This is a genomic window from Saccharothrix xinjiangensis, from assembly GCF_039527585.1.
In the GTDB taxonomy this organism is placed as follows: domain Bacteria; phylum Actinomycetota; class Actinomycetes; order Mycobacteriales; family Pseudonocardiaceae; genus Actinosynnema; species Actinosynnema xinjiangensis.
Genome location: NZ_BAAAKE010000020.1, coordinates 1 through 115,343, shown reverse-complemented (window position 1 = coordinate 115,343; position 115,343 = coordinate 1). Strand labels below are relative to the sequence as shown.

Here is a 115,343-nt window from a genome sequence, read left to right as displayed (position 1 = left end):
CCACCGCCGACGACTTCGGCCTCGCCGACACCGACGTGTGGACCTGGTTCCACTCGGCCGCGTTCGACTTCTCGGTGTGGGAGGTCTGGGGCGCGCTGCTCACCGGCGGCAGGCTCGTCGTCGTGCCGCGCGGCACGAGCCGCTCGCCCGGCGACTTCCGGCGGCTCGTCGCCGAGGAGGGCGTGACGGTGCTGAGCCAGACGCCCTCCGCCTTCGACCAGTTCGCGGCCGAGCCCGGGTCCCCGCTCGCGGTCAGGCTGGTCGTCCTCGGCGGTGAGGCGCTGGCCTTCGACCGGCTCGCCACCTGGTGGCGGGCTCACGGCGACGCGGCCCGCCTGGTCAACATGTACGGGATCACCGAGACCACCGTGCACGTCACCGCCCGGGACCTCGCGCCGACCGACGTCGGACCGGCCAGCCTGGTCGGCCGCCCCCTGCCGCACCTGGGGACCGCCGTGCTCGACCCCGCGCTCGAACCGGCGCCGCCGGGGACGACGGGCGAGCTGTACGTGACCGGGGCCGGGGTCGCCCGCGGCTACCTCGGGCGCCCGGACCTCACCGCCCACCGCTTCGTGGCGGACCCGCACGGGTCGCCGGGCGCCCGCATGTACCGCACCGGCGACCTGGCCCGCTGGACCGCCGACGGCGAGCTGGAGTACCTCGGCCGCGTCGACGACCAGGTGCAGCTGAGGGGCTTCCGGGTCGAGCCCGGCGAGGTCGCCGCCGCGCTGGGCGCGCACCCGGGCGTGGCCGCGGCGACGGCCGTGGTCCGGGAGGACCGGCCGGGCGATCCCCGGCTGGTCGCCTACGCGGTGCCGCGCGGACCCGCGCCGCACCCGGCCGACCTGCGCGCGCACCTGGCCGCCGCGCTGCCGGAGCACATGGTGCCCTCCGCCGTGGTGGTCCTCGACGCGCTGCCGCTCACCGCCAACGGCAAGCTGGACCGCGCCGCGCTGCCCGCGCCCGCCCGCACCACCGCGCCCGCCGACCGGGGGTCGAGGGACCCGCGCGAGCAGATCCTTCGCGGCCTGTTCGCCGAGGTGCTGGGCCTGGACGAGGTCGGGGCCCACGGCGGTTTCTTCGAGCTGGGCGGCCACTCGCTGCTGGCGACCCGGCTGGTCAACCGGGCGCGCGCCACCCTGGGCGTCGACCTGTCGGTGCGCGACCTGTTCGACGCGCCCACCCCCGCCGGGCTCACCGCGCGCCTGGCCGGCGCGGGCGGAGCCCGGCCCGCCCTGTCCGCCGGCCCCCGCCCGGAACGGCTCCCGCTGTCCGCGGCCCAGCGGCGGATGTGGTTCCTGCACCAGTTCGGCGGACCCGCCGCGAGCTACCACGTGCCGGTCGCCGTCCGCCTGACCGGCGCCCTGGACCTGCCCGCCCTGCGCGCCGCGCTGGCCGACGTCGCGGCCAGGCACGAGGTGCTGCGCACGACCTTCCCCGAGGACGCGGACGGGCCGCACCAGCTCGTGTCGGACACCGGCGCGCCCGTGCTGACCGTCCTCGGCGCCACGCCCGACCGGCTCGACCACGACCTGACCCGGGAGGCGCTCGTCCCGTTCGACCTGGCGCGCGACCTGCCGCTGCGGGCGACGCTCCTCCGGCTGTCCGAAGTGGACGGCGTGCTGCTGCTGGTGCTGCACCACATCGCCGTCGACGGCTGGTCCCTCGGTCCGCTCTCCCGGGACCTCGTCGCGGCTTACCGCGCCCGGCGGGACGGCGGCGCGCCGGAGTGGGGAGCGCTGCCCGTGCAGTACGCCGACCACGCCCTCCGGGAGGCCGCCCTCCTGGGCGAGGAGGACGACCCGACGTCGCCGTTGGCCCAGCAGGTCGAGCACTGGCGGGCACGGCTGGCGGACATGCCGGAGGAGACCGCGCTGCCGCTGGACCGGTCCCGCGCCGCCGTCCGGTCACCCGAGGCCGACACGGTCGGGTTCGCGCTCGACCCCGGGGTGCACGCCCGCGTCGAGGCCTTGGCCCGCGCCCGCGGCGTGACCGCGTTCATGGTCGTGCACGCCGCCGTCGCCGCGCTGCTCTCCCGCCACGGCGCGGGGACCGACGTCGCGATCGCGGTCCCGGTGGCCGGCCGGTCGGAGGCGGTGGTCGAGGACCTGGTGGGGCTCTTCGCCAACACCCTGGTCCTGCGCGCCGACCTGTCGGGCGACCCGGGGTTCGGGGCGTTGCTCGACCGGGTCCGCGCGACCGACCTGGAGGCCTACGACCACCAGGACGTGCCGTTCGAGCGCCTGGTGGACCTGCTGGCGCCGCAGCGGTCCACCGCCCGCCACCCGCTGTGCCAGGTGGTGCTGACCGTGGAGGAGGACGGCGAGCACCACGCTGCCGCGGACGCGTTCGGCGAGGTGCCGGGCCTCACGGCGTCGCCCGTGGTCGTGCGGGCCGGCACCGCGGTGTTCGACCTGGCCTTCGCCCTCGCCCGCAGGTCGGGGGAGGACGGGGGACCCGCCGGGTACGACGGGGTGCTGCGCTACGCCACGGACCTGTTCGACCGGTCCACCGCCACCGCCCTGGCCGGGCGGCTGGTCCGCCTGATCACCGCCGCCACCGCCGACCCCGACCTCCCGATCACCGACCTGGACCTGCGCACGGACGAGGACCGCGCGCTGCTCGCGGCCTGGGCGGGCGCGCACCGCCCCGGCGCCGAGGTGGCCCGCTCCCTGCCGGCCGCCTTCGACGCGCGGGCCCGGCTCCACCCGGGCCGGGTCGCGCTGCGGGCCGGGTCGCGGGTGGTCACCTACGGCGACCTGGCCGCGAGGGCCGCGGCCGTGGCGCACGCGCTGCGCGCCGCGGGCGTCGGCGTGGAGGACCGGGTGCTGCTGGCCGTGGACCGCTCGCCGGAGGCCGTCGTCGCCCTCCTCGGCGTGCTGGCCGCGGGGGCCGCCTACGTCCCCCTGCACGAAGGCGCGCCGCCGGCGGCGGTGCGGTTCCTGGCGGGGTCGACCGGCGCCGCGGCCGTGGTGGTCGACCACGCCCACGCGGGGGTCGCGGACCTCCTCGGGCTGCCCTCGGTCACCGTCGCCGCGGACGACAGCGCGCACGCGCCCGCCCGCGTCGACCTCACCGCCGGACCGGACGCCCTGGCCTACGTGATGCACACCTCGGGGTCGACCGGCGTGCCCAAGGGGGTCGCGGTCACCCACCGCGCGGTCCTGGAGCTGGCCGCCGACAGCCGCTGGCGCGGCGAGGCGCACCGCAGGGTCCTGCTGCACTCGCCGTTGGCCTTCGACGCCTCCACGTACGAGCTCTGGGTGCCGCTGCTGTCGGGTGGCGAGGTCGTCGTGGCGCCGCCCGGGGAGCTGGACGTCGCGACGCTGCGGGCGGTCGTCGCCGAGCACCGGGTGACCGCCCTGTGGCTCACCGCCGCCGTGTTCCAGCTCGTCGCCGACGAGGAGCCGGAGTGCCTCGCGGGGGTGGCCGAGCTGTGGACCGGGGGCGACGTGGTCCCCGCCGAAGCGGTGCGGCGGGTGCGCGACCGCTTCCCCGCCCTGACCGTCGTCGACGGCTACGGACCCACCGAGACCACCACCTTCGCCAGCTCGCACGCGCTCCGGCCCGGCGACCCGGACCCGGCCGCGGTGCCGATCGGCGCCCCGCTCGACGGTGTCGCGCTGCGGGTCCTCGACGCCCGGCTGCGGCCCGTGCCGCCCGGTGTGGTCGGCGAGCTGCACATCGCGGGCTCGGGACTGGCCCGGGGCTACCTCGGGCTGCCGGGTCTCACCGCGGAGCGGTTCGTCGCCGACCCCGGCGGGCCGCCCGGCTCGCGCGCGTACCGCACCGGCGACCTGGTGCGCCTGCGGGACGGGGTGCTGCACTACGTCCGGCGCGCCGACGACCAGGTGAAGCTGCGCGGGTTCCGGGTGGAGCCCGGCGAGGTCGAGGCCGTCCTCGGCGGGTTCCCGGGCGTGGGCCGCGCGGCGGTCGTGGTGCGCGCGGACGCGTCGGGGCGGGGCAGGCTCGTCGCCTACCTCGTGCCGTCGGCGGGCGCGACCCCCGACCGCGACCAGGTCCGCGCGTTCCTCGTGGACCGGTTGCCCGACTACCTGGTGCCGTCGGCGTTCGTCGTCCTCGACGCGCTGCCCCTGTCGGCCAACGGGAAGCTGGACCGCGCCGCGCTGCCGGAGCCCGAGGTCGCCGCGCGACCGGGGCGCGAGCCGCGCACCCACCGCGAGGCGGTGCTGTGCGGGTTGTTCGCCGAGGTGCTGCGGCTGCCGCGACCGGTGGGCGCCGAGGACGGGTTCTTCGAACTCGGCGGCGACAGCATCCACTCGATCCAGCTGGTCAGCCGCGCCCGCCGCGCCGGGCTGGTCCTGACCGTGCGCGACGTGTTCGAGCAGCCCACCCCGGCCCGGCTGGCCGAGGTCTCCGGCGCGGTCGCCGTCGCGGCGGAGGAACCGGGCGCCGGTGTGGGCGAGGTGCCGCTGACGCCGATCGTGGCCTGGCAGGCCGCGCGCGGCGGCCCGATCGCGGGCTTCACCCAGTCGATGGCCGTGCGCGCCCCCGCCGGCCTGCGCCGGGGCGAACTGGTGGCCGCCGTGGGCGCGCTCCTCGACCACCACGACGCGTTGCGGCTGCGGGTGGACGTGGACCCGGGCGGCGCCTGGCGCCTCCACGTGCGCCCGCTCGGCGCGGTGCGCGCCGAGGACGTGGTGCGCCGGCTGGACGTGGCGGGGCTGGACCCGGCGGCCCGGGACCGCCTCCTGCGCGACCACGCCGACCGCGTCCGCCGCTCGCTGGACCCCACCACCGGACCGGTCCTGGGGGTCGTGTGGTGCGACGCGGGCCCGGCGGCCCCGGGCACCGTGCTCCTGGTCGCGCACCACCTGGCCGTGGACGGCGTCTCCTGGGGCATCCTGCTCGGCGACCTGGCCCGCGCGGCCGAGCGGGTCCGCGCCGGCCGGCCGGTCGGGCTGGACCCGGCGACCACCTCGCTGCGCCGCTGGGCGCGGCTGCTGGACGACGACGCCCGCGGCCCGGTCCGCGCCGCCGAACTCCCGTGGTGGCAACGGGTCGTGCGCAGCCCGGACCCCCTGCTCGGCACCCGCGCCCCGGACGCCCGCGACACCTACGCCACCGCAGGCACCATCCAGCTGACCCTGCCCGCGGAGATCACCTCGCCGCTGCTGACCGCGGTGCCCGCCGCGTACCGGGCCGGCGTGGACGAGGTGCTGCTGACCGCTTTCGCCGCCGCGGTCCGCGGGTGGCGCCGCGCCCGGGGCGTCGTGTCGACCGAGGTCCTCGTCGACGTCGAGGGCCACGGGCGGCACGACGAGGCCTACCCGGGGGTCGACCTGTCCCGCACGGTCGGCTGGTTCACCACCGTCCACCCGGTGGCGCTCCGCCTCGACGCCGCGCCCGGAGCGGCGGACGGCGACGCGGGAATGCTGCTCAAACAGGTCAAGGAGCAGTTGCGGGCGGTGCCGGGGCGCGGCTTGGGCTACGGCCTGCTCCGCCACCTCGACCCGGAGGAGGGGTTGGCCGGCGCCGCGACGCCGCAGCTGGGCTTCAACTACCTGGGACGCCTGCTCGCGGAGGAGCCGGGGGACTGGGGCATGGTGCCCGACGTCGCCGGCGCGGGTGGTGGCGCGCCGCCGGAGCTGCCGCTGGCGCACGCCGTGGAGCTCAACGCGCTCACCCGCGACGGCGCGGACGGGCCCCGGCTCGTCGCGGCCTGGACGTGGGGGCGCGAGCTGCTGGGCGAACCCGAGGTGCGCGAGCTGGCCGAGCTGTGGTTCGCGGCGTTGCGCGACCTGGTCGCCCACGTCGCGGGACCGGGCGCGGGCGGCCTCACCCCGTCCGACGTGGTGCTGCCCGGGGTGACGCAGGACGAGATCGACGACTGGGAACAGGAACTGGAAGCCGAGTGGGGGACGCGCGCGTGAGTCGAGCCAGCCAGGACCGCCGGGTCATCGAGGACATCCTGCCGCTGACGCCGGTGCAGCAGGGCATGGTGTTCCACCACGCCTACGAGGGGCCGTCGGGCGCCGACGTCTACATCGCCCAGCTGGTCGTCGACCTCGAAGGCGACCTCGACGCACGCGCGCTGCGGGCCGCGGCGCAGGCGCTGGTCGACCGGCACGCGACCCTGCGCACCGCCTTCCGCCGCCGGCGCACCGGCGACTGGGCCCAGGTGGTGGCCCGCACGGCGGTCCTGCCGTGGCGGGAACTGGACCTGCGCGGCGAGGACGACCCCTCCGCCGCCGCCGAGCGGGAGGTCCTGGCCGATCGCGGGCGCCGGTTCGACCTCGGCGCGCCGCCGCTCGTGCGCTGCGCCCTGCTGCGCACCGGCGAGCGCGCCCACAGGTTCGTGCTGACCAACCACCACATCGTGCTCGACGGCTGGTCGATGCCGGTGCTGTTGCGCGACCTCGTCGCGCTCTACCGCTCGGGCGGCGACGCGAGCGGCCTGCCCCCGGTGCGCCCGCACCGGGACTACTCGCGGTGGCTGGCCTCCCGCGACACCGCGGCGGCGAAGGCGGCGTGGGCGCGGGCCTTCGCCGGCTTCGCCGAGCCCACGCTGGTCGCCGACCCGGACGCCACCCGCGCGTCCGCCCCGCCCCGGCAGCTGGGCTTCACCCCCGAGCCGGGGGTGGCCGCCGGCCTGGCCGCCCTGGCCCGCGACCACGGGCTGACGACCAACACCGTGCTCCAGGTCTGCTGGGCGCTGGTCCTCGCCGAGCGCACCGGCCGCTCGGACGTGGCCTTCGGCGCCACGGTCGCGGGCCGCCCGCCGGAGCTGGCCGGCGTCGAGGACATGGTGGGGCTGTTCGTCAACACGCTGCCGGTGCGGGTGCGGCTGGACCCGCGCGAGCGGGTGGCCGCGCTGCTGTCCAGGGTGCAGGCCGAGCAGGCCGCGCTGCTGGCGCACCAGCACCTGGGCCCGGCCGACGTCGCGGCGGTCACCGGGCTGCCGACGCTGTTCGACACCTCGTTCGTGTTCGAGAACTACCCCACCGACCCGGCCGCCGACGGCACCTTCGCGGACCTGGTCGTCACGGCCGCCCGCGGCCACGACGCCACCCACTACCCGCTGGGCCTGGTCGCCGTGGCGGACCCGGACCTGCGGTTCCTCCTCGACCACCGGCCCGACCTCGTCGACCGGGCCGAGGCCGAGGACGTCGCCGCCCACCTGCTGCGCGTGCTGGGCGCGGTCGTGGCGAACCCCGGCGCGCCGGTGGGCCGCCTGGACACCCTCGACCCGGCCGTGCGCCGGCAGGTCCTGGTGACGTGGAACGACACGGCGCGCGAGCACCCCGCCGACGTGCTGCCGGACCTGTTCGCCGCCCAGGTCCGCCGCACCCCGAACGCGGTGGCCCTGGTGCACCGGGACGAGTCGCTGACCTACGCCGAGCTGGACGCGCGGGCCAACAGGCTGGCCCGGTCGCTCATCGCGCGGGGCGCGGGAGCGGAGGTCGTGGTGGCCGTGCTGGTCCCGCGGTCGGTCGACTCCGTGGTGGCGCTGCTGGCGGTGCACAAGGCGGGCGCGGTGCACCTGCCGGTGGACCCCGGGTACCCGGCCGAGCGGACCGCGTTCATGCTGGCCGACGCCGACCCCGCGCTGGTGGTCACCACCGGCGCGGTCGCGCACCGGGCGGCCGCCGTCCACCCGGACCGCGTCGTCGCCGTCGACGCGCCGGAGGTCCGCGCCGAACTGGGGCGCAGGCCCGCCACCGACCCGCCGCGCGCGACCACCCCGGCCCACGGCGCCTACGTCCTCTACACGTCGGGGTCGACGGGCAGGCCCAAGGGCGCCCTGGTGACCCACGCCAGCCTGACCAACCTCCTGCACCACCACCGCGGCCAGGTGCTCGACCCCGCCGTGCGGGCGGTCGGCGGCCGGCGGCTGCGGATGGACCACACGGCGTCGTTCTCGTTCGACGCCTCGTGGGGGATCTTCCTGTGGATGGCCGCGCACGGGCACGAGATGCACCTCGTCGACGACGAGACCCGGCTCGACCCGGCGGCCTTCGCGGCGCAGGTCGCCCGGGAGCGGGTGGACGTGGTCGACCTGACCCCCAGCGAGTGCCTGCACCTCGTGGCCGCCGGCCTGCTCGACGAGGGCCGGCACCGGCCGTCCGTGGTGGTCCTGGGCGGCGAGACCATCGGCGCCGGGCTGCGGGCCGACCTGAACTCGGTGCCCGGTCTGCGCGCATACAACCTCTACGGCCCGACCGAGTGCACCGCCGACACGACCATCGGGGAGGTCCGCGCCGACCGGCCGGCGGAACTGGGCCCGCCGATCGACAACGTCCGCTGCTACGTGCTCGACCCCTGGCTGCGGCCGGTGCCGCCGGGCATCGCGGGTGAGCTGTACGTGGCCGGCGCGGGCCTGGCCCGGGGCTACCAGGGCAGGCCCGGCTTGACCGCGCAGCGGTTCGTGGCCAACCCGTTCGAGGCGGGCGGCGCGCGCCTCTACCGCACCGGCGACCGCGTCCGGTGGTCGGCCGCCGGGCTGGTCGAGTACGTCGGCCGGACCGACGACCAGGTGAAGCTGCGCGGGTTCCGCGTCGAACCCGGCGAGGTGGAGGCCGTCCTCGGCGAGCACCCGTCGGTGCTCCAGTGCGCGGTCGTGCTCCGCGAGGACCGCCCCGGCGACCAGAGGCTGGTCGCCTACGCGACCGCGGCCGGCCCGATCGACCTCACGGCCGTGCGCGCGCACCTCGCGGAGCGGTTGCCGGAGCACATGGTGCCGTCGGTGGTCGTCGTGCTCGACGCGCTGCCGGTGACGCCCACCGGCAAGCTGGACCGCCTGGCGCTGCCCGTGCCCGACCACGCCGGCGCCGAGGGGCGGGCGCCCGCGACACCGCGCGAGGAAGTCCTGTGCGGGCTGTTCGCGGAGGTGCTCGGCGTCGAGCGGATCAGCCCCGACACCGGGTTCTTCGACCTCGGCGGGCACTCGCTGCTGGCGATGCGCCTCGTGGGCCTGGTGCGCGTCGCCCTCGGCGTGGAGCTGCCCGTGCGCGCGCTGTTCGACGCGCCGACCCCCGCCGGGCTCGCCCGCGCCCTCGTCGACGCCGACGAGGCGCGGACCCCACTGGCCGCCCGCCCCCGACCCGGGCGGATCCCGCTCTCGCCCGCCCAGCGCAGGCTGTGGTTCCTCAACGCCTACGAACCCGACGGCTCCACCTACCACACGCCCACCGCCCTCCGGCTGCGCGGCGAGGTCGACCGGGACGCCCTCGCGGCCGCGCTCGTCGACGTCGCCGACCGGCACGAGGCGCTGCGCACCACCTTCCCGGAGGACGCCGAAGGGCCCCACCAGTGGATCCTCCCCCCGGGTTCGGCACCCGAGCTGACCGAGCGGGACACCACGCCCGACCGGCTCGACGAGGTGCTCCGGGCCGAGGTCGAACGCCCGATCAGGCTGGCCACCGAGGCCCCGTTCCGGGCCCACCTCGCGCACGTCGGCCACGACGACCACGTCCTCCTGCTGGTGGCGCACCACGTGGCGGTGGACGAGTGGTCGATCGGCGTCCTCCTGCGCGACCTGACCACCGCCTACGCGGCCCGCCGGGCCGGGACCGCCCCGGACTGGGCGCCGCTGCCCGTCCAGTACGCGGACTACGCGCTGTGGCGGCGGGACGTGCTCGGCGACGACGCCGAGGACGGCGAGGTCGCCCGCCAGGCCGCGAGCAGGCTGCGGCGCCTGGCCGGGCTGCCCGGGGAGCTGGCGCTGCCCGTGGACCGGCCGCGCCCGGCCGACCCGGACCACCGCGGCGGCGCGGTGGCGTTCACCGTGCCCGCGGACGTGCACGCGGGCCTCGTCGCGCTCGCCCGTGCTCACCACGCCACGGTGTTCATGGTCCTGCACACCGCGCTCGCGGTCCTGCTGACCCGGCTCGGCGCGGGCACGGACATCCCGATCGGGACCCCGGTCGCGGGCCGGTCCGACCCGGCGGTGGCGGACGTGGTCGGCCTGTTCCTCAACACCCTCGTGCTGCGCGCCGACACGGCGGGCGACCCGGCCTTCACCACCCTGCTCGGCCAGGTCCGCGACGGCGACCTGGCCGCGCACGACGAGCAGGACGTGCCGTTCGAGCGGCTGGTGGAGCTGCTCAACCCGGCCCGGTCGACCGGCAGGCACCCGCTGTTCCAGGTCCTGCTGTCGATGCACGCCGCCGCGCCGGCCCCGGCCCCCTGGCCCGGCGCCGAGGTCTCCGGTGTGCCGCTCGGCGCCGGCAGCGCGCGGTTCGACCTCGCGTTCGAGGTCGGGGAGCTGCCGGGGGGCGGGCTCGACGCGGTCCTGGAGTACCGGGTCGACCTGTTCGACGAGGCCACGGCCCGGGCGCTGGCAACGTGGTTCGGGCGGGTGCTGGAACAGGCGGTGGCCGACCCCGGTCGGCGGCTGGGCCGGTTCGAGCTGCTGGAGGCGGCCGAGGCGCGCCGGGTCGTCGTGGACTGGAACAGGTCGGACGTGGCCGGCTCCGCGGACGACGTGTGGGACCTGGTCGCCGCGCAGGACCCGGCGGCGGTCGCGGTGGTGTGCGGCGACGCCGAGCTGACCTACGGCGAACTGGTCGCCCGCGCGGAGCGGGTGGCGTCCGGGCTGGGCGCGCGGGGCGTCGGTCCCGAGGACCTGGTCGGCGTGCTGCTGCCCCGGTCGGTGGACCTGGTCGTGGTGCTGCTGGCGGTGTGGCGGGTGGGCGCCGCGTACCTGCCGCTCGACGGGGGCTGGCCCGGCCGGCGGTTGACCTCGGTGATCGAGGACGCCCGACCCGCGCTGGTCGTCACGGAGGACGTGGCGGCGGAGCCGGCGGCCGGCGGCGGCACGCTTCCCGGGGGCCTCGTGTCGCCCGGACAGGCCGCGTACGCGATGTACACGTCGGGGTCGACGGGTCGGCCCAAGGGTGTGGTGGTGTCGCGGGGGAACGTGGCGAACCTGTTGGGGGACATGCGGGTTCGGTTGGGGTTGTCGTCGTCGGACCGGTGGTTGGCGGTGACGACGGTGGGGTTCGACATCTCGGTGCTGGAGCTGTTCGGTCCGCTGACCTCCGGCGGCCGGGTCGTGCTCGCCACGGCGGACGAGGTGCGGGAACCGTCCGCGCTGCACCGGTTGATCACCCGGTGCGGGATCACGGTCGCCCAGGCGACCCCCGGCCTGTGGCGCGCGCTCCTCGACGCCCGCCCGGACGCGGTGCGCGGCCTGCGGGTGCTCGTCGGCGGCGAGGCCCTGCCCGCGCCGCTGGCGCGCGACCTGCGCGCGTCGGCCGCGTCCGTCCTGAACGTGTACGGGCCGACCGAGACGACGGTGTGGTCGACGGCGTCCGTCGTGGACGGCGGAGCGCCGTCGATCGGCTCGCCGCTGGCGGGCGTGCGGTGCTTCGTGCTGGACGAGGGGCTGCGCGTGGCCCCGCCGGGCGTGGTGGGCGAGCTGTACGTCGGCGGCGTCGGCGTCGGTCGCGGCTACGTCGGCTCGGCGGGGCTGACCGCGTCGCGGTTCGTCGCGGACCCGTTCGGCACGGGGGAGCGGGTGTACCGCACGGGTGACCGCGCGCGGTGGTCGAGGGAGGGCCGGCTGGAGTTCGTCGGCCGGACCGACGACCAGGTCAAGGTCCGGGGTTTCCGGGTCGAGCTCGGCGAGGTCGAAGCCGTCCTGCGCGCCCAGCCCGGCGTGGTCGCCGCGGCCGCCGCCGTGCGGGGGGACCAGCCGGGCGACAGCCGCCTCGTCGGGTACGTCGTCGGCGCGGTCGACCGGGCCGCGCTCGCGGCCGGCGTCGCCGAGGTGCTGCCCGAGTACATGGTCCCGTCGGTCCTCGTCGTCCTGGACGAGCTGCCCCTCAACGCGAACGGCAAGGTGGACCGCCGCGCGCTGCCCGCCCCGGTGATCCGGTCGGGCGCCGGGAGGGCGCCCTCGTCGCAGCGCGAGGAGGTCCTGTGCGGGTTGTTCGCCGACGTGCTGGGCGTCGACCGCGTCGACCCGGACGACGGCTTCTTCGCCCTCGGCGGGCACTCGCTCCTGGTGACGCGCCTGGTCGGTCGGGTGCGGGCCGCGCTGGGCGTCGAGGTGGCGGTGCGCCAGGTGTTCGACTCGCCGACCCCGGCGGGCCTCGCCCGCGCGCTCTCGACCGCCGGCCGGGCGCGGGCCGGCGTGGTGGCCGGGCCGCGACCCGACCGCGTCCCGCTGTCCTCGGCGCAGCTCGGGCTGTGGTTCCTCCAGCGCCTCGACGGGGGCGGCGCGTACCACCTGCCCGTGTCGCTTCGACTGACCGGCGAACCGGACGCCGCCGCGGTCGCCGCAGCCCTCGGCGACGTCGTGGCCAGGCACGAGGTCCTCCGCACCCTGGTGGTCGAGGACGCGGCGGGCCCGCACCAGGTCGTGCTGCCCCCCGCCCCCTTCCCGGTGGAGGTCACCGGGCACGACGCCGCCGCGGTGGCCGCCGCGGTGGCCCGACCGTTCGACCTGGCCGCCGACCTCCCGGTGCGCGCCACCCTGTTCCGGGTGGCGCGGGACGAGCACCTGCTCCTGCTCGTCCTGCACCACATCGCCGTCGACGAGTGGTCCGTGGCCACCCTGGTGCGCGACTTCGCCACCGCCTACGCGGCGCGCCTCGACGGTCGCGCCCCGGCGTGGGAGCCGCTGCCCGTGCAGTACGCCGACCACGCGTTGTGGCAGCTCGCGGCGCTCGGCGCGGACGACGAACCGGGCTCGCCGATGGCCCTCCAGCTCGACCACTGGCGGGCCGTCCTCGCCGACGTGCCCGAGGAGGTGCGGCTGCCGCTCGACCGGCCGCGCACCGCCGCCGAACCCGGCGCGGCGGGCACCGTCGAGTTCCAGCTGACGCCGGAGCTGAAGCGCGGTGTCGCCCGGCTCGCCAGGGACCGCGGCGCGACCGTGTTCATGGTCGTGCACGCCGCGCTGGCGGCGCTCCTGACCCGGTTCGGCGCGGGCCACGACATCGTCGTCGGCTCGCCGATCACCGGGCGCACCGACCCGGCGGTGGCGGACCTCGTCGGCCTCTTCCTCAACTCGCTCGTGCTGCGCGTCGACACCTCCGGCGACCCGGCCTTCACCGAGCTGCTGGACCGCGTGCGCGCCGCCGACCTCACCGCCTACGACCACCAGGACGTCCCGTTCGAGCGCCTGGTGGCAGCGCTGAGCCCGACCCGGTCACCGGGCAGGCACCCGCTGTTCCAGGTCCGCCTGGTCGTGCAGAACGCCGACCCGGCCGCGGCGCCGGTCGAGCTGCCCGGCCTGACCGCCGTCCTGGAACCGCTGCCACCGGACACCGCCAAGTTCGACCTGCTGTTCCGGCTGTTCGACCGCGCGGACGGCGGGATGGGCGCGGTGCTCGAACACCGGGCGGACCTGTTCGACGACGCCACCGCCGAAGCCCTGGCCGACGGGTTGCTGCGGGTGCTGGGGGCCGCGGTCGCCGACCCGGACCGCCGCCTCGGCGACCTGGACGTGCTCGGCGACGCCGCCCGGGTGCCGGCGGCGTGGAACGACACCGCGGCCGACCTCGGTGACGAGGACGTCGTGGAGATGTTCGAGGCCCGCGCCGCCGAGCACCCCGGCCGACCCGCCGTGCGCGACTCCTCGACGGCGCTGGACTACGGCGCCCTCAACGCCGGGGCCAACCGGCTCGCCCACCGCCTCATCGCGCTCGGCGTGGGTCCCGAGCGCCTGGTCGCGGTGTCGGCGACGAGGCGCGTCGAGACGGTCGTCGCGCTGCTCGCCGTGCTCAAGGCGGGCGGGGCGTACGTGCCCGTCGACCCGGAGCTGCCCGCCGAGCGCGTGCGCGCCCTGCTCGACGACACCCGGCCCGTGCTCGTCCTGGGCGGCCCGGAACTGCCCGGCGCGACCTGGCCGGACACCGCGGCCGAGAGCGACGCGGACCCGAGGGTCCCGGCGCACCCCCGGCGCGCCGCCTACGTCATCCACACCTCGGGCTCCACCGGCCGCCCCAAGGGCGTCGTGGTCGAGCACCGCTCCCTGGGCGCCTACCTGCGGCGCGCCCGCGCCGCCTACCCGGACGCCGCGGGCACGGCGCTGGTGTCCTCCCGGCTGTCGTTCGACCTGACCGTCACCGGCCTCTACACCCCGCTGGTCTCCGGTGGTTCGGTGGTGCTGGCGGACCTGGCCGAGGACACCGCGGTCGCCCCGCCCCGCCCGGACTTCGCCAAGCTCACCCCGAGCCACCTCGCGCTCCTCGACGGCCTGCCCGACGACGCGTCGCCGCGCGGCACCCTCGTGCTCGGCGGGGAGGCCCTGCACGGCGCCGCGCTCGCCCGGTGGCGCGAGCGCAACCCGCACGCGCGCGTGGTCAACGCGTACGGGCCGACCGAGACCACGGTCAACTGCACCGACTTCGCCGTGGCCCCCGGAACGCCCCTGCCCGACGGGCCGGTGCCGATCGGCACACCGTTCCCGAACACCCGCGTCCACGTGCTCGACGACCGGCTGCGCCCGGTCCCGGTGGGCGTCGTGGGCGAACTCCACGTCGCGGGCGACCTGGTCACCAGGGGCTACCTGGACCGGCCCGAGCTGACCGCGCAGCGCTTCGTGGCCGACCCGTTCGGCCCGCCGGGTTCCCGCCTGTACCGCACCGGCGACCTCGTCCGGTGGCGCCGCGACGGCCTGCTGGAGCACCACGGCCGCGCCGACGACCAGGTCAAGCTGCGCGGTTTCCGGATCGAGCCAGGCGAGGTCGAAGCCGCCCTGCTGGCCTGCGGGGGAGTGGACCGCGCGGCGGTCGTGGCGGCCGGCGACGGCGCCGACCGGCGGCTCGTCGCGTTCGTCGTGCCGTCCCCCGGCGCGGCCCCGGACCCCGCGCGGTTGCGGTCGCGGCTGGCCGAGGCGCTGCCCGAGCACATGGTCCCGGCCGCCATCGGCCTCCTCGACGCGCTGCCCACCACGCCGCACGGCAAGCTCGACCGCCGCGCGTTGGCGGACATCGGGATCTCCTCCGGGTCGAACCCGGCGCGGGAGGTCGCGGAGACGCCGTGGACGCGGATCGTCCGCGAGCTGTTCGCCGACGTGCTCGGCCTGCCCGAGGTCGGCCCCGACGACGACTTCTTCGCCCGCGGCGGGCACTCGCTGCTGGCGATCCGGCTCGCCGCCCGCGTCCGCGCGGCGCTGGGCACGCCGGTCCCGGTGCGGGCGATGTTCGAGGCGCCGACCCCGGCCGCGCTCGTGTCCCGCCTCGTCGGCGAGGAGCGCGACCCCGCGCCGATCCCCGCGGTCGCCCGGCCCGCGCGGCTGCCCCTGTCGTCGGCCCAGCGCAGGTTGTGGTTCCTCAACCGCTTCGACGACGGCGGCGCGGGCTACGCGCTGCCGGTGGCGCTGCGGCTCACCGGCAGGCTGGACCGCGCGGCCCTGGAAGCCGCCCTGGGCGACCTCGTCGAGCGGCACGAGGTGCTGCGGACGGTGTTCCCCGAGGACGCGGACGGCCCGCACCAGGTCGTGCTCCCCGCGACCCGACCGGACCTCGTGGCCGAACCGGTGGCGGAGGACGACCTCGGCCCCCGCCTGGACCGGGCCGTGCGGGAGGGGTTCGACCTGCGCCGCGAACCGCCGCTGCGGCCGGTGCTGCTGCGGCTCCGCCAGGACGAGCACGTCCTGCTGCTGCTCCTGCACCACATCGCCGCCGACGGCGGGTCCCTGCGCCCGCTAGGGGACGACCTCGCCGCCGCCTACGCGGCGCGCCTCGCCGGTCGCGCCCCCGAGTGGGAGCCGCTGGCCGTCCAGTACGCCGATTACGCGCTGTGGCAGCAGCGGGAGCTGGGTGACGAGGACGACCCGGAGAGCCTCGCCGCGCGCCAACTCGCGTTCTGGCGCGAGCGCCTGGCCGACCTGCCGGACGAGGTGGCGCTGCCCGTCGACCGACCCCGGTCGGCCACGCCGTCCCACCGGGGCGGCACGGTCGAGCTGACCGTGCCCGCCGCGCTGCACGCCGACCTGGTCGACCTGGCCAGGTCCGAGGGCACGACCGTGTTCATGGTGTTGCAGGCGGCGCTGGCCGTGCTGCTCACCCGGCTCGGCGCGGGCGCGGACATCCCCCTCGGCACGCCCGTCACCGCCCGCTCCCACGCCGCCGTCGAGGACCTGGTGGGCGTGCTGATCAACACGCTGGTGCTGCGCACCGACACCTCGGGCAACCCCCGCTTCACCGAGCTCCTGCGCCGCGTGCGCACCGCCAACCTGGCCGCCTACGCCCACCGCGACGTGCCGTTCGAGCGGCTGGTCGAGGTCCTCGCCCCCCGTCGCTCCGCCGCCAGGCACCCGCTGTTCCAGGTGATGCTGTCCGTGCACGGGCACGAGCCGGACTCCGCCGCCCCCGCCCTGCCCGGCCTCACCGCCACGCCGGTGGACGCGGACCCGGGCACCGCGAAGTTCGACCTGATGGTGGCGCTCGCGGAGCACCGCGACGACGACCGGCGGCCCGCGGGCCTGCGCGGCGTGGTCGAGTTCGCCCGCGACCTGTTCGACGACGACACGGCGCGGGCGCTGGCCGGGTGGTTCGTGCGCGTGCTGGAGCAGGTGGTCGCGGACCCGGGCGGTCGCGTGGGCGGGTTCGACCTGGTGGACGAGGCCGAGGTGCGGCGCGTGGTGGGGGAGTGGAACGCGTCCTCGCCGTCCGGTGCGCCCGGCGACGCGTGGGACCTGGTCGCCGCGCAGGACCCCGGTGCGGTCGCCGTCGCCTGCGGCGGGGACGAGCTGACGTACGGCGAGCTGACCCGCCGCGCCGAGCTGCTGGCGCGCGGCCTCCGCGACCGCGGGGTGTCCGCCGAGTCCGTGGTGCCGGTGGTGCTGCCCCGCTCGGTCGACCTCGTGGTGGCGTTGCTGGCGGTGTGGCGGGCGGGCGCCGCGTACCTGCCCGTCGACCCCCGGCTGCCCGAGGAGCGGATCCGGTTGCTGCTCGACGACGCCGACCCGTCGGCGGCCATCACCGAGCGCACGTTCGCCGACTGGTCGTCGGCCTCGGGCGCGGACCCGATCCCGCCCGCGTCGCCGCGCGACGCGGCGTACCTGATCCACACCTCGGGGTCGACCGGCCGGCCCAAGGGCGTGCTGGTGACCAGGGGCAACGTGGCCGCCCTGCTGGCGGACATGCGCGAGCGGACCGGCCTGTCCCGCGCCGACCGCTGGCTGGCGGTGACGACCGTCGGGTTCGACATCTCCGTGCTGGAGCTGTTCGCGCCGCTGACCTCCGGCGGACGCGTGGTGCTGGCCGGCGCCGAGGACGTCCGGGACCCCCGGGCGCTGACCGCGTTGATCGCCGCGTCGGGGACCACCGTCATGCAGGCGACCCCGGCCCTGTGGCGGACCGTCCTCGACCACGACCCGGGCGTCCTCGCCGGGGTCCGGGTCCTCGTCGGCGGCGAGGCCCTGCCCGCCGACCTCGCCGCGGGACTGGCCTCGGCCGCCTCGTCGGTCCTCAACGTCTACGGGCCGACGGAGACCACGGTGTGGTCGACGGCGTCCGTCGTGGACGGGGGCGCGCCGACCATCGGGCGGCCGCTGACCGACGAGCGGTGCTTCGTGCTCGACGAGTTCCTCCGGCCGACGCCCCCCGGCGTGACCGGGGAGCTGTACATCGGCGGCGCCGGGGTCGCCCGCGGGTACGCGGCGCTGCCCGGCCTGACCGCGACGCGGTTCGTGGCGAGCCCCTTCGACCCCGGGAGCAGGGTCTACCGCACGGGGGACCGGGTGCGGTGGTCGCGCTCGGGGGAGCTGGAGTTCGTGGGCAGGGTCGACGACCAGGTCAAGGTCCGCGGGTTCCGGATCGAGCCCGGCGAGGTCGAGGCGGTGCTGCGCGCCTGTCCCGGCGTCCTGGCGGCCGTCGTGGTCGCCCGCGAGGACCGGCCGGGTGACCGCAGGCTCGTCGCGTACACCACCGGCGGTGTCCCCGCGCGGGTCCTGCGCGCCCACGCCGCGTCCACCCTGCCCGAGCACATGGTGCCGTCGGTGTTCGTCGAGCTGGGCGAGCTGCCGTTGAACGCCAACGGGAAGGTGGACCGCCGCGCCCTGCCCCGCCCCTCGGTCGAGGCGGGTCCCGGCCGGGCCGCGACCTCGGTGCGGGAGGAGGTCCTGTGCGGCCTGTTCGCCGACGTGCTGGGCGTCGACCGGGTCGGGCCGGACGACGGGTTCTTCGACCTGGGCGGGCACTCGCTGCTGGTGACCCGGCTGGTCGGGGTGGTCCGGGCGGCGCTCGGCGCGGAACTGGCCGTCCGGGAGGTGTTCGACTCGCCCACGCCCGCCCGCCTGGCACGGGTGCTCGACGGCGCCGCACCCGCCCGCCCCGGCGCCGTCCGCGGGCCGCGCCCGCCCCGCGTGCCCCTGTCGGCGGCGCAGCGGCGGCTGTGGTTCCTGAACCAGTTCGACGGCACACCCGCCTACACCGTCCCCGTCGTCCTGCGGCTGCGCGGCGCCCTCGACGCCGACGCGCTCGACGACGCGCTCGCGCTCGTCATCGAGCGGCACGAACCCCTGCGCACCGTCGTCGCGGACGACCTCGACGGCCCCCACCAGGTCCTGCTGCCACCGCCGGGCCGCGTGCTCCGGCGCGTCGACCGCACCGAGGCCGAGCTGCCGGACCTGCTCGCCGCCGAGGCGTCGCACGAGTTCCGGCTCACCACCGACCTCCCGCTGCGCGCGACGCTCGTCACGCTCGGGCCCGACGAGCACGTGCTGTCCCTCGTCGCCCACCACATCGCCCTGGACGGGTGGTCGGTGGGGCCGCTGCTGCGCGACCTGTCCGCCGCCTACACCGCGGTCCGGACCGGCGCGCGGCCCGACTGGCCCGACCTGCCGCTCACCTACACCGACCACGTCCTGCACCAGCGGGACGCCTTCGACGGGGGTGTGCCGGACCCGCACCTCCACCACCGGCTGGCCGCGCTCGCCGGCCTGCCCGCCGAGCTGGTCCTGCCCGCCGACCGACCGCGCCCCGCCGTGCCCACCCACCGCGGTGGCCGGGTCGCGTTCGACGTCGAACCCGCCCTGCACGCCGCGCTCACCCGGCTGGCCAGGGCCGAGGGCGCCACGTTCTTCATGGTCGTGCAAGCCGCGCTCGCCACCCTGCTCACCCGGCTCGGCGCGGGCACGGACATCCCCGTCGGCACCCCCGCCGCCGGTCGTGACGACCCCGCCGTGAGCGACCTCGTCGGGCTGTTCCTCAACACGCTCGTGCTGCGCACCGACACCTCCGGCGTGCCCGCGTTCCGCGAGCTGCTGCGCCGGGTGCGCGAGACCGACCTGGCCGCCCACGACCACCGGGACGTGCCGTTCGAACGCCTCGTCGAGCTCCTCAACCCGCCCCGCGCCACCGGTCGCCACCCGCTGTTCCAGGTGATGCTCAACCCCAACGTCGCCGCGCCCGCCGCCCTGGCGCTCGACGGCCTGACCACCACCGAGGAACCGGTGACGGGCGGTGCGGCGCGCCTGGACCTCACCCTCTCCTACACCGAGCTGCCGGAGGGGGTGCGGGCGGCCTTCGAGTACGACCGCGACCGGTTCGACGACACCACCGCCGCCCGGCTGGCGGACCGGTTCCTCCGCGTGCTCGGCCAGGTCGCCGCCGACCCCGACGTCTCGATCCGGGACATCGAGGTCGCCGACCCGGCGGAGCTGCGGCAGGTGACGCTGGAGTGGAACGACACGGCCGTCCCCGGCGAGCCGGACGACGTCCTGACCTCGGTGTTCGCCCAGGACCCCGCGGCGGTCGCGCTGGTGTCCCGGGACGGGGAGGTGACCTACGGCGACCTGCTCGGGCGCGTGGAGCGGCTGGCGGGCGGGTTGCGCGCCAAGGGGGTGGGGACCGAGTCGCTGGTCGGCGTGGTGCTGCCCCGGTCGGTGGAGCTGGTGGTGGCGTTGCTGGCGGTGTGGCGCGTCGGCGCGGCCTACGTGCCGCTCGACCCGGACCTGCCCGCCGAGCGGGTGCGGGTCATGACGGCGGACGCCCGACCGGCCCTGGTGCTGACCGGGACCTCCTCGGCGGAACTCGCGGCGGCGGGGTTCGGCGCGCCGGCCGGCGGTGTCGCCTCGGGCGAGCAGGCCGCCTACGTGATCCACACGTCCGGGTCGACCGGCGTGCCCAAGGGCGTGGTCGTGTCGCGGCGCAACGTGGCCAACCTCCTGGCCGACATGCGCGCGCGGCTGGGCCTGACACCCCGGGACCGCTGGCTGGCGGTGACGACCGCGGCCTTCGACATCTCCGTCCTGGAGCTGTTCGGGCCGTTGACGTCGGGGGGTCGCGTGGTGCTCGCGACCGCGGACGAGGTCCGGGACCCCGCCGCGCTGCACGGGTTGATCGACGCGCACGGCATCACGATCATGCAGGCGACGCCGACGCACTGGCGCGCGGTCGTGGCCCACCGGGCCGACGGGCTGCGCGGCGTCCGGGTGGTGTCCGGCGGCGAGGCCCTGCCCGCCGACCTCGCCCACGACCTGGTCTCCGCCGCCGCGGGCGTGACGAACGTCTACGGCCCCACCGAGACGACCGTGTGGTCCACGGCCACGCCCGTCACCCCCGCCACGGCCTCGTCACCGCCGATCGGCCGCCCGATCGCCAACACGCGGTGCCACGTCCTCGACCACCTGCTGCGGCCGGTGCCGCCCGGTGTCGTCGGGGAGCTGTACCTGGCGGGCGCCGGTGTCGCCCGCGGCTACCTGAACCGACCCGGCCTCACCGCGGAGCGGTTCGTGGCCGACCCGGCGGGCCCGCCCGGGAGCAGGCTCTACCGCACCGGCGACTCCGCCCGCCGGCTGCCGAACGGCGAGCTGGACTTCCTCGGCAGGACCGACGCGCAGCTCAAGGTGCGCGGCCACCGGGTCGAGCCGGGTGAGGTCGAAGCCGCCCTGCTGGCGCACCCCGGCGTCACGGGCAGCGCGGTGGCGCTGCACGACGGCCGCCTGGTCGCCTACACCACCGGCGACGCCGACCCCGCCGCGCTGCGCGAGCACCTCGCCGCGCACCTGCCCGGTCACCTCGTGCCCTCCGCGATCGAGGTGCTCGACGCCCTGCCGACGACACCCGGCGGCAAGCTCGACCGCGGCGCCCTGCCCGCTCCGCGGCGGATCGCCACCGCCGGCGGCAGGGAGCCGGCGAACCCGCGCGAGGCGTTGATCCGCGACCTGTTCGTCGAGGTCCTGGGTGCGGACCGGGTGGGGGTGGACGACGGGTTCTTCGAACTCGGCGGCGACAGCATCCTGTCCCTGCGCCTGGTGGCGCGGGCGAGGGCGGCGGGACTCGGGTTCGGGGTGCGCGACGTCTTCGAGCACCGGTCGCCGGCTGCCCTGGCCGAGCTGTCGGCCGAAGTGACCGCGGACGCCCCGGTGCCGACCGAGTTCACCCTCACCGCGCTGAGCTCCACCGAACTGGACCGGCTGCGCGCGGAGTGGTCCTGACCGGCCCCGGCGCCCGCCGGGCACGCACGACCGCACCACGGCTCTTCGCACGACCGCACCACGGCTTTTCCCAGAACCGCGCCGCGGGGACCCGTCCCCGCGGCGCGACCACCGATGAGGAGGACCGACCGTGCCCACTGACCTGTGGCAGCCCCACGAGATCTCCGGCCGCGACGTCGGCCCGGTCGAGGACCTGCTGTCCGACCACGACCACGTCGACCGCCTGCTCGCGGAGCACGGGACCCTCGTGTTCCGCGGGTTCGGCGTCACCGAGCCGGCCCTGACCCCGGTCCTGGACCACCTGCTGCCGGACCGGTTGGCCTACGTGCACGGCAACTCGCCGCGCACGAAGGTCGGCGGCAACGTCTACACCTCCACCGAGTACCCGCCCGAGTTCACCATCTCGATGCACAGCGAGCTGTCCTACGCCCACACCTGGCCCAGCCGCCTGCTGTTCTACTGCGCGCGTGCGCCGGAATCCGGTGGCGCGACCCCCGTGGTGGACTGCGCCGGGTGGCTGGCGGCGCTCGACCCGGACGTCCGCGAGGCCTTCCGCGGCGGGATCCGCTACACCCAGAACCTCCACGACGGGTTCGGCCTCGGCAAGAGCTGGCAGGACACGTTCGAGACCGGGGAACGCGCGGACGTCGACTCGTTCCTGGCCACGACGGGGGCGGACTGGTCCTGGCAGGACGACGGCGGGCTGCGCGTCAGCCAGGTCCGACCCGCCACCACCGTCCACCCGGTGACGGGGGAGGAGGTGTGGTTCAACCAGGTCGACCAGTGGCACCCCGCCGCCCTCGGCGACGACGTCGCCGCCGAACTGGCGCAGCTCCTGCCGCCGGAGGAGCTCCCGCAGTCGGTCACCTTCGCCGACGGCGAGCCCATCCCGGCCGAGCACGTGCTCCACGTCCGGGAGCGGGGCCTCGCCCTCGCGATCGACGTCGAGTGGGCCGCCGGCGACTTCATGCTGGTCGACAACGTCCGCGCCGCGCACGGTCGACGGCCGTACACGGGCGCCCGCCGCGTCCTCGTCGCGATGTCGAGCTGATCGGCGGGGCTCAGCGCGCGGAGGCCAGTCCGGTCGCGGTGGCGGTGATCATGCGTCGCAGCGTCGGGCGGAACGGCGGGAACACCCGTGCGATCTCCGGTTCGCGGTCGTAGAGCTGCCGCAGCGCCCGGGGGGGACGGGTCTGCGGGAACAGCTTCGCGACGAACGCGCCGGCCGCCATGACCAGGGCAGCCCCGTCGGTGTCGGTCAGCTCCGGGCAGGCGGTGGCGATCTGCCGGCCGACGGTGAAGTAGGTGTCGATGGCCCACAGCTTGTAGGCCCGCAGGGCCTCGATCGAGACGTTGTGCTCGAACATCGTCTCGGTGTGGATGGTGAGGTCGCAGTACAGCGGGCGGTCGGCGTAGGCGTCGGCGAGCGCGGTCGCCACGGCGGAGGAGCCGTTCGCCCCGTGCAGCCCGGCGCCCGCGGCGGCCGCCCAGTCCGCGCCTTCCCGCATCGTGAGCTGGAGGTAGATCTCCTCCCGGGTGCCGAAGTAGCGCAGCACGTTGGACTTGGCCTGCCCGACCGCGGTGGCGATGTCGCCCAGGCTGACCCTGGCCACGCCCGAGTCCCGCGCGAGTTCGGCGGCGGTCGCGAGGATCGTCTCGCGCCGCTGGGTCTTCTGCTCCGGGCGCCTGGCCCGCTGGAACGCCTCTCCCATGACGGCCATCACCCTAGTCGCGCGCTTAGCGGAACGCCGTTCCCTTGTTAGAAGAACACCGTTCCTCTAACATCGGGGCCGATTCCGCCCCACCACCGCTCCGAACGGCAGGTTCATGACCACCGGCACCGACCTCGGCCAGATCATCGACGCCTTCGTGTCCGCCTTCAACGACCCGGAGCCCGACCTCGACCGGGTCATGTCCTTCTTCGCCGAGGACGCCCGCTACCTGCCCGGTCACGGCCCCGAGCTGCGCGGCCTCGCGGCGATCCGGGCGGAGTTCGCGCCGCAGTTCGCCGGCCGCTACGGCGCGATGACCTTCGACGTGTACGACCAGGTGATCGACGAGTCCCGCGGCCGGGCCACGATCCGCTGGGCGTGCCGACTGGACCTGACCGGCGAGCGCGGTCGGCGCGCGATCGCACCGCTGCGGTGGTTCGCCCGGATCCGCTACGGCGGCCGCGTGCAGTGGCACGGCCTGGACGTCTTCCACTTCGACACCGCGGGGCGGATCACCGGCAAGTTCACCTACGCGACGTTCCGCCTCCCCCTCTGGGAACGGGGGCGCTGACGAATCCGCCGCGACGCCGCCGGCTCGCCGGCCGCGCCCCGCCGCCGGCAGGGCGCGGCCCCGTGCCTCAGGCGAGGTCGGCGTAGGCGATGACGTTGTCCCGGTAGTCGCCGGTGGCGGGGTCGAAGGCGCCGCCGCAGGTGATCAGGCGCAGTTGCGGGGTGGTGGTCTCGCCGTAGACGGCGTCGGTGGGGAAGTGGTCCTTGGCGACGCGGTCGACCCGGCTGACGGTGAAGGTGGCGGTGGTGTCGTCGTGGCGGGTGACCTCGACGCGGTCGCCGCTCTTCAGCTCCGCGAGGTCGTGGAAGATGCCGGGTCGGCCGTGGCCGTCGACGTGGCCGAGCAGGACGGCGGGGCCGGGGTCGCCGGGTGCGGGGCCGTGCTTGTACCAGCCGGCCTGGAGGGGTTGCTCCAGCGGCGGGACCTCGGCGGTGCCGTCGGTGTTGAGCCCGAGCGGGATGAGGCTGGAGCGGGCGCCGAGGGCGGGGATGCGCACCTCGACCGGTGCGGCGGCGGACACCGCCGGTGGTTCCGCGGCGGTGGGGTGCCCGGCGGCCTGCCCGGTCGGGCCGTCGTCGCCCGGTGACAGGAGCAGGCCCGTGGTGAGCAGGCCGGCGATCAGCAGCGCGGCCGCGGCGGCGGCGATGATCGCGCGCTTGCGGGCGGTCACGGCGCCGCCGTCCCGTCACCGGTGTCCACGCCGCCGCGCGGGATGACGCTGACCTGGCGGTTGCCGGGCAGCGCCGCCGCAGGTGGCGGGTTGCCGGGGCTGGTCGGGGTGGCACTCGTGGACGGGCTGGTGGTCGTGGTGGTCGGGGTGGTGCCGGTGGTGGGTTCGAGGATGATCACGTTGGTGCAGTCGGTGACCTTCCCCGCCCCGACGTGGTCGGTGCCGTGGGCGGTGACGCACAAGGGGTGGTCGCCCACGTCCAACGGCGGGGTCTCGACGGTGTAGCGGACCTGGCGGGGGCCGGGCTGGGGCAGGGCCGGGGTGATGTCGGTGATCGGCAGCTCCGGGCCGCCGTCCACGGTCAGCGTCAGGCGTTGCAGCTCGGAGGGGAACAGCGTCCCCAACGCGGCCGGCAGGTCACGGATGTCGGGGGCCTGGACGCAGGCCCCGCCGGTGACGTCCGACATGCGCTTGAGGCTGCGCGCGCCGCCGCTGCAAGTGGCGTCCGGGCCGAAGGCCACGGTGTGGACGTCCACCCGCTCGGGCACCTCGGCCAGCGCGCCCTCGAAGTCCTCCAGGGTGTGGTTGTCGCGCCCGTCGGACAGGAAGATCATGATCGATCGCGGTTCGGGCATCGCGCTCGCGACCTCGTTGCCCGCCCTGAGCCCCGCGGTGAAGTTGGTGCTGCCGTCCTGCCACGGCAGGGCCGCCAGCGCGTCGTGGAACCGAGGACCCGCCGCGGGCCCGGTCCAGGCGGCCCGCGCCCCGGTGGAGAACGCGACCAGGCCGACGGTGCCCACCCCCGGGTACGGCTGCTGCGCCACCTGCCGGTGGAAGTCGCCGACGGCCTGCTTCTCGGCGTCCCACCCCCTCTGGGTGAGGCTGCCGGAGCTGTCCAGCACGTACACCAGCGACGTCGGCGTCGCCGCCGCCTTCGTGCCGATCGACGCCGTGCCGACCACCGTGGTGGCGCCCTTGGGGATCACCGTGTCGGGTAACGGCGTCTCGATGTCCACCGCGATCCCGATCCCGCCGGGCAGGGCGCCGTCCACGGCGCCCGCCGGCGCACCGCCGGCCAGCACCAGCGCAGCGGCGGCCAGCCCCGCTCCGAGCCTTCTCATCCGTCATGTCCTCACGTCGTGGGAGTTGCCCTCCCCCAACGAGCCCCAGGAGTACGCGGATATCGTCCGAACGGGTGCAATCACCAGCCACCGCACGGAGAAGTGACCACCGCTCACGCTTGTCGAACGGTGCGGCCGCGGTATCCGGCAGGGCCCCGGGCCACCGAGGTCCGGGGCGGTGCGGCACGGCCTGTCAGCCGGCGATCCTGCCGAACAGGTGCGCGGCGGGGGCGTCCGGGTCGTCGCCGTAGAAGAACTCCGCGAGAGCCTGGTGGAACTCGGCGCGGTTCAGCCCGCCCGAGCCGTCCAGGTCCAACGCGTGGAAGACCGCGGCGCAGTCCTCCCCGGGCACGTTGCCCGCCCGGCCGAAGATCTCCCCGAACTCCGCCTGGTCGATCCTGTCGTCCCCGTCGAGGTCGACCAGGTCGAAGTAGCAGTCGGCCACCGGCCCGACCTGCTGCGGGTACAGGTCGGGATCGGCCAGCGCCCGCCGGAAGCCCTCGGTCATCTCCCGCAGGTCGACCTCCCCGTCACCGTCCTGGTCCATCGGCGCGATCACGCCGGCCCAGAACGCGTCCAACCCCTCGGTCAGCCGGCGGGCGGTCTCCGACCCCGACGCGGCGCCACGGGCCGCGATGTAGCGCTCGCCCATCAACCGGACGTCCTGACGGGTGATCACCCCGTCGCCGTCGACGTCCGCGCCCTTGAACCACTGGCGGTACTTGAGATCCCGAACTCCAGTCATGGTCGCGCAACGTAATGAGGCATTCGCGGGACACCCGGGTGACGCGACCACAGGGGAGATCGAATCACTCGTTCGGGTGATGCCGCCGTCGTGCCCGCAGACGGCGGCATCACGCGTCAGCCGGGTGGCACGAGGTCTGGTGGTGCGAAGGCGAGCACGTCGGGAAGGGGGCCGTCGTAGGGCTCGACGTCGACCAGCGCGCTGTTGGCGCTGGGTCCTTGGGACAGGCGTGAGCACGGTCGGTCCGCGGTGAGGGCGTTCGGGTTGCCGTGGCGGTCCAGCGTTCCGCTCAGGCCCGGCTGGACCGGGTCCCACCACGCGCCCGTGGACAGTTGCACGACGCCGGGCATGACGTCGTCCGACAGGACCGCGCCCGCGAGGCAGCTGCCCCGGTCGTTGTGGACGCGCACGACCATGCCGTTCTCGATGCCGCGCGCCGCGGCGTCCGACGGGTTGATCGCCACCGGCTCGCGGCCGCGGATCTTCGAGGCGAGGCTGTGGCCGCCGTTGTCGTACTGGCTGTGCAGGCGTGAGGCGGGCTGGTTCGAGATCAGGTGCAGCGGGAACCGGTCCGACAGGTCGGCGCCGAGCCACTCCGCCGGTTCGTACCACTTCGGGTGCCCGGCGCAGTCGTCGTAGCCGAACGAGTCGATCTCCTCCGAGAAGACCTCGATCCGCCCAGACGGCGTGGACAGGGGGAAGCGCCCCGGGTCCGAGCGGAGGTCCTCGAAACTGCCGGGGAACGGTCCGGTCAACGCCGGCAGCTCGGCGGTGGAGTTCCGCCAGAAGTCGTCGAAGCCCGGCAAGGCGGCATCGTCGCCGAGCGCGGCCTTCGTCCGCTCGTAGAGGTGCCGGACCCAGTCGACCTCCGAGCGCGACTCCGTGAACTCCCGCTCGAACCCGAGCCGGGAGGCCAGGGCGGCGAAGATGTGGTGATCGGTGCGCGACTCGCCCGCCGGCTCGCGGACCTTGGGCATCGCGACGAGGTGGGGGTCGGAGAAGCCGGCGGCGAAGTCGTCGCGCTCCAGGCTGGTGGCGACCGGGAGCACGACGTCCGCGAACTTGGCCGACGTGTTCCACCAGGCTTCGTGGACCACCACCGTGTCGGGGACCTGCCAGGCGCGGGTCAACCGGTGGAGGTCCTGGTGGTGGTGGAACGGGTTCCCCCCGCACCAGTAGATCAAGCGGAGCTCGGGCAACGTGAGGCGCCTGCCGTCGTAGTCGATGACCTCGCCCGGGTGCAGCAGGGCATCGGCGATCCTCGCGACGGGGATGAAATCCGGGACCGGGTTGGGGACCTCGGGCATCGCCGCCACGAAAGGACGGCCCGGGGCGACACCCGTCGCGTCCATCGTCGCGTACCCCGCGCCCCAGCCGCCGCCGGGCCGGCCCATCGAGCCCGCCATGGCGGCCAGCACGACGGACATCCAGATCGGTTGTTCGCCGTGGTCCGCCCGTTGCACCGCGTAGTTGACCATGATGAGGGAACGCCGGGTGGTGAGGCGGCGGGCGAGGTCGGTGATCGCGTCACGACCGATGCCCGTGATCCCCGCCGCCCAGGCGGCGTCCTTCCGGATGCCGTCGAGGTCGCCGACCAGGTAGGAGGCGAAGCGGTCGAACCCGACGCAGCACCGGCGGAGGAAGTCCTCGTCGTGCCACCCGTTGACCAGCATCGTGTGCGCGATGCCGAGCATCGCGGCGGTGTCGGTGTTGGGGACGACGGGCAGCCACTCGGCGTCGAGGAAGCCGGCGACGTCACCGCGGATGGGGCTGATGTTCACGAACCCCACCCCGGCCTCGCGGCACCGCCGTTGCAGGTCCTGCGTCTGGTGCCTGGCCAGCCCGCCGGGGTTGATCTGGCTGTTCTTGAGGGCCAGCCCCCCGAACGCCACCACGAGCTCGCAGTTCTCGGCTATCTCGCCCCACATCGGCATCCGGCTCTGGTAGCTCCACGGATGACCGCCGATCACCCGGGGGAGGATGACCTCCAACGCCGCGGTGCTGTAGGTGTTGCGGGAGTCGGTGTACCCGCCGTCCAGCGCCAGGAACCGGTGGAGCTGTCCCTGCGCGTTGTGGAACCTGCCCGCGCTCGCCCAACCGTAGGACCCGCCGAACACCGCGCTGTCCCCGTGCCGTGAACGAACTCGACGGAGTTCATCGCTCACCAGCGTGAGCGCCTGGTCCCAGCTCACCTCCACGAAGGCGTCCGCGCCCCTGGCCGCGCCGTGAGCGCGAGGCTCGCCGTTCAGCCAGCCCCTGCGCACCGCGGGGCGCAAGACCCGGGCGCTGTCGTCGGCGGCGGTCACCATCCCGGGACCGATGGGCGAGGGAGCGGGGTCGTCGCGCCGCGGCTCGATCCGCACTAATCGGCCGGAATCGACCACGGCGACGAAACTGCCCCAGTGCGTCGCGATCGACCTGCGTTGTTCCATGGTGCACCAACTCCGCCTCTGGATTTCCCCGGAGTCGCCGTCCCGCCCTCCGGCCTGCCGCACGGTGCGGTTCTCGGCCGGCGACGTGGCACCCACGGTAGCCCCGACCAGGCGGCAACGCCGACAGGTTCGGGGCGTGACATGTCGGGCCGGAGTGGCGGCGCGATGGGCCGCCCGCGTCCCGGCGGTCCGTACCGCCACGGGAGATCGCCGAAGCCCTGAGCACGGCATCCAGCTCGGCCAAGTGGACCCTGCTCCGCCCCCCCCGGGGGCACGGTGCGGCTCGCGCGCAGCTCGCGCAACACGACACCGCGGCGGCTGCTGCTCCAGGTCCGACCTGCTCACCCCCGCGTGGACGAGGCGCCGGGGCGAGGGGCGATTCCGCGTGTGAAGGGTCGGGTAGCCGGGCGGAACGGACGCGGATCGGCCGGAAGGCCTATTCCGGGCAGCCGAATCCCGAAATGGCCAGGGCTGTCCGGCTGCGCCCGTGAGGCCGGTTGTCAATGCCGGTGTGCGGTCATTGCGTGATGGCGGAGGCGGCCGAACGAGTGAGAGTGTTGTCGCAGGTCAGAGCTGTTCTGATAGATTTCTCCGGCATAATTTTCCGGTCGGCGGCATCGATTCAGGTGTCGTTCGGTGCAGTGCGTGCAACGCATCTGTCGGTATTTCGGGGGATTTTCTTCTTCGAGGGGGAATCGTGTCGGCGCAACAGGGGAGACCGCTCGGGTCCCGGGTGTTGCCGATGCGCGCCCTCGTGGTGCTCGTCCTGACGGCGGCGTCCGTCGTGGCGGTCGGCGACGTCCGGCCGGAGCCCGTGCACGCGCGGCCCGCCGCGGCGGCGGTGTGCGACGCGCCGGTGGTCAACGAGGTGGCGTGCGAGAACACCAAGGCCGGTGCGGCCGACTGGCAGGTGGACTACCGCGACCCGTCCATCGTCGGCTTCACCACGGACATCAGCGCGACCCCCGGCAGCCGGGTCGACTTCAAGGTGAAGACCGGCGCGACGGCCTACCGCGTGGACGTCCACCGGCTCGGTTGGTACGGGGGCGCGGGGGCGCGGCTGATCGGCTCGACCTCGCGCAGCGGCGGCTCGACCCAGCCGGCGTGCCTGCGCGGCACGGACGGCAGCGCGCTGATCGACTGCGGCAACTGGGCGGTGTCGGTCGGCTGGACCGTGCCGCTCGACGCGGTGTCGGGCATCTACTACGCGCGGCTGCGGCGCGACGACACCGGCGCGGAGAACGAGGTCGTGTTCGTGGTGCGCGACGACAGCAGCACGTCGAAGGTCCTGTTCCAGACCTCCGACTCGACGTGGGTGGCGTACAACCGCTACGGCGGCAACAGCCTGTACTTCGGCGACGGCCCGGGTCAGGGCGGGCAGGCGTACGAGGTGAGCTACAACCGGCCCTACACCGGCGGCGACGGCGAGGAGAACTTCATCTTCAACGCCGAGTACCCGATGCTGCGGTTCCTGGAGCGCAACGGCTACGACCTGAGCTACACCACCGACGTGGACTCGGCCCGTCGCGGTCACCTGATCAGGAACCACCGGGTGTTCATGGCGGTCGGTCACGACGAGTACTGGTCGGAGGAGCAGCGCGCGAACGTGGAGGCGGCCCGGGACGCGGGTGTGCACCTGGCGTTCCTGACCGGCAACGAGGTCTTCTGGAAGACCCGGTGGGAGGAGTCCATCGACCCCTCGCGCACCGACTGGCGCACCCTGGCCTCCTACAAGGAGACCAAGGGCACGCAGAGCGACGGCCTGGACGACTGGACCGGCACCTGGCGCGACCCGCGCCACAGCCCGCCCCAGGACGGCGGACGACCCGAGAACGCCCTGCTGGGCAACATCTTCATGGTCAACGGCCGCCGCGACGACCGACTCCAGGTGCCCGCAGCGCACGGCAGGATGCGGCTGTGGCGGCACACCGACCTCCAGGGCATGGCGGCCGGCAGCACCTACGCCTTCCGGCCCGGCACCCTCGGCTACGAGTGGAACGCGGTGCCGGACAACGGCTTCCAGCCCGCCGGCGTGGCGAAGATGTCGTCGACGACCGTGGCCCTGGACGGCGCGTACCTCCTGAAGAACCACGGTGACCTCTACGCCTCGGGGACGGCGACCCACTCGATCACCTACTACCGGCACCCCGGCGGCTCGCTGGTGTTCGGCGCGGGCACGGTCCAGTGGGCGTGGGGCGTGGACGACGAGCACGCCTTCCTGACCAACACGCCGACGTCGGACGTGCGGATGCAGCAGGCCACCGTCAACTTCCTGGCGGACATGGGCGCGCAGCCCGCGACGCTCCAGCCCACCCTCAGGGCGGCCACCGCGAGCACCGACACCGCGCCGCCCGCCGTGGCGCTCACCACCGTGCCCGCCCTCTCCACCGTCGGCGCCGCCCACACCTTCTCCGGCACGGTCGCCGACGCGGCCGGCCAGGTCGCGGGCGTCGAGGTCTCCACCGACGGCGAGGCCTGGCACCCGGCGGTGTGGCAGCCGGGGCGCGGCACGTGGAGCTACACCTACACCCCCGCCCGGTCCGGCCCGGCGAGCCTGCGCGTGCGCGCGGTCGACGACTCGCTCAACCTCTCCGCGCCCGTCACGGCCACGCCCGCCACGTCGGCGCGGACCTGCCCGTGCGGCATGTGGACCAACGACGACCGGCCCGCGGAACTCGAACTCTCCGACGGCACCGCGCTGGAGCTGGGCGTCAAGTGGCGTGCCGACCGGAGCGGCTACGTGCGCGGCGTGCGGTTCTACAAGAGCTCCGGCAACACCGGCAAGCACACCGGCAGCCTGTGGACCCCGACCGGTCAGCGCCTGGCCACCGGCACGTTCGCCAACGAGACCGCGAGCGGTTGGCAGACCCTGCTGTTCGCGACCCCGGTCGCGGTCGCGGCGAACACCACCTACGTCGTGTCCTACCTGACCCCGACCGGCCGCTACTCCACCGACGTCGAGTACTTCAGCCACTTCAGCCGCCGGCGGACCCACCTCGAACCGCTCACCGCGCCGCCGAGCGGCGTCGACGGCCCCAACGGCCTGTACCGCTACGGCGCCGGGTTCCCCGACCGGAGCGCGGAGGACGCCCACTACTGGGTGGACGTGGTGTGGGCCCCGACGGCGAGCGGCTGAGCCGGCCGGCTCGACCGGCCGGCCGCTCCCGGCCCTGGCGGGTGGTCGGGGTGGTCAGGCGGGTCTGCCGCACGGGCCGCTCATCCGGCTGCGACGCCCTCGATGATCGACAACCGGGTGTCGGTCGGGATCACCCGGGTCAGCCGGAGGCCGGCCTCGGCGAACAGGGACTCGAACTCGGCCCGGGTGCGCTCCCGCCCGGAGAACGAGCTCATCATGAGCAGGTCGAAGACCTTGCCCGGGTCGGGGTCGTTGCCGAGCGGGACCACCGCGTCGACCACCAGGACCCGGCCGCGGTCGGAGGCGGCCCGCCGGCAGTGCCGGAGGATGCGCACGCAGTGCTCGTCGTCCCAGTCGTGCAGGACGCGCTTGATCAGGTAGACGTCACCGGGCGGCGCCTCGGCGAAGAAGTCGCCGGCGACGAGGCTCCAGCGGTGGTCCGCGCCGAGTTCGCCGAGGTGGTGCCCTTGGAGCACGTGCGGCTGGTCGAAGAGCACCCCGCGCACTTCGGGCTGTTCGCGCAGCACGGCCAGCAGCAGGCCACCGTGACCGCCGCCGTGGTCCACGACCACGGCGCCCGGCGGGAAGTCATAGGACCGCGCGATGACGGGGTTCTCCGGGTCTGACGTCGACGCCATGCCGGCGTGGAAGACCGCCGCGGTCTCGGCGTCGCGGGCGAAGTGGTCGAAGAAGGGCATCCCGAACAGCCGCTCGAACGCCGGGGCGCCGGTGCGCACGGCCTCCTCCAGCTCGCCGGCGGGCAGCCAGAACGACCTGTCGGTGATCATCAGGACCGCTGGGGCGAACGACGACGGCACGTCGGTGCGCAGCAGCTCCGCCGAAGGGGTGAGCGCGAACCGACCGCCGTCGTCCTCGACGAAGATCCCCTGGGTGGCCAGCAGCCGCAGCACCCGGCGGAGGTTGAGCGGATCGGCGCCGACCGACTCGGCCAGTTCGGCGATCGGCCGCGCCCCACCGGTGAGGTGGTCGGCCACGCCCAACGCCGCGACGGCGCGCAAGGCGGCCGGGAACAGGTAGCCCAGCGCGTGGTCCATCAGGGCGAGGCGCGGATCGGTGTGCGCCGGCTGTTCGACAGGACCCGGGGAACTCGCCGCGTTAGCCACTCACCGCACGGTACTGACGACTGAGAGTGATCACCAGTGCCGGTTCCCGCACTCCGCCGAACCACGGGGAGTCCCGTCGACTGCGGCTGGATCGTCAACGAGCACGGACATGCCGCTTGACCGGCAGCGATGACTTTTCGAGCGGCACAGGAGTCTTGGTCGTCCGACCTGATGGCCGGTCGCCTCGGCGGGAAGGTCGAGGCATGCCGTTCTTCCGCGTGCGTACGATCCCGTCGTGGGGAAACCTCGCGGCCCGTGGTGGGCACGGACACGGACGCTGGTCGTCGTGACGGTCGTGGTGTGCGCCGGCGTCTTCCTCAGGACCGGGCTGCTCGGCGGCTTCGATCGGGCGGTGCTGCTGGACGGGCCCGGTGTCGGTGCGAGTCCGTTCGGCCATCCCGTGCTGACCGCGGCCGAGGTGGTCGCGGGGATGGCATTGCTGGTGGCGTCGGGGTGGAGGGCGCCGGTGCTCGTCGCATCGTCGTCCGTCGTCGCCGTGGTGTTCGTCGGTGCGCACGCGGCTTGGGTCCGGGAACACGGACCGGTGTCGCGCGCGGGAGCGGTCGGCCTGGTCCTGGCGTTGGGCGTGGTCGCGGTTTTCACCGGGGTGTTGCTCCGGATGCGCGAACGGTCGCGGGTGCTGCTCGCCGCGGCGGCGGAGGACCGGGCCCGGCGCGATGAGCGGCTCGACATGGCCAGGGAACTCCACGACGTGGTGGCGCACCACGTCACGGGAATGCTGGTGCGGGCGCGGGCGGCGCTGCTGGTGGCGGAGCGCGACGAGGCTGCCGCGTGCGGGATGCTGCCGGGCGTCATCGACGGGGGCGTCGACGCGATGGAGGCCATGCGCGCGATGGTCAGGACGCTGCGGGACGACGGTGTCCCCGCCGCGACCAGTGATCTCACCGCCGACCTGCACCGGCTCGTCGAGTCGTCGGAGCTGCCGGTGCGGACCACCATCGAGCTGGCCGCGGTGGTGCGGCCCGAGCTCGGGCGGTCGGTGTTGCGCATCGTGCAGGAGGCGTTGACCAACACGCGCAAGCACGCCCCGGACGCGACGGGCGTGGAGGTGGACGTGCGGCTCTCCGGGTCGGCGGTGCTGTTGTCCGTTGTGGACAACGGGACGGGCAGGCCCGGGCACTCGGGCGGGTTCGGGCTGGTCGGGATGGAGGAACGGGTGCGCGAGTTGGGTGGGCGGTTCTTCGCGGGGGCCACGGGGGAGGGCTGGCTGGTCACGGCCGAGCTGCCGCTGGAGGCGCGCGCGTGATCTCCGTGCTCATCGCCGAGGACCAGGCCATGGTCCGCGCCGGCTTCCGCCTCATCCTGGAGGCGCAACCCGACGTGACCGTGGTCGCCGACGTCGCGGACGGGCTCGGCGCGGTGCAGCGCGCTCGTGAGTTGCTGCCGCGGGTCTGCCTGGTCGACGTGCGGATGCCGGGGCTGGACGGCCTGGAGGTCACTCGGCGGCTCGCGCCGCACACCCATGTCGTGGTGGTGACGACGTTCGACGACGACGAGGTGCTGGACAGGGCGCTGGACCTGGGCGCGTGCGGGTTCCTCACCAAGGACGCGAGTCCCGGTCTGCTGGTCGAGGCGGTCAGGTCGGCGGCGCGGGGTGAGGTCCTCGTGTCACCGCGGGTCGTGTCGCGGGTGCTCCGGCGGTCGGTGCCGCCGGTCCCGGGCACCGACGCCGACGTGCTGACCCCGCGGGAGCTGGAGGTCGTGCGCCACGTCGCGCGGGGGCTGGGCAACAACGAGATCGCCGCCGCGATGGGGGTCTCGGTGTCGTCGGTGAAGGCGCACCTGGCATCGGTGCAGGGCAAGGTCGGCGCGCGCAACCGCGTCGGGATCGTCACCTGGGCGTTCCGCGCGCACGTGGTGGCCGGCTGAGGATCGGCGTGGCGGCGTGATGAGCCATCGGCGTTCCGGCAGGCTGTACCGCCATGGGAACGTTGACCTACGGCATGAACGTCTCGGTGGACGGCTACACCGCCGACGCGAACGGCGACCTCGGCTGGGGCGTGCCGGACGACGAGTTGCACCGGTACTGGAACGACCGGACCGGGCAGGTCGCCCTGTCGCTGTACGGGCGCAAGCTGTACGAGCTGATGGCGGCCCACTGGCCGACCGCCGGCCAGGCGCCCGACGTGCCCCCGGTGGAGGCCGAGTACGCCCGGCTCTGGCTCGAGATGCCGAAGGTGGTCTTCTCCCGGACCCTGGAATCGGTCGAGTGGAACTCCAGGTTGGAACGGGGTGACGTGGTCGAGACCGCCAGGAAGCTCAAGGCCGAGACCGACGGCCTGATGGAGGTGGGCGGCGCCACCCTCGCCGCGCCCCTGGTCCGAGCCGGACTCGTGGACGAGTTCCACGTGCTGGTCACGCCGGTCGTGATCGGTGGCGGCACGCCGTTCTTCCCGTCACTGACCAGGTGGTCGCAGCTGGAACTGGTGGAGAACCGCACCTTCAAATCGGGTGCGGTCCTGCTGCGCTACAAGACCGTCCGCGACTAGCGGACGTCAACAGCCGGGAACCTCGGCCCCCGCGACGAAACGTCCGCACATGCCGATGTGCGGACGTTTCGTTCGCGGTTGCCGGGCCGCTCGGGCTTCGCGCGGTCGCGGGCGACCTCGACACTGCGCTGGAGCGGTGGCCTACGGCCTGACCGGCGAACTGATCGGCGGTGCGGCTGTCGCCCCCGAGTCCGGCACCCCTGCGTAGTCGGGCAGTGCGACACCGTTGATCGCGCGCTCGACCAGCGCGGTCAGCGCCTCCACGTCGGGCTCCGGGCTCGGCTCCGCGTCCGGCCCGGCGGCGAGGCTGTCCACGTGCATCCGGCCGATCTCCTGGTTGGCCTCGACGAACGAGCGCATCCGAGCCTCGTAGCCCGCGAACCCGGCTTCGGGGTCCCACCCGGCGGCGGCCAGCTCCCCGGCCAGCAGGTAGGCGCCGACCAGGGCCAGCCCGGTGCCCCCGCCGGACATCGGCGACGGGCTGAATGCCGCGTCCCCGATCAGCCCTACCCGTCCGTCCGACCAGCGGTCCATCACGACCTGGGCGACCTGGTCGAGGTAGAAGTCCGGGCTGTCGTCGACGTGGGTGAGGATGCGCGGCGCCAACCAACCCAGCCCGGCCACCTGCTCGCGCAGCAGGCGCTTCTGCCCCTCGACGTCGCGGTGGTCGACGTCGAAGTCGGCTGCGGGGAAGGAGAACACCGCCATCGCCCGGGTGGCGTCCTTGAGCGGTCGAAGGCCGGCGGAGCGCCCGGACGCCCGGTCCTGGTAGTCGATCATCCAGCCGTCGATCCCGAACTCGTTGGGCACGGTGCAGAAGGCCAGCACGAGCCCGAGGTGGCGGAGGAACCGCTCGCGCGGTCCGAAGACCATCGCGCGCAACGCCGAGTGCAACCCGTCTGCCCCGACCACCAGGTCGAAGCGCCGCCGCTCGCCGCTCGCGAAGGTTGCGTCGACCCCGTCCGCGTCCTGGGCGAGCTCGGCGATCCGGTCGCCGAAGACGTACTCGACACCGTCGCGGGTGTCGTCGTAGAGCACTCGGGACAGGTCCCCGCGCAGGATCTCGACGTCCGCGATGGGCCCGTCGCCGCCGTCGTCGTCAGCGCGGTAGGTCTCCAGCACGTTCCCGTCGACGTCCACCGTGTGCGCGCCGACGGTGTCGGTGCAGGCCGCGCGCACCGCCGCGTCCAGCCCCATCCGCCGGATGACCTCCTTGGCCACCCCGCGCGCGTCCACCGCCTGACCGCCGGGGCGCAACCCCGGAGCCCGCTCCACCACGGTCACCTCGGCTCCCCGCCGCCGCAACCAATGGGCCAGTGCCGGCCCCGCGATGCTCGCCCCCGCCACCAACACCCTGGCACCGCTCACCGCGCCCCCCGCTCGCCCGTCCGGATCACGGTCCGAATTGTACGGTCGCCTACGACGCCGGGCGGTTGCGGCCCGGGACCGGTGGCGGGGTGCGGGGGCAGGTGACCTGCCCGATCAGGGGTGAGGTCTCGGGCGCCGACCGGCCGCTGGAAGCGGTGGGTCCGTCGTGGACTCGTCAGCGGGACTCGGCCCGACGTCCGGTCAAGGCGGCCACCAGGTCGGACAGGGACGTGGTCGCCAGCCCGATGGTCGAGTCGCTCGCGCCGTAGGGGATCACCAGCGTGTCGCCGTGCAGCAGGCCGCCGCAGGAGTAGACGACGTTGGGCACGTAGCCGTCGCGTTCGTCGTCGGCGGGCAGCAGCAGCGGTTCGGGCAGGGTCGCCAACACCCGTTCCGGGTGGTCCAGGTCGAGCAGCATCGCGCCCATCGAGTAGACCCGCATCGGACCGACCCCGTGGGTCAGCACGAGCCAGCCCTCGGGGGTCTCGACGGGCGAGCCGCAGTTGCCGACCTGGACGAGGTCCCAGTCCTTGCCGGGCGCCTCCACGGGCCGCGGCTCGTTCCAGTCGCCGATGCGGTCGGTGGTCACCACGGCCGTGCTCTCCCCGTCGCCGCGCGACAGCGCCGCGAACCGGCCCCCGATCTTCCTGGGGAACAGCGCCACGCCCTTGTTGCGCGCCGCCGAGCCGGTCATCTGCGTGACCCGGAAGGTGCGGAAGTCGTCGGTCTGCAACAGCTGCGGTGCGACGTCGACACCGTCGAACGCCGTGTAGGTGGCGTAGTAGGTCTGGCCACCGTCCTCGTCGGTGAAGCGCACGAACCTGGCGTCCTCCATCCCCTGGCGCTCGGACGGGCCGGTCGGCCAGAGCACCCGGCCGCCGACTTCGGTGTCGCCGGGGAACTCCGAGGTGTAGTTGCACGCGGCGATCCACCGGATCAGCTCGACGGTCCGGTGCGCCTCCTGGCGGGCGACCAACCGCGGGTGGAGGTCGGCCAGCACCCGGTCCAGTTCGACGTCGGTGAACCGCGCGGGCAGCCACCGGTTCAGCACGGCGGAGACCTCGTCGTCGTGGCCGAGCTCGGCGAGCTTGGCCAGGAAGGGGGTTTTCCCGTACACCGAGTCCCTGAGCAGCCCCGTGGTGGTGACGTCCGGGAGCGGCTCGACGGTGAGCGCGCCCCCGGGGCCGATCACACCGGTCCGGAAACCGATCGACGACAGGTGGCCCTCGCCGATCCCGCGGACGCTCAGCACGAATCTCAAGTGCCCCGGCGCCAACCCGCCCTGGTCCGGGTGCGCGACCATGGACGGGTTGCACAGCGCGGCGCCCTCGACGGCGTACTCGTGCGTGAAGTACGCGCCGATGAGCAGCCGGCGGGACTCGGACAGCTCGACGCCGGCCGGGAGGCGGTGGCTGACGCTGGCGAAGTGGTCGGCGAAGGTCGCCCGGACGTCGCGGTGCCGACCCTCGAACAGGCGGAGCGTGCGGGTCAGTGCCGCGCACGCGGTCCCCTCGTCGAGCGCCATCACCCGCCGGATCACGGCCGCGGACCGCGACTCGTGCTCGGGCCGTTCCTCGCCCGGGACGAACAGCTTGGTGATGACCCGACGGGGGTCCGGGCGCAGCCGCAGCGGGGTGCGGGTGACGATGGCGTTCACGCGGCGCTCCCCAGCAGGGTGCGGCCGTGTTGCACCGTGGAGATCAGCGCCAGGGTCGACTCGGCGCCCTGGTTGCGGTTGCGACCGCCGGGCACCAGCGCGTCGTGGCCGCCGCCGGTTTCCGGGTCGTGCAGGGGCACGTGGACGTCGTTGTCGCCGTCGAACCAGGCGACCGCGCGGCGAACGCCCGTGAGCCACGCCCGGTCACCGGTCACCCGGTGGGCGCGTGCGCAGGCGTCGGCGAGCGCCGCGACCTCGATGGGTTGCTGGTCGAACGCCGGGCGGGGTTCGCCGGTGCGCCAACCGCCGGTCGGGGTCGGGGAGATGCGGCCGTCGCGTGACTCGACGGTCAGCAGCCAGTCCAGCAGCCGCAGTCCGTGGTCGCGGACCGTGCCGTCCCCGAGGAGGTGGCCCGCGGCGATCAGGGCCTCGGGCAGCACGGCGTTGGCGTAGAAGAGCCGGTGCTCGGGCCACGGCCAGTCCGGCGCGTCGCCGGGTTCGCCGACGTACGAGGCGATGTCGCCGAGCAGCTTGGCCGCGAGGGGGTGGTCGGGGTGGGCGCCGAGCACCTCGGCGGCGCCGAGCGCGGCGAAGGCCGTCGAGCGCACCGACGGCGGCCGGTGGTGGGCGCTCGCCTCGAAGCGGGTCAGGGCGGCCGTGCGGATCCAGGGCACCGGGCACCGGGCGGCCGCGGTGCCCAGCCCCCACAGCGCGCGTCCCCACCAGTCGCCCAATCCCGGCTCGTCCCGCCACCCGCGGTCGGGGCCGAGCCGGTTGTGGAAGCGCCCGTCGGCGGTCTGCGCGTGCGCGGTGAAGGCGAGGTACCGCTCCACGAGGACGACCAGGTCGGCGGGCAGCTCCGGCTCGCGGCACAGGACGACCAGGCCGCGGGCGACGTCGTCGAGGCAGTAGCCGTGCTCCCTGCGCGGCAGCGGCCCGTCGGCGTGCTCGTACAAGCCCGTGTCGTCGCTGAGCCGGACCAGGTGGGCGAAGCTCGGGTCGGTCACGTGGTCACGACGACGCGGGCGGCGAGCAGGTCTTCCACCAGGTCCCGGTACCGGTTCGCGACCGCGGTCCAGCTCAGCGCCGGGGCGAGGCCGGCCGAACGGGTGCTCATCCCGGCCGCGAGTCCCGGTTCGGTCAGCACCCGCCGCAGCGCCGCGCCGATGGCGGCCGGGTCCCGGTGGGGCACCAGCAGCCCGGCCCCGTCCGCCAGCATCTCGACGGCGTGCGGGAACCCGGTCGCGACCACCGGTCTGCGAGCGGCCAGCGCTTCGACGAGGACGCCGGAGGTGACCTGCTCGGACGAGTCGTAGGGGAGCAGGACGACATCGGCGCGGCCGACCAGCTCCGCCAGCGCGTCCACCTCCAGGTAGGTCGGGTCGAACTCGATCAGGTCCGCGACCCCGCACGCGATGGCGCGGTTGCGCAGGTTCCTGCGGTAGTCCTCGCCCTCGTGCGCCAGCACCTTGGGGTGGGTCTGGCCGGCCACCAGGTAACGCGGCTTCAGGTCGCGCAGCGCGCCCAGCGCCGAGATGGCCCACTCGATGCCCTTGCCGCGCCCCAGCAGGCCCCAGGTCAGGATCAGCGGCCTGTCGGTGGACGGTTCGCGGGCGGGCGGCTCGACGGGGAGCGCGCCGTGCGGGATCACGGCCACCTCACCGGGTCGCTCGACGGTGTAGCCGTCCACGAGTCGGCGGCGCGCGGCCTCGGACATGGTCACCACGGTGTCGGCGTGCCCGACTACCTCGTCGAGCACCTGCCGCTGGCCGGGTGTGGGCTCGGTGAGCACGGTGTGCAGCACGACGATCACCGGCACCCTCAGCCGGGCGAGCACGCCGAGCACGTCCTCGCCGTCGCGGCCGGCGTAGATCCCGTACTCGTGCTGGACCACGACCACGTCGCAGTCGTTGAGCACCTCGGCCGCGGCCTCGACCGCGCCGGGAGCCATCCGGTGCACCACCGCCGCCCCTTCCGCGACGGCGGGTTCGCGGTCCGGCTCCGCGAGGACGCGGACCACCCGGCCCTCGCTGCCCGGCGTCACCGCGGTCAGGTGGTGCAGCAAGGCGGCGGCGAACGTCGCCAGGCCGCACTGCGTGGGCGGGTACGTGCTCAGGAAACCGTACGTGCGAAGCACGAAATACCCTTCGGGTGGGGGTGGGGTTGGGCACGGGAAACGTCGACAGCGGCGCCGGTGAGGACCGCGCCGCGTGCGCGGGACGGGATCGCCGGGTGCTCGTGCACGCCCTTCGACAGCGGGTGCGCTCGGGCAGTCCGAGCGCACCCGGTCGACGATCAGCGAACCTTCTCCGGGATGTGGTCCAGCGCGCCCAGGACGTGCACGGCGAGAGCCCGGGCTTCCTCCAGGCTGATCTCGGAGTGCGCCGACAGCGTTTCCCGGACCAGTTCGACCCTGCGCTCGTACGAGGACAGGTAGGGCGATGTCGTCATGAGGTGCTCCTGCTCGTCTGCTCCGGAACCCGGCCGCCGTCTGCTGCCCGGCCGGCGGGGGTGATGTGGGTCGGGTCGGTCGTGCGTCGTGTCGACACGGTGGTGCCGAGCGCGGTGGCAGGGTCGGTGTTCGACGGCACGACGAGCAGCGTGAGGCGGTGCCTGTCCGCCGCGACCAGGTCCGCGGTGTGCGCGGGCCGCGAGGTGAACCCGTCGAGCCGGACCTGGCGGCTGTCGGTGTCGACGCGACGCGGTGCGGGGTTCCACTCGGAGAGGTCGTAGCTCACCCGCAGGACGTCGCGCAGCCGAACCGCCGGTGCCGCGAGCAACGCGGGGAGTTCGGCGACGAGGTTCCGGGAGCGCGGCCACCAGGTGCCGTGGACGTGCCCCGCGGTGGTCGCCTTCGGCCGCAACCGCAGTCGCCGGGGAGGTCGTTCGATGACCGCCGCGGCCGGTGGGACCGCGGGGAAGTGGGGCGCCGACGTCATGTCGGAACTCCCGTCTCCGGCCGTGGAACGAGGCCGGTTCCACATTTCGCCGAGTACGACGTGGGCTTGACCGCCCAGGTGCGGGATGTTCTCGACAACTCGATCCTACAGCAATGAGGTCATGATCAACCGGAATGCGGTCGAAACAGTTCTCCTGCTGCCGCCGTTCGCGGTTGAGCCGGTAAACCGCAGGGTACCCCCGGGATGCCGGGCGCCACAATTCACAGCCGACCCCCGGGAAGCGGATTGCGGATTCAACCCGGGATTTGATCCGAACGGGCGTGCGGTGCGTGTAGCCTCGAAGTGGGGGTGGCGTTTCTCCGAAAAACCGTCGACCCACCAAAACGGCCCGGCGTTCCGTCTCGGGTGATGTGATCACATGTCACCCGGTCGGATGGCGCGGCCGGAGGACTGGAGTGCCGACATGAGCACGTCGACGTGCTCGACCCTGGCGTTGACCACCGAGCGACCGGCCTTGCGGCCCTGGGCGGTCGACGACGCGCAGGCCGCGGTGGACGTTCACGGGCACGCCGAGGTGACCCGCTGGCTCAGCCCCGACATGGACCGGGTGCCGGACCTGGCGGCGCCCACCGCGCTCCGGCCACCCGGCTCCGGCCACGACTGACATCTCCCGTCGCACCGCCGTCCCGTCCGGCGGCAGCGCCGACCCGCACCCCGCGAGCGCGGTCGCCACACCGACGAACAGGACACACGTGGACCAGCTCAGCCTCGGGGTCATCGCGACTTCCCGCAAGGAGAACGAACTCCGGCTCCCCCTGCACCCGCTGCACCTGGACCGGATCGACGCGGACCTCCGTGATCGCATCTACCTCGAACACGGCTACGGAGAGCGCTTCGGCGTCTCCGACGAGCAACTCGCGGCATCCGTGGCGGGGTTGCTCCCGCGCGAGCAGCTCATCGCCCGGTGCGACGTCGTCCTGCTGCCCAAGCCGCTCGCCGAGGACGTCGCGGAGCTGCGGGAAGGACAGGTGCTGTGGGGCTGGCCGCACTGCGTCCAGGACGAGGAGCTCACCCAGCTCGCCGTTGAACGGCGGCTGACCCTCATCGCCTTCGAGGCGATGAACCACTGGAAGCCCGACGGCTCGTTCGGCCTGCACGTCTTCCACAAGAACAACGAGCTCGCCGGCTACTGCTCGGTGCTGCACGCCTTGCAGCGGATCGGTTCGACCGGCGACTACGGCCGTCGGCTGCGCGCCGCCGTGATCGGCTTCGGCGCGACCGCACGGGGCGCCGTGACCGCCCTCAACGCGCACGGCGTGCACGACGTCGACGTCCTCACCAACCGCGCGGTCGCCGAGGTCGGCTCGCCGATCCACTCCGCGCGGATCGTCCACTTCGGGCACGACGACGCCGATCCGCGGCGCAGCCAGGTCTCCGCGGACTCCGGCCGCGTCCCGCTGGCGGGGTTCCTCGCGGAGCACGACATCATCGTCAACTGCGTCCTCCAAGACCCCGACGCGCCGCTGGTGTTCCTCGTCGACGACGACCTGCCCGCCCTGGCCCCGGGAACCCTGATCGTCGACGTCTCCTGCGACGCGGGCATGGGCTTCGAGTGGGCGCGCCCCACCTCGTTCGCGCAGCCGGACTTCGAGGTGGGCGACCACGTGCGCTACTACGGCGTGGACCACAGCCCGTCCTACCTGTGGAACTCGGCGACCTGGGAGATCAGCGAAGCGCTGCTCCCGCACCTGCGCCCCGTCCTCACCGGGGCCTGGGACTCCAGCGAGGTCGTCCGGCGCGCGGTCGAGATCCGCGAGGGGACCATCCTGAACCCCGGCATCCTCTCGTTCCAGCACCGTTCACCGGAGTACCCGCATGCCCGCGTGTGAGCCCGACCGCACGGCCGGGGAGGGCAACGCGGACGCGGCGGTGTTCCACCGGGTGTTCGCCACACCGTGCTCCTGCCAGTTGACGCGAGCCGACACCGACACCGACCACGAAGGACGGAAAGCTCATGCGCGACACCACCGAAGGTGAAACGGTCATCGCCCAGCGGCTTCGGCTCGCGACCGGGTTCCACGTATCGGAACGCCACTGGGTCGTGGAACACCTGGACGCCCTCGGCACGCGGTTGCGGTCGTTCCGAGCCGACCAGATCGACCTGGAGATCAGCCTGAAGGACCGCGAGGGCGTCGAGCAACGGGTCACCCTGGAGTGCTGGATCAACCGGCACCCCCGCCTGCACCTCGTCGCCACGTCCTCGCGGCGCGATCTGTCAGCGGCGCTGGGCGAGGTCCGCGACGACCTGGTCCGCCAGGTCGACGAGGCCAAGACGCGCACCGAACCGCGCAGCAACCGCGCCCTGAGGGTGGTGCCCGAGCTGCCCGAGCAGGGATAGGCGACGGACCTGGACGACACGACCCCCGCCGGGGTCGTGTCGTCCAGGTCCGGTGTCCGGTGCGGCTCGGGGAGAACCGGTGCGCGTCGCCGGAGAGCGGTCAGCCGGTGCAGTTGGGGACGGCGGGGGTGCTGCCGACGCAGTTGTTGGCGGTGTTGCCGGTCAAGGTGCTGCCGGTGAGGGTGACCGCGCCGCGGTTGAGGATGCCGCCGCCGTGGCCGAGGACGTTGCCTCGGGTGAACGCGACGCCGGTGGTGAGGGTGAGGCTGCCGGTCGGGCCGACCTCGGCGATCCGGAACAGCCCCAGGCGCAGCAGCGAGGCGTTGGTGACGGTGGCGGGGCCGATCATCTCGATCGGGGTGGTGATCACCGGCAGCGCGTTCGACGCGCCACCGTGGGCGGCGGTGCGGATGTGTCGCAACGACAACCGTCCCAGCCGGTAGTAGACGTTGGACGCCGGCGACGTGTGCTCACCCCGTGCCGCGATGATCAGCGCCGTGCGGAAGTGCCGCGCCGCCGCGTCCGGCGACCCCGTGTCGAAGCGGGACCAGCCCGCCGGGTCGTGCAGGTCGGCGGCGCGCAGCGGCCCGGAGACGTCGTCGGCGCGGGGGTCGTCGAACGGCCGCGTCACGCGCCGGTAACGCCCCCTGGAACACGCTGTGGTCATCCGAATTCCCGGAGATGAGACGGAGGACGAAGTGCGAACTCGACAGCTCTACCCGATCCTGGCGGCAGGCGCCCTGGTACTGGGCGGTTTCACGGGGGCCGGTGTCGCCTCGGCGGCGGTCCCGTGCACCATCGGTCCCAACGTGACGCAGAACGACACCACGGTGTTCGGTTCCGGTGGGAACGACACGATCGACTGCACCAGCGCCAATCCCGGCAAGACCATCTACGGTGGCGATGGCAACGACACCGTCACCGGCACCGCCTACATCGACACGATCCACGGCGGCGCCGGCGACGACACGCTCACCGGCCAGGTGGGCAACGACTTCCTCAACGGCGACCTCGGCACGGACACGTTGAACGGCTCCGCGGGCGACGACACGCTCAGCGGCCCCGGCACCGACGTCGCCCAGGACACCCTCAACGGTGGCGACAACACCGATTCCTGCGGTCCTGTCGGCGTGCCGCCGGACCTCCGCAGCAGCTGCGAGTCGTAGCACTCGGGCGAGCGCCGAGATGACCCGCGGACACGGCGGACCGACGACGACCCGGCCCTGGAAGGGACCGGGTCGCTCCGCGTGTCGGGCGGGCTCCGGGAGCGAACCCCTGAACGGGTGGTTTGAGCGGTGGCGCACCCGGGCTCGCGCACGACGGTTCCCGAGCGGTGGCAAGGGACCTGAAGACCCGGGCCGCTCGCCGTGCTCGCGCTGGTAGCGTGACTCGCAGGACGTCAGTCGACGGTTCCACCGCAGCCGGCTCCGATTCGGTCGTGAGTGCGCGGATTCGGCGCACGACGACGTGCAAGGCGAAGCCGAAAGGTCATCTCGTGATCATTTGTCCGGGTCTCTTCGACACGACGCCGACACCAGGCTCATGACCCCGCTCGCGGTGCCGGAAGCGCGATCGGCGCCCCCCGCGAACCAAGGGGGTTTGCGCGTCGCGCTGCTCGACGGGTTCCGGCTCACCGGGAGAGCCGGCACCGTCCCGGTCTCCGGCGGGGCCGAGCGCCTGCTGGCGTTCATGGCCCTGCGTCCCCGGGCGGTGGGGCGACTGCTCGTGGCGGGCTCCCTGTGGGCGGACGCGACCGAGGGACACGCCTACGCGGCCCTGAGGTCGACGTTGATCCGCATGAACCGCGCCTGCCGGGACGCCCTGCTGGTCACGCCGTCGAGCCTGGAGCTCGCGCCCGGTGTCCCGGTCGACCTGCGCGACGCCCAGGCGCTCGCCCACCGCCTGCTGGGAGCCGGTCCGCACGCCGCGGAGGACCTGAGCGTGGAGGCGGTCTCCACCCTGTCCTCGGAACTGCTGCCGCTCTGGTACGACGACTGGCTCGCCTTCGAGGTCGAGGACTGGCGCCAACTCCGGCTCCACGCGCTGGAGGCGGTGGTGGACGGCCTGGTCGAAGCACGGCGTTTCGGCGACGCCACGGCGGCGGCGGGCGTGGTCGTCCGCGCCGACCCGCTGCGGGAGACCGCCCAGACCGCCCTCATCCGCGTCCACCTGGCCGAGGGCAACCGGTCCGAGGCGGTGCACGCGTTCGACCGGTTCAGCCGCCTCCTCCACGGGGACCTGGGACTGGCGCCCACCCCCGAACTCCGAGACCTGGTCGGACGCCGCACGAGGCCGCTGAGCGGCTGACCGGCCGGTCAGCTCCGGAGTGGCTTGGTCCTGCCCGGTGCGCCGAGGAACTCCGAGGTGTCGACGTCGCCCGTGATGACGTCGTGGGCGACGCGGCTCAGCTTGAGGTTGTGCCCGCGTGCGTAGCCGCGCAGCGCGGCGAACGCGGTGTCCATGTCGATCCCGAGGCGTTCGGCGATCAGGCCCTTGGCCTGTTCGACGATCACCCGGCTGGTCAGCGCGGCTTGGAGCTGTTCGGTCAGCACCTGGTGGTGGTGGATCGAACGTTGTTGCAGCAGGCCGATGGTGGCGACGTCGACCAGCGCGGTGGCGGTGCGCAGCGCGGTGGCGTCCAGCTCTCCGGACCGGTTGCGGAAGAGGTTGAGCGCGCCGATCACCTCGCTGCGCAGGCGCATGGGCACCGCGTCCACGGCGGCGAACCCCGCCTCGGTGGCCGCCGCGGTGAACCTCGGCCACCGCTCACCCGCGTCCGACAGGTCGGGGTGGCCGACCCTGGTGCCGGTGGCGAACGCGTCCAGGGAGGGCCCGTCGTCGTTCTGGAGCTGGAAGAGCTCCAGCAACCGGGTCTGCTCGTCGGACGACGCGATCAGCCGCAGCCTGCCCTGCTGGTCGGCCAGCAGCAGTCCCGCGGCGTCGACGTCGAGGAGTTCGACGCACCGGTCCACGAGCATGTGCAGGAAGTCGATGACGTCGAAGTCGTCGACCAGGGTGTCGGCCAACTCGACGAACGTCTCAACGAGACGGTCACCGTCCATCGCAGCCACCTCCGCTGGTGTGCTCAGAGCGCGGTCGTGTTCCGTGCGTGTTCACGGTCGCCTCCCGTCGCGGTCGAATCGCCGTCGGCGGCCCACGACGTCGGCGGCCAGCCCGCTGAGCGGCACCTGTTCGGCGAACGCCCGTGCGCGCAGGTGGGCGAACGCGTCGGCCATGTCCAGGCCCAGCTGCGCCGCGACCATCCCGGTGGCCTGGTGCACGTGGGGGCTGTGCAGGGGCAGGCCGTCCTCGACGACGCCCACCGCGTCCAGGCCGGCCTGCTCGTCCAGCAGCAGCCGCAGGGCCAGTTCCGCGAACGCCAGCGAGTCGGTGAGCGTCGCGGCGTCGAGGTGGCCCACGTCGAGCCGGTGCAGCGACAGCACCCCGGCCCGGATCGCGCCGACGCACAGCGGCAGCGCGAACAGCGCGGCCGCTCCGGTCTCGACCGCCAGCGGTGCGAACATCGGCCACCGGGCCTGGCTGGACGGGGCGTCGAGATCGGCGACGAGCACCGGACCGCCTCCGCGCCAGACGTCCACGGCCGGTCCTTCGCCCACCGTCACCTGCGACTCGACCAGGCGTTCACCCACCGCGTCCGTGGCGCACCTGATCTCCGGCCAGCCGGAGGTGTCCAGGGTGAGCACGGCGCCGCTCACGCCCAACCGCACCACGGCCGTGTGACAGAGGGCGTCGACCGACACGGGCACGCCCAGTTCGGTGGCCTTCTCCGCGATCCAGCGGCTCACCTGCGCCAACCGACTGGGGGTGTACCCGGCCATCCGGAGACCTCCCAGTCACCTGGTCGGGCGAACCACCCGAACTTTCCACATCGTGGAAATGCGATCTTCCCACTTTACCCGCCGTGACCCGGTGGCCGTCGAAGGATGATCGACGCCGGGGCTCTCGCCCGGGTGCGCGCCGAGTCGCCGGCCCCCCGGGCGCCGTCGCCGCGGACCGTTGCGGACGCGCCTTCGGCACCCGCTTCGCGCCGGCGAACGCGGCGGGACGACTTCCCCCGGTTCGTCGACGCGGGGCGTGGAGAGGTCTCGAAGTCCTGAAAACCGTTCGGATCGGGTTTGTGAGGCGGCCCGGGGTCAAGCCCGATCGCTGATGTTCCCCGCGCCCGACTTGCCGTAGGTCGCGCTGCTCGACCCACCGGGGCACAGGCAGCCCCGGCGCAGTTCGCCGGCCAGGGTCGCGGCGCAGAACCGCCGTGCGAGCGAGTCGTGGGTATCCGCCGGGTGGGGGCATGCGGGGCAGGACTGCTCGGCCCGCCTCGCGGTGTCGGGTGCCAGGGGGTCGATCAGCACGTCGGTCGTCGACATCGGTTCGTCCTTCGCGTGGTGGTGTGCGGTGTCCGATGCGGTGTCGAGTCGCGTGCGGGAAATCCCGACTCGCCCGGTGGAAGCGCATCCGGTCCGATCAGCTTCGCCGGGGGCCGGGGCGACAACCCCAGGGTACTCCGAATACCTCAACCGGTCTCGCCGGGCTGCGGTCGGGTTGCGGGGACGTCCGGTGGGTGCGACCGTAGAGGTCACCGCGGTGGCGCCCATCGGGATTCGACGGCGCCGTCGCAGTGGTAATGCCGCCCCGGACCCCGGCGGCCTGTGGTCACACCAGGCGCGATCGGGAGGTCTGCGGTGGATGGGCGGGCACGTGCCGTGCGGCACACGCGGGCGAAAACGGGAACAAGCCGGTCATCGGCCGCGTTCAACTCGATGACGGGCGAATGCGCTTCACGGCCACTCGGCCCACCAGAACCACTAGAACCTCCAGGGCGTCCAACGGGCCGCGCTTCCGCGGCCCCCCTGCTCCTCGCAGCGGGTCGTGCCGGCCGATCGGCCGGATCCCCCGTCCCACGGTCCCCCTTCCGCTCCTCAGGTCGCGGACACCGCGGTGACCGGGAAAACAGCTCGGGTGGATCCGTTCATCCGGAAAGCAGACCTTCATGACTCCACGCACCGCCACGGCACAACCCACCGATGCGAGACAAGGCAGTGACTTCGCCCGCTTGACGCGAGAAATCAAGGACGCCGGCCTGCTGGACAGGCGGCGCGGGTACTACGCGACGCGGATGACGGTCAACGTCCTGCTGCTCGCGGTGGCCGGGGCGATGATGGTGTTGCTGGGCGACTCGTGGTGGCAGGTGCTGACCGCGGTGCTCCTCGCGGTCGTCCTCACCCAGTTCGCGTTCATCGGCCACGACGCCGGGCACCGGCAGATCTTCCGCTCCCACCGCTACAACGACCTCGTGGGTCAGCTGCACGGCGGCGTGACCGGGATCAGCTACCAGTGGTGGGTGGGCAAGCACACCCGCCACCACGCCAACCCCAACCACGAGGACGAGGATCCCGACATCGAGATCCACGCCATCGCCTTCAGCCGCGAGCAGGCGGGCGCCAAGCAGGGCCTGTACCGGTGGATCACCAAGTACCAGGCGTTCCTGTTCTTCCCGCTCCTGCTGGCCGAGGCGGTCGTGCTGCGGATCTCCGGTCTCCAGGCCCTGTGGCAGGGGGAGCTCAAGCGCCCCTGGCGGGAGGCCGCGCTGCAACTCCTCCCGGCCGCCGCGTACCTGACCGCGGTGTTCCTGGTGCTGTCCCCGCTGAAGGCGATCGTGTTCATCGCCGTCCACCAGGGCCTCATGGGGGTCTACCTGGGCTGCTCCTTCGCCCCCAACCACAAGGGGATGCCCATCATCGCGAAGGGGCAGCGGCTGGACCACCTGCGCAAGCAGGTCCTCACCTCTCGCAACGTCACCGGCGGCCGGTGGGTCGACGCGCTGCTGGGCGGCCTCAACCACCAGGTGGAGCACCACCTCTACCCGCACATGCCCCGCCCCAACCTCCGCCGCGCGCAGCCCGTGGTCGAGGCCTTCTGCGCCCGCAACGGCATCCCCTACAGCAAAGCCGGCCTGCGTTCCTCCTACGCCCAGGTCCTGCGCCACCTGCACGACGCCGGCGCACCCCTGCGCGCCGGACACCGCGCCCCGACGGGCTGAGCCCTCCGGTCCGACGACCGGTCCCGCCCGGGGGAACGGGCGGGACCGGGATCAACCCGCAGCGGCGTCGAGCACGGCTCCGGCTCGTGCGAGGTCCGCCGATCGAAGAGGCACGACGGCCGCGACGGTGGAACGGGGAGCGGCACTGCTGGTGCCGACCTCGTCCAGCAACCGCCCGGACCCGCGGTCTCGTCACACTTGGTGAGGAGAACCACCGTGAGCGGCACCTCGCAGCGCACCTCGTCGAACGCACCCGCACCGACCACCGGGACCGCCGACACCGTTCCCGCCTTGACCGTCGTCGTCCACCCCGTCGATCCGGGCACCGAGGTGGTCGAGGTGGGCGGGGACATCGACATGTCCACCGCTCCGACCCTCCTGGAACACATCCTGGAAAGGGTCCACGGCGGTGCCCGCTACCTGATCGTCGACCTCACCGCCGTCGGCTTCCTCAGCGCGGCGGGGCTCAGTGCCCTGGTCACGGCCAGGGCGGAGGGGAGCGCGGCGGGGAGCGGCGGCTTGTGCGTGGTCGCTCGGCACCACGCCGTTGTCGCTCCGCTGGTCGCGACCGGCCTGGACGTCGTCCTGGACCTGAGGCCCGATCTGTCCCACGCCTACGCCCTGGCCATCGGGGTGGCCGACCGCGGGAGGCACGGGCTTCCCGATCACATCGCGGACGGACCTCACCGGTCGCCGCGCGCCGCCGACGCCCCATGACCTCCCGCGTGCGCCGACGGACGCGGGTCCGAGCCGGAGGAAGACCATGCCCAAGCGCGACACCCTGGTCCACGCCATGCACGACATCGGGCTCGCCGCCTGGTTCGGCGGTTCCCTCGCGGGGGCGGTCGCCGTCAACGGGGCCGCCGCCGACGTCCCCGACCCCGCGATGCGGCCGGAGGCGGCCAACGACCCCTGGTCGCGCTGGGGACCGGTGAGCGCCCTCGCCATCGGGGTGCACCTGGTGGGCGGTGCGGTGCTGCTGCGGGCGAACCGGGACCTGGTCGCCGGTCAGCGCTGGGTGGCCCTGCAAGCCGCCGCGAAGCTCGTCCTGACCGGAGCGGCGCTGGCGGTCACCGGCTACAGCGGGGCGTTGGGCAGGAAGCTGCACGCCGCCGACGGCGCCGCGGTCGAGGGCGGCGCCACCGCGTCGGTGTCCACCTCGTCGGAGGTCGCCCACATCCAGCGGCAACTGGGCGCCTGCCGGTGGCTCATCCCGACCCTCACCGGCGCGATCTCGGTGCTCGCGGCCCTGGACGCGGAGCAGCAGCGGCCCGTCCGGCGGTTGAGCGGGATGTTCGGCAAGCAGGTGCGGTGGCTCCGCGCCGGGAGGTGAACCGACCCCGTTCCGCCTCCTCGGCCTTCACGACAGGGCACCTCGCCCCGCCGCACCGAAAGCACTTCCGCGGGTCCTCACCCGAATGCGCCGCCGGTGGCGGCGCGGACGTGATTGTCGCGTGGAATCAGTGTGGAACCGGCCCGGGTGGTGTTCTCGATAAATCCGGTCGGGGTTCACCGAAAATCGGGGAAAAGGATTTTCGGGTGTAGTGTGAGGACTACCGAGGGAGCATTGAGCGCCGGCGTTCGAGCCGGTGTCGCCCTGGGCGCACCACGAGGTCCGGCCCGTCCGGCCGGAGGCGGGAACGCCGAGATGACCTTGAACCAGCCCAGTCCCACCACCAGCCCGACCACGGGGCCCGGGTGCCGGTTGACCACGAAATCGCGCGCCGGGGCACAGGGGTCCGTCGACGGGGGCTGGTGGCCGCGGTCCACCGACCCCATGACGGAGTTCCCCCTGCTGATCACCGCCATGGCCGAGCTGGGGAGGCCGGTGCTGCGGATCTCCTACAACCTCGACACGTGGGGCCCGTGCGAGCGCAAGCTCGTCGTCCGGGACGCGGTGGTGCGCATGGAGGGCTTCCACACCGGGCAGCCCCACTCGGTCACCGCGATCGGGCCGGGCCACACCCGGACCCTGCTGCTGGTGGTCCCGCCGACCACACCGGGCGGCGCCGCGAGGGCAGCGTTGCGCGCCGCCGCCGACGTCGACTCGACCACCACCACCATCGAGGACATCCTGAACTGGAACGACGTTCGCATACCCGCTGCGCGGGCAGGCACCGCCACTGCGCCGGGGCTGCGGGCGGCCGGCCCCGGGAGGGCGGGGCGCCGGGAAGCCGACGACGAGCTCGACCCGCGGGAGGTGCCGCACGGGCTGCGGCGGGAGATGCGCCCCACCGGGGACAAGGCCGCGTCGTGACGTCCCCGGACCGACCGGACGCGCCCGCGCCCGAGGGCGCGCCCCGAGCACCCGACGTGCCGGACGGCCCAGCCGCGGCTCGCGGCCCGCTGTGGCGCAGGCGCGTCAGGGTCAACGCCGGCCGACGCCGGCGACCTCGTTCCACCGGTCGCTGACCCCGCGGCCTCGGAAGTCCACGGCGGGATCCCGCTCGCCCCGCACCGGTCGTCGGCAATGACTTTTCGCCGAATTTCCACGGACGATATTTCGCCGGGAAATCCGGAATCAGTCGGTTTCTGGTGTAACGTGAGCCACGTCGAGGAAGTCCTGTTCCCGTGATCGGACGCGGGTCTTTTTCGACGAAAGTGCCCGAAACGGCCGGACCTCGCGACCAGGACGGGAGTGCAGGCGTGACGTCGGGACCGCCCGTCGCCACCCCCGCCCGGCCAAGATGGCCGCAGAGCAGCCTCGACCCCAAGTGGGGGAGAGGCGCTCGACCGGGGGGTGTCGCGGAGCGCGGTGGTCCCGGTCGCGCGCCCCGTCCACCCGGACTGCCCACGCCCACCGGGTGTGGGCAGTCCGGTTTTCCGGCCGGCGCCGGGTCGGGTCTTCCGGCGGCCTCGCGGAAATGCGCGAGGCGCGGCCGTGGTCCGCCGGCTGGCGCCGCCGGCGGATTTCCGCGCCGGTGGGGGATCCCCGCGGAGCCGCCGGCCGGGTGCGGCGGGGAACGGGTGATCCGGCGCAGGGTGGGACGACCGAGGGCCTGTCGAGCGCCGGTGGTCAAGCCGGTGCCGCCTCGGGGCAGGACGACATCCGGCGGGGCGACCCGCCGGAGGCGGGAACCACGGGGACGACCTCGAACGCGCTCACCACAGATCCCGTCGACGCCCCGCGCGGAGCGCCGCGGCTGACGGTGAAACCCGCGTCCGGCTGCTCGTGGTGCCGCCGCGCGCGCCGGACGACACCGCGCACGCGGTGCTCCGGTCCACGGCGACCGCGGACGCCACCGAGACCGTGGAGGACATCCTGGCCCGGAACGGCCTGGTGGCCTGCACGAACCCCGTGCACGCGGCGGCAGCCGCCCGGGAACGGCCGCTCGCGGCCGACCGGCACCTGTGGAACGCCCGTGTTCGCGCCGCCCCGCAACGGCCGGTGCTCGGACCGACCCGGCCCAGGGGGAACACCCCCACGCGGTGACCTCCCCGGTCCGGGCCACCTCCGAGGGACCCGCTGTCGGAGGTGGTCGGGGCTCCTACCTGTTCCGGTACCTGTTCCGGGACGTGGCGCGGATACCCGCGGTGGCGAGGATGGCCGCAGGCAGGTGGTCGTTGTCCGGTGACGCCGCGCCCGCCATCGCGCGGTCGGCCGCGGCGCCGGAGGCTTCCGGGGGGATCACCAGCAGGTCGATCCGCCGCTGGTCGCCACCGGTGATGTGCACGGTGTCGGTGTCCAACGCGGCGAGCCCCTCCAGCGCCACGACGCGACCACCCAGTTCGAGCCGGTTCGGGGCGGAACCCCAGAAGGTCGAGGCGTACACGACGCGGTCGACGGAACCGAGCCGATCGGCCACCGCGTCGAGCAGGCCGGGCAGTTCGGCCGGCAGTTCGCGCGAACTCGGCCACCAGGCGCCGTCGACGTGTCCCCGGTGCGGCGCCACCGGCTTGAGGCGCAGGCGCAGCACAGCGCGTGACAGGCCCTCCACCCGCGTCGCGGACGCGGTCGTGGCCGGGTGGTGCGGTTCCGACGTCATGTCGGTGCTCCGATCTCCGGCTCGCGCCGGCGTGCGGTGGGTCGACCGGACAGTCCGATGTGGACGAGCTCCTGGCGGCGAGAGGTGGGTTCGGCTCCCGTGACGGGGAACGATGAGGCTCGATCTCGCGGCGGCCCGTCGTGCCCGCGACAGGACGACCCGGTGGGACGGGTCGTTCACGGGGGCGCGGGCGCTCCGTCGACAGGGATCGACCGCGGGCGCCGGACCTCGTCGTGCGCCCAAGGCGGCGACGGCTCGACCACCAGCGCTCGACATGCCCTCGGTCACCTCAGGCTACACCGGTGGACGGCCGCCGAAACGCCGGTGTCGAGGTGGATCGCGGTGGTCGTGGGTGGAACCGGTGGTGAACCGGCGACCGGGCGTCGGTGGCCTCCCGGGCAGGTCGCGATCCGGTGCGGGGTTCCGGCATCCCGCACGTCCGCAGTCCCGTTTTCTTACCCGCGGCCCGTAACGGGTATACCCGCAGGGACACCGCAGGTACGGCCGGTGACGACGTCACCACGGCGACCCGGCAGCGATTCGACAGGAGGAGGCAATCTGGTGGAGCAGTTCCCGCGTCCCCGACGACCTTTACCCGACCCCGGCGTGTACGGGGCGGAGGAAGTGCGGGAGTTCCTCGACCCGTGGCACCCCCGGGCCAGCGTCGAGACCGGCCGCCCCGGGCAGGTGTTCGTCGATCCCGAACGCGTGCTGGACAACATCACCCTGGCCCTGCACCGGCTCGACGTCGACATCGACTCGCCGCCGGCGTTCGAACCCGACACGGTGACGGTGAACGAGCTGTCGGTCATGCTCGACGACCTCGACCGGGCGGCGGCGCTGGTGGCGCGCCTGGTCAACACCGCCGTGCAGCTCATGGCGACCCGCTACCCCGAGGAACTCGTCCGGTTCCCGCTGCCCGACACCTACGACCTGTGCGAGGCCGACCGCCTGGTCATCGGCGCCCGCGAGCACGACCTCGCCCGCGACATCCTCAACCAGCGCCTGGGCACCGAGGTGGACCTGCACCCCGACGACCTCGTCGAGCGGCTGCGCCCGCTGGGCCCCGGTGAGCAGGTCCACCTCCTGGTCGCCCTGTGCCGCATGTACCGCCACAAGCTCGTGGTCCTCAAACGCCACACCGGCACCTGCTGACGCCACCGGGCGAACGCCGGGCAGTTCGCAAACTCACCGGGACGGGCAGCGGCACGGCGAGTGCCGCGTGCCCGCCGGCGGGGCGGTCCCCGCTCGGCGAGGTCGACCCGGGCGGCCGGCGGCCACGGCACCGGTGACACCGGCCGCTTCGCCGGCGCACCGGGGTGCGGGTCGGGGGTGACCCGCACCCCGCCGGTCAGGCGCGGAAGGCCAGGCCCACGACGTTGCCGAGTGCCAGGCCGACGAGCCGCGCGCGTCCGGTCCCCAGGTCCACCCGGTAGACCGCCGAGCCGGAGGCGGCGAGGGCGGTGCCGTCGGGTGAGATGTCGAAGCCGTTGCCGGCGTCGATGCGGGCGCCGAGCCGGCCCACGGTGAACAGCTGCCCCGTGTTGGGTGACACGACCGGGGTGACGCCGGCCCGGGTGCCCTGGGTGACCAGGGTGCCGCGCGCGGAGTCGATGGCGTAGAGGGTGGTGCTGGTGGCGCCGGCGACGCTGTTGGTGTAGCCGGCCGCGGCGACCTTCGGCGTCGTGCGGGCGTCCGGGTAGGCCAGGGCGCCGTCCACGGCCGCCACCGCGCCCGTGTCGGGGTGCAGCCGCAGGTTCTGCCCGGTGGAGGTGACCAGGCGGATGCGGTCCACGGTGGGGTTGAAGTCGAAACCGACCGCGCGACCTTCCAGCACGACCGGCGCGCCGATCCCGGTGGCCTGGCCGGTGCGCGGATCGACGGTGTAGAGGCGGCCGGACCTGCCGATGCCGTAGAGCGCGCCGCCGGCGGGCCGCACGTCGATGCCGACGAGGCGGTCGTGCTGGTCGAGGCCCCGGACGCGGACGCGGCGCCCGAGCAGGGGCAGGGCCGACGAGCCGGTGGTGAGCGTGCCGTCCTCGGTGAGCAGGTGCACGTCGGCGGTTCGGCCACCGGTGGCGTTCGCGGTGCCCGGCGCGACGACGACCGCCGCGAGGGCGGCAGCCACGACCAGCGCGGCTGTGCGGGTGGAGTGCATGGGTCCTCCTGGGTGCGTGGATTGCCCGTGTATACGCACCCCGGTGCAGTTGTGTTGAAAGCCGGCTCAAACCCTTCGGCTTCCTGCCGCGTACGTCCAGTGAGCGGAGGGGAGGGCGCGGGGATGATCGAACGACAGCGGTTCGACCTGGCTGCCGAGGACGGGGTCCGGGCGGCGTACGCCGCGCACGGCCCGGAGCTGTACCGGTACGCCTACCGGCAGCTCGGCGACGACGGCGCGGCGCAGGAGGTGGTGCAGGAGGTGTTCCTGCGGGCGTGGCGGGCGGCGGACCGGTTCGACCCCGAGCTGGCGAGCCTGCGGGTGTGGTTGTTCGCCATCGCCCGCAACGCGGTGCTGGACCAACTGCGGCGGGTCCGCCCGGCGGGCTCGGAGCGGGCGCCGGAACAGGCCGACGCGGGGTTCGCGGACGCGGCGTTGGACCGGTGGCTGGTGGAGGAGGCGCTGACGCGGATCAGCGCGGACCACCGGATCGCCTTGGTGGAGACCTACTTGCGCGGCAGGTCCTACCGGGAGGTGGCCGCCGAGCTGGTCATCCCGCAGGCCACGCTGCGCAGCAGGGTGTTCTTCGGCCTCAAGGCGTTGCGCCTGGCCCTGGAGGAGATGGGGGTGCGACCGTGAGCCCGGATCCGTTCCGCGAGCAGTTGGGCGCGTTCGTGCTGGGGCAGTTGCCGCCGGAGCAGGAGCCGGCCGTGCGGGCGCACGTGGACGGCTGCCTGGCGTGCCGAACGGAGGTGGTCGAGCTGCGACCGGTCGCCGAGCTGCTGCGCCTGGTCGACCCGGACCGGGTCACCGGGGAGGCGCCCGTGCCGCCGCACCTCGGGGAGCTGGTGGTGTCGCGGGTGCGTGCCGAACGCCGTCGCCGGGTGCCCCGGTGGGGCGCCACGGCCGCGGCGGCGGTCCTGGTCTCGCTGGTGTCGGGCGGGATCGGCTGGTACGCGGGACAACCCTCGCTCCCGCTGGAGCCGGTCGCGGTCCAGGCGGGGGCCGGGGTGCGGGCACGGGCGGCGCTCGTGCCGCACACGTGGGGCGTGGAGATCAAGCTGACGGCGTCGGGGTTCACCGCGGGACGGGCCTACCGCGTCGTGGTCACCGACCGCGAGGGGAGGGAAGCGTCCGCCGGCGCCTTCGTCGGCACGGGCGACGCGCCGATGACCTGCAACCTCAACAGCTCGGTGCTGCGCGGTGACGCGACGCGGTTCGCCGTCCTCGGCGACGACGGCGAGGTGGTGCTCACCGCGAGCCTCTGATCCGCACCGGGGGCCTCCGGCAGACTCGCCGGAGGCCCCCGCCACCGTGTCGTACCGCGGCACCAAGCGCTCAGCCGACCGCGCCGCCGACGGCGGCCCGCTCGACCACCCGGGCGGATCGGGAGCGCTCCGGTGCCCTGGCGTCCGTTCCGGTGCCGCGAAGGGTCAGGCGGTCGTGTGGACGGCGCGGCGGCCGGTGAGGACACCCAGTGCGATCATGCCGAGGCCCAGGGCCAGGTGCAGCAGGTTGTCCGCGGTGTTGACCGGTACGAAGTTCGCGGCGCTGTCGTGGTCGATGACCAACCCGTAGAGGAACAGCACCAGGTAGATCACCCCACCACCGATCAGGAACACCCGCGCTCCGCCGGCCGAACGCGCCAGCACCAGTCCTGCGACGCCGAACAGCAGGTGGACGACGTTGTGCAGGACCGATACCTGGAACAGGCCCAGCAGCATGGCCTCGGAGTGGTGGCTGGCGAAGCTGAGCTGCCCGTAGTCGGTCGTGACGCCCGGGATGAACCCCAGAACGCCGACCAGCAGGAAGACCGCCCCCACGGTGGCGGCCAACTTCTGCACAAGGCTCTTCTCCGCACTGGTGTTGCCGGTGGCGCGCGTCGTCATCGATCCTCTTCTCCCAGGTCGTGCCCTCGCCGTGCGGGTCGGACCGACCGTGCTGGATTGCCGGTTTCCCCTGTGGTTCGGTCGGTGCGCCCCGCCGGATTGGCGATGGAGGTGAACGCCGCCGGCTCGTCATCGATTCGTGTCGAAGTCGCGATGTGCGATCCCGCCGCCGGCACGCCGCGCACGAGGACGACCCGCGGCCCGAAGGCCGCGGGTCGTCACCTGACCGCGGGAGGTCAGCCCGTGGGCATCATGACCTTGTCGATGACGAAGACGGTGGCGTTGGCGGTGGGGATGTTGCCGCAGAGCACCTTGGCGTCGTTGACGGTGAGGTCGTCGCCCGAACCGGCGACCTTGAGCGAGCCGCCCTGGACGGTGGTCAGCGTGGCGGCGTCGAGGATGCCGTCCTTGTCCATGCGCTGGGGCACGACGTGGTAGGTCAGGATCGACGTCAGCTTCGGCTTGTCGGCCAGCACGGCGTTGAGGGTGTCGGCGCCGAGGGCGTCGAAGGCCGGGTCGTAGGGCGCGAACACGGTGTAGCCGGCGTCGGTCTTGTTGAGCGTGTCGACCAGGTCCGCGGCCGTCACGGCGGCCACCAGCTTGGTGAGCAACGGGTTGTTGCTCGCCGCGGTGGCCACCGGGTCGTCGACCATGCCGTCGAGCGAGCCCTCGTTGGTCGTCTCCGCGGGCAGGCTCGCGCAGCCGGCGCCGAACACGTCGTCGGTCTTGGTCACGCCGTCGCTCATCGCCATGGACGACGAGGTGGTCGTGGTGGCCGCGGCGGCGGTGCTCGACGCGGTGTCACCGGAACCGGTGGGGGGCTGTTCGCCGTTGCCGCAGGCCGCCAGCGAGAGGGCCAGGCCAGCGAGGGCGCCGACGGCGGCCAGTCGCGGGGTCTTGCGCATGGGGGATCACTCCTTGTTGATGTCCCGGTGTCGTGCTTCCGGGTTCTTCATGAGAAGTTCGGCGCCGCGACGGCTGCGGATCGCGACCGCGCGGTCACGGTTGGATCACGCCGGGGGCCGAGCTGTCAGGCCTGGGCGGTGAAGACGATGGACTGCCAGCCGCTGGCGCCGTCCGGGATCGGTTCGGCGCGCTCGTCGGTCTGCGTGTAGCCGGAGCGGTCGGTGGCGCGGCACTGGATGGTGTGGCTGCCGGGCGGGAGGTCGAGCTCCACCCGCCACATCCGCCACGTGTCGATGTTGACCTCGGTGCTCAACTCGGCCTGCTGCCACGGGCCCTCGTCGAGGCGGACCTCGACCTTGTCGACCCCGGTGTGCTGGGCCCACGCGATGCCGGCGGCGACGAACCTGCCCACGGGCACTTCCTCGAAGCCCTTCGGGCGGTCGACGCGGGACATGGTCTTGATCGGCGCCCGCTGCGCCCACCCGCGCCGCACCCAGTAGGGGTCGAAGGCCTCGAAGGTGGTCAACTCCGCGTCCACCAGCCACTTGGTGGCCGACACGAAGCCGTACAGCCCCGGCACCACCATCCGCACGGGGAACCCGTGCTCGACGGGCAGCGGTTCGCCGTTCATGCCCACGGCCAGCAACGCGTCGCTGTTCGGATCCATGATCGCCTCGACGGGGGTGCCGCAGGTCCACCCGTCGACGCTGCGGGTCGCGAGCTGGTCCGAGCCGGGCCGCACGCCGGCCTCCAGCAGCAGGTCGCGCAGCGACACGCCGATGAAGTTGGTGGTGGAGACGTACGGACCGCCGACTTCGTTGGAGACGCAGCACAGCGTGATGGTCTTCTCCACCAGCGGTCGCCCGATCAGGTCGTCGTAGGTGAGGACGAGTTCGCGGTCGACCATGCCGTGGATGCGCATCCGCCAGTCCTGCGCGCGCAGGCGCGGCACGGACAGGGCGGTGTCCACCCGGTAGAAGTCGGCGTTGGAGGTGATGAACCCCGGAGTGCCGTCGCCGGCGAAGTCGGCGCCGGCGGGTATCGGCGGCGCCAGGCTGTCGGGCGAGAGCCGGATGGACCGGCGTGAGGCCTCCACGTCCACTCGCCCGGTGAACAGCTGCCCGGCCGCGGCGGCGACCCCGGCGCCCGCCGCCACGGCGGTGGAGGTGACCAGGAAGCGTCGCCGACCCAGCCCCGGCACGTCCCAGTCCACGGTGCGGGTGCTCGCGCCTTCCGGCGTGCTGCCCGGTGCGCTGTCCTGGATCGGCGTCCTCGCGCCACGGGCACGCCGTGCGAGTGAGTGCAGCCACCAGAACACCCCCACCCCCACGAGCAGGCTCGCCACCGGCGCCAGCAGTCCCGCCGAGCCGACCGAGGGGCGCGCCAGCACGGCTGCGAAGGCCAGCACGCCCAGCAGGGCCGCCACCACCGCGCCCGGCACCGCGCTGCGTCGTGACAGCAGACCCGCCGCGACGGCGACCAGCGTGATCACCACCGCCATCCCGCCCAGCAGGACCGGCTTGTCGTCCTCGCCGAACGTCCGGATGGCGAAGTCCTTCACCGGGTGGGGGGTGAGGTCGATCGCGGTGTTGCCGACCGCCAGGAACGGCGAGGCGAACGGTTCGACGAACCCGGCCACCAAGTGCCCGGCCGCCAGCGCCGCGGCGACCGACACCAGCCCCACCGCCGCGGCGACCGGAATGGACAGTCGTGGCCGGGGATCGGCCCGGCGCCGAGTAGGGGTCGCTTCGTTCACACCTGGTGTTCGGCGCCGGTGACCCTGCGGTTCGGTCGTGCGCTCACGCGAGGGGGAGCACGACCACCGCGTCGGTGGTCGGCTTCGCCGATCCCCCGCGTGGTTCGACCGTCAGCCCGATCCTGTCCGCCGCGGTCACCCCTTGGGCCAGCAGCGGTCGGGGATCCGCCGCCGGACCCAGCAACCCGGCCGAGCGGGGACCGCCGCGACCGATCACCCACAGCTGGTAGGTGCGGTCCTCGGGCAGCTCCGCCAGCCCCCGGGCCAGGAACAGCGCCGCGCCCCGACTGGGTGACACCACGGCCGTGCCGGTGCCGCCACCGGAGACCTCGCCGTGGACGAGCTTGACGTCCGGAGCGGCCAGCAGGTCGGCGAACCGGTCCTGCTCGGCGGTGACCTGGCGCAGCGCGTCGACTTCGCGTTCCAGGTGTCGACCACCCTGCACGCCGTGCGCGCCGATCCCCACCGCGACCAGCACACCGGCCGCGGCGGCCAGGGCGCCGGCGCGCCGCGCCCAATGCCCCCACCCGGTGCCGGTCTGTGCCATCGGGGTGACCTCGGGGGGCAGTTGCCGGGTCTGGAAGGCCACGGCCAACACCCGATCTCGCAACTGCGGTGGAGGCTGGGCCTGCACCGCCGAACCGAGCCGCGCCGCGGTTTCGCCCAGTTCGGCCACTTCCCGCGCGCAGCTCGCGCACTGCGCCAGGTGGACCTCGAAGGCCCGGCTCTCCAGGTCCGACAGCGCGTTCAGCGCGTACGCGCCCGTCAGCGTGTGGAGCTCGGCGTTGATCGAGTCACCGTTCACCGGGTCCCCCCCAGGCAGTCGCGCAGTCTGATCAGGCCGTCGCGCATCCTCGTCTTGACCGTGCCCAGGGGGATGGTCAGCAAGCTGGCGACCTCGGGATAGGTGTAGCCCTGGTAGTAGGCCAGCAACACCGACTCGCGCTGCACCTCGGTCAGCGTGCTCAGGCACTGCCGCACCTGGCGGCGTTCGAGCCGCCCGGCGACCTGTTCGCTGACCTCGTCGAACGGGGTCACCACGCCCAGGTCGGCGGCCCGCTGGTCGCGCTGCGCCGCGGCCTGCGCCGAGCGGACCCGGTCGACCGCGCGGCGATGCGCCAACATCAGCACCCACGTCGACGCGCTGCCGCGCCGGGGGTCGAACCTGCTCGCCGTGCGCCACACCTCCACCAGCACCTCCTGGGTGACCTCCTCGGACTGGGCATGATCACGAACGACCCGCCGCACCAACCCGAGAACGGTCCCGGCCACCCGGTCGTAGAGCAGTTCGAACGCGTTCTCGTCACCCCGTGCGACCCGGTCGAGCAACTCCTCCGCCGGCACCGGCGGGGCGTCACCCTCGTTCACACCCGACGACACGCCCCGCAGCGACCGTTCCCGCTCCGGCATGACACCCCTTCCCTCCACGGCACTGGCAGTTGTTCGGAGCAGGGGCGCGATCGGATCGGCCACGGGTGCGGGACCACCTGGACGGGGGCGGGTCAGCCCGCGGGAGCGTGCGCCTGCCCCGGCGCACGCTTCCGCGGGCCGGGCCGGCTCAGCGCCGACCGGGCGCCAGGTCAAGCCCGAGGTCCAGGTCCGAACCCAGGCCGAGGCCCAGGCCGCCCCGCCAGGTGCGGAACGGGCCGCAGGCGGCGGGTGAGGTGGCTTCCAGCGGCAGGGACGGGTCCAGGTCGCTGGGCGCCGCGCCGTCGTAGGCGCCGCTGCGGTTGGGGTCGATGCCGTGCACGACCAGCACCGCCTTGCCACTGCGGATGTCGTTGGCCACGTCCGGGGTGACCGTGGTGGTGCGCCGGTAGGTGTAGGAGCGCCCCTGCGGGGTGGGGAAGCGGTCGACGGCCAGGCCGCTGGCCGGGCTGGTGTCGCCGGTGGTGGTCAGCGAGGTTCCGATGTGTCCGTAGAACGGGTGACCCTCGGTGGTGTTGACGATGCCGTCGCCGCTGGTGTCGGCGTTCTGGGAGGGGCAGCGCCCCTGCGCGCCGATGTGGATGTGCTGGGCGTGCGGTGCGCCGGCCAGCACACCGCGCACGCGGAAGGCGATGTCCACCCGATCGCCGCGCAGCACCAGGGCTCCCTGCCCGTCGGCGCCGCTGTGGTTGAGCGGTCGCAACTGCACCGTGGCGACGGTGGTGCCACCGCCACGTCCGCCACCGGTGTCGTGCCCCTCGTGGGCCGAGGCCACCGCCGGCGCGGTGAACGCCAACGCGAGCGCGGCCAGCGGAACTGCCGCACGTGCCGTTCCGGTCTTGGGAGTCTTCATCGTCCGTGCCTTTCCTCGCTGGTGCCGAAGCGGTCCGGCGGAACACCGCGGATTCGGACTCGTCCGCGATCCGGATTGCCCGGCGGGCTGCCCGGTGCCCGGCGGAAGCGGGTTCGCGTGTCGGGGCGTTGCTCGACGGCGGGGCTCCCGGCCTGGTCCTCGACCTGTCGGGGGTGACCTCCTGCGACTCGTCGAGCCTGGCCACCGCGATCGTCCTGTGGCAGCACGCCGCCGAGATCGGCACCGGGTTCGTCCTGGTGGCCGTTCCCGACCGACTCGTCCGCCTGATGCGCGTGGCCGGCGTGCAGAGCCTGATCCCCGTCTGTCCCGCAACCTGGTCCGCCGGTTCATGACCCGGTGACCGTCGGGCGGTCGATGTCACTCGATGGGCTGATACCGGGCGGGTGACACCCTGCCGTGCGCCTCCCGGCCGGCCGGTGCCCGACGATCACCGGTCATGTCGGACAGGATCGCGGTCGTGGGTGTGGGTGCCGGTTGCCCGGTGGGGTGACCGATCTGGACGGGCTGTGGCCTGTGCTGGTGCAGGGGCGCGACGTGGTGGGCGGACCGCCCGCGGACCGGTTCGACACCCAGCGGTACTGGGACGGCGACCAGGTGCGGCCGGGCAAGTCGTACACGTTCACGGGCGGTTACCTCGACGACCTGGCCGGGTTCGACGCGGAGTACTTCGGGATCAGCCCGCGGGCGGCGGCCAACGTCGACCCGCAGCAGCGGCTGCTGCTGGAGCTGGGCGTGGAAGCGCACGACCTCGGCGGGGTTCCGGCCGGACCCGGCGGGCACCTACCTCGTCACCGGCGGCGCCGGCGGGTTCGGCGCCGAGACCGCGCGGTGGCCGGCCGACCGCGGCGCCCGGCACCTCGCGCTGGTCAACCGGCGCGGCGGCGCCGGGCGCCGCGGTGCTGGACCGTGTCACCGACGGGCACGACCTCGACCTGTTCCTGATGTTCTCCTCGGCCGGGGCGGCGTTCGGCAACGCCGGGCAGGCCGCCTACACCGCGGGCAACCTCTTCCTGGAGGCGCTGGCCCGCGCCCGTCGGGCTCGCGGCCTGGTCGGGCAGGCCATCGCCTGGGGCGCGTTGGACGAGGTCGGCTACGTGGCCCGCACCGAGGGCGCGGCGAGGACCGTCACCAGGGCGGGGCCGGCGCTGCTGCCGCTGCGCGAGGTCAGCCGGGCGCTCGACGACCTGGTCGGCGGGCCCGAGGTCGCGCTCGTGTGGAGCCACGACGGGCAGTTCCTGCGCAGGCTCCACCCCCACCTCGCCACGCCGCGACTGGGGGAGCTCACCGGGGGGCGATCCCGCCGACGGCGGTGAGTACGACGAGCCGGCCGAGCGGCTGAAGGCGGCGTCGGTGGAGGTAAGCCATCCTGGAGCTGTCGGGCAACGACGGGGTGCTCGTCTGGCCAACGCCCCGTACCTGCCCGGCCTCGGCGGCACCGGCGGCACGCACGGCGAGCCGGCGTACCCGATCCTGCGGGCGAGTCGCCCGCAGGCGGTCGCGATCGCGACCTCGCGAGCGCACCCGCACGACGCCGTCTTCGGCTCACCCGCTCCCTGACCGCACGTCCCGCCTCGGCGGAAGCGGGACGTGCGTCGACATGCCTGCCCCGCGGTCGCCGATCAACCCTGCCTCGGACGAGGGACCTCGGGGATCACCCGGACAACTTGCTCATCGCGCTCTCGACGACGGCCGCCGGAGCGGAATCCACGGAGCCCGCGTCGTACGGTGGCTCCGGTGCGTACTCGATGACGAGTTGCACCGCCTGCGCCACGTCGTCGCCGGCGATCAGGCCCGCCAGGGTCAGGGCCATGTCGATGCCCGCGGACACGCCGGCCGCGGTCGCGTAGTGGCCGTCGATGACGACCCGCTGCTTCGACGGCGTCACGCCGAACCCGGCGAGCTGGTCGAGTCCCGCCCAGTGGGTGGTCGCCCGGCGGCCGTCGAGCAGCCCGGCGGCGGCGAGGAGCAGGCTTCCGGTGCAGACGGAAGTCGTCCAGGCGCTGTTCCGGTCGACCGTGCGCAACCACTCGTGCAACCCGGTGTTGGACATCTGCTCCAACTGCCCCGGGCCGCCTCCGACGACCACCACGTCGGGAGCGGTCACGTCGGCGAGGGTGGCGACGACGTCGATCGACAGGCTTCCCAGGTCGTTGCGGACCAGGCCCGGCTCGTCGGCGACGAAGACGACTTCGGCGTCCGGGAGGCGGCCCAGGACCTCGTAGGGCCCGAGGACGTCCAACGAGGTGAACCCGGGGTAGAGAACGATGGCGAACTGCATGTCGAGCCCCTTCGGTCGGGTGGTGCCGCGCCGGTCGGATCCGGACCGGGAACCGGTGGGCGTCCCGCGCCCGTCCAGGACTTCGGCCCGCCCGTCGCTCACAGGTGTTCGTCGTCGCGGGAGGTGGTGGCCGGGTCGTGGCCGGCGGAGGCGACCGCGATGCGGGGTCGGCCGGTGATCGGGTGGGTGTCGAGCACCGCGCGCACGCCGAACACGTCGTGCACGAGGTCGGGCGTCAGGACGTCGGTCGGGGCGCCCACCGCCACGAGCCTGCCCTGCGCCATGACCGCCACGCGGTCGCAGTAGGAGACCGCGTGGTCGAGGTCGTGCAGGGCGGTGAGCGTCGTCAGGCCCAGGCGCCGGAGCAGGTCGAGGACCTCGAACTGCGCGCGCACGTCGAGGTGGTTCGTCGGCTCGTCGAGGATCAGCAGCCCGGCCTCCTGCGCGAGCGCGCGGGCGATCAGGACGCGCTGCTGCTCACCGCCGGACAGGGTCGTGAACGACCGCCGGGCCGCCCAGCGCATGTGCACGTCGTCGAGCGCCCGTTCGACGACCCGGTGGTCGTGGTCGGTGTCCCGGTCGAGCAGGCCCTTGCGGGGTGTTCGTCCCATGGCGACGACCTCGTGGACGGAGAACGCCGCGTCGAGCGCGGTGTGCTGGGTGACGATCGCGCGGCGGCGGGCGGCCTCCCGCGCGGACAGGCCCCACACGTCCTCGCCGTCGATGAGCGCCGCTCCGGCGCTGGGGCGCAGCACCCGGTAGGCGCTGCGCAGGAGCGTGGACTTCCCGCTGCCGTTGGGGCCGACGAGCCCGACCACCTCGCCCGGTGCGATCCGGAGTGACACGTCGGAGACGATCCGGGTCGAGGCGATGTCGACGCTGGTGCCCGCGAACTCCAGCCGCATCACGATCCCTCCCGCCGCCTGTTGCGCTGGAGCAGCCACAGCAGCACGGGCACGCCGATGCCGGCGGTGAAGATGCCGACCGGCAGCTCGTTGGGTCGGTCGACCGTGCGGCTCGCGAGGTCGACGAGCACGAGGAAGGTCGCACCGGTGAGCATGGCCGTGGGCAGCACGCGCCGGTGTTCGGCGCCCACGACGAGGCGGGCGATGTGGGGGATCACCAGTCCGACGAACCCCAGGCCGCCGGCGACCACGACGACGGTCGCGGTCATCAGCGAGGTCACCACGAGCAGTCGGCGCCGCAGGCGGTGCACGTCGATCCCGAGCCCGGCCGCGGCGTCGTCGCCGATCATCAGCGCGTTGAGGGCGCGCCCCTGCGCCAGCAGCCAGGTGACCCCCAGTGCCAGGGCGGTCGTCGGGATGCGCAGGTCGGACCACTCGGCTCCGGCGAGGCTGCCCATGACCCAGAACATGATGCCCGCGAGCTGGTTGGGGTTGGTCTGGAGCTGCACGAAGCTCGTGGCCGCGACCGCGAGGTAGCCCACCGCGACGCCGGAGAGGATCAACCGGGTGTCGGCGAGCCGGCCGCTCCGCTGGGCCAGCAGGAACACCGCGACCGTGGTGAGCAGCGCCGCGGCGAAGGCGCCGCCGGTCACGCCCAGCCCGTGCAGCGCCGCGGAGCCCGAAGCCATGACGAGCACCGCTCCGAAGGACGCGCCGGGGGTGACTCCCAGCATGTAGGGGTCTGCGAGCGGGTTGCGGACCAGCGCCTGGAGACCGACCCCGATGACGCTCAAACCCGCGCCGACGACGGCGGCCACGAGGACCCGCGGCAGGCGGAGGTCCCAGACGATCTGGTCGTGGAGCGGGTCGAGGCCGGCGGTGTCGCCGATGACGTGGCGCGCGATCACGTGCCACACGTCGCGCGCGGGCAGGGTGACCGTCCCCAGCGACACGGAGGCGGTGATGGCCGCCACGAGCGCCGCCGTGAGCGCCGCGCACAGCAGGATCGTCGCGCGGCCGGCCACCGGGTGCGGGCCGCGCGACGGCGCGGCGCGGCTACCGCGGGTGCGCGGCATCGGCGATCTTCTCCACGGCGTAGGCGTTCGCGGGTCCGAGGAACGCGCCGTCGGCGACGGTGGCGTAGATCCTGGTCTTCGACGCCTCCCACTGCGGGTATTGCCGGAACAGCCGGTCGGCGAGCTGGTCCGCCTCGTCCGCCTCGGAGGGGTCGGACAGCCCGATCACCAGCACGTCGACGTCGGCGGACGCCAGGGCCTCGGCGTTCAGGTTCGACGTCAGCTCCGGGTTCGGCTCGTCGCTCGGGAAGGCGTTCTCGCCGCCCGCCGCCTCGATGACGTCGTCGTAGATGCCGCCGGAGAACACGGCGGGCAGGTTGTTGGTGCTCATCATCGCCATGCCGGGGTAGGTCAGCAGCACCTTCTTGCGGTCCTTGCCCGCGACGCGGTCCCGGACGGCCGCGATCCGGTCCTCCAGCCGGGTGACGAGGTCCGCCGCCTCCCGCTGCCGGTCGAAGATCACGCCGGTCTGCGTGATGAAGTCGAAGGTCGATTCGATCGACTGCCGGTCGTAGGCGGCCTGGTCCGCGGCCGACGGGTTCGTCGCCCCGTACGCGCAGTCGACCGGGTTGACGTAGGAGTCGATCCCGGCGTCGGCCAGCTGCTCCCGGGTGGCGAACCCGCTCTCGGCGTCGAACCCGCCGCTCCAGGTCGACACCACGAGGTCGGGCCCGAGTTCGAGCACCTTCTCGGCGGGCACGTCGAAGTTCTTGTTCCACTCGGCGCCACCGGTCGGCAGCTTCGCGACCTCGGCGACCATCGTCGGGTCGTCGGAGACGACGACGCGTTGCGCGTTCGCGACGACGCGGTCCTGGAGACCGAGCAGGACGTAGGTCTGGACCTCTCCGACGGACACGCCGTTCATGATCAGCACGCGCTCGGGCGGCCGGTCGAACGTCACCTCCCGGCCGCAGTTGTCGATCGTCAGCGGGTACGACGTCTTCGTCGGCGCCGCGCGTCCCACCGAGGTCGCCGTGCCACCCGATCCGGGCTCCACCGGGTCGCCGGAGCCGCAACCGGCGACCAGCAGGCCCGCCGTGGCCGTGAGCACCGCGGCGGCACGCCGCCTCGCGTTCGGTCGCGCGGATCGCAGTGATGCCAGGAACATCTCCAGGTCCACCTTCCGGCGTCGAGGGGTCGGCCAGGCCGGGATGACCCCGCGGCGGCGGGGATCGGGCGCCTCGGGCCGCGGTGGCCCGCAGTCAGCGATCTTCGGTCGTTCGACCACGAGCGTAGGGGCGTCACGTCACGCGGCCCATGTCGTGCAGGCCAACAAATCTGCCACCCGGTGGGCGGGGCTCACGCGGCGCGGTGATCATCGAGGACCGGGGTCGATCGCCGACGAATTGGCGAACGCGCGGCGGTACTCCGTGGGGGAGACGTCGAGTTCACGCATGAACGCGCGGCGCATGGTCTCCGGCGTCCCGTACCCGCAACGGCGCGCGATGCCGATCACCCCGTCGCGGGTGTCGGTCAGCATGCGCTGCGCGGCCTCCAACCGGACGAGGTCGACGTAGCGGCCCGGGGGCATCCCGACCTGCTCGGTGAACGCGCGGGCGAACTGACGGGGTGACAGACCGGCGCGCCGCGCCAGCGCGGGGACCGACAGGTCGGCCGCCGGGTTCGCCGCGGCCCAGTACTGGACCTCGCGAAGCGGGTCGGAGCGGGCGACCTGGGCGGAGAGCTGCACGCTGACCTGCGCCTGGTTGCCCGGCCTGCGCAGGAAGACCACCAGGAGCCGGGCGACCTCGTGCGCCACCGCGCGACCGAAGTCCTCCTCGACCAGCGCGATGGCCAGGTCCACCCCGGCGATGACCCCCGCCGAGGTGTAGACGGGGCCGTCCCGGACGAAGATCGGCTCCGGGTCGACCCGCACCCGGGGATGCCTGTCGGCGAGGTGGGCGCAGGATTCCCAGTGGGTCGTCGCCCGGCGGCCGTCGAGCAGCCCGGATTCGGCCAGGAGCCACGCCCCGGTGCACACCGACACCACCCGCTTCAGACCGGGGGCACGCGCGCGCAGCCACGCCACGAGCCGGTCGTCGACGCGTTCCACGCCCGGTCCACCCGGCACGAGGAGCAGGTCGGGGTCCTCGGCATCGGCCAGGTCGAGGTCGGGGACCAGCCGCAGACCCCCGGCGGCCCGCACCGCCTCGCCCCCGAGCGACGCCGTGCGGACGACGTAGGGAGGCGCGCTCGCGGTTCCCGTGAAGCGCGCCGCCACCGAGAAGACGTCCAGGGGCCCCGCCACGTCGAGGGGCTGCACACCGTCGAACAGGACGATGAGCACCGACTGGGTGCCCACCCCGGCAACACCGGCGCCGCTCATCACGCCACCGAGGTCGCCGGGCGCCGCGCGGCGACGAGGAGGCCGGACGGGCCCGGGGCGCCACCCCTGCCCTTGACCGCGGTGGCGGGCGCCGGTTCGACGTGCGCCCGAGCAGGACCGGCGGTGACGGCGGTGGACAGGCGGGTGGCGACGAGGGCGCCGCCGGGTGCGCGCGGGCGTCCTAGGCGGACCGGCATGGTCGGGGTGCTCCTGGTGAAGTGGTGTGGTGCGCGGTTCATCGGCAACGGGCGGTCCTCGGCGAAGGCGCTGTGATCACCGGTTCCCGCTTCCGGCCCTGCCCGAACGCGTCGGAGCGCGGGGTGCGGCGACGATGTCCAGGTAGTCGTGCGGGCGGCCCGCGCGGTTCCCGGCCGAGGCGTGCGGCGCCGCCGGGGGCACGCGGGTCCGTCCTGGTCGTCCCCGCGGCGCGGTAGGCGGAGGGCCGAGAGGCTCGTCCGGCCCTCCGCGTCACCACCGGTCATCCCATCGGGAGCGCTCAGCCGGCATCCATGTAGTCGGGTGGCGGCGCGCTCCGGTTCCCGGCGCCGGTCACCCGGTTCCCACCGCGCTCCTGTCGGGGAGGTAGCCGCGCAGCCTGAGGCTGTTGGCCACCACCAGCACCGAGGACAGGGACATGGCCGCACCGGCGATGAGGGGGTTGAGGAGGCCGAAGGCGGCCAGGGGGAGTGCGGCGGCGTTGTAGCCGAACGCCCAGGCGAGGTTGCCCCGGATGGTGCCCAGGGTGCGGTTGGCCAGTTCGACGGCGTCGGGCACGGCGTGGAGGTCGTCGCGGACGAGGATGACGTCGGCGGCCTGGGCGGCGACGTCGCTGCCGCGCGCCATCGCCATGCCGAGGTCGGCGGCGGCGAGGGCGGGCCCGTCGTTGACGCCGTCGCCGACCACCGCGACCCGGCGCCCGGCGGCGCGCAGCGCTTCGACCGCGGCGACCTTGTCCGCGGGGCGCACGCCGGCCAGGACGTCGGGGACGCCGACCTCGTCGGCGACCGCGCGGGCCGCGGCGGAGCCGTCGCCGGTGAGCAGCACGGTCTTCAACCCGAGGGCGTGCAGGCGGGCGACGGCGTCGGCCGCGGACGGGCGCACGGTGTCGCGCACGGCGATGCCACCCACCACGGCGCCCGCGCGGGCGACGAGCACGCCGGTCGCCGTCCCGAGGTCGTCGAGCCACCGGTGGGCCTGCTGCGGCGCGGTGACACCGAGTTCGGCCATCAGCGCGGCCGTGCCCACGACGACCGGCGCGCCGTCCACCTCGCCGCGCGCCCCGGCGCCGACCAGCGCTTCGAACCCGGTCACGGCAGGCAGCCCCTCGCCCGCGGCGGTCACGACGGCCGCGGCCACTGGGTGCTCGGAGGCCGCTTCCACCGCGCCCGCCCAGCGCAGCACGTCCCGCTCCGGCGCGTCGGCGAACGCGGCGGTCGCCACGACGGCCATGCGCCCGGTGGTGATGGTGCCGGTCTTGTCGAGCACGACGGTGTCCACGGCGCGGGTGGCCTCCAGCGCCTCGGGGCCCTTGATCAGCACGCCGAGCTGCGCCGCGCGGGCCACGCCGACCATCAGCGCGGTCGGGGTGGCCAGCCCCAGCGCACAGGGGCAGGCGATGATCAGCACGGCGACCGCGGCGGTGAACGCCTCGCGCGTGCCGTGCCCGGTGACCAGCCACCCGGCCAGGGTCAGCGCCGCGAGCACCAGCACGACGGGCACGAACACCGCGCACACCCGGTCGACCAGCCGCTGGACGGCGGCCTTGCGCTGCGCGGCCTGCTCGGCCAGTGCGCTCATCTGCGCCAGCTGCGTGTTGGCGCCGACTTCGGTGGCCCGGACCACGAGCCGCCCGCTGCGGTTGACCGTGCCGCCCACCACCCGGTCGCCGGGGCCGACGTCGACCGGGACGGACTCGCCGGTGATGGCCGAGGTGTCCAGGGCGGACGCGCCGTCGGTGACCACGCCGTCGGCGGGCAGCGCCTCGCCGGGGCGCACGGCGAACAGGTCGCCGACCCGCAGCGACGCGGCCGGGACCGGCTGCTCCACGCCGTCGCGCACCACGCGGGCGTCTTTGGCGGCCAGGCCGGCCAGGGCGGTCAGCAGCCCGACGGCGTTGCGCCGCGAGCGGGTCTCGAAGTAGCGCCCGGCCAGCAGGAACGTGGTCACCCCGGCGGCCACGTCGAGGTAGACCGCGTCCGCGCCCTCCGCGGTGACGCCGAACCCGAGCCAGTAGCCGGGGCCCGACGCGCCGGCCGCCAGGGACCACACCGCCCAGCCGAAGGAGGCGAGCACCCCCAACGAGACCAGGGTGTCCATGCTGGAGGACCCGTGGCGCAGGTTGCGCAGCGCGGCCCGGTGGAACGGCCAGGCGGAGTAGGCCACCACCGGCAGCGCCAGCAGCACGCACAGCGGCTCCCAGCCGGGGAACCGCAGCGAGGGCGCCAGCGCGAGGCTGATGGACAGGTTGCCCAGCGGGATCGCCAACACCGCGGCGACGACCAGCCTGCGGCGCAGGTCGGCCACGGTGGCGGTGTGGGCGGCGCGGTCGTCCTCGGCGCGATGGCGCACCCGCGCGTCGTAACCGGCCTTGCGCACCGCCTCCACGGCGTCGTGCGCCCCCAGTCCGGTGGGCAGGTGCACGATCGCGCGTTCGGTGGCGTAGTTGACCGAGGCGCGCACCCCGTCGAGCCTGTTGAGCTTGCGCTCGATGCGCCCGGCGCACGCCGCGCAGGTCATGCCGGACACGGCCAGTTCGACCGGCGCGTCCACCGTGGTGGTCATCTCGTGGTTCTCCTCAGTCCCGCCGACCGGCGAGGTCGGCGAGCATGGCGTTGTAGGCGGCCATCCGGTCGTCCTCGCCGCTGTCGAGGCGGCGGTCGAGCCGGGTGGCCTCACGGCGGTCGGCGACGGCCCACTGGCGCAGCAGCGCGACCACCACGACCAGCATCGGCAGCTCCCCGGCGGCCCAGGCGATCCCGCCGCCGAGCCGCTGGTCGGTCAGCAGGTCGGGCACCCAGGGCAGCGCCAGGTGCCGGTAGTAGGTCTCGGCGATCACGCTCCGGGTGTTCATCAGGACCACGCCGAAGAAGGCGTGGAAGGGCATCACCGCGAACAGCAGGCCCAGCCGGGCCAGGTGCGGCAGCGGGCGGGGCGGCCGGTCCACGCCGATGACCAGCCAGTAGAAGACGTAGCCGGACACCAGGAAGTGCAGGTTCATCACCTGGTGCGCCCAGTGGAAGCGCATGGCCTCGCCGAACAGGCCGGAGAAGTACAGCAGGTAGGACGACGCGACGAACACCACCGCCGCGACCGCCGGGTGCGCCACGAGCCGCGCCGCCCGGCTGTGCACGAGCGCGACCAGCCACCCCCTCGGCCCGGCCGGCAGCACCCGCAGCGCCAGGGTGATCGGGCCGCCGAGCACCAGCAGCACCGGGCCGAGCATGTTCAGCGCCATGTGGGAGACCACGTGCAGGCTGAACGTGCCCGACGCGAACCGGCCCAGGCCCGACGAGGTCACCACCAGCACCACCGCGCACCCGGCCAGCCACGCCACCGTGCGCCCGACCGGCCACCCGTCGCCCCGGCCGCGCAACCGGCGCACCCCGACCAGGTAGGCGGCGGCCAGCAGCAGCGCGCCCACGCCCAGCACCAGGTCGAGCCGCCAGCCGAACAGCAGGTCCGCGGCGGACAGCGGCCGGGGCAGTTCGTAGCCGAGCACGGTCTGCTGCACCGAAGGGCGCGAGACCAGCCACGACGGCGGCACCAGGTGCGTCAGCCCCACCGACGCGCCGACCGCGACACCCAGCGCCACCAGCTCCGCGCCCAACGGGCGGGACGCGCCCCACCGCCGGCGCAGCAGCGGCACGGCGGCGCACACCGCGACCTTGGCCGCCAGCAGCAGCCCGTAACCCGACCACAGGCCGGCCGGACCGGCCGCCACCAGGCCGGCGACCGAACCGCTGAGCACCAGCACCACCAGGCACACCGCACTCACCCGGTGGTAGCGGCGCAGCACCCGCTCCCGGTCCGCCGCACCGGGGCGCCGCAGGTACGACCGCAGCGCCACCAGCGCGCCGACCCACACCGCGGCGGCGGGCACGTGCCACACCACCGCGTCGGTCGCCACGTCGTGCCACGCGCCCACCGACAGGTGCCCGGCCACCACCGGCGGCAGCAACCCCACCGCGCCCACCGCGAACCACAGCACCGCGACCGGCCACGTCAGCGTCGAACGCGCCCCGACCGCCACCACCGACGCGGCCACCGCCGTGCACGACCACGCCTTCGGCTCCTCCGTCGCCGCCACCAGCTCACCCAGGTGGGCCCACACCACGCCCGGCGGCTGCCCCGAGGCGTCGCCCGCCGACAACGGCACCGCCACCGCCGACGCGACAGCCCACACGATCGCCGCCCCGGCTGCCAACCGGACCGCGGCGTAGGCGTCGGCGGTCAGCCCCCGTGCCCGCCCGGACGGCACGACGAACACGGCGAAGCCCAGCGCGCCGACCGCCACCACCGCTCCCGCCTCGGCGGTGAACCGGACCACCCCGAACAGCCATGACGCCACCCGCCCCGGATCGGTGTCACCGAGCACCCCGTGCACGTCACCCGCCGCCAAGACGACGTGAGTGACGCACGACACCGCCATGCCGACCGCGAGCACAGCGGTCCTGTCAACCCTCACGACTACACCAGTCGGGTGAACGAGGTGCGGAGTTCCCGGAACTACTCGGATCGTCATCCGACTAACTGGACGAGAAGCCGTCCCCGATCAGAAGCGACGTGTTCGATGTCACGCACAAGCCGCAAGAAGAACCGCAGCATCATGGCCGCGCGCCGCGGTCCCTCCCTCAACGTCATCCTCACGGGTGTCGTCATCCTCGTCGCGGTCCTGGTGATCGGCGGGGTGCTGGTGGTCAACCGGTCGGGCGACGAGGGCGCCGCGTCGAACGAGGCGCTCGTCCCCGCGGGGGCGCACACCCTGTCCAAGGTGGAGGGTGACCGGGTCACCCTGGTGGAGTTCCTGGACTTCCAGTGCCCCGCCTGCGCCTCCTACTACTCGGGCATCACCAAGAAGCTCGAACAGGACTACCAGGGCCGCATCACGTTCGTGGTCCGCAACTTCCCCCTGGAGGTGCACCCGCTCGCGGTGCCCGCCGCGCGCGCCGCCGAGGCCGCCGCGAAGCAGGGCAAGCACGCCGAGATGTACCACGCCCTCTACGACAACTTCGAGGAGTGGGCCGTGGACGGTCGGACCACCAGCGCCGACACCGCCCGCGCGACCGCGAAGTTCGAGGAGTACGCCACCGCGGCGGGCCTGGACCTGGAGCGCTTCCGCGCGGACGTGGCCTCCGACGAGGTCCGAGCCACCATCGACCGCGACGTCGCCGACGGGACGGAGCTCGGCGTCAACAGCACCCCGACGCTGTTCGTCAACGGTGAGGAGTTCCAGCCGGGCGGGGGCTCCACGGCCGACGTCGACCGCGAGCTGCGCGCGAAGATCGACGCCGCCCTGGCCGGGTGAGCACGGTGAACCGCCGCCTCGCCCGGCTCCACGTCGTCGGCGGCGGCCTCGGCCTGGCCGCCGCCACCGCGCTGACGCTGGAGAAGGTCGCCAAGCTGCGCGACCCCGCCCACGTCCCCACCTGCTCGCTCAACCCGATCATCTCCTGCGGGTCGGTCATGGACAGCCCGCAGGCCGAGGCGTTCGGCTTCCCCAACCCCCTGATCGGCATCGCCGCGTTCGCGGTCCTGGTCACCAGCGGGGTGGCGGTGCTCGCCGGGTTCGAACCGCCCCGCTGGTACCGGGTCGCCCTCAACGCCGGCGCCGCCCTCGGCGCGGTGTTCGTGCACTGGCTCATCGCGGCGAGCCTGTACGACATCCACGCCCTGTGCCCCTACTGCCTGGTCGTCTGGGCCGTCACCATTCCGGTCTTCTGGTACACCACGCTGGACACGTGGCCCGCCCTCGCGCCCCTGAGGCGCGTGCACAGCGCAGTGCTCGCCCTGTGGTACGTGCTGATCGCCGGCCTGGTGCTGGTGGAGTTCTGGGACTACTGGGTGAGCCTGCTGTGACGGGGCCGCGGAAGGTCACCCCGCTTCGGTGGCCTCGTCACCCGTGGCGCGCAGCAGGTCGTCGCGGGCACGGGCGACCCGGGAGCGGATGGTGCCGACCGGGCAGCCGGCGACCTCGGCGGCCTCGGCGTAGGGCAGGCCCAGGACCTGGGTGAGCACCAAGGCCTCGCGGCGGTCCGGGGTCAGGGCGTCGAGCAGCAGGTTCAGCTCGACGGCGTCCTCGAAACCGGTGTCGACCGCCCTGCGGTCGGCCTCCTGCGCCCAGTCCGAGCCCGACGACAGCCGGGGGCGCGACCGGGCCGTGCGGATCTGGTTGATCACCACGCGACGGGCGATGACCAGCAGCCAGGTGCGGGCGGAGGAGCGCCCGGCGAAGCGGCGCAGGCTGGTCAGGGCGCGGGCGTAGGTCTCCTGGGCGAGGTCGTCGGCCAGGTCGACGTCGGCCAGGTGGGCGACGAAGCGCCACACGTCGCGCTGGGTGGACCGGACGAACCGCTCCAGGGCGGCGCGGTCGCCGGAGCGCGCGTCGAGCGCCCAGCGCGTCACCTCGTCGTCGAAGGCTGTCACGATTCCGGATGGTAACGACACGGTGTCGGGAACTGGTGAGCCGAATGGGGCGACTATAAGTGCGTGGACTGCCAATCCTGCCGTGAAGCGCTCTCGGCCCGCCTGGACGGCGAGGCCGAGCCCGTAGCTGCCGCCGAGACGGACGCGCATCTGGCACAGTGCACCGCCTGCACCCGCTGGCAGGCGAGCGCACACGCCCTGACCAGGACCATCCGCGTCCGCCCCGTCGGGCCGGAGCCGGACCTGGTCGACGCCGTGCTGGCCGCCGCCCCGCCCCGCCCCACCGCCGAAATCCGCCACATCGCCCTGACACCGCGCCTGGCGCTGGCCGCGGTCGCCATCGTCCAGCTGTGGCTCGCCCTGGCCCAGCTGCTCGCCGGCGCCACCGGCGCGCACGGCGGCCACGGGTTCTCCACCCACCTGTTCAACGAGGGCGCCGCCTGGAACCTCGCACTCGGCATCGGCCTGCTGGTCGCCGCCGTGAGCGCGCACCGCGCCGCCGGGCTGCTGCCCACCCTGGGCGGCTTCGTCGCGGTGCTGCTGGCCTTCTCCGTCAACGACCTGCTCGCCGGCACCGCCACCACCACCCGAGTCGTCTCCCACCTGCCCCTGGTGGCCGGTCTGGCCCTGCTCTACCTCGTGGCCCGCGCGCACCGGGAGCCGACTCCGGGCACGCCCGCCAGGGAAGACCGCGACGACCTCGACCACCACGACCACCGCGGTGACGAGACCGCCCCGCGCCCCGGTGGGCGTCGCGGACAGCAGCGTCACCTGCGACCCACCGCCCACCGACGAGCCGCCTGACCCACGGACACGCCGGGGCGGTCCTCTTCCACCGCCCCGGCGTCGCACACCGCCGCTGAGCCCATGCCGTGCCGAGCCGCGGCGCACTTCTTCCTGCGCCCGGAGCGGACGGCCGGGTCCGGGACCGACGTCGAGCCGTTCCGGCGGAGCGGCCGGGGCACGTCCAACAGGTCGGCCGGTGGAGTTCCCGGCTCGTGCGAAATCTCCACCATCTGCGCGTTTTCGCGATGCTCGGGAACCAGGTGGCGCTGTGGCACGACTTCTACGGTGGTGGCCGGTTTCCGGGTGTCCGGAGCGGAGGAGCAAGGTGCGCGGTGTCGAGCAGTGGCACGCATGTCGAGGACGCGGTCGAGGACGAGGCCATCGCACCGCCGCGGAAGACCGGGGCACGTCGGCGCGTCGGCTACGTGGCCGGCTTGTTCGGGCTGCTGGTCCTCCTCTTGCTGGCCGCGGTGGTGGTTCTGATCGCGCAGGGCTCGATCCCCATCCCGATCGGTGAGGTCCTGCGCATCCTGACCGGCCGGGAAGCCGAGTCCGCGGTCAACCGCACGATCGTGCTGGACGCGCGGTTGCCGAAGGTCGTGGCCGGGTTGCTGGCCGGGGCCGCCCTGGCGGTGGGCGGGGCGCAGATGCAGACGCTGTTCCGCAACCCGCTGGCCGACCCGTTCGTGCTCGGTGTCAGCTCCGGCGCGATCCTCGGCGCCTCGATCGTCATCCTGGGCACCAGCGGCGTGGGCTGGCTGTCGGGTCTCGGGCTGGTCAGCCGGCTCGGTGTCACCGGCGCCGCGGTCGCCGGGGCCGCCGGGGTCCTGCTCATCGCGCTGGGCGTCGCCCGTCGCGTCGGCGACCCGGTCGTGGTCCTGGTGGTGGGCGTGATGCTGGGCTACCTGGCCGGCGCGGTGGTGGACATGCTGGTCTACTACACCGACCCGGATCGGTTGCAGGCGCTGGCGACGTTCACCCGCGGCTCGGTGCGCAACGTGACCTGGAGCGAGTTGCAGGTCGTCGCCGCGTCCTGCGCGGCGGTGCTGGTGCTGTCGGTGTTCCTGGCCCAGCCGCTCAACGCCCTGCTGCTCGGCGATCGGTACGCGGGCAGCCTGGGCGTCAACGTCCGCCGCGTGCACTTCCTGTCGCTGGCGAGCGTGGCCGTGCTGTCGGGGGTCACCACGGCCTACTGCGGGGCGATCGGGTTCGTCGGGCTCGCGGCGCCGCACCTGGCCCGGGGTCTGCTGCGCACCGCCGACCACCGGGTGGTCCTGCCCGCCGGCGCCCTGATCGGTGCGGTGATCGTGCTGGTGGCCGAGTACATCGCCGGTGGCAACGGGCTGACCGGCACCTCGCTGCCGCTGAACTCGGTGACCGCGTTCGTCGGCGCGCCGGTGATCCTGTGGGTGCTGCTGTCCGGCCGGGCGAGGAGGCGGGCGCGATGACCGAGGACCTCCGACCGGTCCTGCGGGCGGTGGCGCTCGCCGCCGGCTACCGGCGCCGTCGCCGGCGCCCGGCGGTCACCGTGCTGCGCGACGTGCACCTGGCGGCCCGGCCCGGTGAGCTGATCGCGCTGATCGGCCCCAACGGCGCGGGCAAGTCGACCTTGCTGCGCACCCTGGTCGGTGCGCAGCCCTCGCTGGCCGGCCACGTCCTGCTCGACGGACGGGACCTCGCCGCCCTGTCGCCGCGGCAGCGGGCGCGGCGTCTGGCGGTCACGCTGACCGAGCCGGTCGACGTGGGGCAGATGAGCGTCGAGGCGGTGGTGGCGCTGGGTCGGATGCCCTACCGGTCCTGGATCGGTGGGGAGAAGGCGCGGGACCGCGCCGCGGTGGACCGGGCCCTGGCCGATGCCGGCGTCGAGGACCTGCGCCACCGCCCGTTGACCGACCTGTCCGACGGCGAGCGCCAGCGGGTGATGGTGGCCCGCGCGCTGGCCCAGGAGCCGGCGGTGCTGGTGCTGGACGAGCCCACCGCGTTCCTGGACGTGGCGCGCCGCATCGAGTTCGCGGCGATGCTCACCCGGCTCGCGGCGACCACCGGGGCGGCGATCGTGCTGTCGACCCACGACCTGGGGTTCGCGCTGCGCCGCGCCGACCAGGTGTGGCTGGTCGGCGGCGACGGCACGGTGACCGCCGGCGCACCCGAGGACCTCGCCTACGGCGACGCCGTCACCCGCACCTTCACCGGCGAGAACATGTCCTTCGACGATGCCGCGGCCACCATCGTCGTCGCCGACGGCACCGAGCCGGGCGCCACCGTGCGGGTGGTCGCCGACGGGCGGCTGCGCCAGTGGGCCGAGCACGCCGTGCGCCGCGCCGGCTGGGAACCCACCGCGGAGCCGTGCGGCCACGTCCTGAGCATCGAGCACGGCGCACCGTGCCGCTGGGACGTCAACGGCGCACGGGGCGCCGGCTTCGACTCCCTGGTCGCGCACCTGCGCGACCGCACCGCGCCGCTGCCCGAAGACGCGCGGACCGGGTGACACCCACCCGCCGACACCCCTTCCCGCCACCACTGGACCCACCACGGACACGCAGGAGAGCACCACCGTGAACGCACTCACCCGCTCGGCCGTCGCGCTGCTCGCGCTGCCCCTCGCCCTGGCCGGCTGCGGAGGATCGAGCCCCGACGCGCCGGGCGGCCAGGCAGGCGCGGGGGACTGCGCCACCGATTACGCCGAGGGCCGCGACTACTTCCCCGACAAGAGCGCGGTCACCGAGTCCGAGCTGTGGGACATCAGCTACCACGGCTCCTACAAGACCATCACGCTCACCGACACCGAGAACGACGACGGCCCCGAGCTGAAGTACGTGCTCTACCAGTGCGGCACGCCCCAACCCGAGGTCACCGGCGACCTGGAGGGCGCGCTGGTCGTCCAGGTGCCGGTCACCAACGCGTCGGTCACCTCGTTCAACGCCCTGGCCATGGTCGACCGGCTCGGCAAGAGCAGCACCATCACCGGCCTGAGCGGCCAGCTGCTGGGCAACGCCGAGAAGGACGAGTGGTACGCCGGGGTGGCCGAGGCCGCCGGCGAACCCCTGTCGATCGGCGAGTACACCGACCTGAACAAGGAGGCCGTGCTGGGCCTGAGGAACCAGGTCATCCTCATGTCGGGGTTCGGCAAGGGCTTCGACGACATCTCCCACGCCCGCGCCGCCGGCATGCCCGGGGTCAGCGTGTCCAACCGGTTGGAGCGCCACGCCCTGGCCTCCGCGGAGTGGATCAAGATGGTGGCGGCGTTCTACAACGCCGAAGCCGCCGCCAACACCGAGTTCGACGCCATCAAGGCCCGCTACGACGAGGTCGTCTCCACCGTCTCCGGCAAGATCGACAACCGCAGGGCGGGTTATCTCTGCGTCGCGCCGGAGCGGGGCTGCGAGTTCGTCCACGGCCACGGCGCCGAAACCCTCGTCGGCCGCCTGCTCACCCAGCTCGGCGTGGACAACGTCTTCGCGCCCGACAACCCCGCGCCCAACGGGCAGCCCTACGACTTCGAGAAGGCGGTCGGCACCGCGGCCGACGCCGACTTCTTCATCGTCTACGACCCCGTGAGGATGACCCGCGACACCCTCCGGGCCGACTCGCGCACCAGCCGGTTCAAGCCCTTCCGGGACGGCGACTTCATCGCCGGGGTCGACGAGAACTTCGAGGAGTGCCGCGCCAAGACCTACCTCGACGTCGACGTGCTCATCCGCGACTTCGCCATCGGCCTCGCGCCCGACCTGTTCCCCGGCGCCAAGGGCACCTGCTTCGCCCGCGCCTCCTGACGGTCGGGCCTGCCGGGCGCCGCGCCCGCTCCGCCGGCGAACCGCGGGGGTTGACGCCGGATCGCCACCTGCCGGTGGACCTCGACGCGGGGCATCACCGGGCCGCGGCGCCGTCGAGCTGCCACCAGTAGCCCGCGTCGTCGTGCGATGAGGGCCGCCCCCCGGCGGCTTCGTAGAGCGCCTTGGCCGCGTGGTTGCCCTCGTCGGTGAACAGCCACATCCTGCGGTGACCTTCCCGGACCGCGTGCTCGCGGAACGCCGTCAGCAGGGCGCGTCCGATCCCGCGCCCGCGCGCCTGCTCGACGACGCCGATCTCGTACAACTGCACCTGCGAGTAACCGCAGGCGTGGCGCTGCCGGCAGCCCCACGCCCAGCCGACCACCTCGCCGTCCTCCAGCGCCACGAACGCGACCGCCGCCGGGTCCGCCAGGAACGGCGCGTGGTCCTCGACCACGACGTCGCGGAACTTCCGCACCGCGGCGTCGAGCAGCCGGTGGTCCTCGGCGGTCAAGAGGTGAACGCGCACCCCGACATCCTCGACCACGCCGCCGCACCCCGCCGTGCGCGGTCCCCTCGCGGCCCGGTGACCGCGGCCCCGGCGAGCGGTATCACTGCGGCTGAGCCGGCCCTGCCCGTCCTTCTGGCGAGGGCCGTGGGATGCGGGCGCGGGCACCGGTTCGCAGGTCCTGGTGCCCGCGCCCGCTGCTTTCAGCGCCCGCTCCCCTCGGGCCTGCCCCGGCGGAGGCGGGCGTGCGCCATCGCCACGGCGGTCCGCGCCGTGGGAGGGGATCGGGTGGACGTGGTCAGCCGGCCCGCAGGGGCAGGACGGCCAGCACGGTGCGCTGGATCGCCACGGCGGCCGCGCCGCGGGCCCAGAGCATGGGGTCGTCGTTGATGAGCCGCAGGTCGATCGGTGACGCCTCGGGGTTGCGGGACTGGGCGATGGTCGTCCGCACGCGCCCTTCGGCGACCTGGGCGAGGCGGATGCCCTCGCCGGTGAGGATGATCCGTTCGGGTTGGGCGATGTTGGCGACGGCGGCGATCAGCGTGCCGAACGCGTGAGCCGCCCTGCCGACGATCTGGTCGGCGACGGCGTTGCCCGCTTCGGCGAGGTCGAGCACCTCGTCGTAGGTGACGGGCCGCCCCAGCGTCAGGGCGGCCTGTGACTGGATGGCGTCGGTGGTGAGCAGGGCTTTCACGCAGCCGCGGTGCCCCTCGGGGCAGATCGGGCCGAAGGGGTCGACGGGGAAGTGGCCGAGCAGGCCCAGCCCGGAGTCGGGGCCGCCGACGAGGCGGTCGTGGATGACCAGGCCGCCGCCGACGCCGGCGCCGATGGTGAGCACGGCGAAGCTGTCCACGTCCCGGCCGTCGCCGAACCAGTGCTCGGCCTCCAGCAGGGCGTCGAGGTCGTTGGACACCACCGTCGGCCTGCCGGTCGCCCGGGAGACCTCCGCGCCGAGGTCGAGGTCCTTCCAGTGCAGGAACACGGCGCGCTGGACGCGCGCGAACTCGTGGACCACACCGCCGATGCCGATGCCGACGGCGGCGACCGGTCGCCCCGGGTCGTCCAGTGACGCGACCAGTTCGGCGATCTTGGCCACGACCGCCTCGACGTCGTGCCCGGTGATCTCGACGGAGGCGCTGTCGAGGATGTCCGCGCGCAGGTTGGTCAGCACGGCGTAGGCGCGGAACCCGGCGAGCTTGATGCCGATGAAGCGCTGGAGGTCGGGGTCGACGTCCAGCGGCTGCAACGGCCGGCCGCCGCCGCGCAGGTTGGGCGTGTCCACCTCGCGCAGCAGGCCGGCGTCCACCAGCGGCTTGGTCAGCCGGGTCAGGCTCGCCGTCGACAGGCCCAACCGGTCCGCCAGCTCCGACCGGGCCAGCGGGCCGTGGAGCAGCACCTCCAGCGTCACGCGGCGGGCGGAGGGCAGCAGGGGTGCCCAGGGTGAAGCGGCGTCGAGCACCGTGCGCTCCTGTCGAGTGGGGGACCGAGCCGCAATAGTACCGCCGCGAAACTACCTGACAAGGCCTCGTGCGTGACGAAAACGTGACTAGCTGCGGGTTGACGCGTTACAGTGCCGTCACCCTTAATGTTGCGACGAAGAAAAGCCGGTCGGCGACGCCGCCGTCGCGACTCTGGAGGATCGACATGCGCAAGCACCCCCTACGGCTGGCCACCGCGGTGGCCGCCGCCTTGGCGCTGGTGATGATCGGGTGTTCGAGCGGAGGTGACCCCGGGGACCCCGACACGCTCAAGGTGTGGTGGTGGGAGACCGACGACAGCGCGCTGTCGGCCGCCTGGAAGCAGGCCGTCTCGATCTTCGAGGAGGAGCACCCCGGCGTCACCGTCGAGCAGGAGCTCAAGACCTACGAGCAGGTGCAGCAGTCCGGCCGGCTCATCCTCGACTCCGACGACACCCCCGACGTGCTGGAGTACCTCAAGGGCAACGCCACCGCCGGCGTCGTGGCCAGGGCGGGCCTGCTCACCGACCTGACCGACGTCGCCGCCACCCGCGGCTGGAAGCTCGACAACACCGCCCAGGACGTCGGGCTCTACGACGACAACGGGCTCATGGGGTCGGGCAAGCGGTACGGGATCACGAACTACGGCGAGTACGTCGGCGTCTGGTACAACCAGGACCTGTTCGCCCAGCACGGCGTCCAGGTGCCGACCACCCTGGCCGAGTTCGAGAACGCGCTCAAGGCGTTCGCGGACAAGGGCGTCACGCCGCTCGCGCTCGGTTCCGCCGACTACCCCGGCCCGCACCTGCTGTACTCGCTGGCCCTGGCGCACATGGACGAGCGGTCCCTGGCCGCCTACCAGCGGTTCGAGGGCGAACCGGACTGGTCGGCGTGGGAGAAGGCCGCCGCCGCCATGCGCCGGTGGGTGGACGAGGAGTACATCGGCGCCGACTCCACCGGCATCCCCGCCCAGGACGCGGGCAACGCGTTCATCGCGGGCCAGTACCCGATGTTCGTCTCCGGCACCTGGTGGTCGGGGCAGATCGCCGAGCAGCCCACCTTCAAGACCGGCCAGTTCCTGTTCCCCGGCAACGAGCTGCACCTCGGTTCGGGCGGCAACCTGTGGGTCGTGCCCGCGAAGGCCAAGAACAAGGACCTCGCCTACGACTTCCTGGAGATCACCCAGCGACCCGAGGTGCAGAACTTCCTGGCCGACAGGGGCGGGGTGCCGGTCGCGGCCGAACCCGGCTCGGCGAGCTCGGCGATGGGCCTGCTGGTCGGCGACCGCTTCACCGAGCTGCTGTCCGGCGACGAGGGCGGCCTGGCCTGGTACCCGGACTGGCCGGTGGCCGGGCTGAACGACGTGCTGCTGGCCAACACCACGGACCTCGTCGGCGGTGACGCGAGCCCGCAACAGGTGGTGGAGGCGATCAAGGCCGCCTACGACGCCGGCAAGCCCTCCGCCTGACCGGCCGGGCCGAAAGGATCGCCATGTCCACGTCCAACACAGCCACGCGCACCACCGCGCCACGTCGGACGCGCAAGGGCACGTCCGAACGCAGGGCCGGCTACTGGTGGTACGTCCTGCCCGGCGCGATCGGGTTCCTCGCCGTCGTCGCCGTGCCCTTCGGGATGAACCTCTGGTACAGCCTCACCTCCTTCCGAGGTGTCGGCGACCCGGTGTTCATCGGGTTCGAGAACTACCAGCGGCTGCTGGGCGACCCGCTGTTCTGGGCCTCGTTCCGGCACAGCGTGGCGTTCATCGTGGCCATGGCGATCCTCCCGACCGCCCTGGGGGTGGTGATCGCGGCCGTGCTGTTCAACCACATCTCGCCGAAGTTCGGCTCGAAGGTCGCGAGCTTCCTGCGCGCCACCTACTACCTGCCGCAGATCCTGCCCATCGCGGTGGCGGGCGTGCTGTGGAAGTGGATGTACCAACCCCAGTACGGGATCATCAACACCACCCTGCGCGACCTCGGCCTCGGCGGCCTGGCGCAGAACTGGCTCGGCGACTCCGACCTGGCCATCTACGCGGTGATGAACGTGCTGGTCTGGTTGCAGATCGGCTACACCGTGGTGGTGTTCATGGCCGGGCTGTCCCGGGTCGACCCGGCGCTGTACGAGGCCGCCGAGCTGGACGGCGCGACCTGGTGGCAGCAGTTCCGCGCCATCACGCTCAACCAGCTCCGGCCGGAGATCGCCGTCGTGCTGATCACCACCTCGGTGGCGGCGCTGAAGGTGTTCGCGCCGATCTTCGTGCTCACCCGCGGCGGGCCCGGCACCAGCACGATCGTGCCCGCCTACTTCTCGTTCTCCAACTTCTTCACCACCACCAAGGTCGGCTACGGCGCCGCCGTGGCGTCCGTGCTGGCGCTGATGATCTCGGTCGTCGCGGTCGCGCTGCTGCGCTACCAGACCCGCAACTCCGAAGGGTTCGAAGATGGCCGTCGATAGCCTGGAGAAGCCGGCCGTGACCGTGACGCCCCGATCGGCACCGCCCGTGCGCCGGGTCAAGCGCCGCAAGCGCGGTGCCGGCGGCTGGGTGGTGCTCGCCCTGGTCGCCGGCATCGGCCTGCTGATGCTCTTCCCGTTCTGGATCGCGATCATCAACGCGTTCAAGCCGGCGCCCGACTACATCGCCAACGGACCGGTCTCGCTGCCCACCGAGCTGGACTTCTCCGCCCTGGTCGACTTCTGGGTCGGCGTCGACTTCAACCGCAAGCTGCTCAACAGCGTCGTCATCAGCGGCAGCGTGGCCCTGATCGCGGTCACGCTGAGCCTGCTGTCCGCGTTCGCCATCGGCATCGGCCGCATCCGCGGCCGGGTGTGGATCCTCGCGCTGTTCATGCTGGCGTTCACCATCCCGCAGGAAGCGCTGGTGTACCCGCTGTTCGTGCTCACCCGCGACCTCGGGCTCTACGACACCACGACCGGCGTCGTCATCATCCTGGCCGTGCTCCAGAGCGCGTTCGGCACCTACATGCTGTCCTCGGTGCTCGGGACCTTCCCGCCCGAGGTGCTGGAGGCGGCCCGGCTCGACGGCGCCACCCGCTTCCAGGTGCTGCGCCTGGTCGTCCTGCCGCTGACCAGGCCGACCACGGCGGTGCTGATGACGTTCTTCTTCATCTGGACCTGGAACGACTTCTTCCTGCCCCTGGTGCTGCTGCCCTCGGCGGACAACCAGACCGTGTCGGTCGCGCTCGGCGCGCTCAGCGGCCAGTACACCAGCGACCCCACCGCCCTGGCCGCGGTGTCGCTGGCGGGCATCCTGCCGGCACTGGTGTTCTTCCTGCTCTTCCAGCGCACGCTCATGCGCGGCGTGAACCTCGGCGCGGTCAAATAACCCCCACGAAGGACGTCCATGACTCTCGACCAGACGGTCACCCCAACCCTGGCCACCGCCCCGTGGTGGACCTCGGCCGTGGTCTACCAGGTCTACCCGCGCAGCTTCGCCGACTCCGACGGCGACGGCGTCGGCGACCTGCCCGGTCTGATCACCAGGCTGGACCACCTGGAACGGCTCGGCGTCGACGTGATCTGGCTGTCGCCCGTCTACGCCTCCCCGCACGCCGACAACGGTTACGACATCTCCGACTACCAGGCGATCGACCCGGCGTTCGGGACGTTGGCGGACTTCGACCGCCTGCTGGCCGAGGTGCACGCCCGCGGCATGAAGCTGGTGATGGACCTGGTGGTCAACCACACCTCCGACCAGCACCCCTGGTTCGTCGAGTCGCGCTCCTCCGAGCACAACCCCAAGCGCGACTGGTACTGGTGGCGACCGCCGCGCGAGGGGTTCGAAGCCGGGCGGCCCGGCGCGGAACCCACCAACTGGGAGTCGTTCTTCTCCGGTCCCACCTGGACCCTCGACGAGACGACCGGCGAGTACTACCTGCACCTGTTCGACCGCCGCCAGCCGGACCTGAACTGGGAGAACCCCCGGGTCCGCCACGCCGTGCACGAGATGATGCGCTGGTGGCTGGACCGGGGCGTGGACGGCTTCCGGATGGACGTCATCAACCTGATCTCCAAGGATCCCGCCCTGCCCGACGGCGCGACCACCGGGACCGGTGGCCTCGGTGACGGGTTCCCGCACTACGGCACGGGACCGCGCATCCACGAATTCCTCCAGGAGATGCACCGCGAGGTGTTCGACGCCCGACCGGGCGAGCTGTTGACCGTGGGGGAGATGCCCGGGGTCACCTGGGAGGACGCCCGGCTGTTCACCGACCCGCGACGGCGCGAGCTGGACATGGTGTTCCAGTTCGAGCACGTCTCGCTCGACCACGGTCCGGGTGGCAAGTTCGACCCGCGCCCGCTGGACCTGAGGGCGCTCAAGGCGTCGCTGGGCCGGTGGCAGACCGGGCTGGGCGAGGTCGGTTGGAACAGCCTGTACTGGAACAACCACGACCAGCCCCGGGTGGTGTCCCGCTTCGGCGACGACGGCGGGTACTGGCGCGAGTCGGCCACCGCGCTGGCCACCGTGCTGCACCTGCACCGCGGCACTCCTTACGTCTACCAGGGCGAAGAGCTGGGCATGACCAACGCGCCGTTCGCCGGCGTGCACGAGTTGCGCGACGTCGAATCGCTCAACCACTACGCCGAGGCCGTCGCCGCCGGCGGTGAGCCGGAGGCGGTGCTGCGCGGCCTGCGCGCGATGGGCCGCGACAACGCCCGCACCCCCGTGCAGTGGGACGCGAGCCCGCAGGCCGGGTTCACCACCGGCGAACCGTGGATCGCGGTCAACCCCAACCACGCCTGGCTCAACGCCGTTGCCCAGTACGACGACCCGAATTCCGTCTTCAACCACTACCGACGCCTCATCGAGCTGCGCCACTCGCTCCCGGTGATCGCCCGTGGCGACTTCCGGATGCTCCTGGCCGACGACCCTTACCTCTACGCCTACGAGCGCACCTTGGACGACGACCGGCTGCTCGTCGTGGCCAACCTCGGCGGCACACCGCGAACCGCCGCCCTGGACGGCGGCTGGTCGGCTGCCGACCAGCTGCTGTCCAACGTCGACGAGCCGTCGGTCGTGAACGGCCGGATCGCCATGGAGCCGTGGTCCGCACACGTCTTCATGAAGTGAGGCCGCAGTAGCACGACGCAAACCCTTCCCAATGACGAGAAGAGGATTTCGCCATGCCCGCAGCAAGGATGAGCCGACCGGCGGCACTGGCCGCCGGCCTGGCGCTCGCCCTGGTCGGCGCGGTCGCGCCGGCCGGGGTGGGCGCGGGGACGCCGCCGGCCCAGGCCGCCGTCTCCACCGCCGACGGCGACCAGCTCAAGACCTGGTGGCACGACAACCACGAGTTCAACACCGGCAGCCCGGTGGCCAACGACAAGGTCAGGCGCTCGTCGTTCTACGACGTCCAGGTCGCCACCGCCGCGGCCCCGGCCACGAGGTACGACTCATTCGCCTACATGAGCATCCCGCGCAGCGGGAAGGGCAAGATCGGCTACACCAAGGAGGACGGCGCCGAGTTCTCCTCGTCGGCGAACCTGACCATGAGCTGGTCGTCCTTCCAGTACGCCGCCGACGTGTGGGTCGACGTCTCCCTGCGCACCGGCCAGACCGTCTCCTCGGCCGACCAGGTCAAGATCAGGCCCAGCAGCCTCGACTTCACCAAGCAGCTCGTCGACGGCGACACCGTCCGCATCAGGGTCCCCTACAGCGCGGCCGGCCACCGCTTCTCCGTCGAGTTCGACCCGCAGCTGTACACGGCGCACAACGACATGTCGGGTCCGGCCGGCGACGCCGGCAAGCTCACCACCGCGTCGGGCGGCGGGAACCGCGCCATCCACACCGAGCCCCGCAACTCCATGATGATCTTCGCCGAACCCGCGCCCACCGGTGCGGAGCGGGACCGGCTGATCCCCACCGCGGCCTCGGGGAGCACCTACTACCCGCCGCAGGGGCAGGTCACCAACCTGAACGCGATCAGCGAGGAGGTCGTGCACTTCAGGCCCGGCACCTACCACATGACCTCGAAGTACCACGCCCTGCTGCCCAAGCAGGTCAAGTGGGTCTACCTGGCCCCCGGCGCGTACGTGAAGGGCGCCATCCGCTTCCCCGACGACAGCCAGGGCTTGTACAAGGTGACGGGCTACGGCGTGCTCTCCGGTGAGCAGTACGTCTACGAGGCCGACACCGCCAACAACTACGACCACCTCTCCGGCTCGTCGAACTGCCACTCCACCTGCGTGAAGATGCTCCAGTTCGCCTCGGCCCCGGGCCGGCAGCAGCACCTGGACCTGCAAGGCGTGACGATCAACGAACCGCCGTACCACTCGTTCGTGGTGTACGGAGACGAGCAGACCTTCAGCATGAGGGTCGAGAACTACCAGCAGGTCGGCTCCTGGTACTGGCAGACCGACGGCATCGAGCTCTACCGCGGCAGCACCATGAAGAACACGTTCTTCAACGCCAACGACGACGTGCTCAAGATGTACCACAGCGACGTCAGCATCGATAACACCGTCGTCTGGAAGAACGAGAACGGCCCCGTCATCCAGTGGGGCTGGACCCCGCGCAACATCGACAACGTGCGCGTGAACAACACCCACGTCATCCACAACCGGATGTACTGGAAGGACGTCAAGTACAACACCTGCGTCCTCAACTCCTCCTCGCACTGGGAGGACATGGGCTCGACCACCAAGGCCGACCCCAACTCCCGGGTGCGGAACATGACCTTCGAGAACATCACCGTCGAGGGCATGACCAACTGCGCGATCCGCGTCTTCGCCCTGTCCAGCACCGAGAACATCCACGTCAAGAACCTCAGGATCGACGCCTGGAACCACATGGACGCCTCCTCCCAGGTCAGCCTCCTCAAGCGGCACAGCAACAGCGGCGGGCAGAAGGTGACCCTGGGCAACGAGACGCGTGACGGCCGCGGCCTGAAGCTGGAGAACTACACCGTCGGCGGCGCCACCATCGACAAGTCCGGCTCCAACTGGGCCGCGGACAAGCCCGGCCGGATCGGCTTCGACGCCGAGACCTGGGACAACTGGAACGCCTGGGGCCCCGGCGGCGGCAACCCGGACCCCGACCCGGACCCCGACCCCGTCACCGGCGGCAAGGTCGTCAACGGGGCCACCGCCAAGTGCCTCGACCGCGCCGGCGGCGGCACGGCCAACGGCACCGTCGTCCAGCAGTGGGCCTGCGCCGAAGCGCCCGCCATGACCTGGGCGCTCGACGGGCAGCAGCTCAAGTCCGGTGGCAAGTGCCTGGACGTCGAAGGCGGCGCCACCGCCAACGGCGCCAAGGCCCACCTGTGGGACTGCGGCTCCTGGGACAGCCAGAAGTGGGCCTTCCAGTCGAACGGCACGCTGAAGAACCTCAAGTCCGGCCGCTGCCTGGACATCGAGGGCCAGAGCACCGCCAACGGCGCCCGCCCGCACCTCTGGGACTGCGGCGCCTGGAACAGCCAGAAGTGGACCCTCACCAGCTGATCGCCACCCGGCGGTGGCCGCCGGCGCAGTCGCGCCACCCACCCGGCGGCCACCGGCCCGTTCCCTTCCACAATCGAAAGCGGTCCGCCGTGGACAGGCGGGCCGCCGTGGAACAGCGCCCGGAAAAAGAATTGTCCCGAAAAGCCCGGCAATGGACGCCGGCGTTGGTCTGATCGAGTATCGCCGGTTTTCCTCGTTGACAGTAAAAAGTTCGTCTCACTAATCTGAAGAAGCCGCCGCCACGGTGTTCCAGCCCCGGCGGGACACATTTCCCCCGGTGCTTCCTTCCGATCCTGACGGAGGCACACCCATGAAGAAAACGGCCAAGGCGGCCTGGTCCGCCACCGGAGTCGCCGGTCTCGCGCTGTCCGCGGCGTTCGTCGCGTCCTCGCTGCCCGCGAGCGCGAACGTCGTCGCGGTCACGTCCCCCGTGAGCGCGGGACCGGCGGCCCACGGCCAGCAGTACCCGGACGGTCCCTCCTCGGTGGACGGCTCGCCGCTGGAGCGGTGCCGGCGCGGTGCGGACTACGTCGTGCCGGGCCGCAACCCGGTCCTGGACGAGCCCCTGAACACCGGCTTCAAGAGCAACGTCGGCCTGTCGGTCAAGGTGCAGCTCGAAGGCGGCACGTTCTACGGCAGCCGCAAGCTGATCTTCACCAACACCGGCGGCGCGCCCGTGCACACCGACTGCCTGGTGCTGAAGTTCCGCGCCCCCTCGGGTTCCGTCGACCACCACTACCGGGCGTCCGTCCAGTACGGGCACCCGCAGCAGGACTACGTCGAGGTCCCCCGCGGCAACGGCGAGTCGCACTACGTCATCCGGTTCGGTTTCCACGACGTGCCACTGGCCGACCGCAACGTCCCGGTCGGGCAGACGTGGACCTATGAGCTGGCCGGCTCCAACCAGGGCTCGATGAGCCTGGAGGCCACGCGTGACTCCGTCGAGGTCCTGGCGGACATGAACGTCGGCGGCAACAACTGGGTCTCCCAGTACGGCACCAAGCGCCTGGGCAACTGACGCCAGGCGGGTGGCGGCCCCGCAACGACGCGGGGCCGCTGCCCGGTCACCCCGGGAGGACCCACGTGAAAGCCCTCATCCGCCTCGCCCTGACCGCCGCGCTCACCGCCGGGTGCGCGTTCGGCGAACCCGACCACCGGCACCACCAGCACCACCGGCACCCCATGACGGCGGAGGACGCCGCACGTCTGCGCGGGGTCGCCACCACCTACCTCGGCCTGCTCTCGGGAGGCGACCCGACCGCGGCCTGGGACATGTGGACCGCCGACGCGCAGCAGCGCGATCCGCGGGAGGCGTTCGCCGACCGGCTCGCGCACTGCGCGCCCGGAGTCCCCTACGAGGTGCTCGGCGTCGTCGCCGACGGCCCGGACCTCGCCCGGGTCGCCTGGCAGCACGGCGGGCACACCGGCGAGCACCTGCTGCGCCTGCACGACGGGCAGTGGCGCGTCGACCCCGTCGACACCACCACCTGCGGTGCGCCGTGACCGCCCGCGCGGTGACGCTGCTGCGCGGCTCGCTCGGCCTGGTGTTCGTGTGGTTCGGCGCCCTCAAGGTCGCCGACGTGACACCGGTCGCCGACCTGGTCGCCCGCACCGTGCCCTGGCTGGACCGGGACCTGCTGCTGACCTCGCTCGGAACGGCGGAGATCGCGCTCGGCGCGGCGCTGTGGCTCGGCCGCCGGCTGCGCCAGGTCGCGGCGGTCGCCCTGGTCCACCTGCTGGGGACGTTCCTGGTGCTGGTGGTCCAGCCGCAGGCGGCGTTCCAGGCGGGCAACCCGTTGCTGCTCACCACCGAGGGCGAGTTCGTCGTCAAGAACCTCGTCCTGATCACCGCGTGCCTGGCGCTCATGTCCGCGGAGCAGCCGCGGCGGGCCGGTCACCTGCTCGACTCCCGCAGGTGACCGCACCGGTCCCAGCCCGCCCGTGCGAACCGGCAGTCGGTCGCGACGTCGAGAAGCCGCTCGACGCCGCAACCGGCACCATCCCCGAAACGCCCCCGCGCGGCCCGACCGCGCGGGGGTGGGCAGGACCGCCCGGTGGCGGCCGGCCGGTCCCGCTCGTCCGGAAGCGGTGGCGTCGTCGACCTCCGGCGGCGCCACCGCCCCGACCGGGTCCGTTCGGCAGATGGATCGGCGGCCGGCCGCTTTCAGTTGATCTCCGCCCACCGCGTCACAGCGGGTCAACCAACACCGTGAACGCTTGTGGTCAGGGCATCAGATGACACGGCGCCGCACCCGCCACACCACCACACCGATCAGGACCGCCGCGACGGCGATGAACAGGGCCGCCTCGATGAGCTGGAACGTCCAGAACCGGTCGGCCGGGTGGTAGACCCCGAACTGCTGGATGCCCCGCCCGTGCAGGAACTGGTTGAGGTTGGTGCCGGCCCGGTTGGCGGCGCCCTCCAGCTCGGCGTACTCGGTCGAGCTCAGCCTGCGCCCGGTGGCGTCCGCGTAGCCGTGTTCGATCATCCAGTCGGCGAAGCCGGGCACGGGCCAGTGCCCCGCCTGGTCCTCCGAGCCGCCGACGGGGACCGGCTCCACGGTGGTGAGCGGCGTGGCGTACGCGGGGCGGGCCAACAGCGCCACCGGCATCCGGGCGGCGAGGAACGCCCCGAACGCGACGCCGAACGCGGGCAGGCTGCGCCGCAGGACCGCCCCCGCGGCGGTGGCGACGCCGAACGCGAACAGCGCGTACGCCACCGGAACGAGTCCCTCCAGGTCGAAGGCGTCGTACTGGAACCGCCCCTCCCACGCGTCGAACGGCCGGCGGAACCAGGTGAGCACCGCGGTGAACACCCCGGTGAGCGCGGCGGTGACGCCGGCCAGTGCCGCGAGCTTGGCCGCCAGCCAGCGCATCCGCGGCACGGCCTGGGTCCAGGCGAGCTGCCAGGTGCCGTCCTCCAGTTCGCGCGCGAGCAGCGGCGCGCCGAGGAACGCGCCGATGACGACGGGGACCAGGTAGAAGGCGGCCAAGAGGTTCTCGACGTACCCGTGCTCCTCGTCGAGCCGGCGGAAGGAGGCCGCGCAGTCCTCGTTGACACCGGCCCCTCCCGCGCACCGGGCGGGACCGCCGGGGAACAGGTCGTGGGCCTGCGCCCCGAGCACGAGCAGGGCGATGCCGAACACGCCGACGAGCAAACCCAGGACGCAGACCTCGGTCCGGTGCTGGCGCCAGATCAACCACGCCATGCCGCCACCCCCGACGTGACCGCGGCGCTCGGCTCGGACGGCCGGCGCAGGTACGCCAGCACCAGGTCCTCCAGCGCCACCGGCTGGGCCTGCCACCCGGGCGCGGCCGGGATCGCGCCGTCGCGCACCAGCAGGGTCGTGTGCCGGTCGCTGTGGACGGCCTCCACGACGGCGCCGGCCCGGTCGAGGTCGGTGGCCGTGCGCGGGCCGACGAGCAGCCGGTGCTCGGCGAGGAGGGTGTCGATGTCACCGGTGAGCGTGACCCGGCCGTGGTTGAGCACGACCAGGTGGTCGCAGACGCGCTCCAGCTCGTGCACGACGTGGGAGGAGAACAGGACGGTCACCCCGCCTTCGGCCACCGCGCCCATGAGGACCTGGAGGAACTCGTGCCGGGCCAGCGGGTCGAGGCTGGCCACCGGCTCGTCGAGGACGAGCAGGTCCGGCCGCTTCGCCAGGGCTAGGGCCAGGGCGACCTGGGCCTGCTGCCCGCCGGAGAGCGTGCCGGCCCGGCGGTCGAGCGGGATGCCCAGCTTCGCCAGCCGGCGCTCGGCCAGCCCCTGGTCGAACCGCAGGTTGCAGGCCCGGCCGAAGCGGAGCACCTCGGCGACGGTGAAGCGCTTGTACAGCGGGTGGTCCTGGGCCAGGAACCCGATCCGGGACAGGATTCGCGGGGTGCTGGCGGTGACGTCGTGGCCGAGGACCTCCACCGTGCCGGTGCTCGGTGCCAGCAACCCGACGGCCAGGCGCAGCAGCGTGGTCTTGCCCGCGCCGTTCGGCCCGACCAGGGCGATCACGCCGCCCGCCGGCAGGGCGAGGGTGCAGTCGCGCAGCGCCCAGCCCTTCCGGTACCGCTTGCCCAGGCCGTCGGTGCGCAGCGCGAACTCGGTCGCTGTCACGCCACGTCCTCGTTCCTCGTCTGCTGGTGGACGGAAGCGAAAAGCGCGTTGACCGCCTGCTCGTCGAGGCCGGCCGCGGAGGCGCGGCGCAACCAGGTCACCAGGCCGCGGCGCAGCGACGTGTACGTCGATGCCGACATCGCGGCCGACTGCTGCTCATCGACGAACGTGCCCTGGCCGGGCCGGCCGGTGACCAGGTTCTCCTGCTCCATCTGCCGGTACGCCTTGGCGACGGTGTTCGGGTTGATCGCCAGGTCCTCGACCACCTCGCGGATGAGCGGGAGGCGGTCACCGGGTTGGAGGAAGCCCAGCAGCACCGCCTGGCGGACCTGCTGGACGAGTTGCAGGTACGGCGGCACGCCGGAGTGGGTGTCGAGCCGGAAGACGAACACGGTAGCCCCTTTGCTGCTTTCCTAGTACCCTAGTAAAGCAGTGAGTTGTCGGTCAAGGGAGCCGACGCGCCCGCACGACCGCGGCGCCGGATCCGGGCGCACGCCTGCCCCGACCGCCGCCGCCCCGGCGGGTGGCGCCGACCGGCTGCGGCCTGCCGGATCCACTCGCGCAGCGTCCCGGGGGTCACCCCGAACTTCGGTGCGATCGACGACACCATCCTTCCGGGATCGGGCACGGGTGGGTTCGCGATGTGTTCCCGCGTCGCGAGCTCGCCGCCGGAATTTCCGGGGTTCACCCGCGATCCACCAAGGGCTCGGAAATCCACCGAACAGGGGACTGGCGGTGCGAGGTCTCCGCCAACCATTTCGGGCTTGATCGGGGAAACGCTCATCCGGACGGTCGCAGCTTTAATCCAGGCGGCTGCGGATAATTCCGAAATCGCGTACGAATACTCGATGGAAGACTGCGCGTGGCCGGATCGGGCTACCCAGGGTAGAGCCAAGCCCTAGAAATGGTAGATCTTTCTCGCATCGAGGGGAAACGCATCGCATCGGAGTGGTCCTCCATGATGCACCTTCCCTGACCTCACAAGGTGGTGGAGCGTGACCCGCGAAGGGTGCCATCCGATTCGACGTTCTTGTTCCAGGCAGCGTCGGCCACGTGACCCCGGACCCCGGTCATTCGGATCGCCCTCGCGGGTCCGCGGCATCGGCTCGGACCCACCCACGGGTGGAGATTGATCATGACTTCAACAGCACGCGCACGTACGTCCCGCCGTTTGACCCGGGCTCTGATCGGTGTGGGCACGGTGGCCGGGTTCGCCTTGGTGGCACCGGGCACGGCCCAGGCGATCCCGCCGGGATGCACCCAAACGGGCAACAACTTCGTCTGCACCGCCGGCGTACCCGCGGGCCAGGTCCTCGACGGCACCTCGGCCAACAACATCATCACCATCACCGGCGGCCCGGTCAACGGCACCGTCAACGGCCTCGGCGGCAACGACACGATCACCGTCACCGGGGTCGCGGGCGTCGCGGGTTCGACCGGCGCCCCTGGTGCGAACGGCACCGCGGGCACCCCGGCCGGCTCCGCCGGCGGCAACGGCGGCGTCGGAACCGGCGGCGGTGTCGCCGTCGGCGGCACCGGGGTCATCGACGGTGGCGCGGGCACGGACAGCATCACCGTCACCGGCGGCGCGGGTGGCAACGGCGGCAACGGCGGCACCGGCGGCACCGGGCTGGGCAGCGGCGCCGGAGGCGCCGGCGGCAACGGCGGTGTGGGCGGGGTCGGCGGCGCGGGCAACGCCGGACTGATCCACGGCGGCGCGGGCAACGACACCGTCAACGCCACCGGCGGCAAGGGCGGCAACGGCGGCCTCGGTGCGCTCGGCGGCAACGGCGGCGCCACCGCGGGTGGCGCGGGTGCCGGTGGCATCGGCGGCGCGGCCGGTGTCGGCGGTATCGGCAACTCCGGCACCATCAACGGCGGCGCCGGAGACGCCGGTCTCGACACCGTCACCGCCACCGGTGGTGCGGGCGGATCCGGTGCCGCGGGCGGTGTCGGCGGCTGCGGCAGCGGCGGCGGCGCGGGCGGCGTCGGCGGAGCGGGTGGCGCTGGCGGTATCGGCAACTCCGGCACCATCAACGGCGGCGCCGGAGTCGACACCCTCAAGGCCAACGGCGGTCTCGGTGGCGCCGGTGGGGTCGGAGGCAAGGGCGGCAACGGCATCAGCGCCACCCAGCCCGGCGGCGCCGGTGGCGTCGGCGGAGCGGGCGGTGCGGGCGGTGTCGGCAACTCCGGCGCCGTCAACGGCGACGCCGGTGCCGATGTCATCACCGTCACCGGCGGCAACGGCGGCAACGGCGGTGCGGGTGGCAACGGCGGCACCGGGTGCAGCGGCCCCGGCGGCGCCGGCGGTCTCGGCGGAGCAGCGGGCGCGGGCGGTCTGGGCAACACCGGCACCGTCGAAGCCGGCGCCACCATCGTCAACGGATCCCCCGGATCCCCCGGCCCCAACGGTGTCGCGGGCGTGAACAACGGCGGCGTCTGCTCCTGCTGACCCGACCTCGGTGGCGCAGAACCACCACGGCCCCGGGCTTGCGGCCACCCCGCCGCAAGCCCGGGGCCCGGCCCGCGACGCAGCGAAAAGCACCGTGCCCAACAGCGAGGACTCCCTCACCCCTTCGTGCCCGGCGACGTCCCCCGGGCCTGATCGCCTGGTGATCCTGCCGGCGTTCGCCCGGTGTCACGCGGCGGTAACGCTTCGCGGAACACGATGTTCGCCCGTATCCCAGAGACGAAGGAGGTCACAGTGCGAAGTCGACGATTTTACCCAATCGTGGCTGCGAGCGTCATGGTGATGGGGAGTTTGGCAGGTGCGGGTAGCGCTTCGGCGGCGGTCCCCTGCACGATCGGTCCCGGTGTGACGCAGACGGACACCACCGTGGTCGGATCCGGTGGCAACGACACGATCGACTGCACCAGCGCCAATCCGGGCAAGACCATCTACGGCAAGGGTGGCAACGACACCGTCACCGGCACCGCCTACGCCGACACGATCCACGGCGGCGCCGGCAACGACACGCTGACCGGTGGGGTCGGCAACGACGTCCTCAACGGCGACCTCGGCACGGACACGCTGAACGGTTCCGCGGGCAACGACAGGCTCAGTGGCCCCGGCACCGACCTCGCCCAGGACACCCTGAACGGCGGCGACGGCACCGACTCCTGCGGCCCGGTCGGTATTCCCCCCGACCTCCGCAGCAGTTGCGAGTCGTAGCACCAGGCACCGCGGAGACGGCTGCTCACAGGACACCGGTTGACGACCCGGCCCCGGAAGGGGCCGGGTCGCTCCGCGTGCGCGGTGCCGTCCGGATTCCGAATTCCGGGTAGCAGCCCCGAAAGTGTGGTTTGAGACGGTACGTCACGCGTGTGCACGCGTGGTGGATCCGAGTCCTGGGAGGGGTTCCGACAGCCAACGCCATCCTCCGCGCCCACGCACGTAACATGACTGACAGCAGATTGGCCGACGGATCAGGTCACAGACGGCTCCGGCAGCGGATGTGCGCGTGCCCGCGCGGCACGTGCGGGACGGGTCGGGCACCTTTGTGATCATCCTCAACGACACCGGCACCGGACCCATGACCTCACTCGTGACGAGGAACGCGCGCTTGGCCCAGGTCCGCCGAGCGGGATTGCGCGTCGCACTCCTCGACGGATTCCGGCTCACCGGCGGAGCCGACGCCATCCCGGTGCCCGGAGGCGCGGAGCGCCTGTTGGCGTTCGTGGCGATGCGCCACCGGCCGGTGGGACGCTTGCTCGTGGCGGGCTCCCTGTGGGCGGAGTCGACCGACGGCCACGCCTACGCGGCCCTGCGGTCGGCCTTGGCCCGGACGAACCGCGTCTGCCCGGACGCGCTGCTGGTCACTCCGTCCAGCCTGGAACTCGCCCCCGGTGTCTCGGTCGACCTGCGCGACGCCCAAGCGCTGGCCCACCGCCTGCTGGAAGCCGGCCCGCACGCCGCGGTGGACCTGAACAGGCAGGCGGTCGCCGTCCTGTCGTCGGAGTTGCTGCCTCACTGGTACGACGACTGGGTCGTCTCCGAGGCCGAGGACTGGCGTCAACTGCGGTTGCACGCATTGGAGGCGGTAGTGGACGGCCTGGTCGAGGCACGGCGCTTCGGTGACGCCACAGCTGCCGCGGGTGTGCTCGTCCGGGCCGACCCGCTGCGTGAGAGCGCCCAGGCCGCCCTCATCCGCGTCCACCTGGCCGAGGGCAACCAGTCCGAGGCGATACGCGTGTTCGACCGGTTCAGCCACCTGCTGCGCTCGGACCTGGGCCTGGTTCCCACTCCAGGGCTCCGGGACCTGATCGGGAGCCGGGCACCCGCGGCACCGGCATCCCCAGCCCGGCCATGGCCGTGATCAACGAAGAACTCGGTCACGGGTAGACACACCGGGTGACCAGCCGCCGCCGGCGAGGCGCTGCACTCCGGTACGCGGGTTCACCGCCACCCGCGTTCTTCACCTGGGGTCGCTCTCATGAAAAATCGCCGAAAACTCCTTTCGGCAGTTTTCGGCAGTGGTCACGAGCGTGGAGTCGAACTTGCCGAGAAGTTGTCGGGAGGGGTCCGGTATTCGCTGCGAGACGATTCTTGCCCGACCATGCGCTGAGTGCTTCGACTGTTCCGCCTACCCGGTCGCTATGGTCGCGGTCCGACTGTTGTCACCCTCCACCACAGTGCGCGTTGCCGGGTGAGGTGGACCTGCACGCCTCCTGGGCTGCGCGACCGCGGCTGCGAACGCCGCGGACATCGGGGCGATCGAACGCCCCGATGTCCTTCGAATCATTCGGCGACAGGGCGCGGACGAGCCCCAAAGGTCACCCGAAACTGTTGCGGTCGGGTGTCCCGGTCGCCCGCGCCCTACGCCTGAGCACAGGCCTTGAGCACGGCGGTGGTCGCGCTGGCGGAGGTGGCATAGGCGGCGGCGCTGGCCGCCGCGGCGGTTGCGGCAGCGGCGCTGAACTCGCCCAGGTTGGCCGCGGCGGCACTGATCGCGGCGGGGGTCCCGCTGGCGACGCCTTCCGCGAACGCCTTGGCCGCGGCCGCCGCGGCGGCGGAGTCGGCGACATTGGCGGCAGCCGCGGTGGCGGCGTTGGCGCTGTCGGTGGCGGCGGCGATGGCAGTGACGCAACCGGCAGGAGGCAGGGCTGCCGACGCGAAGTTCGCCGACACCTGATCCGCGGCGGGTGCGACCGCACTGGCCGGCACCACCACCAGCGCGGCAACGGCGCCGGCGGCGAAGACCGAGGCTGCGACACGACGAATGTCCATGGGTTGACCCCTTATCTTGAAGAAAGTGAGCCCCGACAGGTCCGAATAAAATTCAGTACCACTGGGGCAAAGTCGATCGAACCGAATCGGCTCATAAGTGAAGTATGCCCTCGAAAATCTTCGAGGTGCCGGAAGTCACCTATTCGTGTACTGCTTCGAGTCAATAACGTGGAGCCGGTTCGACGGCTCCTCGGGGCTCGAAGAATAACGCGGAGGGTGTCGTGGCCGTGGAGTTCCGCACCGTCGCGCGCGAGCCGCGCAACAGGAACCCCGGCTCGGCCACCTCTGTTCCGCGTGGACGGGAGTGGCTGAGCCGGGGTCCGGGGCTGCTCGACCAGTTTACTCCGCAGGTGAACCGGACGACACCGTCGTCGTGCGACGTTGTCCCGTGCACCGGCTGTCGGCTGCGGCCCTGTGCCGCCTGTCCGAGGCCGCCCAGGCGAATCCGAGCAGCGCACCCGCGCCGGCCAGGACCCGGTCCGACCGCAATCGAACGAACCGGACCGTCCACGCACAGCACGGCGCCGGTCAGCTCGGACAACGCGTCCGCACTGATCAACTGAAGCCCTTGGTCCCGATCTTCGCCTGTCGCAAGGAGGAGGATCGACCAAGGGCTTCACTCGTGATCAACCGGGTCTCACCCAGCCGCTCAGGGGTTGCATCCGGGCTGCGGTCCGCATCGAAATCGGCTGCGACGGCGTGACCTGCTGAAACCAAGAAGAACCGGTAGCGCCGGAGACCTCGTGGACGCCCTGCTCAGGGATTGGGCACCCACGCCGTCAGGTAGAAGCCGCCGCAACCCCACTGCGTGATCCCGGTGGGGGCGTAGTTGTTGTCCATCGCGGGGCACAGGTTGCTGTTCTTGTTGCGCAGGAAGAAGTTCTGGAACCAGAACTTCTGCGCGCCGCTCCCGTTGCAGGTGTGCTGCCGGACGACCGCGCCGACCTCTTTCGACCCGTTCTGGATGTCCATGCACCTGTTCGTGGCCTTGTTGCGCAGCTCTCCCCAGGTCCCGGACGAGTCCACCGTGAAGATCCAGCGCTGGGTCTGGGACCCGTTGCACGCGGCCGTCCGCAACTGAACCGTGGCCGTCGTCCCGTTGGGCACGTCGATGCACCAGCTGTAGCCGTAGGCTTGGATCGAGCTGTACTCCACGGCCGCCGCCGCCGGTGTGGCGGTGACGCCGACCAGCAGTCCCGCGCCTGCCACGGCCGCGGCGAATCGGGTCAGCCCTCGACGCGGCGAGTGAGCGGCAGGCATCCTGTCCCCTGTCTGCGATCGTCGTCGACGAAGCGACAGTGCCACGCGCCGAACTCGGGTGACGAGCCGCCATCCGGGTCGATTCGTCCGGGTCGGTGGGACGGGCCGCTCCCGCCGGCAAAGATCGATCGCGTTGGTGCGGTGGCGATGCTCACCCGATTGACGGCGGTGCCGGGGATCTCGGCGCGGTGGCGGCGCAGGACTTCGGCGGCCGTGATGACGGGCAGGTCGCCGCGGGCGCGCGGGGTGCGGGGGCCGCCGGGTGACGACTCGTCCCGATCGCGGAACGCGAACCGATCGCGAGGTCGTCCGCACCGGCCCGTTCGGTCAGTGCCTGTCGTCGATCGCGAAGCGGAAGCGGCCGTCGACGTCCATGCGCACGTCCAGCAGCTTGTCGCGCAGGTGCCCGGCCGCGTCCGGGGCGACGAAGACCTGGCCGCCGGTCGGCGCGGCGACCACCTCGTCCCGCGTCACCGGGTGGGCGGCCACCGCCGGCGTGATGCTCCGCGTCCCGTCCCGGTCGGCCCAGCCGATCCGCAGACCGCCGGCGCCGCGGGTCGGCTCGCCGATGGCCGAGGCTGCCGTGGCGTCGATGTCGAGCACCGTCGATCTCCTCCGTTCGGGGTTCCGGTCATCGCCGAGGCCAGGTGGTCGTTGCCGGTTCCGGGCGTGACGGTGTTGTGCCGCAAGGAGATCGTCAGGAACGGGACTTGCGATCCCGTGATCGCAAGGTTGTTGTCAGGTCCACCCGGTGCGAGCGGTGGGAGACTGGGGGTGTTCCAGCGGCATCCACTTACCACCGCGCTGCTCCAAGCGCCCGGAGGTGAGCGGTGGACGACGCCGACGACGAAGTCGTCCTGGTGTCGCACGACGACGGCTCGCTCTCGGGTGACGTCGCGGCCTGGCTGCGCAACCGCCTGAACGGGTGGCCTCGCCTGGACGTGCTGCGGGTCGGCGTCCCGTCAGCGTGGGCAACAGGAATCCGCCGGGCAACCTTGCGCTTGCCGGACGAGCCACATCTGGGACGATGACCTGGGTAGTCCCGTGGTGAAACCGACTTCGAGGACAGGAGCCGCCGATGTTCCGCAAGACCGCCCGAACGGGTGCCCTGGCCGCTGCGTCATGCCTGGCCGCAGTTCTGCCGGCCGGCTGTAGCACCGCGGAGCAACCCGCCGGCGCGCCGGTGATCGCGAACGCCCTGAAGTCCGATCCGCTGCGCAGCACCGGGGGCGTCGAGCAGTGCCTGACCGCGGGAGTGGGCATCAGCCTCGGCTCCGGCCACAACGACATGCAAGGCTTCCACGTGCCCCTGCGGTTCACCAACACCGGCTCGCGACCGTGCACGCTCCAGGGCGCACCGGGAGTCTCCTACGTCACCGGTGAGGGAGAGGAGCAGATCGGTCTGCCCGCCGAGCGCGGCACCGGCGGCCCGGTGGTGACCCTGGCGCCCGGCGAGACCGCGTCCGCCGCCCTGTTCCTCTCCAGCGCGCCGCGCAAGACACCGGCCTGCGAGCAGGTCCGAGCGGGTGGGCTGCGGGTCTACCCGCCGGACAACACCGAACCGGTGTTCGTCGAACACGGCGCCACCACGTGCGCACCGCCGCTCGACGGCCCGTTCCTGGAGGTCGGGCCGGTCCGACCCGGAGCCGGCAACACGCGGACCTGAGACCGCGTCGCACGTGCGGTCCCGCGAGGACGCGCGCGCACCGGCAGGACCGCGATGGCCGTGCCCGGACGGTCAGGTCCTCCTCACACCCGGCGCCGGTCCACAGCGCGTCGGCGAATGCCCGGCGGTGCACGGTGATCGTCAGGTTCGGCGGATCGTGCCGGTGGCAGACTCGGCGCCGTGTTCCCTGCGTGGCGCTCCGACCGTCGTCTACCCGCACCGCCCTGGCGGTGAACCGGCCGGCCCGCCCGCCACCCGCCTGCCCGGGGTCGACGGGCCCTGCCTGGAGGTGGGACCGGTCGCGCCGGGTCGGGGGAACACCGGTCTGCCGAAGTCGTGAGAACCGGGTGGCCGTGAAGTCCGTGCCGGCCGGTGGATGCGCCGATGCGGGCGGGTCGTGCGGGGGGCACGCTGGACCACATGGCCGTTGATCCGCGTGGCGCGGACTTGAAGCGACTGCTCGCCGAGGACCCGGGCGGTCCGGTGGTGATGCTGAACCTGTTGCGGTTCGCCGAGGGCGGTGCCGAGTCCTACCGGGAGTACGCGCGTCACCTGCGCGAGACGTTCCTGCCCCGTTATGGTGGCGAGGTCCTCTACGCCGGGGTCGGTTCCACGGTGCTGGTCGCCGAGGACGGGCAGAGCTGGGACGCGGTGGTCGTCGTGCGCTACCCGGACCGGGCCGCGTTCAGCCGCATGGTGGCCGACCCCGGGTACCAGGAGGTCACCCGCCTGCGGTCGGTGGCGTTGACGGAGGCGGTGCTCCAGGCCACCGCGCCCTGGGGCTGAACCCGGTCGGCGCGGTGACAGGGGTGGGAATGCGCGGCAAGGCAGTGATCTTCGCTGTGGTGGCGGTGGTCCTGGTCGCGGGCACGGCGGTGGCGCAGGGGGCGCGTGCGGCGGTGTTCGCCTCGTTGGGGTGCGCCCTCGCGGGCATCGTCCTGGCGCTGATCGCCCACTCCCACCGGGACCGTCGCTGACGTCGTCGGTTCCGCCGCCTGGCGCGGACGGCGGGCTACCGCCGTGGGGCCCATGGTGATCGCGGCGGTGGAGCAGCACCACCCGCCCGGGAGGCGTCTGGTGGACGATCCGTCGGCCGTCTCGGTGCTGCCGCCGGTGTCGCGGTGGGTGGCGAGGCTTGCGGGTCGGTCGCGGGTGCGCGGGTGGCGGTCAGGGCCTCGGAGCGCAACGCACCCGGTGTCCAGGGTGGAATCGCCTGCCGGCACGACTTCGTCGACGGCAGCGACACGCACGGCGCCGACGCCCTGCACCGGCGGTTCGTCGCCGGGCAGCGCCTGTGGCGGATCGGCCTGCGCCCCCGAGACGTGGGCGCCCTGTTGACCGGGTACGGCTGGCGGAAGGTCGAGGACGTGGGGGCGGAGGAGTTCCAGGTGCGCTACGTGCGCCCCACCGGCCGCGACGTGCCGGTGTCGCCGTTGGAGAGGACGGTGCTGGCCGAGAAGCCGTGAACACCGGCCCGGGCGCCGGCCGCCCGTCGTGACGACGGCCTCCACCGACGATCGCCGTCGTGGTCACGGGAGCTGGTTCCGGTATCGGGTTGTGCGCGGCCCGGGAGTTGGCCGAGCGCGGACCTCGACGCGGTGATCCACAACGCGGCGAACTTCGACCAGTCGCTGCGCCGGCCGCGCTACACGTCGGCCGGGCACGAGTTGATCTGGGCGACCAACCACCTGGGGCCCTTCCGGCTGACGGCCGCGCTCAGCGGGCTGCCGCGGGCGGCGTCCCACCCGAAAGTGGTCACCACGCCCCGCATCAGGATCCGCTTCGGCCACCTGGACGGCGCCGGCTGGTACAGCCCGACCAGGGCCTGCTACCACTTGAAGCCGGCCCAAATCATGTTCAGCTTCGAGCCGGCGGCGAGGACCGCGGGCCACGTGGACGTGACGTGCCTCCGGGTGCCAGCGGTGCGGTTGGGCGCCGACCGGCTGGCCGGCATGCCGCGCCCGTTGCGCGTGCTGGCGGACGGATGGAGCTGTTCGCGGCTCTCACCGGGAACCCGTCGTGGGCCTGGTGGGACGACGACCGGTCAGGGGCGTCCGGGCCTGATGCCGTGGGCTAGGGCTCCGGGTCCAGGGCGGCGAACGCCTGGTCGATCAGCGAGCGGAGGTCGTCGGCGCCGTCGCCTTCGACCCAAGCGGTCAGGGCGGTGGTGAGGGCCGCCGTGGCGGCCGCGGCGATGACGCGCAGCCGCAGGTCGACCGGTCGTCGTTCGCGGTCGGCGAGGGCGGTGGCGAGCAGGTCGCCGGTGGTGGCGGTGTTGTGCCACTGCCGCGCTTGCAGGGCGGGGGTGGTGACGATCAGCCGGGTTCGGGCGTAGACGGCGTCGCGGTCGGTGTCGAGCACCGCGTCCAGGCCGGTGCGCAGGGCCGCGCGCAGTGCCTCCAGGGGGTTCTCCCCGGCGGGACGGGCGCGGACCAGGTCGGCGATGAACGGGTCGTAGTCGTCGTCCTCGACCACGGCTTCCTTGGTGGGGAAGTAGCGGAAGAAGGTCATGTGCGACACGCCCGCCGCGGCGGCGATCTCCTCGACGGTCGTGGCGTCGTAGCCCTGGTCGAGGAACAGCCGCAGCGCGTGTTCCTGGATCGCGCGGCGGGTGCGCGCCTTGCGCTGCTCGCGCAACCCGCCCCGCTCTGCCTGGTTCGTCACCGGTCAAGCATGACCGCCGGCGCCCGGCGCAGCGCGTCCGGCTCCGGCTGGCCGCGCCAGGCCAGGTGGCCGTCCGGGCGCACCAGCAGCGCGTCGCCGTCGCGGCGCACGTGCCGGACGTCGCCGAGCGCGTCGCGGGCGACCGCGGCGCAGCCGTCGTCCAGACGTGAGGCGAGGGTCCAGGCGAACCGGTCGGTGGCCGCGAATTCCGGCACCCGGTCGCCGACCCTGGGCCGTCGGCCGAACGGCGAGCGGGCGTAGCTGGTGCGCAGCTGCGAAGCCCGTTCCCAGATCAGCCTCTCCGCCGGTGGGAGGCTCATCAGGGGGAACAGCACGTGGTCGCGCACCAGCCTGCTCGCGGCGGATTCGCCCAGCACGAGCCCGGTGAGGCCGCTGGTGGCGCCCAGCACCTCCTCGGCGACGGGGCGGCGTTCGGCCTGGTAACCGTCCAGCAGTCGGTCGCCCGCGCGGCCCGAGGCCACCAGGGCCAGTCGCCACGCCAGGTTCTCGGCGTCGCCCAGGCCCGTGTTCACGCCCTGTCCGCCGAACGGGCTGTGGATGTGCGCGGCGTCGCCGGCCAACAGGACCCGGTGGCGCCGGTAGGTCTCGGCCAGGCGGCGGTGGATGCGGAACACCGACGCCCACACCCACTCGTCCGACGCCCGGATGTGCACGCCGGCGTGCCGCCGTGCCGCGCCGGTCAGGAATTCCGGGACGTCCTGCACCGAGGTGCCGGGGGCGGGCGCCATGAACCGCCACACCCCGCCGGGCAGGGGGAAGGCGGAGAACACCTCCCCGCCGCGCACCCACACCCCGACCGCGTCCGGGGGCAGCGGCAGGTCCGCCCGCACGTCGCCCAGCACGAAGCCCTCGACCAGCGGCACGCCGGGGAAGCCGACGCCGGCGGCCTTGCGGACCGCGCTGTGCGCGCCGTCGCAGCCGACCACCCAGTCGGCCGTCACCGGTCCGGCCGTGGTGGACAGCGCCACCCCGCGGTCGTCCTGGTCGAGCCCGGTGACCGCGGTGTCCCACTCGACCCCCACCCCCGGTTCGGCCAGGCGGGCCCGCAGTCCGGCCTCGACCTCGGCCTGCGACACCAGCAGCCCGGGACGGCGGACCAGCGGGGTGGGCCGCCCGACCCGCAGTTCACCCGAGCGGCGACCGCCGACGTGGACCACCACCCGCCGGATGCCGACCGACCGGGCCGGCAGGTCTCCCAGTGCGCCGAGCCGTTCCAGCACCTCGCTGCCGCGCGGCTGCAACCCCAGCGCGCGGGAGGTGGTCGCCGGTCCGGGCGCGGCGTCCACCACCCGTACCGCCACACCGTGGATGCGCAGCGCGCACGCCGTTGCCAAACCCGTGGGACCAGCGCCCACCACCACCACGACCATGAGCCGTAGTGTTATTGACTAACAAAAGTTAGTCAATAACATTTTGTTGATGGACGTCGGGGATGTCGCCGTGGTCGGCGTCGCGGTGGGGGCGGGGGAACGTCCGGGGTCAGGTGAGGTCGGCGAAGGTCTCGACCTGGGTGGTGCGGCCGGCGACGATGACGATGTCGCCCTTCTCCACGACGGTGTCGGCGGTGGCGTAGGTGAAGTCCTGGCCGGGGCGCTTGATCGCGACGACGGTGATGCCGTGGTGGGTGCGCAGTCGACTGCGGCCCAGGGGCACGCCGACGGCTTCGGCCGGGGCGAGGGTCTTGACCATCGCGTAGTCGTCCTCGAACTCGATGTAGTCCAGCATGCGGCCGGTGACCAGGTGGGCGACGCGCTCGCCCATGTCGTGCTCGGGCAGCACGACGTGGTGGGCGCCGACGCGCTCCAGGATGCGTCCGTGCCGGCGGCTGGTGGCCTTGGCCCAGATGTGGGGGACGGCGAAGTCGGCCAGCAGGGAGGTGGTGAGGATGCCGGCTTCCAGGTCGCTGCCGATGGCCACGACGGCGCGCCGGTAGTCGGGCACGCCCAGCCGGCGCAGGGCGGTCTCGTCGGTGGAGTCGGCCACGGCGGTGTGGGTCAGTTCGTCGGCGTAGCGCTGCACGAGCGCGGGGCGGGAGTCGATGGCCAGGACCTGGGAGCCGTGGGCGGCCAGTTCCCGGGCCAGGGAGCCGCCGAAGCGGCCCAGGCCGATGACCACGACGCGGGCGGGGCGGGGTGCTGCCGGCAGCAGTTGCCCGGCGGGCGGGATGGCGGCGGTGATGCCGGTGGACAGGCCCACGGTGCCGAACGCCGAGACGGTCTCGAACAGCACCGCGTCCAGGGGGAACCCGGTGATCAGCAGCAGGACCAGGGTCGCCGTCGCCACCGCGCCGACCCCCAGCAGGGCGACGGTGAGGGCTTGCCGCTGGACCTCGGCGGACAGGCGGCGGCCCAGCACGTGCACGCTGGGCTCGCCCCGGATCTCGGCGGCGATGACGAACGCCGGCAGCGCGAAGGTGGTCACCTTGATCCCGCCCGCGGTGCCGGCGCCGCCGCCGCCGATGAACATCAGGAAGTCGGTGAGCAGGGTGATGCGGGCGTGCAGCGACCAGCGGCGCAGCCTGCCCCGGAGCCGGCGGCCGATCTCGAACAGCACCGGGAACCCGAGACCGCCGGTGATCAGCGCGAGCATGACCGGCACGGTGATCCACGGGTCGGTCGCGAAGGGGGTCAGGTTGGTGGCGTAGAGGGCGAAACCGGCGTTCCCCGTGCGGCGATACCCGGCCCGCGCGCTGCTGGACGGCGCCGACGACGCGACCGCGCTGTTCACCCGGATCGTCGAGCGCACCCGGCAGTGGCCGGCCCAGCGGGAGGCGGCCGGTGGCGTTCGGCCGACCGCCGACCCGCGGGCGCGGGCAGTGGTCTACGTGTCGTGGCAGCTCGCCCCGCTCGTGCTCGGCGACCAGGTCGGACGGCTGCTGGGCGGCGACCCGGCCGAGACCGCGACCGCCACGCGGGCGGCCCGCACGGGACTGGAGATGCTCACCGGCGGCCTGTTCGCCGACGAGCGCCGGCTGGCCGCGTTCACCGAGCTGGACGGGGGAGCGCGGTGAGGGCGCTGCTGGTCACCCACGGCACCCGCGGGGACGTGCAGCCGATGCCGGCATTGGCGGTGGCGCTGCGCGGCGCCGGGCACGAGGCGCTGCCGGCCGCGCCGGAGTCGTTCGCCGCAGCGGCCGCCGAGCACGACGTCGAGTTCGCGGCCTTGGACGAAGGTCCCAACCGGCTCATGGGCGACCCGGTGGTCGAGCAGGCCACCGACGGCGGCCACCGCCGCGCACGACCCGGAAATCCGCCGCCGGGCCGCGGAGGTCGGCGACCTCGTGCGCGCCGAGAACGGCGTCGCACGCGCCGTCACCGCCCTGGAGGACCTCATCCGTTAGGAGGAACCCGCGATGGACCTCGCCGACCGGGTCGGGACCTTCCCCAGTGCGCCGTGCGGGCGGTCAGCAGCGCCAAGTCCGTGCGGTGTCCCAGCCAGGCCGCGTCGGCCGGGTTGAGCAGTCGTGCCCACGTCGCGGTGTCCTCCCCGTCCAGGTAGGCGCGCGCCCGGTCGACCCGGGCCGCGAACTCCTCCAGGACGACGGCGCGCACGGGCTCGGGTAGCGGCGCCGGCACGTCGACCAGTGCGCTGCGGCTGGTGATCCCGACCAGTCCCGCGTCGGCCAGCAGGTCCACCCACCCCTTGGGTTGGCGTTGTTGGCCGAACCAGTCGGCGAACCAGCGGTTGTGGGCCTCGTCCAGGCGCACCTCCGGGCCGGGGCGTCCCACGCCCACGTCCCAGGGCAGGCATCGCGTGGGCAGGCCGCCCTCGCCCAGGCACAGGACGCCACCGGGGCGCAGCAGTCCGGCCAGGCCGGTCACGGTCGCGCCCCAGTCGCGGGTGTGGTGCACGCACGCCGACGACCACACCGCGTCCACCGGTTCGGGCAGCGCCGGCGGGCCGTCCTCCAGGTCGTGCGAGACGAGGCGGACGCGGTCGGCCACGCCCGCCTCGTGCGCCGAGCGGAGTACCTCGTCGAGCATGGCCGGGTCGTGGTCCACCGCGTAGACCCGGCCGTTCTCGCCGACCGCGCGGGCGAGGGCGACCGTCGCGGACCCCGCACCCGGGCCGATGTCCGCGACCACGTCGCCCGTCGTGGCGGACAGGGACGTGAGCAGGGACAGGGTGGCGGGGAGGAAGACCGCCTCGGCTGCCGCCGGATCACTGGTGGACGGACCGGTCGCGCCGGTCGGGGGTGGGGGTTGTGGTCCTGGGGTTCGCGTAGAAGACACTTGGTTACGATAATCACTTTCGTTACCGCGTCTCCGGTGCCGGGTTGGTCGAGGGGGTCCGGCGGGCGCGCGACGAGGCGGGCGTGGGGGTTGAGCCTGCGCGGCGGGTCCTCGCGCAGGGTGCGGCAGGTGCGGCCGTTGGTCGGCTCGACCGGGCGCTCGCCGCCCCGGCCGGAGGCCGGCGAGGCCGGGGCGGTGCGCTCCGCCTGAGGGGGCGGAGCACACCGGTGGGGTCAGCGGCCCTGGGACGGGTAGGGGAGCAGGGCCATCTCGCGGGCGTTCTTGATGGCGGTGGCGACGTGGCGTTGTTGCTGCGGGGTCAGGCCGGTGACGCGGCGGGAGCGGATCTTGCCTCGGTCGGAGATGAACTTGCGCAGCAGGGCGGTGTCCTTCCAGTCCACCTCGGTGATCCCCTCCTTGCGCAGGAGGTTGACGCGGCGCTTGGGCGGGCGTTCGGGTCTGGGCACGGTTCCTCCTACCAGCTGGATTTGGTGACGCCGGGCAGTTCGCCCCGGTGGGCCATCTCGCGCAGCCTGATCCGGGACAGGCCGAAGGCGCGGAACACCGCGCGTGGCCGGCCGTCGACGGTGTCGCGGTTGCGCAGTCGGGTGGGGCTGGCGTCGCGGGGCAGCTTCCGCAGCGCGGCCAGCGCCTCGTCCCGCCGCTCGGGGTCGGTGCGGATGATCTCCTTGAGCTCCGCGCGCCGCTCGGCGTGGCGGGCGACGACCTCGCGGCGCTGCCGGTCCTTGGCGATCTTCGACTTCTTGGCCATCAGCGCTCCTCCTTGAAGTCGACGTGGCGGCGGACGACGGGGTCGAACTTGCGCAGCACGAGCCGGTCGGGGTCGTTGCGGCGGTTCTTGCGGGTGACGTAGGTGTAGCCGGTGCCCGCGGTGGAGCGGAGCTTGATGATCGGCCGGACGTCGGTGGACTTGGCCATCAGACCTTCACCCCCTGGCGGCGCAGCTCGGCGACCACGGACTCGATGCCGCGCTTGTCCACGGTCTTGATGCCCTTGGTGGACAGGTTGAGCACGACGTGCCGGTTCTCCGAGGGCAGCCAGTAGCGGCGGCGCTGGGTGTTGGGCAGCCAGCGCCGCGAGGTGCGGCGGTGGGAGTGCGAGACCTGCTTGCCGAAGCCGGGCTTGCGCCCGGTGACCTGGCAGTGCCGTGACGACATGTGACCTCCAGTTTAAAACGACAATCGTTTCCGTTAGGCTAGCCCACATGGAAACCGAGGTCGTACTGGTGGCCGGTCTCGCTGACCACGACGTGGCGGAGGAGGTCTGGCGGGCGTCGCCGGGGTCGGTGCTGGTGCGCCACGACCTGCGCGACCTCGCGCAAGGCGTGGTGCGCCGGTGGGTGGACGGCGAGCTGACCGTGCTGGAGCCGGCCCACGGCTGCATCTCGTGCACCCTGCGGCTGGACCTGCTCCCGCTGCTGGAGCGCCTGGGCGGTCGCGTGGTGGTGCAGCTGGACCCGGCGCTGGAGCCGGAAGCCGTGTGCTTCGCCCTGCGCGAGGTCGACGTCCGCGTCGATGCCGTGGTCACCGTCATCGACGCCGGCACCTGGCTGGCCGACGCCACCGGTGAGGAGACCCTGGCCGACCGTGGCCTGGACGCGGCCGAGGGCGATGAGCGGACGGTGGCACAGGTGGTCGTGGGTCAGGCGGAGTTCGCCGACGCGATCGTGCTGACCGGCGCCGGCGCGGACCCGGTGCTGGACGCCGTGCTGGACCGGCTCAACCCGCGCGCGCCCCGACTCGACCGGCGCGCGCTGGACGTGACCGCCCTGCTGGCCGCCATCCCGGACGACGCCCGCCGGGGTCGCTTCGACGACGGCTTCGGCGCCCTGCTGCACGGGCAGCCGCTCTTGGAGCCCGCCCACGGCGTGGCGGTGGTCCACTTCGTCGAACGCCGCCCGTTCCACCCGATGCGCCTGCACGAAGCGCTGGACGTGCTGTTCGACGGCGTCGTGCGCACCCGCGGGCGGGTGTGGGTCGCCAGTCAGCCGGACGCCGCGCTCTGGCTCGAATCCGCCGGCGGCGGCCTCAACGTCGGCAACCTCGGGCCGTGGCTCGCGGCCGTCGACGACTGGTCCGGGGTTCCCGCCGAACGCCGGGCGGTCGCGTCGGCGACGTGGGACCCCTACTACGGCGACCGGTCGCAGGAGCTGGTGGTCATCACCGCGTCCGCGTCGGTCGAGGAGATCACCGCGGCACTGCGCGGGGCGCTGGTGACCGATGAGGAACTGGCGCTGGCCGACGAGTTGGAGTTCGTCGACCCGTTCGCCGAGTGGCACGACGAGATGGAGGAGTTGTGAAGCAGGGCATCCACCCCGACTACCACCCGGTGGTCTTCCAGGACCAGTCGACGGGCAAGGCGTTCCTGACCCGGTCGACGGCCACGTCCACCAAGACGGTCGAGTGGGAGGACGGCAACACCTACCCGCTCATCACCGTCGACATCACCTCTGATTCCCATCCCTTCTGGACCGGCACCCAGCGGCTGGTCGACACCGCCGGCCGCGTCGAGAAGTTCAACCGCCGCTACGGCAGGAGGAACCGCTGATGGCCGTCCCCAAGCGCAAGACCTCGCGCAGCAACACGCGCCACCGCCGCTCGCAGTGGAAGGCCGAGGTGCCCGACCTGGTCCCGGTCACCACCCTCGACGGCCGCAAGCTCGTCGTGCCCCGCCGGCTCGTGGCCGCCTACCGCCGCGGCCTGTTGTAGCCGTACGGGTCACGAAGGCGCCCGCCTCGGCCACGTGCGCCCGCAGAGCCGGAACAAGCCCGCTTGACGGGCTTGTTCCGGCTCTGCGCTGTTTTCCGGTGACCCGGCAGGACGTCGCAGGCGCCGCAAGGGACCCGGTACCGGTCTTCCCCTACGACTCCGGCACCGACCAGCCCTTCACCGCGGGCAGCCAGGCGCCCCCCAACGAGATCATCGCCCTCGCGGGCGGGCGCAACATCCCGGTGGTCCCGGTCGTCCCATGGTCGTCGTGCGGCATGTCGCCTGTTTCCCCGCTGTCGGCTCCGCGGTCTTGCGCCACTACGGGGTCGGCGCTTCTGCGATACCTGACTGGTCGCTGGAATGTGGACCGGTGGAGGACATGGCAGTTGGAAATCTGAGGTGATGGTGCCGGCTAGCGGTGCACGCACGAAGGCAGAGAATGCCCTGATCGCATGGATCGACCAGTGCGGACTGCGCTCCGACGCCGCACCGCCCGGTCGGTCTTGGGCGCCGAAAGGGCATATGCCGATCGTGAAGGTGCCCGGGAAACGGCTGCGGATCAACGTCATGTCCGTGGTCGCCTCACGGGGCGCGCTGTGGTTCACCGTGTGCACCGACCGCCGAAGCACGCGGACAAGGGAAGCCAGGCATGTTGCTGGGCGTCGCTGCCCCGTGGGAACGGGGTTTGTGATGGATCTCGTGAGCTATCGCCACATGTCAGAGGCACACCCGCGCTGTTCTGCCGGCGGTGAACACCGGCCCGATCGGGCTCGATGATCACTACGGTCCAGTCTCATGACGACGGTTACAACGCGCACAGTCGAGTACCCGGCCGACGGTCTGACGATGATCGGGCACCTCGCGCTCCCCGCCGGTGTCGACCGCCGGCCCGCGGTGCTGCTCGGACCGGAGGGCGTGGGGCTCAGCGACGTCGATCGCCGCCGGGCCGATGCGCTCGCCGAGCTGGGATACGTGGCGCTAGCCTTCGACCTTCACGGCGGGCGCTATTTGGGCGACCCCGAGGAGATGCTGGCCCGTTGCATGCCGCTGCTGGCCGATCCCGACCGGATGCGGGGCATCGGCCATGCGGCGCTCGACGTGTTGCGCGCCGAACCGCGGACCGACCCCGACCGGATCGCCGCCGTCGGCTACGGCACCGGGGGCGCCGTCGGGCTGGAACTCGGGCGCGATGGCGTCGACCTGCGCGCGATCGGGACAGTCAACGGACTGACCACGGGCCGACCGGGCGAGGCGGCGCGCATCCGCTGCCCGGTGTGGGCCGGGGTCGGATCGGAAGACCCGATCATGCCGCCCGCGCAACGGGACGCGTTCACCGCCGAGATGCAGGCCGCGGGCGTCGACTGGCGCCTCGTGGTCTACGGCGGCGCCTTGCACGCCTTCCACCACCCGTCGGTCGACCACCCCGTGCTCCCCGGCGTCGGCTACCACCCACAGCATGCGCAGCGCGCCTGGCACGACGTCATCAACCTGCTCGCCGAATGCCTGCCCGCAACGGAGTGATCCGGTAGGCAGCGAACTCCTTCGGGCGATCGCGCAACGGAGGCGGGTGAGGCGGCCGGCGCCTCGTCCACGTGGGTTCAGTCGGCTGGGTGGACGAAGTGGGCGATCTGGTCGCCGGTCGTGTCGAACACCGCGGCGCTGGTCTGGCCGCCGAGGCCGCGGACCAGCGCGGCCAGGTAGGGGTCGGCGCTGTCCCAAGGGCTGCTGTTGTCGGTGCGCACGTGGACGATCAGGCCCGGCTCGTCGGCTGCCGGAGCCGTGCTCGATGCCGCGTCGGGCGATGACCGGGGGATGTCGCGGGCGCGGGCCAGGCGGCGGTACCTGTCGTGGTCGTAGCCGCGGTCGGAGTAGAGCCCGGCAGTGCGCCGCCTCGGTTGGCACGGTCTCGTCGACGCAGGCATCAAGGTCGTCAAGATCCCACCAGGTGTCCACGAGCCAACACCGATGCCGAACGATTCGTCGGCACCGCCAGACGCGGGGTCACCGACCGATCGCACAGCCCGGCTGCCTGTCCGCGCGCCGCCGACCAGGGCGCGGATCCTGTTCCAGCGGCCGGCCCTCGTGCCCGGCGCGGACTCCTGCGCCGAGGTGGTCGCCGTGTTCTGCGACGGCGGCCAGGACACCGCGGACCACCTGCTGGACGTGCTGTGCGCGGCGCACCTGGTGGACCACTACGCGCCACACCGTTACCGGTTCCACGACTTGTTGCGCGCCTGCGGAGTGGACGCGCGGGCGAGGGCGAGCAGGACGTGTGGTCGTCGGCCGACGCGCTGCGGGCGTACTTCCGGTTTCGCGGGCGTGGTCCGGACTGGCTCTCGACGGCCAATGCCGGGCTGAATGCCACTACCGGTGCCTCAATTGTTCACAAGTGTGATCAGCGCCCGTCGATCCTGTTCACGAGTATGACCGCACGCATTGATCCAGTAGCCGGTGGATGGTCGTTCTGATGGCCCTTGACCTCGGCATTCGATGGCATTCGACACTTGTTCGACGCAGTCGCCGAAACCGTTGTTGACCGGCTACTTGCCGACCATCTAGAGTTCGGCGGGAAAGCTATTCCCACAACGATGTGAGGAAGCACCTTGGACGCGTGGTATTAGCCGGCGCGTGCCGGTGGGTTTCTCGCCAGCGGGTTCCGCCCAGCGTGAGTAGTCGCCACTGCCAGTTCCGGCGTCCGGGTAAGTCAGAAGCGGAGTAGTCGATGAATGTTCAACCTCCCACCACGCGCGCCGCAGGGCCCCACCGCGCGCGATGGCGTGCGGGCGCGGCAGCGGCGGCGGGCGTCACGGCGTTGGCCGCCACGCTCGTCGCCTGGCCGATCACGACCGCTTCGGCGGCGATCGGCGCGGGCACGTACACGGTGAAGAACGTGGGCAGCGGACACTGCCTCAACGTCCCCAACGGGACCACGACCGCGGGCGTTCAGCTCCAGCAGGCGTCGTGCGGCACCGCGAGCAGCCAGCAGTGGACGTTCACGGCGGTCAGCGGCGGTTACCGGATCAGCTCGGTCGCCACGGGCCTGTGCGCCGGCGTGCAGGACGCGTCCACGTCGGCGGGCAAGGCGATCCAGCAGGTCGCGTGCACCGGCGGTCCCGGCCAGACCTGGACGGTGACCGCGAGCGGCAGCAACTACCGCCTGGTCGACACCAACAGCACCAAGTGCATGAACATCAAGGACAGCTCGACCGCCGTCGGCGCCGGGGCGCAGATCAACTCCTGCGACAGCGTGGCCACCAAGCAGTGGACGTTCACCCCGGTGAGCGGCGGGCCCACCTCCACCAGCACCTCGACGTCCACGTCGACTTCGACCTCGACCTCCACCACGACGTCGACGTCGACGACGACCTCCACGACTACGACCACGTCGAACCCGCCTGCGGGTGTGGCGACGGGTTACGCGTCCCAGAACGGGGGGACCACCGGTGGCAGGGGTGGTGCGACGGTGCGGGCGA

At 73.3% G+C, this 115,343-nt stretch carries 103 protein-coding genes and 2 pseudogenes (1 of these 105 running past the window's edge); 53 read left to right on the top strand and 52 right to left on the bottom strand.

Going from position 1 to position 115,343, the window contains the following annotated elements:
- The 3 genes from ABD223_RS30540 to ABD223_RS30530 all read left to right on the top strand — a co-directional run.
- A protein-coding gene (locus ABD223_RS30540; protein WP_344040074.1) for a non-ribosomal peptide synthase/polyketide synthase crosses the window boundary here: on the top strand, positions 1-5,894 show its 3' portion. 15,538 nt of this gene lie to the left of the window's left edge; the window shows 5,894 of its 21,432 coding nt (coding positions 15,539-21,432); its start codon lies off the left edge, out of view; its stop codon occupies positions 5,892-5,894.
- Positions 5,891-21,361, top strand: a complete 15,471-nt coding sequence (locus tag ABD223_RS30535; protein WP_344040073.1) for a non-ribosomal peptide synthetase — start codon at positions 5,891-5,893, stop codon at positions 21,359-21,361. The genes ABD223_RS30540 and ABD223_RS30535 overlap by 4 nt, the downstream gene beginning before the upstream one ends.
- Positions 21,362-21,491: 130 nt before the next feature.
- Entirely contained in the window at positions 21,492-22,412 is a 921-nt protein-coding gene (locus ABD223_RS30530) for a TauD/TfdA family dioxygenase (protein WP_344040072.1), read from the top strand.
- A gap of 10 nt (positions 22,413-22,422) precedes the next feature.
- Here the strand turns inward: ABD223_RS30530 and ABD223_RS30525 are convergent, their stop codons facing one another.
- Complete coding sequence (locus ABD223_RS30525; RefSeq protein WP_344040071.1) at positions 22,423-23,082, bottom strand: TetR/AcrR family transcriptional regulator; 660 nt, start codon at positions 23,080-23,082, stop codon at positions 22,423-22,425.
- Positions 23,083-23,188: 106 nt separating this feature from the next.
- On the opposite strand from ABD223_RS30525, the gene ABD223_RS30520 reads away from it, so the two are divergent.
- Complete coding sequence (locus tag ABD223_RS30520; RefSeq protein WP_344040070.1) at positions 23,189-23,644, top strand: YybH family protein; 456 nt, start codon at positions 23,189-23,191, stop codon at positions 23,642-23,644.
- Between the two features lie 67 nt (positions 23,645-23,711).
- Here ABD223_RS30520 and ABD223_RS30515 read toward each other — a convergent pair whose 3' ends face one another.
- From ABD223_RS30515 to ABD223_RS30500, 4 genes are all read right to left on the bottom strand, one after another.
- The gene (locus ABD223_RS30515) at positions 23,712-24,314 is read right to left on the bottom strand and encodes a class F sortase (protein ID WP_344040069.1); all 603 of its coding nucleotides are present in this window, start codon (positions 24,312-24,314) and stop codon (positions 23,712-23,714) included.
- Positions 24,311-25,435 (bottom strand): vWA domain-containing protein, encoded by a 1,125-nt coding sequence (locus tag ABD223_RS30510; protein ID WP_344040068.1) that lies wholly within the window; start codon positions 25,433-25,435, stop codon positions 24,311-24,313. Before ABD223_RS30510 ends, ABD223_RS30515 begins: the two co-directional genes overlap by 4 nt.
- 193 nt (positions 25,436-25,628) lie before the next feature.
- Complete coding sequence (locus tag ABD223_RS30505; RefSeq protein WP_344040067.1) at positions 25,629-26,180, bottom strand: EF-hand domain-containing protein; 552 nt, start codon at positions 26,178-26,180, stop codon at positions 25,629-25,631.
- A gap of 116 nt (positions 26,181-26,296) precedes the next feature.
- The gene (locus tag ABD223_RS30500) at positions 26,297-28,612 is read right to left on the bottom strand and encodes a molybdopterin-dependent oxidoreductase (RefSeq protein ID WP_344040066.1); all 2,316 of its coding nucleotides are present in this window, start codon (positions 28,610-28,612) and stop codon (positions 26,297-26,299) included.
- Between the two features lie 742 nt (positions 28,613-29,354).
- Here ABD223_RS30500 and ABD223_RS30495 point away from each other — a divergent pair.
- Positions 29,355-31,748, top strand: coding sequence for a N,N-dimethylformamidase beta subunit family domain-containing protein (locus ABD223_RS30495; protein ID WP_344040065.1), 2,394 nt, complete (start codon positions 29,355-29,357; stop codon positions 31,746-31,748).
- An 80-nt stretch (positions 31,749-31,828) separates the two neighbouring features.
- Here ABD223_RS30495 and ABD223_RS30490 read toward each other — a convergent pair whose 3' ends face one another.
- Entirely contained in the window at positions 31,829-32,803 is a 975-nt protein-coding gene (locus ABD223_RS30490; RefSeq protein ID WP_344040064.1) for a methyltransferase, read from the bottom strand.
- Between the two features lie 355 nt (positions 32,804-33,158).
- On the opposite strand from ABD223_RS30490, the gene ABD223_RS30485 reads away from it, so the two are divergent.
- Genes ABD223_RS30485 through ABD223_RS30475 form a run of 3 tightly spaced genes read left to right on the top strand, consistent with a single transcriptional unit; the run spans position 33,159 to position 35,382 of the window.
- A complete protein-coding gene (locus ABD223_RS30485; protein WP_344040063.1) occupies positions 33,159-34,139 on the top strand; it encodes a sensor histidine kinase in 981 nt (326 codons plus the stop codon).
- On the top strand, positions 34,136-34,762 hold the full coding sequence (locus ABD223_RS30480) for a response regulator transcription factor (protein WP_344040061.1): 627 nt from the start codon (positions 34,136-34,138) through the stop codon (positions 34,760-34,762). Before ABD223_RS30485 ends, ABD223_RS30480 begins: the two co-directional genes overlap by 4 nt.
- A 53-nt stretch (positions 34,763-34,815) precedes the next feature.
- Positions 34,816-35,382, top strand: a complete 567-nt coding sequence (locus ABD223_RS30475; RefSeq protein ID WP_344040060.1) for a dihydrofolate reductase family protein — start codon at positions 34,816-34,818, stop codon at positions 35,380-35,382.
- A 141-nt stretch (positions 35,383-35,523) separates the two neighbouring features.
- Here ABD223_RS30475 and ABD223_RS30470 read toward each other — a convergent pair whose 3' ends face one another.
- The 6 genes from ABD223_RS30470 to ABD223_RS30445 form a co-directional block, all read right to left on the bottom strand.
- Complete coding sequence (locus ABD223_RS30470) at positions 35,524-36,750, bottom strand: FAD-dependent monooxygenase (RefSeq protein WP_344040059.1); 1,227 nt, start codon at positions 36,748-36,750, stop codon at positions 35,524-35,526.
- 175 nt (positions 36,751-36,925) lie between these two features.
- Complete coding sequence (locus ABD223_RS30465; RefSeq protein ID WP_344040058.1) at positions 36,926-38,407, bottom strand: glycoside hydrolase family 130 protein; 1,482 nt, start codon at positions 38,405-38,407, stop codon at positions 36,926-36,928.
- A complete protein-coding gene (locus ABD223_RS30460; RefSeq protein WP_344040057.1) occupies positions 38,404-39,414 on the bottom strand; it encodes a hypothetical protein in 1,011 nt (336 codons plus the stop codon). The genes ABD223_RS30465 and ABD223_RS30460 overlap by 4 nt, the downstream gene beginning before the upstream one ends.
- Positions 39,411-40,544: a glycosyltransferase gene (locus tag ABD223_RS30455; protein WP_344040056.1), complete on the bottom strand. Its 1,134-nt coding sequence runs from the start codon at positions 40,542-40,544 to the stop codon at positions 39,411-39,413. The genes ABD223_RS30460 and ABD223_RS30455 overlap by 4 nt, the downstream gene beginning before the upstream one ends.
- Positions 40,545-40,702: 158 nt before the next feature.
- Positions 40,703-40,858: a DUF6307 family protein gene (locus tag ABD223_RS30450; protein ID WP_344040055.1), complete on the bottom strand. Its 156-nt coding sequence runs from the start codon at positions 40,856-40,858 to the stop codon at positions 40,703-40,705.
- Complete coding sequence (locus ABD223_RS30445; RefSeq protein ID WP_344040054.1) at positions 40,855-41,346, bottom strand: DUF5994 family protein; 492 nt, start codon at positions 41,344-41,346, stop codon at positions 40,855-40,857. Before ABD223_RS30445 ends, ABD223_RS30450 begins: the two co-directional genes overlap by 4 nt.
- A gap of 424 nt (positions 41,347-41,770) precedes the next feature.
- Here ABD223_RS30445 and ABD223_RS30440 point away from each other — a divergent pair, with 424 nt between their 5' ends.
- The 3 genes from ABD223_RS30440 to ABD223_RS30430 all read left to right on the top strand — a co-directional run bounded on the left by ABD223_RS30440 (position 41,771) and on the right by ABD223_RS30430 (position 43,705).
- Positions 41,771-41,971: a GNAT family N-acetyltransferase gene (locus ABD223_RS30440; protein WP_344040053.1), complete on the top strand. Its 201-nt coding sequence runs from the start codon at positions 41,771-41,773 to the stop codon at positions 41,969-41,971.
- An 88-nt stretch (positions 41,972-42,059) separates the two neighbouring features.
- On the top strand, positions 42,060-43,196 hold the full coding sequence (locus ABD223_RS30435; RefSeq protein WP_344040052.1) for a N(5)-(carboxyethyl)ornithine synthase: 1,137 nt from the start codon (positions 42,060-42,062) through the stop codon (positions 43,194-43,196).
- Between the two features lie 125 nt (positions 43,197-43,321).
- Positions 43,322-43,705, top strand: coding sequence for an HPF/RaiA family ribosome-associated protein (locus ABD223_RS30430; RefSeq protein WP_344040051.1), 384 nt, complete (start codon positions 43,322-43,324; stop codon positions 43,703-43,705).
- A 100-nt stretch (positions 43,706-43,805) separates the two neighbouring features.
- On the opposite strand, the gene ABD223_RS30425 is transcribed toward ABD223_RS30430, so the two are convergent.
- Positions 43,806-44,336 (bottom strand): hypothetical protein, encoded by a 531-nt coding sequence (locus tag ABD223_RS30425; RefSeq protein WP_344040050.1) that lies wholly within the window; start codon positions 44,334-44,336, stop codon positions 43,806-43,808.
- 67 nt (positions 44,337-44,403) lie between these two features.
- Between ABD223_RS30425 and ABD223_RS30420 the strand changes: the two genes are divergently transcribed.
- Both ABD223_RS30420 and ABD223_RS30415 read left to right on the top strand, forming a co-directional pair.
- Positions 44,404-44,871, top strand: a complete 468-nt coding sequence (locus tag ABD223_RS30420; protein WP_344040049.1) for a calcium-binding protein — start codon at positions 44,404-44,406, stop codon at positions 44,869-44,871.
- 433 nt (positions 44,872-45,304) lie between these two features.
- Positions 45,305-46,012 (top strand): AfsR/SARP family transcriptional regulator, encoded by a 708-nt coding sequence (locus ABD223_RS30415; protein WP_344040048.1) that lies wholly within the window; start codon positions 45,305-45,307, stop codon positions 46,010-46,012.
- Between the two features lie 8 nt (positions 46,013-46,020).
- On the opposite strand, the gene ABD223_RS30410 is transcribed toward ABD223_RS30415, so the two are convergent.
- From ABD223_RS30410 to ABD223_RS30400, 3 genes are all read right to left on the bottom strand, one after another.
- Positions 46,021-46,767, bottom strand: coding sequence for a GAF and ANTAR domain-containing protein (locus tag ABD223_RS30410; RefSeq protein ID WP_344040047.1), 747 nt, complete (start codon positions 46,765-46,767; stop codon positions 46,021-46,023).
- Between the two features lie 51 nt (positions 46,768-46,818).
- Entirely contained in the window at positions 46,819-47,544 is a 726-nt protein-coding gene (locus ABD223_RS30405) for a GAF and ANTAR domain-containing protein (protein WP_344040046.1), read from the bottom strand.
- A gap of 315 nt (positions 47,545-47,859) precedes the next feature.
- Positions 47,860-48,090 carry an RGCVC family protein gene (locus ABD223_RS30400; RefSeq protein ID WP_344040045.1) on the bottom strand — a complete coding sequence of 77 codons (231 nt, stop codon included), beginning with the start codon at positions 48,088-48,090 and terminating at the stop codon, positions 47,860-47,862.
- Positions 48,091-48,776: 686 nt separating this feature from the next.
- Between ABD223_RS30400 and ABD223_RS30395 the strand changes: the two genes are divergently transcribed.
- From ABD223_RS30395 to ABD223_RS30375, 5 genes are all read left to right on the top strand, one after another.
- Positions 48,777-49,763 (top strand): fatty acid desaturase family protein, encoded by a 987-nt coding sequence (locus tag ABD223_RS30395; protein ID WP_380646825.1) that lies wholly within the window; start codon positions 48,777-48,779, stop codon positions 49,761-49,763.
- 216 nt (positions 49,764-49,979) lie between these two features.
- Entirely contained in the window at positions 49,980-50,480 is a 501-nt protein-coding gene (locus ABD223_RS30390; protein ID WP_344040043.1) for an STAS domain-containing protein, read from the top strand.
- 46 nt (positions 50,481-50,526) lie between these two features.
- The gene (locus ABD223_RS30385; protein WP_344040041.1) at positions 50,527-51,096 is read left to right on the top strand and encodes a hypothetical protein; all 570 of its coding nucleotides are present in this window, start codon (positions 50,527-50,529) and stop codon (positions 51,094-51,096) included.
- A gap of 315 nt (positions 51,097-51,411) precedes the next feature.
- On the top strand, positions 51,412-52,020 hold the full coding sequence (locus ABD223_RS30380) for a DUF5994 family protein (RefSeq protein WP_344040040.1): 609 nt from the start codon (positions 51,412-51,414) through the stop codon (positions 52,018-52,020).
- Between the two features lie 918 nt (positions 52,021-52,938).
- A complete protein-coding gene (locus ABD223_RS30375; protein ID WP_344040039.1) occupies positions 52,939-53,196 on the top strand; it encodes a hypothetical protein in 258 nt (85 codons plus the stop codon).
- A 55-nt stretch (positions 53,197-53,251) separates the two neighbouring features.
- Here the strand turns inward: ABD223_RS30375 and ABD223_RS30370 are convergent, their stop codons facing one another.
- The gene (locus ABD223_RS30370; protein ID WP_344040038.1) at positions 53,252-53,749 is read right to left on the bottom strand and encodes a DUF5994 family protein; all 498 of its coding nucleotides are present in this window, start codon (positions 53,747-53,749) and stop codon (positions 53,252-53,254) included.
- Positions 53,750-54,355: 606 nt separating this feature from the next.
- Here ABD223_RS30370 and ABD223_RS30365 point away from each other — a divergent pair.
- Entirely contained in the window at positions 54,356-54,904 is a 549-nt protein-coding gene (locus tag ABD223_RS30365) for a hypothetical protein (protein WP_344040037.1), read from the top strand.
- Between the two features lie 196 nt (positions 54,905-55,100).
- On the opposite strand, the gene ABD223_RS30360 is transcribed toward ABD223_RS30365, so the two are convergent.
- On the bottom strand, positions 55,101-55,907 hold the full coding sequence (locus ABD223_RS30360) for a DUF4394 domain-containing protein (RefSeq protein WP_344040036.1): 807 nt from the start codon (positions 55,905-55,907) through the stop codon (positions 55,101-55,103).
- Positions 55,908-56,030: 123 nt separating this feature from the next.
- Here ABD223_RS30360 and ABD223_RS30355 point away from each other — a divergent pair, with 123 nt between their 5' ends.
- Both ABD223_RS30355 and ABD223_RS30350 read left to right on the top strand, forming a co-directional pair.
- A complete protein-coding gene (locus tag ABD223_RS30355; protein ID WP_344040035.1) occupies positions 56,031-56,546 on the top strand; it encodes a sigma-70 family RNA polymerase sigma factor in 516 nt (171 codons plus the stop codon).
- Positions 56,543-57,175 carry an anti-sigma factor family protein gene (locus ABD223_RS30350; RefSeq protein WP_344040034.1) on the top strand — a complete coding sequence of 211 codons (633 nt, stop codon included), beginning with the start codon at positions 56,543-56,545 and terminating at the stop codon, positions 57,173-57,175. Before ABD223_RS30355 ends, ABD223_RS30350 begins: the two co-directional genes overlap by 4 nt.
- A gap of 165 nt (positions 57,176-57,340) precedes the next feature.
- Here the strand turns inward: ABD223_RS30350 and ABD223_RS30345 are convergent, their stop codons facing one another.
- The 6 genes from ABD223_RS30345 to ABD223_RS30320 all read right to left on the bottom strand — a co-directional run bounded on the left by ABD223_RS30345 (position 57,341) and on the right by ABD223_RS30320 (position 62,739).
- Entirely contained in the window at positions 57,341-57,796 is a 456-nt protein-coding gene (locus ABD223_RS30345; protein ID WP_344040033.1) for a DUF4383 domain-containing protein, read from the bottom strand.
- A 236-nt stretch (positions 57,797-58,032) separates the two neighbouring features.
- The gene (locus ABD223_RS30340; protein ID WP_344040032.1) at positions 58,033-58,701 is read right to left on the bottom strand and encodes a fasciclin domain-containing protein; all 669 of its coding nucleotides are present in this window, start codon (positions 58,699-58,701) and stop codon (positions 58,033-58,035) included.
- A gap of 125 nt (positions 58,702-58,826) precedes the next feature.
- A complete protein-coding gene (locus ABD223_RS30335) occupies positions 58,827-60,377 on the bottom strand; it encodes a molybdopterin-dependent oxidoreductase (RefSeq protein ID WP_344040031.1) in 1,551 nt (516 codons plus the stop codon).
- Positions 60,378-60,501: 124 nt separating this feature from the next.
- Positions 60,502-61,263 carry an anti-sigma factor gene (locus ABD223_RS30330; RefSeq protein WP_344040030.1) on the bottom strand — a complete coding sequence of 254 codons (762 nt, stop codon included), beginning with the start codon at positions 61,261-61,263 and terminating at the stop codon, positions 60,502-60,504.
- On the bottom strand, positions 61,260-61,868 hold the full coding sequence (gene sigK, locus ABD223_RS30325) for an ECF RNA polymerase sigma factor SigK (protein WP_344040029.1): 609 nt from the start codon (positions 61,866-61,868) through the stop codon (positions 61,260-61,262). The genes ABD223_RS30330 and sigK overlap by 4 nt, the downstream gene beginning before the upstream one ends.
- Before the next feature lie 148 nt (positions 61,869-62,016).
- A complete protein-coding gene (locus ABD223_RS30320) occupies positions 62,017-62,739 on the bottom strand; it encodes a hypothetical protein (protein WP_344040028.1) in 723 nt (240 codons plus the stop codon).
- Between the two features lie 128 nt (positions 62,740-62,867).
- On the opposite strand from ABD223_RS30320, the gene ABD223_RS30315 reads away from it, so the two are divergent.
- From ABD223_RS30315 to ABD223_RS30305, 3 genes and pseudogenes are all read left to right on the top strand, one after another.
- A complete protein-coding gene (locus tag ABD223_RS30315) occupies positions 62,868-63,092 on the top strand; it encodes an STAS domain-containing protein (protein ID WP_344040027.1) in 225 nt (74 codons plus the stop codon).
- Positions 63,093-63,156: 64 nt separating this feature from the next.
- Positions 63,157-63,495 (top strand): annotated as a pseudogene (locus tag ABD223_RS43685) (beta-ketoacyl synthase N-terminal-like domain-containing protein); the annotation flags it as partial.
- Positions 63,496-63,656: 161 nt separating this feature from the next.
- A complete protein-coding gene (locus ABD223_RS30305; RefSeq protein ID WP_344040025.1) occupies positions 63,657-64,073 on the top strand; it encodes a KR domain-containing protein in 417 nt (138 codons plus the stop codon).
- 338 nt (positions 64,074-64,411) lie between these two features.
- Here the strand turns inward: ABD223_RS30305 and ABD223_RS30300 are convergent, their stop codons facing one another.
- The 8 genes from ABD223_RS30300 to ABD223_RS30265 form a co-directional block, all read right to left on the bottom strand.
- Positions 64,412-65,038 (bottom strand): DJ-1/PfpI family protein, encoded by a 627-nt coding sequence (locus tag ABD223_RS30300; RefSeq protein WP_344040024.1) that lies wholly within the window; start codon positions 65,036-65,038, stop codon positions 64,412-64,414.
- 98 nt (positions 65,039-65,136) lie between these two features.
- Positions 65,137-65,943, bottom strand: coding sequence for an ABC transporter ATP-binding protein (locus tag ABD223_RS30295; protein WP_344040112.1), 807 nt, complete (start codon positions 65,941-65,943; stop codon positions 65,137-65,139).
- On the bottom strand, positions 65,943-67,019 hold the full coding sequence (locus ABD223_RS30290) for a FecCD family ABC transporter permease (RefSeq protein ID WP_344040023.1): 1,077 nt from the start codon (positions 67,017-67,019) through the stop codon (positions 65,943-65,945). Before ABD223_RS30290 ends, ABD223_RS30295 begins: the two co-directional genes overlap by 1 nt.
- The gene (locus ABD223_RS30285; protein ID WP_344040022.1) at positions 67,000-68,127 is read right to left on the bottom strand and encodes an ABC transporter substrate-binding protein; all 1,128 of its coding nucleotides are present in this window, start codon (positions 68,125-68,127) and stop codon (positions 67,000-67,002) included. Before ABD223_RS30285 ends, ABD223_RS30290 begins: the two co-directional genes overlap by 20 nt.
- A 207-nt stretch (positions 68,128-68,334) precedes the next feature.
- Entirely contained in the window at positions 68,335-69,345 is a 1,011-nt protein-coding gene (locus tag ABD223_RS30280) for a GlxA family transcriptional regulator (RefSeq protein ID WP_344040021.1), read from the bottom strand.
- Positions 69,345-69,584: a hypothetical protein gene (locus tag ABD223_RS30275; RefSeq protein ID WP_344040020.1), complete on the bottom strand. Its 240-nt coding sequence runs from the start codon at positions 69,582-69,584 to the stop codon at positions 69,345-69,347. Before ABD223_RS30275 ends, ABD223_RS30280 begins: the two co-directional genes overlap by 1 nt.
- Positions 69,585-69,894: 310 nt before the next feature.
- A complete protein-coding gene (locus ABD223_RS30270) occupies positions 69,895-72,126 on the bottom strand; it encodes a heavy metal translocating P-type ATPase (protein ID WP_344040019.1) in 2,232 nt (743 codons plus the stop codon).
- A 13-nt stretch (positions 72,127-72,139) separates the two neighbouring features.
- On the bottom strand, positions 72,140-74,029 hold the full coding sequence (locus ABD223_RS30265) for a cytochrome c oxidase assembly protein (RefSeq protein ID WP_344040018.1): 1,890 nt from the start codon (positions 74,027-74,029) through the stop codon (positions 72,140-72,142).
- A 105-nt stretch (positions 74,030-74,134) separates the two neighbouring features.
- Between ABD223_RS30265 and ABD223_RS30260 the strand changes: the two genes are divergently transcribed.
- A complete protein-coding gene (locus ABD223_RS30260) occupies positions 74,135-74,869 on the top strand; it encodes a DsbA family protein (protein ID WP_344040017.1) in 735 nt (244 codons plus the stop codon).
- A gap of 5 nt (positions 74,870-74,874) precedes the next feature.
- Positions 74,875-75,420 carry a vitamin K epoxide reductase family protein gene (locus ABD223_RS30255; RefSeq protein ID WP_344040111.1) on the top strand — a complete coding sequence of 182 codons (546 nt, stop codon included), beginning with the start codon at positions 74,875-74,877 and terminating at the stop codon, positions 75,418-75,420.
- A 15-nt stretch (positions 75,421-75,435) separates the two neighbouring features.
- Here the strand turns inward: ABD223_RS30255 and ABD223_RS30250 are convergent, their stop codons facing one another.
- The gene (locus tag ABD223_RS30250) at positions 75,436-75,987 is read right to left on the bottom strand and encodes a sigma-70 family RNA polymerase sigma factor (RefSeq protein WP_344040016.1); all 552 of its coding nucleotides are present in this window, start codon (positions 75,985-75,987) and stop codon (positions 75,436-75,438) included.
- A gap of 63 nt (positions 75,988-76,050) precedes the next feature.
- On the opposite strand from ABD223_RS30250, the gene ABD223_RS30245 reads away from it, so the two are divergent.
- The 4 genes from ABD223_RS30245 to ABD223_RS30230 all read left to right on the top strand — a co-directional run bounded on the left by ABD223_RS30245 (position 76,051) and on the right by ABD223_RS30230 (position 80,546).
- The gene (locus ABD223_RS30245) at positions 76,051-76,791 is read left to right on the top strand and encodes a zf-HC2 domain-containing protein (protein ID WP_344040015.1); all 741 of its coding nucleotides are present in this window, start codon (positions 76,051-76,053) and stop codon (positions 76,789-76,791) included.
- 314 nt (positions 76,792-77,105) lie between these two features.
- Positions 77,106-78,221, top strand: a complete 1,116-nt coding sequence (locus tag ABD223_RS30240; protein WP_344040013.1) for a FecCD family ABC transporter permease — start codon at positions 77,106-77,108, stop codon at positions 78,219-78,221.
- Positions 78,218-79,261 (top strand): ABC transporter ATP-binding protein, encoded by a 1,044-nt coding sequence (locus ABD223_RS30235; protein WP_344040012.1) that lies wholly within the window; start codon positions 78,218-78,220, stop codon positions 79,259-79,261. Before ABD223_RS30240 ends, ABD223_RS30235 begins: the two co-directional genes overlap by 4 nt.
- 67 nt (positions 79,262-79,328) lie before the next feature.
- Positions 79,329-80,546, top strand: coding sequence for an ABC transporter substrate-binding protein (locus ABD223_RS30230; protein ID WP_344040011.1), 1,218 nt, complete (start codon positions 79,329-79,331; stop codon positions 80,544-80,546).
- A gap of 94 nt (positions 80,547-80,640) precedes the next feature.
- On the opposite strand, the gene ABD223_RS30225 is transcribed toward ABD223_RS30230, so the two are convergent.
- The gene (locus ABD223_RS30225; protein WP_344040010.1) at positions 80,641-81,072 is read right to left on the bottom strand and encodes a GNAT family N-acetyltransferase; all 432 of its coding nucleotides are present in this window, start codon (positions 81,070-81,072) and stop codon (positions 80,641-80,643) included.
- Positions 81,073-81,349: 277 nt separating this feature from the next.
- Positions 81,350-82,510, bottom strand: a complete 1,161-nt coding sequence (locus ABD223_RS30220; protein ID WP_344040009.1) for an ROK family protein — start codon at positions 82,508-82,510, stop codon at positions 81,350-81,352.
- A 185-nt stretch (positions 82,511-82,695) separates the two neighbouring features.
- Here ABD223_RS30220 and ABD223_RS30215 point away from each other — a divergent pair, with 185 nt between their 5' ends.
- The 8 genes from ABD223_RS30215 (at position 82,696) to ABD223_RS30180 (ending at position 91,885) form a co-directional block, all read left to right on the top strand.
- Positions 82,696-83,976: an ABC transporter substrate-binding protein gene (locus ABD223_RS30215; protein WP_344040008.1), complete on the top strand. Its 1,281-nt coding sequence runs from the start codon at positions 82,696-82,698 to the stop codon at positions 83,974-83,976.
- A 23-nt stretch (positions 83,977-83,999) separates the two neighbouring features.
- Positions 84,000-84,962 carry a carbohydrate ABC transporter permease gene (locus ABD223_RS30210; protein WP_344040007.1) on the top strand — a complete coding sequence of 321 codons (963 nt, stop codon included), beginning with the start codon at positions 84,000-84,002 and terminating at the stop codon, positions 84,960-84,962.
- Positions 84,949-85,851: a carbohydrate ABC transporter permease gene (locus ABD223_RS30205; protein ID WP_344040006.1), complete on the top strand. Its 903-nt coding sequence runs from the start codon at positions 84,949-84,951 to the stop codon at positions 85,849-85,851. Before ABD223_RS30210 ends, ABD223_RS30205 begins: the two co-directional genes overlap by 14 nt.
- Positions 85,852-85,869: 18 nt before the next feature.
- Positions 85,870-87,597, top strand: a complete 1,728-nt coding sequence (locus ABD223_RS30200) for a glycoside hydrolase family 13 protein (protein WP_344040005.1) — start codon at positions 85,870-85,872, stop codon at positions 87,595-87,597.
- A 53-nt stretch (positions 87,598-87,650) separates the two neighbouring features.
- Complete coding sequence (locus ABD223_RS30195) at positions 87,651-89,966, top strand: family 49 glycosyl hydrolase (protein WP_344040003.1); 2,316 nt, start codon at positions 87,651-87,653, stop codon at positions 89,964-89,966.
- A gap of 310 nt (positions 89,967-90,276) precedes the next feature.
- Positions 90,277-90,984 (top strand): hypothetical protein, encoded by a 708-nt coding sequence (locus ABD223_RS30190; protein WP_344040002.1) that lies wholly within the window; start codon positions 90,277-90,279, stop codon positions 90,982-90,984.
- A gap of 65 nt (positions 90,985-91,049) precedes the next feature.
- Positions 91,050-91,469: a hypothetical protein gene (locus ABD223_RS30185; RefSeq protein ID WP_344040001.1), complete on the top strand. Its 420-nt coding sequence runs from the start codon at positions 91,050-91,052 to the stop codon at positions 91,467-91,469.
- On the top strand, positions 91,466-91,885 hold the full coding sequence (locus tag ABD223_RS30180) for a DoxX family membrane protein (protein WP_344040000.1): 420 nt from the start codon (positions 91,466-91,468) through the stop codon (positions 91,883-91,885). Before ABD223_RS30185 ends, ABD223_RS30180 begins: the two co-directional genes overlap by 4 nt.
- A 312-nt stretch (positions 91,886-92,197) precedes the next feature.
- Here ABD223_RS30180 and ABD223_RS30175 read toward each other — a convergent pair whose 3' ends face one another.
- Genes ABD223_RS30175 through ABD223_RS43680 form a run of 4 tightly spaced genes read right to left on the bottom strand, consistent with a single transcriptional unit; the run spans position 92,198 to position 94,681 of the window.
- Complete coding sequence (locus ABD223_RS30175; RefSeq protein WP_344039999.1) at positions 92,198-93,175, bottom strand: ABC transporter permease subunit; 978 nt, start codon at positions 93,173-93,175, stop codon at positions 92,198-92,200.
- Positions 93,163-94,071, bottom strand: coding sequence for an ABC transporter ATP-binding protein (locus ABD223_RS30170; protein ID WP_344039997.1), 909 nt, complete (start codon positions 94,069-94,071; stop codon positions 93,163-93,165). The genes ABD223_RS30175 and ABD223_RS30170 overlap by 13 nt, the downstream gene beginning before the upstream one ends.
- A complete protein-coding gene (locus tag ABD223_RS30165; protein ID WP_344039995.1) occupies positions 94,068-94,463 on the bottom strand; it encodes a GntR family transcriptional regulator in 396 nt (131 codons plus the stop codon). The genes ABD223_RS30170 and ABD223_RS30165 overlap by 4 nt, the downstream gene beginning before the upstream one ends.
- A 29-nt stretch (positions 94,464-94,492) precedes the next feature.
- Positions 94,493-94,681 (bottom strand): hypothetical protein, encoded by a 189-nt coding sequence (locus ABD223_RS43680; RefSeq protein ID WP_380646855.1) that lies wholly within the window; start codon positions 94,679-94,681, stop codon positions 94,493-94,495.
- A gap of 561 nt (positions 94,682-95,242) precedes the next feature.
- On the opposite strand from ABD223_RS43680, the gene ABD223_RS30160 reads away from it, so the two are divergent.
- From ABD223_RS30160 to ABD223_RS30150, 3 genes are all read left to right on the top strand, one after another.
- Positions 95,243-96,523, top strand: a complete 1,281-nt coding sequence (locus ABD223_RS30160; protein WP_344039994.1) for a hypothetical protein — start codon at positions 95,243-95,245, stop codon at positions 96,521-96,523.
- 363 nt (positions 96,524-96,886) lie between these two features.
- Positions 96,887-97,243, top strand: a complete 357-nt coding sequence (locus ABD223_RS30155) for a calcium-binding protein (protein ID WP_344039993.1) — start codon at positions 96,887-96,889, stop codon at positions 97,241-97,243.
- Between the two features lie 373 nt (positions 97,244-97,616).
- A complete protein-coding gene (locus ABD223_RS30150; protein WP_344039992.1) occupies positions 97,617-98,387 on the top strand; it encodes an AfsR/SARP family transcriptional regulator in 771 nt (256 codons plus the stop codon).
- 500 nt (positions 98,388-98,887) lie between these two features.
- On the opposite strand, the gene ABD223_RS30145 is transcribed toward ABD223_RS30150, so the two are convergent.
- From ABD223_RS30145 to ABD223_RS30135, 3 genes are all read right to left on the bottom strand, one after another.
- The gene (locus ABD223_RS30145; protein WP_344039991.1) at positions 98,888-99,298 is read right to left on the bottom strand and encodes a hypothetical protein; all 411 of its coding nucleotides are present in this window, start codon (positions 99,296-99,298) and stop codon (positions 98,888-98,890) included.
- A 756-nt stretch (positions 99,299-100,054) separates the two neighbouring features.
- Positions 100,055-100,507, bottom strand: a complete 453-nt coding sequence (locus ABD223_RS30140; RefSeq protein WP_344039990.1) for an RICIN domain-containing protein — start codon at positions 100,505-100,507, stop codon at positions 100,055-100,057.
- A gap of 378 nt (positions 100,508-100,885) precedes the next feature.
- Positions 100,886-101,161 carry a hypothetical protein gene (locus tag ABD223_RS30135; protein WP_344039989.1) on the bottom strand — a complete coding sequence of 92 codons (276 nt, stop codon included), beginning with the start codon at positions 101,159-101,161 and terminating at the stop codon, positions 100,886-100,888.
- Positions 101,162-101,388: 227 nt separating this feature from the next.
- Here ABD223_RS30135 and ABD223_RS30130 point away from each other — a divergent pair, with 227 nt between their 5' ends.
- From ABD223_RS30130 to ABD223_RS30110, 5 genes are all read left to right on the top strand, one after another.
- Positions 101,389-101,589, top strand: coding sequence for a hypothetical protein (locus ABD223_RS30130; protein ID WP_344039988.1), 201 nt, complete (start codon positions 101,389-101,391; stop codon positions 101,587-101,589).
- 152 nt (positions 101,590-101,741) lie between these two features.
- Positions 101,742-102,224 carry a DUF4232 domain-containing protein gene (locus tag ABD223_RS30125; RefSeq protein ID WP_344039987.1) on the top strand — a complete coding sequence of 161 codons (483 nt, stop codon included), beginning with the start codon at positions 101,742-101,744 and terminating at the stop codon, positions 102,222-102,224.
- Positions 102,225-102,644: 420 nt separating this feature from the next.
- Positions 102,645-103,010 (top strand): DUF1330 domain-containing protein, encoded by a 366-nt coding sequence (locus ABD223_RS30120; RefSeq protein WP_344039986.1) that lies wholly within the window; start codon positions 102,645-102,647, stop codon positions 103,008-103,010.
- 29 nt (positions 103,011-103,039) lie between these two features.
- Complete coding sequence (locus tag ABD223_RS30115; RefSeq protein WP_344039985.1) at positions 103,040-103,201, top strand: hypothetical protein; 162 nt, start codon at positions 103,040-103,042, stop codon at positions 103,199-103,201.
- Positions 103,202-103,384: 183 nt separating this feature from the next.
- Positions 103,385-103,690, top strand: coding sequence for a hypothetical protein (locus ABD223_RS30110; RefSeq protein ID WP_344039984.1), 306 nt, complete (start codon positions 103,385-103,387; stop codon positions 103,688-103,690).
- A gap of 607 nt (positions 103,691-104,297) precedes the next feature.
- Here the strand turns inward: ABD223_RS30110 and ABD223_RS30105 are convergent.
- From ABD223_RS30105 to ABD223_RS30090, 4 genes and pseudogenes are all read right to left on the bottom strand, one after another.
- Positions 104,298-104,888, bottom strand: a complete 591-nt coding sequence (locus tag ABD223_RS30105; protein ID WP_344039983.1) for an acyl-CoA-like ligand-binding transcription factor — start codon at positions 104,886-104,888, stop codon at positions 104,298-104,300.
- Complete coding sequence (locus ABD223_RS30100; RefSeq protein WP_344039982.1) at positions 104,885-106,279, bottom strand: FAD-dependent monooxygenase; 1,395 nt, start codon at positions 106,277-106,279, stop codon at positions 104,885-104,887. Before ABD223_RS30100 ends, ABD223_RS30105 begins: the two co-directional genes overlap by 4 nt.
- A 109-nt stretch (positions 106,280-106,388) precedes the next feature.
- Positions 106,389-107,024: a potassium channel family protein gene (locus ABD223_RS30095; RefSeq protein ID WP_344040110.1), complete on the bottom strand. Its 636-nt coding sequence runs from the start codon at positions 107,022-107,024 to the stop codon at positions 106,389-106,391.
- Positions 107,025-107,084: 60 nt separating this feature from the next.
- Positions 107,085-107,498: pseudogene (locus tag ABD223_RS30090) on the bottom strand (potassium transporter TrkG); the annotation flags it as partial.
- Between the two features lie 76 nt (positions 107,499-107,574).
- Here ABD223_RS30090 and ABD223_RS30085 point away from each other — a divergent pair.
- On the top strand, positions 107,575-107,919 hold the full coding sequence (locus tag ABD223_RS30085) for a hypothetical protein (RefSeq protein WP_344039981.1): 345 nt from the start codon (positions 107,575-107,577) through the stop codon (positions 107,917-107,919).
- A 319-nt stretch (positions 107,920-108,238) separates the two neighbouring features.
- On the opposite strand, the gene ABD223_RS30080 is transcribed toward ABD223_RS30085, so the two are convergent.
- The 5 genes from ABD223_RS30080 to rpmB all read right to left on the bottom strand — a co-directional run bounded on the left by ABD223_RS30080 (position 108,239) and on the right by rpmB (position 110,319).
- Complete coding sequence (locus ABD223_RS30080) at positions 108,239-109,141, bottom strand: class I SAM-dependent methyltransferase (RefSeq protein ID WP_344039980.1); 903 nt, start codon at positions 109,139-109,141, stop codon at positions 108,239-108,241.
- A 233-nt stretch (positions 109,142-109,374) separates the two neighbouring features.
- The gene (gene rpsR / locus ABD223_RS30075; protein ID WP_344039979.1) at positions 109,375-109,608 is read right to left on the bottom strand and encodes a 30S ribosomal protein S18; all 234 of its coding nucleotides are present in this window, start codon (positions 109,606-109,608) and stop codon (positions 109,375-109,377) included.
- A gap of 8 nt (positions 109,609-109,616) precedes the next feature.
- Positions 109,617-109,913 (bottom strand): 30S ribosomal protein S14, encoded by a 297-nt coding sequence (rpsN, locus tag ABD223_RS30070; RefSeq protein ID WP_344039978.1) that lies wholly within the window; start codon positions 109,911-109,913, stop codon positions 109,617-109,619.
- A complete protein-coding gene (gene rpmG / locus ABD223_RS30065) occupies positions 109,913-110,080 on the bottom strand; it encodes a 50S ribosomal protein L33 (RefSeq protein WP_033439124.1) in 168 nt (55 codons plus the stop codon). The genes rpsN and rpmG overlap by 1 nt, the downstream gene beginning before the upstream one ends.
- Positions 110,080-110,319 carry a 50S ribosomal protein L28 gene (rpmB, locus tag ABD223_RS30060; protein WP_344039977.1) on the bottom strand — a complete coding sequence of 80 codons (240 nt, stop codon included), beginning with the start codon at positions 110,317-110,319 and terminating at the stop codon, positions 110,080-110,082. Before rpmB ends, rpmG begins: the two co-directional genes overlap by 1 nt.
- Before the next feature lie 47 nt (positions 110,320-110,366).
- Here rpmB and mrf point away from each other — a divergent pair, with 47 nt between their 5' ends.
- The 5 genes from mrf (at position 110,367) to ABD223_RS30035 (ending at position 113,391) form a co-directional block, all read left to right on the top strand.
- Complete coding sequence (gene mrf / locus ABD223_RS30055) at positions 110,367-111,461, top strand: ribosome hibernation factor-recruiting GTPase MRF (protein WP_344039976.1); 1,095 nt, start codon at positions 110,367-110,369, stop codon at positions 111,459-111,461.
- Positions 111,458-111,709, top strand: coding sequence for a type B 50S ribosomal protein L31 (locus tag ABD223_RS30050; protein WP_344039975.1), 252 nt, complete (start codon positions 111,458-111,460; stop codon positions 111,707-111,709). The genes mrf and ABD223_RS30050 overlap by 4 nt, the downstream gene beginning before the upstream one ends.
- Positions 111,709-111,870: a 50S ribosomal protein L32 gene (gene rpmF / locus ABD223_RS30045; RefSeq protein WP_344039974.1), complete on the top strand. Its 162-nt coding sequence runs from the start codon at positions 111,709-111,711 to the stop codon at positions 111,868-111,870. The genes ABD223_RS30050 and rpmF overlap by 1 nt, the downstream gene beginning before the upstream one ends.
- A gap of 360 nt (positions 111,871-112,230) precedes the next feature.
- Positions 112,231-112,647 carry a transposase gene (locus tag ABD223_RS43675; protein WP_380646788.1) on the top strand — a complete coding sequence of 139 codons (417 nt, stop codon included), beginning with the start codon at positions 112,231-112,233 and terminating at the stop codon, positions 112,645-112,647.
- A gap of 18 nt (positions 112,648-112,665) precedes the next feature.
- The gene (locus ABD223_RS30035) at positions 112,666-113,391 is read left to right on the top strand and encodes a dienelactone hydrolase family protein (protein ID WP_344039973.1); all 726 of its coding nucleotides are present in this window, start codon (positions 112,666-112,668) and stop codon (positions 113,389-113,391) included.
- Positions 113,392-113,468: 77 nt separating this feature from the next.
- On the opposite strand, the gene ABD223_RS43670 is transcribed toward ABD223_RS30035, so the two are convergent.
- Positions 113,469-113,804, bottom strand: coding sequence for a hypothetical protein (locus ABD223_RS43670; RefSeq protein WP_425564032.1), 336 nt, complete (start codon positions 113,802-113,804; stop codon positions 113,469-113,471).
- A gap of 878 nt (positions 113,805-114,682) precedes the next feature.
- Between ABD223_RS43670 and ABD223_RS30020 the strand changes: the two genes are divergently transcribed.
- On the top strand, positions 114,683-115,343 hold a 661-nt coding region (locus ABD223_RS30020; protein ID WP_344039971.1), incomplete at its 3' end, for an RICIN domain-containing protein.

Excerpts from the sequence above, each read along its gene's own strand:
- ABD223_RS30295 (WP_344040112.1), bottom strand. The coding sequence starts at position 65,943 with ATGCGGCTGGAGTTCGCGGGCACCAGCGTCGACATCGCCTCGACCCGG.
- ABD223_RS30495 (WP_344040065.1), top strand. The coding sequence starts at position 29,355 with ATGCGCGCCCTCGTGGTGCTCGTCCTGACGGCGGCGTCCGTCGTGGCG.
- ABD223_RS30100 (WP_344039982.1), bottom strand. The coding sequence starts at position 106,279 with ATGGTCGTGGTGGTGGTGGGCGCTGGTCCCACGGGTTTGGCAACGGCG.
- ABD223_RS30235 (WP_344040012.1), top strand. The coding sequence starts at position 78,218 with ATGACCGAGGACCTCCGACCGGTCCTGCGGGCGGTGGCGCTCGCCGCC.
- ABD223_RS30370 (WP_344040038.1), bottom strand. The coding sequence starts at position 53,749 with ATGACGTCGGAACCGCACCACCCGGCCACGACCGCGTCCGCGACGCGG.
- ABD223_RS30285 (WP_344040022.1), bottom strand. The coding sequence starts at position 68,127 with ATGTTCCTGGCATCACTGCGATCCGCGCGACCGAACGCGAGGCGGCGT.
- ABD223_RS30355 (WP_344040035.1), top strand. The coding sequence starts at position 56,031 with ATGATCGAACGACAGCGGTTCGACCTGGCTGCCGAGGACGGGGTCCGG.
- ABD223_RS30385 (WP_344040041.1), top strand. The coding sequence starts at position 50,527 with ATGCCCAAGCGCGACACCCTGGTCCACGCCATGCACGACATCGGGCTC.
- ABD223_RS30275 (WP_344040020.1), bottom strand. The coding sequence starts at position 69,584 with ATGAACCGCGCACCACACCACTTCACCAGGAGCACCCCGACCATGCCG.
- ABD223_RS30195 (WP_344040003.1), top strand. The coding sequence starts at position 87,651 with ATGCCCGCAGCAAGGATGAGCCGACCGGCGGCACTGGCCGCCGGCCTG.
- ABD223_RS30280 (WP_344040021.1), bottom strand. The coding sequence starts at position 69,345 with ATGAGCGGCGCCGGTGTTGCCGGGGTGGGCACCCAGTCGGTGCTCATC.
- ABD223_RS30410 (WP_344040047.1), bottom strand. The coding sequence starts at position 46,767 with ATGGACGGTGACCGTCTCGTTGAGACGTTCGTCGAGTTGGCCGACACC.
- ABD223_RS30360 (WP_344040036.1), bottom strand. The coding sequence starts at position 55,907 with ATGCACTCCACCCGCACAGCCGCGCTGGTCGTGGCTGCCGCCCTCGCG.
- ABD223_RS30115 (WP_344039985.1), top strand. The coding sequence starts at position 103,040 with ATGCGCGGCAAGGCAGTGATCTTCGCTGTGGTGGCGGTGGTCCTGGTC.
- ABD223_RS30430 (WP_344040051.1), top strand. The coding sequence starts at position 43,322 with ATGCGCGACACCACCGAAGGTGAAACGGTCATCGCCCAGCGGCTTCGG.
- ABD223_RS30450 (WP_344040055.1), bottom strand. The coding sequence starts at position 40,858 with ATGACGACATCGCCCTACCTGTCCTCGTACGAGCGCAGGGTCGAACTG.
- ABD223_RS30400 (WP_344040045.1), bottom strand. The coding sequence starts at position 48,090 with ATGTCGACGACCGACGTGCTGATCGACCCCCTGGCACCCGACACCGCG.
- ABD223_RS30475 (WP_344040060.1), top strand. The coding sequence starts at position 34,816 with ATGGGAACGTTGACCTACGGCATGAACGTCTCGGTGGACGGCTACACC.
- ABD223_RS30520 (WP_344040070.1), top strand. The coding sequence starts at position 23,189 with ATGACCACCGGCACCGACCTCGGCCAGATCATCGACGCCTTCGTGTCC.
- ABD223_RS30270 (WP_344040019.1), bottom strand. The coding sequence starts at position 72,126 with ATGACCACCACGGTGGACGCGCCGGTCGAACTGGCCGTGTCCGGCATG.
- rpsN (WP_344039978.1), bottom strand. The coding sequence starts at position 109,913 with ATGGCCAAGAAGTCGAAGATCGCCAAGGACCGGCAGCGCCGCGAGGTC.
- ABD223_RS30510 (WP_344040068.1), bottom strand. The coding sequence starts at position 25,435 with ATGAGAAGGCTCGGAGCGGGGCTGGCCGCCGCTGCGCTGGTGCTGGCC.
- ABD223_RS30345 (WP_344040033.1), bottom strand. The coding sequence starts at position 57,796 with ATGACGACGCGCGCCACCGGCAACACCAGTGCGGAGAAGAGCCTTGTG.
- ABD223_RS30525 (WP_344040071.1), bottom strand. The coding sequence starts at position 23,082 with ATGGCCGTCATGGGAGAGGCGTTCCAGCGGGCCAGGCGCCCGGAGCAG.
- ABD223_RS30300 (WP_344040024.1), bottom strand. The coding sequence starts at position 65,038 with ATGCAGTTCGCCATCGTTCTCTACCCCGGGTTCACCTCGTTGGACGTC.
- rpmG (WP_033439124.1), bottom strand. The coding sequence starts at position 110,080 with ATGGCCAAGTCCACCGACGTCCGGCCGATCATCAAGCTCCGCTCCACC.
- ABD223_RS43675 (WP_380646788.1), top strand. The coding sequence starts at position 112,231 with ATGTGGACCGGTGGAGGACATGGCAGTTGGAAATCTGAGGTGATGGTG.
- ABD223_RS30380 (WP_344040040.1), top strand. The coding sequence starts at position 51,412 with ATGACCTTGAACCAGCCCAGTCCCACCACCAGCCCGACCACGGGGCCC.
- ABD223_RS30320 (WP_344040028.1), bottom strand. The coding sequence starts at position 62,739 with ATGAAGACTCCCAAGACCGGAACGGCACGTGCGGCAGTTCCGCTGGCC.
- ABD223_RS30120 (WP_344039986.1), top strand. The coding sequence starts at position 102,645 with ATGGCCGTTGATCCGCGTGGCGCGGACTTGAAGCGACTGCTCGCCGAG.
- ABD223_RS30035 (WP_344039973.1), top strand. The coding sequence starts at position 112,666 with ATGACGACGGTTACAACGCGCACAGTCGAGTACCCGGCCGACGGTCTG.
- ABD223_RS30175 (WP_344039999.1), bottom strand. The coding sequence starts at position 93,175 with ATGGCGTGGTTGATCTGGCGCCAGCACCGGACCGAGGTCTGCGTCCTG.
- ABD223_RS30215 (WP_344040008.1), top strand. The coding sequence starts at position 82,696 with ATGCGCAAGCACCCCCTACGGCTGGCCACCGCGGTGGCCGCCGCCTTG.
- ABD223_RS30290 (WP_344040023.1), bottom strand. The coding sequence starts at position 67,019 with ATGCCGCGCACCCGCGGTAGCCGCGCCGCGCCGTCGCGCGGCCCGCAC.
- ABD223_RS30405 (WP_344040046.1), bottom strand. The coding sequence starts at position 47,544 with ATGGCCGGGTACACCCCCAGTCGGTTGGCGCAGGTGAGCCGCTGGATC.
- ABD223_RS43680 (WP_380646855.1), bottom strand. The coding sequence starts at position 94,681 with ATGGTGTCGTCGATCGCACCGAAGTTCGGGGTGACCCCCGGGACGCTG.
- ABD223_RS30500 (WP_344040066.1), bottom strand. The coding sequence starts at position 28,612 with ATGGAACAACGCAGGTCGATCGCGACGCACTGGGGCAGTTTCGTCGCC.
- ABD223_RS30490 (WP_344040064.1), bottom strand. The coding sequence starts at position 32,803 with ATGGACCACGCGCTGGGCTACCTGTTCCCGGCCGCCTTGCGCGCCGTC.
- mrf (WP_344039976.1), top strand. The coding sequence starts at position 110,367 with ATGGAAACCGAGGTCGTACTGGTGGCCGGTCTCGCTGACCACGACGTG.
- rpmB (WP_344039977.1), bottom strand. The coding sequence starts at position 110,319 with ATGTCGTCACGGCACTGCCAGGTCACCGGGCGCAAGCCCGGCTTCGGC.
- sigK (WP_344040029.1), bottom strand. The coding sequence starts at position 61,868 with ATGCCGGAGCGGGAACGGTCGCTGCGGGGCGTGTCGTCGGGTGTGAAC.
- ABD223_RS30210 (WP_344040007.1), top strand. The coding sequence starts at position 84,000 with ATGTCCACGTCCAACACAGCCACGCGCACCACCGCGCCACGTCGGACG.
- ABD223_RS30205 (WP_344040006.1), top strand. The coding sequence starts at position 84,949 with ATGGCCGTCGATAGCCTGGAGAAGCCGGCCGTGACCGTGACGCCCCGA.
- ABD223_RS30440 (WP_344040053.1), top strand. The coding sequence starts at position 41,771 with ATGAGCACGTCGACGTGCTCGACCCTGGCGTTGACCACCGAGCGACCG.
- ABD223_RS30190 (WP_344040002.1), top strand. The coding sequence starts at position 90,277 with ATGAAGAAAACGGCCAAGGCGGCCTGGTCCGCCACCGGAGTCGCCGGT.
- rpmF (WP_344039974.1), top strand. The coding sequence starts at position 111,709 with ATGGCCGTCCCCAAGCGCAAGACCTCGCGCAGCAACACGCGCCACCGC.
- ABD223_RS30505 (WP_344040067.1), bottom strand. The coding sequence starts at position 26,180 with ATGACTGGAGTTCGGGATCTCAAGTACCGCCAGTGGTTCAAGGGCGCG.
- ABD223_RS30445 (WP_344040054.1), bottom strand. The coding sequence starts at position 41,346 with ATGACGTCGGCGCCCCACTTCCCCGCGGTCCCACCGGCCGCGGCGGTC.
- ABD223_RS30260 (WP_344040017.1), top strand. The coding sequence starts at position 74,135 with ATGTCACGCACAAGCCGCAAGAAGAACCGCAGCATCATGGCCGCGCGC.
- ABD223_RS30200 (WP_344040005.1), top strand. The coding sequence starts at position 85,870 with ATGACTCTCGACCAGACGGTCACCCCAACCCTGGCCACCGCCCCGTGG.
- ABD223_RS30340 (WP_344040032.1), bottom strand. The coding sequence starts at position 58,701 with ATGCGCAAGACCCCGCGACTGGCCGCCGTCGGCGCCCTCGCTGGCCTG.
- ABD223_RS30145 (WP_344039991.1), bottom strand. The coding sequence starts at position 99,298 with ATGGACATTCGTCGTGTCGCAGCCTCGGTCTTCGCCGCCGGCGCCGTT.